Here is a 111,678-nt window from a genome sequence, read left to right as displayed (position 1 = left end):
CCGCGGCGGATGGAGCCCAGCGGCCACTTCTTCCGGAACATCATGATGTTGATGCTCATGAACGTATATTGCAGCACGCCAGACAGGATCGAGAAGGTAATCGCCTGGTTGAGGTCGGCGATGAAGGCGAAGGCGAGCGCGATCGGCAGCAGGAACAGGATCGAGCGGTAGGGTGTGCGGTATCTCGGGTGCACCGCCGAGAACCAGCTCGGCAGGTAGCGATCGCGGCCTAGCGAGAACCAGGCGCGCGCCGCGTCGTTGATGCAGCCATTGGCGGACGCCAGTGCGGCAAGCAGCGTGGCGATGAAAAGCAGGTTTTCCAGCAGCGGGTTGCCGGTCAGCTTGCCGGCGTCCCACAGCGGATAATAGGTGATGCCGAGATATTCCCAGGGCATCAGCGAGGCGCAGACATACCAGGTCATGGCGGCGGCGATCAGAAGCGTGATCATGCCGGCCATCGTGCCATAAGGCAGCGAGCGCGCGGGCGAGCGCACTTCCTCGGCCGCCTGCGTGGTGCCCTCGATGCCGAGATAGTACCAGATGCCGAACTGGAAAGCTGCGATGACGCCGATCCAGCCATAGGGCAGCGCATTGTCCGGGGTGACCAACTCGTTGAGCTTCAGCACCGCGCCTTGCGTCCACGGGCTGACCGAGAAGAACAGGATGAGGATAGAGATATAGGCGATCGCGGTGATGACGAAGTTGACGTTGAGCGTCATCAGCACGCCGCGATAGTTGAGCCATGCAAGGACGACGATGGTGGCGGCGATGAAGGAGTTGTGGGTGAGGCCCTCGACGCCCGCCTTGGCGACGATCGTGTCGCCGAGCAGGATGGCGTCCGACACTTCAAGCATGGTGTAGGCAAAGACCAGGAACAGCGCGACGTTGAAGGCCATCAGCGGCCCGACGATGTGCTTGGCCTGCGCATATTGGCCGCCCGCGGCGGCAACCGTCGACGTCACTTCGGAATCGATCATGGCGACCGAGGTATAGAGCAGCCCGACAACCCAGCAGACGATCAGCGCGGCAAGCGCGCCGCCCTTGTCGGCGGCGAAATTCCAGCCGGTGAACTCGCCGACCAGGACGATGCCCACACCCAACGCCCAGACATGGGCCGGACCAAGCACCCGGAGCAGCGAGACCCTGTCGCCATTTGTTGCCGAACCCGCAGTTTCAACCACGACCGTCATCGATCAATCCCCACTCAGATCCGGTGTTTTTCGGAAGCGGCTTCAAGTTCGCCTTCGCGCGAGGACGTCAGCACATCCTCGGAGTAGGTCGTATCGACCTTGAACCAATCGTAGAGCATCCACAGCGCAAGCACGATCGAGATGCCCCAGCATGCGTAAGAGAGCGCTATCCACATGGTCTTGTCCCCGGCTTATTTCTCGTCGAACTTCTCGTTGATGACGTCGCGATATTCACGGTCCGATGCCCGGAACAGGAACACGAAATAACCGATCAGCACGGCTGCCATGACAACAAGCGTCGGCCAGTCGATGATGTAGTGGAAACGGTTCTGGATGATGTCGTGCGCGGTCTCGGGCGTATAGCCGAGCCTTTCCCAGATCGACGCCATGGTGGGGTTCTGGCCGAGCGCCTCCCAGGTCTTGGCGTCGAGCGCATCGATGGACTTGGCAGCTCCCGCCAATCCCAGTTTCAGCGGCAGCCACAGCGCCACGAAGATGGCGACCACGACGACGGCGATATCGAAGACCTGCCCGGCCTTGCTCTGTTGCGGCGGCGTGTAGCGGGACATGCTTCTCTCCCCCTCAGGATTTGCGGTTGCGGTCGTAGTTCTTGATGTCGAGCCCGTAGATGAACTCCTTGTCCTCCTTGTAGTGGTTGACCATGGCCAGGATCGCCGCCGTGTTGAAGATCAGCACCGCGGCGGCGGCAATCGCGACGACGGCCTTGATGCCGTCATGCGGGATATGCGGCCATGTCATGAAGAGGACGAAGAGGATCGTCGCCCACAGGCAGATGATCAGGAGCGCGGATCCGCGCAAGTCGGAACGGTACAGCGCCTCGATGCGCTGCTGCAGGTCTGACATCGGTTTTCCCCTTTTTCGACGTCCGGTTCCGAATCCACCGCCCGCCGTTCTCTTTCAAGAGAGTGAAATTTTTTTCATAAATTCAGACCGAATTCTAAAATTGTCAAGACGAATTTACGCAGAGTTAACCGCCTTGTTCGGATGACGAATTTTGCCTGACAATGAAATTATTTGCTTTCAGGGGATTGCAGGCCTCCCGCGTTTGCGATCAATATTCGCTCAAAGCTCCAGCCCGCGCGCACAGGAGCAGGGAACATAATCAAAATATCGAACGGAGGATCGGATGACGGCATCCTGGAGATTTTCAACCCTGGCGGATCGCCATCGCGCGCTGGGTTCGAAACTCGAAGACTGGAGCGGCATGGGCACCGCCTGGACCTACGATAAGGATGCCGACGAGGAATACATCGCTATCCGAACCAAGGCCGGGCTGATGGATGTCTCGGGCCTGAAGAAGGTCCATATCACAGGCCCGCACGCCTCGCACCTCATCGATCTCGCCACCACGCGCGACGTCGAAAAGATCTATCCCGGCAAATCGGCCTATGCCTGCATGCTCAACGAGGCGGGAAAATTCACCGACGACTGCATCCTTTACCGCACCGGGCCGAATAGCTGGATGGTGGTGCATGGCTCGGGAACCGGCCATGAAGAGTTGCAGCGGGCGGCGATGGGCAGGGACGTGTCGCTGCGCTTCGACGACAATCTGCATGACCTCTCGCTGCAGGGGCCGGCGGCGGTCGACTATCTTGCCAGGCACGTGCCGGGCATCCGCGATCTCAATTATTTCCACCACATGCAGACGCAGCTCTTCGGTTTTCCGGTGATGATCTCGCGCACCGGCTATACCGGCGAGCGCGGCTACGAGATCTTCTGCCGCGGCCAGGATGCCGGCACGATCTGGGACAGGATCCTCGACGAGGGCAAGAGCGCCGGCATCATCCCGTGCCGCTTCACCACGCTCGACATGCTGCGCGTCGAGAGCTATCTCCTGTTCTATCCCTACGACAATTCGCAGAAATATCCGTTCGAGAATGAAGGCCCCGGCGACACGCTGTGGGAACTCGGCCTCGACTTCACCGTCAGCCCGGGCAAGACCGGCTTTCGCGGCGCCGAGGAGCACTACCGTCTCAAGGGCAAGGAGCGCTTCAAGATCTATGGCGTGTTGCTCGACGGCAAGGAGCCGGCCGACGAGGGCGCCCCGGTCTATCGCGATGGGAAGAAAGTCGGCGTCGTCACCTGCGCCATGTATTCGCCGCTGGTCGAGAAATCGATGGGCATCGCCCGGCTCGACGTCGACTGCGCCGTCAAGGACACAAGGCTCGAGATCCGCAACAGGAGCGGATCGATCAAGGCGACGGCGCAGCCATTGCCGTTCGATGACCCAAAGAAGACCAAGCGCACGGCGAAAGGCTGAGACATAGTCGAAGGCGAGGGTTCGAGGCACGAAGCAGAGAATGGCAGCCAAGTCGATCATCAGCCGGCCCGTCTACGGAACCTTGTCTCCGCAACCCGGCAAGCACCATCTTTTCATCGCCGATGCCGAGGGGGCGCTCGCGATAGCGGACATGGCCAAGACGGCCCCGGACGGGTTCTTCGACGGTGCCGAGATCGTCTTCATTCCCGGGCCGGACGACAGGCATGTCGCCGCTCTCGAAGCGCTGAAACCGGCGCGCTTCCACCAGGCGCCGTCCTTCGCCAGCCTGCTGCCGCGGCTGAAACAGACGCTCGATAACGCGCATATGGGCCTGCGCCTCTATCTCGCCGGTACCGAAGGGCTGATCGGCCAAGCCATGCAGGTGGCGCTCGAGGCCGGCATCGACCACACCGCGATCCAGACCGAGCATCGCGGCTCGCTGGCGCGCCGCGTGCAGTGCGTGCATTGCAAGGGCATCACCGAGAATGTAACGACGCAACCCGCCACCTGCTCGCATTGCGGCCTGCTGCTTCTGGTGCGCGACCACTATTCGCGGCGGCTGGCGGCGTTCCAGGGCGTCTGCATCAATGCCGAGGACCGCAGCGAAATTCCTCCGATCGAGGAGGTCTTCCGATGAGCACCGGCACCACCAAGCTCGACGTCATCGTCAGCGATGTCGTCCCCGTCAACGAGCTGGTCACCCGCTTTCATTTCCGCCGCCGTGACGGCGAGCTGTTGCCGACCTTTTCAGGCGGCGCCCATGTCGTGGTCGAGATGCGCGACGGCGACCGCACAAGGCTCAATCCCTATTCGCTGATGGGCTCGCCGCTCGACACGCGCGAATACACGATCTCGATACGCCGCGACGATGTCGGCCGGGGCGGCTCGCTGTTTATGCACCGGAGCGTCAGGCCCGGGCTGGAGATGGTGATCTCCTATCCCGTCAATTTGTTCTCGCTCGATCTCAGGGCGAAGAAACATTTGATGCTGGCCGGCGGCATCGGCATCACGCCCTTCATGGCCCAGACCGCGCAGTTGGCGGGCGAGGGCGGCAATTTCGAACTGCACTACACCTGCCGCACGGCGTCGCTCGGCACCTATGCCGATGTGCTGCAACAGCGCTACGGCCGCCGGGTCCGACTCTATCACGACGACCGTGGGGAGCGCGTCGATCTCGACCGGCTGCTGTCGTCGCAGCCGCTCGGCACGCATCTCTATGTCTGCGGTCCGGCTGGCATGATCGGCTGGGTGCGCGAGCGCGCCGCCGCGCTTGGCTGGCCACCGGAGACCGTGCATTTCGAGCATTTTGCGGCACCCCAGCCGGGGCTGCCCTTCGATGTGACGCTGGCCGTCAGCGGCAAGACCATCCGCGTCGGCGAGCAGCAGAGCCTGCTCGAGGCGATCGAGGCTGCCGGCGTCGATCCGCCCTATCTCTGCCGCGGCGGCGTCTGCGGCCAGTGCGAAACCAATGTCGTCTCCTCCGACGGCAAGTTCATCCACAACGATCACTGGCTGAGCGAGGAAGACCACCGTTCCGGCTGCAAGATCATGCCGTGCGTGTCGCGCTTCGAAGGCAAATCGCTGGTCTTGGAAAGATAGGAGGCGAGCTTGGGCATCACCTTTCGCAAGGAAACGTTCCGCGACGACTTCACCTTCAGGAACAGCCCTGAGCACATCAGGCGCTTCCCGTTTCCGTTCCACGAAGACAGCTACATGTACGCCGTCAACATCGAGCCGCATGTCGTCGGTCCGAAGGGCAGCGTGCTGGAAAACCTGATCGACGTCGACGAGCACTATGTCGCCGAGATGCAGGACCGCGCTCTGGTGCTGGCCGAGGACCCGCTGCGTTGCCAGTCGCTGCCGCACATGACGCTCGCCGGCTGGGACCTGCTCGAACTTCTGATGGAGCAGCAGGCGCTGGGCTATCCCGAGCATTTCACGCTGACCCGCGACGGCGATCGCTGGCGCTGGATCAACCGGCCGCTCGGCATCGACGACACCTTCACATTCGGCGACACCTCGACGCTGCCTTACGGACCGATGGAATACATCACCCGCCAGAGCCAGGGCGATTTCTGCATCCTCGACCAGCGCGACGGCAATCTTTGGATGGATGCCGGCATGGTCACCACCCAGGCCGACTGGTCGCTCGACTTCGACATCGGCATGAACTTCTTCGAGTGGCACGCGCCGGTGCCGCTGGCGCATGAGAAAGGGATTTTCGTCAGGGCGCTGAAGTTTCTCACCAACATCCAGCAGGGCAAGCCGGCGCGTCGCTTGAACTGGACCATGACCGTCAATCCGCGCCTCGACACCAGCCCGGAGAATTACCACAAATGGGGTCCGGACCGGGCGACGGTCACACCGGAGAATGTCGGCGACAAGGTGCATCTGCGCGTAGAGTTGCAGAGCTTCTGGCGCCTGCCGCGCTCCAACGCCATCGTCTTCCCGATCCGCTGCTACCTGATCAAGATGGACGAGCTGGTGACGCAACCGAAATGGGCGCGCCGCCTGCACCGCGTCATCCGCGACCTGCCCGAGGAGCTTGCCACCTACAAGGGGCTCACCCGCTACCGGCCGACACTGGTCGAATGGCTGTCGAAGCTGGATGACGGGAGTGCGACGAGCCCCGGGTTCGGGCCGGACTGAATTGCCGGTACTGGCGCTGCCCCTCAAGCTGCCGATCTCCCCCCAAGAGGGGGAGATGCCCGGCAGGGCAGAGGGGGGCGCCGTAGAGCGCCGGCCTTGCCCATCCACGGCGAAAAACCACCAATGATACCAAGGGCGCAGCTACGATTGATTGATAATTCGGCGGGACAACGCCCCCTCTGTCCTGCCGGACATCTCCCCCACAAGGGGGGAGATTAGCAGCCGCTACGACGGCGCAAACAGTGCCTCACCCCGCGCTCTGCGGATAGCAGATGATCGACAAATAGCGCATCGGCAGTTTCGTCAGCTGTTCCGGCCCGTGCGGGGCGTCGGCGTCGAAGAACAGGCTGTCGCCGGGCTTCATCGGATAGAGATTGCTGCCGTGCCGGTAAACGACCTCGCCCTCGAGCATGTAGAGGAACTCCATGCCCTCGTGCTGGAAGGTCGGGAACACGTCCGAATCCTCGGTCAGCGTGATCAGGTAGGGCTCGACGACGACGCCGCTGGTGTTGGAGCCGATATGGCCAAGCAGATTGTACTGGTGGCCGGCGCGCGTGCCGCGGCGCTCGACGTCCAGGCCTTCGCCGGCCTTGACGAAAACGGCGCTGCGCTCCTCCTCGAAGCGGCGGAAGAAGGCGGTGACGGGAACACCCAGCGCCCGCGACAGCGCCTGCAAGGTGGTCAGCGACGGCGAGGTGATGCCATTCTCGATCTTCGACAGCATGCCCAGCGAAATGTCGGTGGCGACCGCCAGATCGGCGACGGTGATGCCGAGCTTCTTGCGGAACGCGCGCACCTCGCGGCCGATCGCGACTTCCAGCACCTTTTCACGCGTGTCGCGGATGGCGTGCGGGTTCTGGGTCAGCGGCGCCCGGATGGTCTTCCCGTCCACCGAGACCTTTGGCAGCGGCTTTGCCTTTGCGCCGCCGGCTCCAGCACCGGCCTTTGGATTTGAAGCGTTTTTCGCCATGTCGCCCCCCGGACTTCGCGGATTTATTTCACTCAAGGTGAACATGTTCGGTGGCGATACATGAGCGCAGCCGCGTCGGCAAGCCGTCTTATGTCGCATGCGCCAATCCTGCGATTTCGGCCAATGCGGGTTCTTCGCCAGGAATTCGCTTTGTGCAAACGCCGTTCCCGCAGATGGCTGTTGACAGTGCCGAAGGGCCAATTACTGTCACTGGCAGTGAAATTTGTTTCGCTGGGGAAATCAAAAAATGGAGGCCCGGAAATGAACACTCGCGTTGCCGTCATCGGGGCCGGACCGTCCGGCCTGGCACAGCTCAGGGCCTTCAAGTCGGCGGCCGACAAAGGGGCAGACATTCCCGAGATCGTCTGCTTCGAAAAGCAGTCCGACTGGGGCGGCCTGTGGAATTATACATGGCGCACCGGCCTCGACGAACATGGCGATCCGGTGCACGGCTCGATGTACCGCTACCTGTGGTCGAACGGGCCGAAGGAATGCCTGGAATTCGCCGACTACACGTTCGAGGAACATTTCGGCCGGCCGATCGGCTCCTATCCCCCGCGCGCCGTGCTGTGGGACTACATCAAGGGCCGCGTCGAAAAGTCAGGCGTGCGCAAATGGGTGCGCTTCAACAGTCCGGTGCGAATGGTGACCTTCTCGGACCAGACGAAGAAATTCACCGTCACCGCGCATGACCGCACCAACGACGTCACCTATTCGGAAGAGTTCGACAATGTCGTCGTTGCGTCCGGGCATTTCTCGGTGCCAAACGTTCCCTATTTCGAGGGGTTCTCGACCTTCAACGGCCGCATCCTGCACAGCCACGATTTCCGCGACGCGATGGAATTCAAGGGCAAGGACATCCTGATCATCGGCCGCTCCTATTCGGCCGAGGACATCGGCTCGCAATGCTACAAATACGGCGCGAAGTCGATCACCTCCAGTTATCGCTCCAAGCCGATGGGTTTCAAATGGCCTGAGAACTGGAAAGAGGTGCCGCTGCTGCAGAAGGTCGTCGGCAAGACCGCGCATTTCAAGGACGGCTCGACCAAGGATGTCGACGCCATCATCCTGTGCACCGGCTATCTCCATTCTTTCCCCTTCCTCACCGACGACCTGAAGCTCAAGACCGCCAACCGCATGTGGCCGCTGGACCTCTATGAAGGCGTCGTTTGGGAGAAGAACCCGAAGCTTTTCTACATCGGCATGCAGGACCAGTTCTACACCTTCAACATGTTCGATGCGCAGGCCTGGTATGCGCGCGACGTCATCATGGGCCGCATCAAGCTGCCGTCCGCGCAGGCGATGGCCGAGCACGGCGCCAGATGGCGGGCGCGCGAGGAGACGCTGGAAGACGCCGAGCAGATGATCTGGTTCCAGGGCGACTACACCAAGGAACTGATGGACCAGACCGACTATCCCGGCTTCGACGTCGAGGCGGTCAACCAGACTTTCATGGAATGGGAGCATCACAAGGTGGAAGACATTATGAGCTTCCGCGACCATTCCTACCGTTCGCTGATGACCGGCACCATGGCGCCGCTGCACCATACGCCGTGGCTGCAGGCGCTGGACGATTCGATGGAGAGCTATCTGGAAGTGAAGGGCGTCGCTGCGGAGTAGCTTGCCATCAGGCCGGCGACACGACCCAGTCGTGGCGGCTTTCGCCATAGACGGCTTGTGTCGGCGCCGGGAAGGACGGATCGCCGAAACAGCCGACCGCCACAGCGACCGCCTCCGGTTTGCGCGACGGATACCAGAACACCGTCGAGCCACAGTTTCCGCAGAAGTGGAAAGTGACGGGAAAGCCGCTGTCGGAATTGCGCCGGAATGTCTGGGATGAGCCGTCGATGTCGATCGCCTCGGCATCGAAGAAAGCCGCTATCCCGAACGGACTGCCGGTGCGCCGCTGGCAGTCCAGGCAGTGGCAAAGCGATATTTTGGCCGGCTGTTGCGGACAACGGATCTGCAATTGGCCACAGGTGCAGCGGGCAATCCTGCTGGTCATGTCTTCCTCCCTTGATGGTTTCGCGGCTTGAGCTTTAACCCAGCCTCGCCCGTGCCTTGGCCGTCCAGGCATTGAACAGCCGGTCGGCGACGATGCCGATGAAGGCGATGGCGAGGCCCGCCACGATGCCGCGGCCGGAATCGGCCTTTGACAGCGCGATGAACACCTCCTGGCCGAGATCACGGGTGCCGACCATGGCGCAGATAATGATCATCGCCAACGCCATCAGGATGGTCTGGTTGACGCCCAGCATGATCTCGGGCAGCGCCAGCGGCAATTGCACGCGAAAGAAAGTCTGGCGCGGCGTGCAGCCCGAAACCTTGGCCGCCTCGATCAGTGCCGGAGGCACTTGCCTGATACCGTGATTGGTGTAGCGGATCGCCGGCACCACGGCGAAGGCTATCGTTGCGATCATCGCGGTGACGTCGCCGACGCGGAACAGCATCACCACCGGAATGATGAAGCAGAAGGAGGGCAGCACCTGCAGCGTATCGATGACGGGCGTGACCGTCTTCTCGAAGCGGTCGCTGCGCGCGGCCATCAGGCCGATGGGAATACCGATCAGGCAAGCGATGAAAGCCGAGATGCCGCAGAGATAGACCGTCGCCATGGTCTTCTCCCACAGCCCGGTGACGGCGCAGAAGGCGGTCAGCGCTGCCACCAGAGCGGCAAGGCGCAAGCCGGAAAGCTGATAGCCGGCAAGGCCGAGTAAAAATACCGCGCCTAGCCACGGAAAGCCCTCGCAGAAGGCGCGCACCGGGTTCAGCACGTTGAGGATCAGCGCCACGCGGAACGCCTCGATCGTGTCGAAGAAATTGATCGTCACCCAATTCACCGCCGCTTTCCACAATGGCGCGGTGGTGAAGGTGATCGCCTTCGGCACCGCCGCGAAGGCAGGCACGAAGAGGCCAAGAAGCGTGGTGACGATCAGGATGGCGACGGCCAGCGTCAGGTTGGGATAGCGCCGCCAGAAGGCGGGCAGGACTTGCCGGTGGACGTGACCTTTTGCATGGTTGGCGGCGATGGCCTGGCTCAGCCGGTCGAGCGCGATGGCCAGCGCCACGATGGCCAGCCCTGCTTCCATGGCTTCGCCGACCTTCAGCGCACGCAGCGCCAGCAACACGTCATAGCCCAGCCCGCCGGCGCCGATCATCGAGGCGATGATCACCATGTTCAGCGCCAGCATGATCACCTGGTTGACCCCGACCATCAGCGTCGGCCGCGCCGACGGCAACAGCACGCGCCACAGTTTTTGCCGCGCCGTGCAGCCGGCCATCTCGCTGAAATCGTTGATCTCGGACGGCACCCGCGACAGGCCGAGCATCGTTGCCCGCACCATCGGCGGCGTGGCGAAGATGGCAGTGGCGATCATCGCCGAAACCGGGCTGTTGCCGAACAGGAGCAGCATCGGGATGAGATACGCGAAGGTCGGGATGGTCTGCATCAGATCGAGGGCAGGGGAGACGATCAGCCTTTCCGCCCAGGGCTTGCGCCAGGCCCAGATGCCGACGAACAATCCCGTGGCGATGCAGAATGGCACGGCGATGGAAATCAGCGCCAAGGTCAGCATGGCACTGGTCCATTGGCCGAACAGCGCGACGTAGAGGAAGCAGCCGCCCACCAGTATGCCGAGCCTGCGACCGCCGGCGGCATGCCCGGCGACAAAGGCCGCCGCGCAGACGCCGATCCAGGACAGGCGCGGCAGCACATAGGCGTCGGCGCCGTGGCCGATCTTGAAATTCTTGGCCAGAAGGTTGAGCGCGAAATCGAGCGGCACGCCGAGCACCGCCGTGATCGAGCGCGTCAGCCATGACAGGTTCGATTTGATCCAGCGCATCAGCGCGCTGACCCAGTCCGCGACCGGCACGATCGCCTCGGCCGGATAATTGACGGCCCAGGGGAGACTGTCCTGGAGTAGGAACACTATTAGCACCACCGCAAGCGCGGCGGCCCAGACCAGCAGCCATGTCTGCGCCGGTCGCGGCCTCGTCCCGCTGGCGCTTGCCGTTACTGTCATGCACCGGCTCCTGACCGCTCGATGCCGGCGAGCAGGTCGATCACCGCTTGCGGCGTCACCTCGCCGATCGGCTTGCCGCTGCCGTTGACCACCGCGAACGGTCTGCCGGCCGCGACGATGCTGGCCGAGAAGCTGGCAATCTTGGCCTCCGGCGCCACCGTGTCGCCATGCTCGGCGCCGTCGCAGGCGCGCATCAGGCTCTTCGCCGAGATCACCTTGGCGCGGTCGACGTCGCGGGTGAACTCGGCGACATAGTCGGTCGCCGGATCGACCACCAGTTCCTCCGGCGTGCCGATCTGGATGACTTCGCCATCCTTCATGATGGCGATGCGGTCGGCCAGGCGGATCGCCTCGTCGAAATCATGAGTGATGAAGACGATGGTCTTGTGCAGCATGGTCTGCAACCGCATCAGCTCGTCCTGCATCTCGCGGCGGATCAGCGGATCGAGCGCCGAGAACGGCTCGTCGAGGAACCAGATCTCCGGCTTGGTCGCTAGACTGCGGGCGATGCCGACACGCTGCTGCTGGCCGCCGGACAGCTCGCGCGGATAGAAATGCTCGCGCCCGCGCAGGCCGACGAGCTCGATCACGTCGCGGGCGCGTGCTTCGCGCGTCGCACGGTCCTGCCCCTGGATGCTGAGCGGAAAGGCGATGTTGTCCAGCACGTTGAGATGCGGCAGCAGCGCGAAATTCTGGAACACCATGCCCATGCGGTGGCGCCTGAGTTCGATGAGCGCGGCATCGGAGATCTTGAGCAGGTCCTTGCCCTCGAACTCGACCTTGCCGTGCGTCGGCTCGACCAGCCGCGACATGCAGCGCACCAGGGTCGACTTGCCCGACCCCGAAAGCCCCATGATCGTGAAGACCTCGCCCTGCCGGATTTCGAGATCGACGCCGCGTACGGCCCCGACCAGTCCGGCAGCGGCGATATCCGACATGCTGGCCCTGCCGTCGCGCTCGCGGATGAAACTGGCCGCGTTCGAACCGAACAGTTTCCAGACATTGCGGCAAGCCAGCTTTATCGGGCGAGCATCCTTTGGCGCGCCCGCAGCGTTCGGTCCTTGTTCAGTCTTGTCAGGCATTCAAGCGTTCTTCTGGAATATCGACGATTGAGGCCCGGCCGATCGACGGCCGGGTCTCATTCTCTAGTCGGAGCGATCACTGTGCCCAGGCTTTCCAGTCGGCTTCGTGGGCGGCGATCCAGGCGGCGGCGACGTCCTCCGGCGTCTTGCTGCCGAGGTCGATCTCACCGCTCATCTTGTTGAGCTCGTCGGTGTCGATCGTGTAGGCCTTGGCCACCTTGTAGGCGACAGGCCATTTGTCCTTCATGCCGTTCCAGGCATATTTCCAGATCTCGCCATGCGGCTTGCCGCAATCATACTTGGCATCGGGATTTGTGCCCCATTTCGGATCGCTGTAGCATTCGGGCGTGTATTCGGGGAATTCGACCCATTCGCCCTTGTATTTGGCCGGCGCCCAATGCGGCGAATAGATCCACAGCATGATCGGCGCCTTGCGCTGATAGGCCGAATCCAGCTCCGCGAACATCGCCGCGTCGGTGCCGGCGTGGATGACGGTGAACGGCAATTTGAGTGCCTCGACACGCTCGTCGTCAAAACCCTCCCAGGTCACGGGGCCGCCGAGATAACGGCCCTTGGGTGCCGTCTCGGCCGTCGAAAAGGCCTCGGCGCATTTCGCATCCTTCAGCGCTTCCCAATTGGGCAGGCCGGGGCATTTCTCCTTCATATATTCGGGGAACCACCACTCTTCCTTGGCCTTGGGGCCGAGTTTGCCGAGGCGCTCGGTCTGGCCGGTGGCATCGGAAGCCTTCATCGCCTCGCCGGCGGTCGTGTCCCAGAATTCCAGGCCGACATCGAGGTCGCCATTGGTGAGACCGGTGGTCAGGCTGGAGAGGTAATCGGCGGTCGGATATTCGACGGTGTAGCCGAGTTTTTCGAGAATGCCGCCGAGAATCTTGGCGTTGAGATTGACGCTGGTCCAGTCGAACAGCGCGATCTTGATGGGATCGTTGGATTCAGGGGCTGCGGCGTGGACGGAAAGCGTTGGCAGGCTTAGTGCCGCGAGCGCGGCGGCGCCCATGGACAGTTTAGAAACTCTGCTCCGAAATGACATGCTTGTTCTCCTTCAAGCTGTGACGGTTATCGTTCGTTCCCTTCTTGCGTCTTTCTGCCCTTGTTGGGTTTTTTCTTGATTGTGTTGGAAAGACCTGCCCTTGCGCAAGGCCGTTTCCGCCATCGCGCGGCCAAAACCGGCGCAGGCGGGATTGTGCAGAGTTTTTGATTTGCGGAAACGGTGCTGAGAGGGTCGGCGTCATAGCTGCCGACGGATCGCTGCGACAGCGATCGCCTGCGGGTCGATTGCCAGCCTTATGGCGCCCTGCAAAATGCGGGCCATCAGGGTCCCCTGACCTCGGCTATCGGCCCGGCAAGCCCCATCGCCGGGACGGTTTCATGGGATGAAATTATATATACCAACGTTCATCGCGCGCAACGACTAAGGCTTGCTGGATAAATATTCGGACCGCAGGCGAGGTCGCACCCCACCCACCGGCCGAGCCACCTTACCAGCAGACATAGCCGCCATCGACGATCAGGTCGAGGCCGGTGACGAAGCTCGACGCGCGGCTGGCCAGGAACACGGTCGGCCCAACCATTTCCTCGGGCGCCGCCATGCGGCCCATCGGCGTGTCGCGCTTGAAGATCTTGATCTCTTCCGCCACCTCCGGGCGCTTGTTCATCGGCGTCAGCGTGTAGCCGGGGCTGACCACATTGACGCGCAGGCCGCGGTCGGCCCACTCCATGGCGAGGCTCTTCGACATGTGGATGACGGCGGCTTTCGAGGAATTGTAATGCGCCTGCGTCAACCCGCGATTGACGATGGTGCCCGACATCGAGGCGATGTTGACGATCGAGCCCTTGCGCCGCGCCAGCATCTTGCGCGCTTCGGCCTGGCAGGACAGGAACACGCCGGCGACATTGACCTCGTGCACCTTCCGCCACGTCTCCAGGGCCATCGTCTCGGCCGGCTCCGATCCGGCGATCCCGGCATTGTTGACGGCAATCGTCAGGGCGCCGAGTTCGCTCTCGACGCGATCTGTCGCAGCCGCGAGATCGCTCTCGGACGTCACCGTGCCCGTCAGCACCAGCGCCTTGCGGCCAAGCGCTGCGATACGCTGTGCGGTCTCCTCCAGCCCGCCCTTCGATGCATGGCCGAAACAGGCGACGTCGGCGCCGGCCTGCGCCAATCCGATCGCGATTGCCTGGCCGATGCCGCTGCCGGCACCGGTAACCAGCGCGACATCGCCGTCCAGCTTGAAAAGATCCATCGATAGCCCTCCCTGCTTCGGGGAGGGTATGCGCTGTCCCGCGTTCCGATCAAGCCTTCAGCGCGGGCATGGCGACACGGCTAGAAATAGCCGTCGGAGGCGGCCGTGGCTTCTTTCGGGATCTCGACGCCGTCGACCAGGATCTTGTCGACCAGTTCGTGATGGAAGCAGACCAAACCCTTGATGCGCTCCGCCTCATGCACCGGCTCGGGATAGTACCAGACGAGGTTCTCGTGGCGCTTCTTGCCCGTCGTCACGTGATAGTAGTTGGAGATGCCCTTGTAGGGGCAGCGCGAGATGTAGCGGCTGGGCGCGAACATATCGAGCCGCGTGTCGGAGATCGGCAGATAATGGCGTACCGGATGGCCGGTCTCGAACAGGAACACGCCGCGCCGTGAATCGGCGACCTGCTCGCCGTCCAGGATCACCTGCACCCGCCGTGTGGACGGCAGGCAGTCGACCCGTCGGAACGGGTCGCGGGCGTGGACGAAGATCTCCTCGTCCTCCTCATACCAGTGCGTCATCTTGGGCCAGTAGAAGGACATATAGTCCTCGATCGGCGGACAACCCTTGACGGGGTCGAGATAGCGCCAGGCGGCATCCTCGACCAAGGTGATGCCGGTGTTGAGCGAGTAGTGCGTGGCGATGCCCTTGAATGGGTCCTCCGTCACCGTCCTGCTCGGCAGCAGGAATTCCTCGCGCACGTCACTCATCGGGAAGTAGTAGACCGGCAGGTGATCGGATTCGTAGAACACCAGCGCCCTGGTCGTGTCGGCGACGATCATCGATCCCACCTGCACGCGCAGCCGCTTCTGCGTCGGCATGGTGAAGGCGACGTAGCCGGGCTCGAACTCATACTGCACGATTGTGTCGAGCAAGGGAAAATGCGGCCCGCGGCCGCGCAAATGAGGCTTGCGAATGGTAGTCTCCCGTTTCTTTTCTTTTGTCATCGAGTGTTGGCGCAAAGCGAGATGAACCTGGGATTGAGTCGTCGTATCGGAGTGGGTTTCCGGGCGGCGGGCTTCTCCTGAGTCGGGCGGCTCGAACGATGGCCCCCCATCGCCCTTCGCAGCCCCGCTGGCGGATAGCCTCGCCGCCCGAAAGCGGAAATTGTCCATTCAGCCTCTATCCCAGCGACACCCGGTCGAGCAGCAGGCCGGCGGCGATCGGCGGTAGCCCGCTGACATTCTTGCGCACCGGCACCAGGAGGTCGGGGAAATAGCTGAAGATGACAGGCGTCTCGTCAAGCAGCAGCTTCTGGATGTCGGACGCCGCCGCCCGCTGCGCGTCGATGTCGAGCGCCTTGAGATAGGAAGTGACCATGCCGTCATAGGCCGGACTCTTGAAATGCGCCGCGTTCCACGGACCGTCGCTGACCAGAGGGCTTTTCAGGAACACGTTCGGCACGCTGCGATGGGCGTAGTCGGTGATGCCGAGCGGGCTGTCCAGCCAGTCCGATTGACCGAACACCGCCTTGCCGTAATATTTGTCCTGGTCCTCGATGTTGAGCGAGACGCGCGCGCCGATCTCCTTGGCGAAGTTCTGGAACAACTGCGCGTAGCCGGGAATATCGGAATAGCGCAGCGTCGTCAGCGTGATGTCGAAGCCGCTGCCGAGGCCCGCGGCTTCCATAAGCTGCTTGGCCTTGGCGATGTCCTGGGAGCGCTGCGGCACCGACTTATCGGTTGCGGGAAAGGCCGGCGCAAACGGGCTGTCATTGCCGGTCGCCGCCATCCCGCGGCACAGCCCATCCACCAGCTTGGAACGGTCGATGCACAGCGCCAGCGCCTGGCGCACGCGCTTGTCGGTGAAAGGCGCCATGTCGCAGCGCATGTGAAGCTGGCGGTGCGCGGTCGAGGCGACGCGCAGCACGGTGATGTCGGGGCTGTTCAGCACCACCTGGCTGACATCGAGCGGAACGGCGTCGAGAATGTCCACTTCGCCGGCCTGCAGCGCCAGGATGCGCGGCTGGACATCGCCGTAGAATTTGAACTCGAGCCGGTCGGGCAGCGCCTTCTCGCCCCAATAATCGGGGTTGCGGATGAAGGTCGCGCCGACTTTCGGCGTGTAGGTCTCCAGCCGGAACGGGCCGGTGCCTTCAAAGGTCTTCTCGTAATCGCCCATGTAGCTCGCCGGCAGGATGACGGCATTGTAGTTGTCGATCGACACCGAATAGGGAAAGCTGCCGTTCGGCACGTCGAGATGGAAGGCGACGGTGTGGTCGTCGACCTTGCGGGTGCCGCCCTTCGACAGCAGGCCCTTGAACACCGAAAGCGCGTTCGAGGCCCCGTCCGGGTCGGCCAGCCGGTCGAAGGTCGCGACGACGTCGTCGGCCTTGAAATCCTCGCCATTGTGGAATTTCACGCCCTTGCGCAGCTTGAACGTCCAGACGCTGCCGTCTTCGTTCGGTGACCAGCTCTCTGCCAGCACCGGCTTCAGCGTGAGGTCCGGCTGTGTGATGCAGAGGAATTCGGCGGTCTGGAAAACCAGCTGGTAGCTGCCGCTGTCGTAATAGGTTACGGGATCGATGGCGCCGCCTGGCGTCGCCACGCCGGCGCGCACCGTGCCGCCCGGCTTGCCTTCGGCGCGAGCCTTTTGCGTGCCGAGGCCGGCAGCGGCGACAAGGCTGCCCAGGAACGGCAGCGACAGGCCGAGAACGCTGCCATGGCGCAGGAAATCGCGCCGGTCGAGCCGGCCGGCCAGCAATTCGTCGACAGCGGAATTTTCGATTGCAGTCAGATTCCGGCGGGCGATGTCGATCCTCTCGAAATGCTTCGGCATGGCTGCAATCCTCGCTTGTCTTGGGGCAGGCCATCTAGTTCATCGTTGACCGCGACCGGAAAGCGATATTTTTTGATAGGGTCTATCGGAATTTTCGATGTGGGAGCGAAGGTATGGACACCGAAAACCTGCGCAGTTTCTTGGAGATTGCCGAGCATGGCAGCTTCACCGTCGCGGCCAATCGGCTGAACCTTGCCCAGTCCACCGTCAGTGCGCGGATAAGGGTGCTGGAGGAGCAGTTGGGGCGACGGCTTTTCGTCCGCGACCGCGATGGCATCACGCTGACGCCGGCCGGCCGCCAGTTCCTGCCGCATGCGTCCGCAATCACCCGCACCTGGGAGCAATCGAGGCAGGACATCGCCGTTCCCGATGGCTACGAAACACTGCTGCGGCTGACCGCGCCCGCCTATCTGTGGGAGCCCATCACCTCGCCATGGGTCGAATGGATGCGCGCCGAGCGGCCGAACGTGGCGTTGCGGCTCGAGGGCAGTTTTCCCGATCTGGCGATCGACCAACTGGCCGAAGGCCTGCTCGACATCTGCATCCTCTATCTGCCGCGGCCGCATCCCGGCATCGTTTACGAAACGCTGGCCGTCGATCAGGTGGTGCTTGTCCAGCATGCCGCGCAGACGAAGCCGTGGACCGAGAACTACATACTGATGGACTGGGGGCTCGAATTCCGCATCGAGCATGATCGGGCGTTTGCCGGCATGGTCAAGCCGGCCATTTCGGCCGGCCTGGTCTTCATCGGGTTGCAGCACGTGCTGTCGCAGCAAGCCGCCGCCTATCTGCCGCTCAGCGCCGTCAGCGGCCATATCGAGCGCGGCGAAATGAAACGCGTCGCGAACACGCCCGTGTTCCAGCGGCCGATCTATCTTGCCTATCCCAGCAATCCGGCGTCGTCGGACGTGCTCGACGTGGCCTTGGCGGGATTGCGGGCGCTGACGAGGGATTGGGCCGGCGAGCAGGGCTTTGCCGAGGGCGACCGGTCCTTCAGCATGGCCGGCCGTCTGTGAAGGGCAGGGGCCGTATGTTCGGCTATGCCGGCTCGGTATCGACCGCTGCCGGCCTCTGCAGCCTGGCGAGTTCCGCGTAGGGAATATGGCAGCGGATCGAGTGTCCGGGGCGCGCCTCGGCCAGCGGCGGTTCCTGCTGTTCGCAGATCGGGCCGATCTTGCGCGGGCAGCGCGTGTGGAACACGCACCCCGAGGGCGGGTTGGTGGCGCTGGGGATTTCGCCGTCGAGACGGATGCGTGCCGCCTCGGTCTGGTCGAGCCTGGGCACGGCCGACAGCAGCGCTTCGGTGTAGGGGTGATGCGGGCCGGAGAAAACCTCTTCCGACGGTCCGAGCTCCATGATGCGCCCGAGATAGAGCACGGCAATCTTGTCGGAGAGGTAGCGCACCACGCCAAGGTCATGCGAGATGAAGATGTAGCTGACGTCTTCCTTCGCTTGCAGATCGGCGAGCAGGTTGAGGATCGCCGCCTGCACCGACACGTCGAGTGCCGAGGTCGGCTCGTCGCACACGACGATGCGTGGATCGCCGGCGAAGGCGCGCGCTATGGCAACGCGCTGTTTCAGCCCTCCCGACAGCTGGCGCGGCTTCACGGCCAGATGCCGGTCGGTCAGCCGCACCGAGCGGACGAGGTCGTCGAGGCGCGCCTCCAGCGCCTTGCCGCTCAAGCCTGCCAGCCGCTTCAGCGCGCGGCCGATCAGATGCCTTATCGAATGCGAGCGGTTGAGTGCGGAGTCCGGATTCTGGAAGACGATCTGCATCGCCTTGACCTGGTCTTCGCTGCGGTCCCCAAGCCGCGGCGCCAGCGCCTTGCCCTCGAGCTCGATGCTGCCGCCGTCGTCGGGCGGCACGAGGCCGAGCAGCAGCCTGGCGAAAGTAGTCTTGCCGCTGCCGGATTCGCCGACCAGCCCGAGCGTTTCGCCCGGCCTGAGATCGAGCGACACGTCCTTCACCGCGCGCAGCGAATGGCCATGGCTGGCAAAGGTCTTGTTCAGCCCGGCGACCCGCAATACCGGCGCGGCCGCGGCTTTCGGGGCGGCGGGCGCGTCGATGGGCGTCGCGCGCGGCAGGGATTGCGCCTTCTCGTGATAGTGGCAGCGCGACAGCCGGCCGCCCAGCTCGTAGAGCGGCGGCAACTCGTTGCGGCAGCGGTCGGTAGCGAGAGCGCAGCGGTCGGCGAAGGGGCAGCCCTTGATGTCGGCCCCGATGCCGGGCAAAAAACCCGGGATGGTGTCGAGGCGGCCCTGGTCCTTGCGCTGGCCGCCGCGCGGCAGGCAGCGCAGCAGCGCCACCGTATAGGGGTGGCGGGGATCGTTGAAGACGGCCTGCGTCGGTCCTTCCTCGACCAGCATGCCGGCATAGAGCACGCCGACGCGGTCGCACATCTTGGAGACGACGGCGAGATTGTGGCTGATGAACAGGATCGAGGCCGACAGTTCTTGCCGCAGCTGCGCGATCAGGTCGAGAACCTCGGCCTCGACCGTCGCGTCGAGGCCGGTCGTCGGCTCATCCAGGATCAGCATCGAGGGATCGTTGGCCAGCGCCATGGCGATCGCCACGCGCTGCTGCATGCCGCCGGAAAGCTGGTGCGGATAGCGTTGCATGACGCTGACCGGATCGGAGATCCGCACCCGGTTGAGCATGGCGATTGCGCGATCCTCGGCTGCCTGCCCCGTTTTGCCGCCAAGCTCGAAGATCTCGGTCAGCTGGCGACCGATGCGGATCGACGGGTTCAGCGCCTTGCCGGGGTCCTGATAGACCATTGAGACGCTTTCGGCCCGCGCCCGCCTGAGCGCCTCGGCATCGAGCTTCATGACGTCCTGGCCGTCGAGGAAGATCGCGCCGCCTGATATCGAACCGTTTCTAGGGAGGTAGCGTACGACGGAAAGGGCGACCGTGGATTTGCCGCAGCCGGATTCGCCGACCAGCCCATAGGCCTCGCCCCGGCCGATGGTGAGGCTGAGATTGCGCAGCACCGCCCGGTTGCGGCCGGAAACACGATAGGCGACCGACAGGTCGTGGAGGTCGAGAGCGTTCTGGGCCTTCGCCTTCCAGGCCTTGGCGGCTTCAGTCATTGAACGCTCCATGCACGCCGTCGGCCGCCAGGTTGACGCCGATCACCAGTGAGGCGATGGCGAGCGCGTCGAACAGCACGGTCCACCAGAAGCCGCCGCCGATCATGCCGTAATTGCTGGAGATCGAGAGCCCCCAGTCCGGCGACGGCGGCTGGATGCCGAAGCCCATGAAGGAAAGCGTCGCGACCGCGAAAATGGCATAACCCAGCCGCACGGTGGTTTCGACCAGGATCGGCGGAATGACGTTGGGCAGGATCTCGACGAACATCGTATGCAGCGCGCTTTCATGCCTGAGCTGGGCGGCGGCGACATAGTCGAGCTCGCGTTCGGCCAGCACCGCCGAGCGCACGGTGCGCGCGATGATCGGCGCGAAGCTCAGCCCGATGACGACGATGACAGTGGTCTTGGACGTGCCGAGCGCCACGATGGCGAGCAGCGCCACGATCACCACCGGGATTGCCATGAAGGCCTCCAGGATGCGGCTGACGACATCGTCGACGATGCCGCGGAAATAACCGGTGAGCAGCCCGAGCGCCGTGCCGGCCACCGTCGCCAGCAACGTTGCCAGCGGCGCGACGGTCAGGATGTCGCGCGAGCCGACGATGACGCGCGAGAATACGTCGCGGCCGATCTGGTCGGTGCCGAACCAGTGTTCGGCCGAAGGCGGCGCCAGCGCGTTGATGATGTCGTCGGCAAGCGGATCGTAGGGCGCGAAATGTTCGCCGAACAGCGCGCAGGCGACCCAGAACAGCACGATGGTGATGCCGACGAGGAAGGTGCCGGAGCGAAGCAGCGAGGACAAAACCTCCGCCAGCTGGCTGCGCTGGCGTGTGTCGTCCTGCCTGGCGGGACTGGTCTGGACGGCGCTCATTGTTCTGACCCCAGCCGGACGCGTGGATTGAGCACGGAATAGAGGAAGTCGGCCACAAGGGTGGCCACGGCATAGACGATGCCGATGGTCAGGATGCCCGATTCCAGCATCGGGAAATCCTTGCCGCGCGCGGCGGTGAAGATCAGCGAGCCGATACCCTGGTAGCGGAACAGCGTCTCGATCACCACGAGGCCGCCGATGAGATAGCCGGTCTGGGTGGCGATCACGGTGATGGTCGGCAGCAGCGCATTGCGCATCACATGGCGCCAGATCACCGTGCGCCAAGGCAGGCCCTTGAGCACCGCGGTTCGCGTATAGTCGGAATCGAGCGCCTCGATCATGCCCGAGCGCGCCATGCGCGCGATATAGCCGAACAGCACCAGGAACAGCGGCAGCGCCGGCAGGATTAGGTAGTAAAGCTGCGTGAAGAACCCGGCATCACGCGGCCATGCCGCCGAGATCGGCAGCCAGCGCAGCCAGACGCCGAAGATCAGGATAAGGATGATGCCGGTGACGAACTCCGGCAGCACCGTCACCGACAGGCCGCCAAGGCTGATGATGCGGTCGAGCGGCCGGTTGAGATTGAGGGCTGCGACGACGCCGCCAAGGATTCCGATCGGCACCACCAGCACGAAGGCGACCGCCGCCAGCTTCATCGAATTTCCCAGCGCATCGATGACGAAGGGGGCGACCGGCGAGCGGAAGATGTAGGACGTGCCCATGTCGCCCTGGACGAAGTTTGAAATCCAGCTCCAGTACTGGGCAAGCAGTGGCCGGTCGACGCCGAGCGAATGGTTGAGCGCATCGACGGCGCGCTGGTCGGCGAACGGCCCCAATATGGCGCGCCCGACATTGCCGGGCAGCACCTGCCCGCCCAGGAAGACCATGATGCTGAGCAGGAACAGCGTGACGAGCGAAAGCGAGACGCGCCGGACAAGGAAGGAGAGAATGGCTAACACTCCCTGAGTAGCCAGCTCCCGTCAGGAAGCTGGCTGTTATAGGATTGGCTTTCCCTTCCGCTCAGGCCTTCGACGCCTTTTCCAGGAACAGCTGCGACATCGCGGTCGGCTGCACGCCGGCCACGCCCTTCGCCGTCGCCGTCAGATAGTCGTAGAAATAGCCGAAGATGACCGGCGTCTCCTCGAGCAGAAGCTTCTGGATCTTGCCTGCCGTCGCCTTCTGCGCTTCGAGATCGAGGGCCGCGATATAGCTGGTCGCCAGCGCGTCGTAGTCCTTGTTCTTGAAGTGCGCCGCGTTCCATGTGCCTTCGCTCTTCAGCGGGGCGGCAAGATAGACGTTCGGCACGCCGCGGTGGCCGTAGTCGGTGATGCCCATTTCCGAGTCCAGCCAGTTCGATTTGCCGAACACGGCGTCGCCGTAATAGGCGCTCTGGTCGAGGATGTTGAGCTCGAGCTCGATGCCGATTTCCTTGACCCAGTTCTGGATGAGCTGGGCATATTCGGGGATTTCGAGATAGCGTTCGGTGGTCAGCGTCATCTTGAAGCCCTTGCCGGCCCCCGCCGCTTCCATGAGCTGCTTGGCCTGCGCGATGTCCTGCTTGCGCTGCGGCACGCTCGCATCGGTCGAGGGATAGACCGGGGCGAACGGGCTGTCGTTGCCAGCCACGGCGCGCCCCTTCATCAGGCCCGCGACCAGCTTGTCGCGGTCCAGGCTGAGCGCGATGGCGCGGCGCACGCGCGCATCCTTCATCGGCCCGTCGTCACAGCGCAGGTGCAGTTGCTGGTGCGCCGACGATTTCAGGCTGATGATGTCGATGTTGGGATCGTTGAGCAGCGCCACGCCAGACAGGACAGGCATCTGGTTGATGATGTCGACCTGCCCGCCTTGAAGCGCCAGGATCATTGGCTGCATGTCGGCAAAGAAGGTGAATTCGGTGCGTTCCGGCAGCGCCTTCTCGCCCCAATAGTCCTCATTGCGGACGAAGGAAGCGCCGACCTTCGGCGTGTATTTGTCGATCTTGAAGGGCCCGGTGCCGTCGAAGCTCTTTTCGTAGTCGCCCTTATAGCTCGCCGGCACGATGACGGCGTTGTAATTGTCCGATGACACCAGGTAGGGAAAGTTGCCGTTCGGGGCGTCGAGGTGGAATTCCACCGTGTAGTCGTCGACCTTCTTGCTGGCGCCCTTCGACAGGATGCCGGTGAACACCGACAGTGCGTTGGATGAGTTGGCCGGGTCGGCGAGCCGGTCGATGCTGGCCACCACGTCGTCGGCCTTCATTTCGCCGCCGCTATGGAACTTCACGCCCTTACGCAGCTTGAAAGTCCACACCGAGCCGTTGTCGTTCGGCTTCCAGCTTTCAGCCAGCGCCGGCTTGAGCACGAGATCGGGACCGTCGACGCAGAGGAACTCCGCGACTTGCTGCATGATCAGCAGGCCGCCGGCATCGGCGATCGTGACAGGGTCGATCGTCGCCGCCGGCACGCTGCTTGCGACGCGGATCGTGGCGCCTGGCGCGCCTTGCGCCCGGGCGAGCGACGGCATGGCACCGAGGCCCGCGGCCGTGGTGATGCCGCCCAGCAGCGGCAGAGACAGGCCGAGCAGGCTGCCATGGCGGATGAAGTCGCGGCGGCTGACACGGCCGTCGACGAGACCGTCGATGAGATGATTTTCGAGCGGCGAGCGATTGCGCCGGATGAGATCGAGAATGCGATAATTCTTGCTCATGGGTTTGACCCTTTCCCCTGTTTCTTATGGTTGACGAAAATTCGCGACTACACCGTTTCCGGTCGCCAGAGGCCTGTAGACCGGGACTGTAGCACGCGGTTTTGTCCGGTCCATCCAGTCCTTGGCGTGGACGTGCCGGTTTCTGGGCTGCACTGCTTCCTCTGGTCCGTGGCCACCCTTTCCGATCGGGATCGCGGCGGCTGGCTTCTTCTGTTTTGGCCGGCCGCCCTCATCTAGTTCAGCGGCAAACGACGGTAAGTTCCGGGCTTTGCCGGATCGTGATATTTGTCGCAGGGGCCGTTCTCGGCGAGGTCGCGATGGCAGGCAGCGAGCCGTTCTCGCGACAATGTGATGCCGAGACCGGCCCCCTCCGGGACGCGCACGACATTGTTCCTCGGGCAAAACGGTCCCTCTTCGGTTATGTCCGTCGGTTGCATGCGAAACAGCGACTGGTTCGGCTCCCGTATCCAGCCGAGTGCCGCGCACAGATGCAGGTAGGCGGCGCTGCCGATGCCGCTGTCGCCGCTGTAGCACCAGAAATCGATGCCGGCGTGCTCGCAGGCGCCGACGAAGCGCAGCATGCGGCCGATGCCGCCATGCGCCGTCGGATTGCCGACGAAGGCGTCGGGCACCTTGAGGTCCATGGCGCGGGCGATGTCGATGTTGTGGGTCGAGAACGGGATCGAGCAATGGCGCCTGAGTTCGCGCATCTCCTCGATCGTCGCCACCGGATCCTCCCAATTGCGCACGCCAAGCTCTTCCAGCGGCCGCGCCAGTCGCCGGGCGGTGCTGAGCGAATAGGCCTGGTTGGAATCGATGCGGATCATCGCATCGTCGCCGAGCTTCCTGCGGATCAATTCGATCATCTTCAGCGAGATTTTTGGAGCCTGCGTCGAGAACTTCCCTTCGAAGAAGGTCGTTCCGTGCGTCTCATGAAGCTCGACGCAATAGTCGGCGACCTCCTCCGGCGTCGTCTCGCCTTTCACCCTTGGCCCGTCGCCGCGCAGCGAGAAATAGTCGGTGAATGGGATGTCCTTGCGCACGGCCCCGCCGAGCAATTGGTAGAGCGGCTGGTTCCACGCCTTGCCGCGCAGGTCCCAGAGCGCCATGTCGATCGCGCCGAAGGCCATGATGCGGGTGCGGTCGTTGATCGACTGCACGCCGGTCCAGTAGGGGAGGCAGACATGCTCGGCGCCGGCGATGTCAAAGGCGTCGCGGCCCACGAGCCGCGGTGCCAGGATGTCGTTGATGATCGCGGCTGCTGCCGGTGTCGGTGCTTCGCCGAGGCCGATCAGGCCATCTTCGGTCTCCACTTCGACAATGGTCGGCGAGAAGCCGTCGAGTTCACCGAACACCCAGGCATAAGGCGCCTCCAGCCTGAGGTTGATCGGCGTCGCCTTGATGCCGCGGATTTTCACCGGCCGACCTCGAAGAAGGGCTTGCCGAGAAGATCCGGGAGGACGTCGATGCCGAGGCCCGGACCATCCGGAACGCCCATGCGGCTGCCGGTGACCGGCGGCTTGTTCGACGCCGTGCGCACCGTCACCCATTCGTGGAAGGCGATGGCGTGCAGGCGGCGCTCCAGCGGCGTCGACAGCGACAGATGCGCCATGGCCGCAGTGTCGATCTCGGCGCCGCCAGTGTCCTCGACGGTGATCATGAAGCCGAGGTCTACGGCGACATCGCGGATCAGCCGGGTCCTGGTGACGCCGCCGAGCCGCGAGATCTTCAGCGTCAGCCCGTCGGCCGCGCCCCGGCGATGGATTTCCAGCATGTCCTCGAGCGAGGTGACGGATTCGTCGAGCACCATCGGCTTGTCGAGCATGCGGCGCACCGACATGGTTTCCTCGATCGTCGTGCAGGGTTGCTCGAATGTGTAATCAATCGAGCGCGTCGCATCGGCGAACTGGCGCGCCTGGTAGGGCGTCCAGCCGGCATTGGCGTCGCAGAAGATGACAGTGTCTTTCGGCACTGAGGCGGCGACCGCCGTGACGCGTTCGATGTCGTCGCGGACGTTGCCGCCGACCTTGACCTGCAGCCGTTGGAAGCCATCCTTGACGATGCGCTTCGCAAGCGCGGCCATGGCATCGACGCTGCCATGGGTGACGACCTTGTAGAGCTCGGCCGTATCGCTCTCCTTACCGCCCAGCATCGTCACCAGCGGCACGTCGGCGGCGCGCGCGGCGAGATCCCAACAGGCCATGTCGAGCGCCGACTTGATGTAGGGATGGCCCTTGAAGACGGTGTCCATCAGCCGGCCGATGCTGGCGAGGCCGCGTGGCTCCTGGCCGATGAGGTGCGGGGCGATCTCCATAACGCCGGCACGGGCGCCCGCCGGGAAGGCGGCCGAATAGAAATTGCCGAGCGGCGCCATCTCGCCCCAACCGGTGATGCCATCGTCCGAGGAGATGGCGACGATCACCGCGTCGAAGGCGTCGGCGACGCGCCCCTTGGACATGCGGTAGGGCCCGTCCACGAAGGGCTGCACGACATGGTAGGCTTTGATGGTTGCGATCTGCACGTTGATGTCCGTTATCCGCCGGGGAAGGATCAGGCGCCTTTCGACGGGCGCCGTTCGAGGGCGCGCGCGTAGGCAAGAAGCTCTTCGAAGTCGTGGTCTATATGCTCGCGGGCGTGGCGCTGGGCAGCGCGCATGTCGTCGCCCTTGAGCAGCCGCACGTAGGTCTCGTGAACGTCCTCGGCGGGCACGGCTTCGTCGCGTGCCTGCTGGTGCAGGGCGAAATACATCTGCAACCGGCTGGTCAGCCGCTGCCATATTTCCAAAAGAACGGAATTGTCGGCCCATTCGTGAATCAGGCCATGCAGTTGCAGTGCGGTTTCGATCTGCCTTGTGGTGTCGCGGTCGCGCGTCGCCTGCTTCACCGCCTCATGGCGCCGGTCGAGCTCATCGAAAAAGCGCCGGTCGCGCAGCTCCCATGTCCGCTCGATGGCGAATTCGTCGAGCACCTTGTTGAGCGAGTAGACGTCGTCGATGTCCTTGGCGGTGACATTGATGACGAAGGTGCCGGCATAGGGAATGCTGGTCAGGATGCCTTCCTGCACCAGCTCGCGCATCGCTTCGCGCAAAGGCGCGCGGCTGACGCGCATCTGCTCGGAAATCCGCAGCTCGTTGAGCTTCTGGCCCGGCTCCAACTGGCCGGTCAGGATTGCCCGTCGCAGCAGCGCCACGATCTCCGCGCGTCGCGTCGTATCCGCGATTGGACTGAAGTCCGCCCTTGCCATCCGGCCACTCCCGACGAAACAAGGGCAAGACAAGCAGATTGTCGACAATCTAACAAGAGCTTTTGCGGCTTTTTTCACATCGCCGGTACTGGTCGGGCGGAACTGCTCGCAAAAGCGGCGCCCGCGACCTGTGGGAAGGCCGGGGCGCCGCGCTGAAACCGGGCCTGCGGGGGAGTCAGGTGGCCGGTTTCTGTGGCAGTGGCGAAATCGGCATTCCAGGACCGATCTTCTGCAGATTGCCTGTTATCACCTGGTCGCCTTCCGCGACGCCGCTCAGGATGGCCACCAGGTCGCCGCTGGTCGGCCCGGTCGAAACCAGCCGCTGGTCGACCGTATTGCCCTTGCCGACGACGTAGAGATATTTGCCGAGTTGGCTCGAACCCAGTGCGACCTGCGGCACCATCAGCGCATCGGGCTGCTGTTTGACGTGCAGCCGTACGCGGACATATTGGCCAGGCAGCAGCGCGAACTTGGCGTTGCCGATGGTGGCGCGCGCGGTGATGGTGCCGGTCGAATGGTCGATCGTGTTGTCGATGAAGGTGAGTTCACCCTTCTGATGGGCTTCGGTCTCGCCCGGGAGCAGCACCTCGACCTCGATCGGGCCGGCGGCGCGAGCTTCCTCGATCTGCGCCAGATCGCTCTCGCTCGGATTGAAGGTTACATAGATCGGGTCGAGCTGCACCAGCGTGTTGAGCACCGTGCCGGCGACACTGACCAGCGTGCCGATCGAGGCCTGGTTACGGCCGATGCGGCCGGCGAAGGGAGCGCGGATCTCCGAATAGCTCAGATTGAGCTCGGCCGTGCGGACCGCCGCCTGGTTGAGCGCCAGCGACGCCTGCGCCTCGCGCAGAGTGCTGGTGCGCTGGTCGAAGCTGTCCTTGGCCAGGTAGCCGCTCTTGGCGAGCTCGGTGCCGCGGCCGAGATTGGAGCGGGCATAGTCGAGCGTCGCGGTGTCGCGCTGCACCTGCGCTTTCGCCTGGTCGAGCGCCGCCTGGAAATCCTGCGGCGCGATCTTGTAGAGGAGGTCGCCCTTCTTGACGTCGGCACCGTCTTCGGCGACCTGCTCTTCCAGGTAACCCGGCACTCTGGCCTGCAGCGTGACGCTGCGGATCGGTTCGGTGCGGGCGGCATAGTCGAGATAGATCGGGATCGTCTTCTTCACCACGCTGGTCACCGGCACCGGCATGACGAATGCCGCGGGAGCGGGGGTCGCCGCTCCGGCCGTGCCGGCATTGAGGCTGAGGCTGCCCATATCGAGCAGGTGAACGCTCGCCACCGAGATTGCGCCCAGCGCGACAGCCGCGCCCAAAGCGATTTTCCATTTACGCATGTTCAGTCTCCAATCTTATTCGGCCGCTTGCGCCATGGGCGGCAAGGCGGGTTCGGCAGTTGGTTCGGAATGCAGGGAAGCGGGCTCGTCGTCGCCGCGCCGTTCGCGCAGCTGTTCGATGACCGCATAGAAGACCGGCACGAACACCAGCGACAGGATGGTCGCTGCCACCATGCCGCCGAAGACGGTCGTGCCGATCGATTGACGGCTGGCGGCACCGGCGCCGGTCGCGAACATCAGCGGCAGCACGCCCAGGATGAAGGCGAAGGCCGTCATCAGGATCGGCCGCAGCCTCAGCCGTGCCGCTTCCATCGCCGCTTCGACGATGCTGAGGCCTTCTTCGCGCCGTCGCCGGGCGAACTCGACGATCAGGATGGCGTTCTTGGCCGCCAGGCCGATCAGCATGACGAAGCCGATCTGCGAGTAGACGTCGATCTGCATGCCGCGCACCCACAGCACCACGAATGCGCCGAACAGGGCGAGCGGCACTGCCAGCAGCACCATGAACGGCATCGCCCAGCTCTCATATTGCGCCGCCAGGATCAGGAAGACGAAGACGATGGCGAGGCCGAAGACGACCGACGCGATCGATCCCGCCTTGAGCTCCTGGAAAGTGATGCCGGTCCATTCGAAGCCGAAATCCCTTGGCAGAGCCGTGGCGGCGGCCCGTTCCATGGCGGCGACCGCCTGGCCGGACGAATAGCCGGGCGCAGCGCCGCCATTGATCGAGGCCGAGGCGTTGTTGTTGTAGTGCGGCACCGTTTCCGGGCCGACGAACGGCACCAGCTTGCCCAGCGTGCTGAGCGGCACCATGCCGCCGGAGGCATTGCGCACATAGAGCCGCGAAATGTCGGCCGCACCCGCGCGTGCATCCTTGTCGGCCTGGATGGTCACCCGGAAGGTGCGGCCGAACAGGTTGAAGTCGTTGACGTAGAGCGAGCCGAGATAGATCTGCAGCGTGTTGAAGACGTCAGGCAGGTTGAGCCCAAGCAGCTTCGCCTTGGCGCGGTCGAGGTCGTAGTTGAACTGCGGCGTCGAGGTCGAGAATGGGGAGAAAAGCTGCTGCGGGTTGATTTCCGGCTGCTTGCGCGCCTCGGCGATCACGGCTTGCGTCGCATCGTTGAGGGCGGTGCTGCCACGACCGGTGAGGTCCTCGACGACGAATTCGAAGCCGCCGGTGGTGCCGATGCCCGGGATCGATGGCGGATCGAAGGAGAGCGCGAACGCCTCCGGGATCTGCATCAGCTTGCCGCGTACGTCGGCGACGAGCTTGGAGGCGCTCTGGTCGGGACCGCGCTCCTCCCACGGTTTCAGGATGGCGAATTCGACCGCGGAATTCGACTGCGCCGCGCTGGTCAGGAAGTTCAGTCCGCTGATCGAGCCGACGATGTCGACGCCGGGCGTCGCCTGCAGGATGTCGCGCGCCTTCTGCGCCACCGAGTCGGTACGCTCCAGCGAAGCGCCGTCGGGCAACTGGATGACGACGAAGAAATAGCCCTGGTCCTCGACCGGAAGGAAGGTCGAGGGAAGCTTCGCCCAGACGAAATAGGTGGCGACCAGCCCGGCCGCGAACAGGCCGAGCATGATCCAGCGCAAACGGATGAGGACGCGCACGCCATTGGCATAGGCATGCGACAGCCTGTCGAAGCCCGAATTGAACCAGCGGAACAGCACGAACTGTTCGCCATGGCGATGACGCAGGAAGGCAGCGCTCAGTGCCGGGCTCAGCGTCAGCGAATTGAAGGCGGAAATGCCGACCGAGATCGCCACCGTCAGCGCGAACTGGTTGTAGAGCCGTCCCGAAACGCCGGGGATGAAGGCGACCGGCACGAAGACGGCCATCAGCACGGCTGTGGTCGCGATGATCGGACCGGTGACCTCGGCCATTGCGGCTTTCGTCGCGGCCAACGGTTTCAGCCCGGCCTCGAGCTGTCGTTCGACATTCTCAACCACCACGATGGCATCGTCGACGACGAGGCCGATCGCCAGCACCATGCCGAGCAGGGAGAGCATGTTGAGCGAGAAGCCCATCATCTCCATGACGACGAGCGTCGCCACCAGCGACACCGGAATGGCGATCGTCGGAATGATTGTGGTGCGCCAGCTTTGCAGGAAGACGAACACCACGGCGACGACGAGAACCAGAGCCTCGCCAAGCGTGATCAGCACGTCATGCATGGAGGCCGAGACGAAGCGCGTCGTGTCGTAGTGCATGGCATAGCTGACGCCCTTGGGAAAGCGGGCGGACAGCTCCTGCATCTTGTCCTTCACGCGCTGCTGCAGATCGAGCGCGTTGGAACCGGGCATCTGGTAGACGGCGAGCACCACGGTCGGGTCCTTGCCGAAGAAGGCCGACGACGAATATTGCAGGGCGCCGAGCTCGATGCGGGCGACGTCGCGCAGCCGCACCAGCGAGCCGCTGGTGGTGTTGGCGCGCACCACGATGTCGCCGAACTCCTTGGGATCGCTCAACCGGCCGACGGCATTGACCTGCATCTCGAAAGCCGTGCCGGCAGGTGCCGGAGACTGGCCGATCTTGCCGGCGGCCACCTGGACGTTTTGCTCGGCAATGGCGTTCTGGACGTCGACGGCGGTGATGCCGAGATTGGCGAGCTTGTCCGGATCGAGCCAGACGCGCATCGAATAGCGCCGCTCGCCGAAGATCTGCACGTCGCCGACACCGGGCAGCCGCTTCAGCGGGTCCACCACTTGCAGATAGGCAAGGTTCGACAGCGCCACCGGATCGACGGAGCCGTCGGGGGAGGTGAGATTGACGATGAGGACAAAGTTCGGATTCTGCTTCTTGATCGTCACGCCGCCCTGGTTGACGATCGCCGGCAGCGACGAGGCAGCCTGCGAGACCCGGTTCTGGACGTCGACGGCGGCGGTGCTCAGGGAATAGCCGACATCGAAGGTGATGGTGATCGTCGAGGAGCCGTCGTTGGAGCTGGTCGACGACATGTAGGTCATGCCTTGCACGCCGTTGATCTGCTGCTCCAGCGGCGTCGTCACCGTGTCGGCGACCACCTGCGCGCTGGCTCCCGGATAGTGGGCGCTGACCACGACCTGCGGCGGTGTGATGTCGGGAAACTGCGAGACGGGCAGCAGGAAATAACAAATCGTCCCGGCGAGCACCATGATGATGGCGATCGCCGAGGCGAAGATCGGGCGGTGAATGAAGAAGTTTACCACGACACGCACGCCTCTCCGGCTGCTCTTGCCCTGCCGAACGCAGTGGCAACCCTGGACAGCTTCTGGCCGCGCCCGAACTCTTCCGACGAACGGAGCAACGGCACATCACCGCGCTGCGTGCCCGCAAGCCTGCGCAGCATTGTTTCGAAAGCGCGCGGATCGACCCCGTCGGCTTTCATGACCAGCCGGATCATCGGATCCCGGACGGCTTCATCTATGGTAAGATCGCGGCGCTGTGGCATTGGCCGGCTCCTTGTCTGTCGATTCGCAGCCCATGCTCGCGAACCGTTTTTCATCTCTTCACCGGCCGGAGCCGCATGAAATGCAATTTTTCGCCCGCCCCGATCTGGCCGGACCAGATCACGGTCTTGTTATTGACGGCGGGCGCCATAGGTGTTACCAGTAAGTAACGTGCTGGAAGTTACAGACCGGTAACACCCTAGTCAAGAGGTGGCCGAGGGATTTTTGGAAACGAAAGGAGATCAATGATGACAGACGGCGTCGTGGAGCGCCCTCGTCCCCGGGATCGGATCCTGGAAACGGCGCGCGACATGTTCCACAAGCACGGCATCAAGGGCGTCGGCGTCGACGCCATCACCGAGGCTGCCGGCACGAACAAGATGACGCTCTACCGTCATTTCGAATCCAAGGACGATCTGATCATCGAATGCCTGCGCGCCACCGCATCCAAGGCCGGCGCGATGTGGGACGCATTCGAGGCCGAGCATCCGGGCGACAAGCTCGCGCAACTGCATGCCTGGGTTCGCAAGGCGGCCGAGATGCTGACGGCCGATTGCCGGGGCTGCGACATGGCTAACGCCGCGGTTGAGCTGACTGAACCCGACCATCCGGCCAGGCGCGTGATCAAGGAGCTCAAGGAAGCCCAGCGCGAGCGCCTGGTGGCGCTCTGCCGGGGAGCCGGCATCGGCCAGGCCGAACTTCTGGCCGATACGCTTTCGCTGCTGTGCGAGGGCGCGCGCGTGAGCGTGCAGACCGTTGGCACCGAAGGCCCCAGCGCGCAATTGGTGCGCATGGCGGAAGGGTTGATCCAGTCGTTCAGGGGCGGAGCCGCCGCGGGCTGATCCATCGGCGAGGCTCATTGGCGCCGGACAGCGCGTACGCTTCCGGTTGCCGTACCTTTTGATCCTGCGAGAATTCCCTGCCGTTCCGGAAATGTCCGGCATGCGATAAAAAAGCCCGCTGCCGGGAGGAGGTGGCAGCGGGCTCGATTTCGAATGTGGTGCGGGAGGAGGTGCACCCCACTCAGCGCCGGCATCGCATCTGGGAGGAGTAGATGGCCGACGACCAGAAGCTATGAGTTGCCCAATGATTCGGCAATCGTGAATCGTGCATAGCAGCTGTGCAGATTCGCCGTATCGCTCGCGAACACCGTGACCGGAAGACCTTGCGGCCCGCGTCACTGCACCGGGACATTTTCCCGGAAGATCAGCCGCGGCTCGATGAACTTCCGCGTCAGGTAGGGCGCCGATGATGCGATCGAGCCAAGCAGGCGGATGACCGATTGCTCGGCGATCAGCCTGGCATTCTGGTCGATGACGACGTCGGCTAGATCGTCGACGAGATAGCCGCGCGTTTCCCTCGTCAGGTCGTGACAGATGAATACCGGCTTGCGGTTGGGCCTGGCCTCCCGGATGGCTTTGGCAACGCCGGAGCGTCCAGCTCCAATGCAATAGATGCCGAGCAGTTCCGGCTCGTTGCGCAGCGCCTTCATGGTTTCGGCATAGCTGGCATCGGGCTCGTCGTTGATCTCGACGGCGCTGCTGACGCTGAGGTTGGGGAACTCCTCGCCGAGCACGGAGCGGAAACCCATCTCGCGTTCCTCATGGCCGCGATAGGAGCGCGAGCCGACCACCATCGCCAGCTGGCCCTCGCGGTCGCCGAGAAAGCGCCCCATCAGGAGTGCGGCGGTCCGTCCGGCCACCCGGTTGTCGATGCCGACATAGGCCGAGCGGGGTGCCGCCGGAATATCGGACACCAGCGTCACCAGGCGGATGCCGGCCTCGACGATGTCGCGCAGGATGTTGCGCGTCCTGGGATGATCGACGGCGATGACGCCGACGCCGTTGGCTCTCAGCGACAGGTTTTCGAGGGCGGCCTGCAAGGCGTTCGGCGAGATTCCGGCGAGGTTGTGGATCCGGCAGGAGGCAACGAGCGGCAGGCGCGAGGCATAGTCCTCGATATGCCTGGCCAGATCCTGCATGAAGGCGTTGCTGCCGATCGGCAGGAAGAATTCCAGATTGGCCGGCCGGGACGGGAGCGTTACCTGGTCGGCGACCGGCAAATAGCCGAGCTGCTTGGCGGCCTCCATGACGCGCTGCCGGTTGGCCGCGCTGACCCCCTTGCGGTTATTGAGCACCCTGTCGACTGTCGCGGTCGACAGTTTGCAGCTCCTGGCGATGTCGGAGACGGTGGCTTTCATGCCGCAACCTATGCGCCGATGCGGTGGCACGCCAGGCGGGCGATGCGGCCTGAGCGCTCCCATCGTCCGGATGCCCACTCTGCTGCTTCGCCAGGACGGTTTGCGTCCATCCTCAATGCGGCGCCTTGCCATCGGCGATGGCGTCGCGGATTTCCTTGTCCGACATGCCGGTGATGATGCGTTCTACCTCCGCCACGCTGGTCGTCTTGGGGTCGATGTCCCCGGCCACCACCTTGCCGCGCCGCATGACGACGATGCGGTCCACCACCTGGAAGACATGGTGGATGTTGTGCGCGATGAAGATGCAGGAATGGCCGGAATCGCGCGCGCTGCGCACGAAGCTCAGCACGCCCTGGGTTTCGGCGACGCCGAGATTGTTGGTCGGTTCGTCGAGGATGATGAGGTCGCTGTCGAAATGCATGGCGCGCGCGATCGCCACCGCCTGGCGCTCGCCGCCGGAGAGCGAGCCGATCGGCGTGGTCGGCGGGATGTTCTTGGAAATGCCGACCTGCTTGAGCAGGTCGCGCGCGACCGTGTTCATCGCCTCCTGGTCCATGCGGTTGAGGAAGCGCGGCGGCTTGATCGGCTCACGTCCCAGAAACAAATTGCGGGCGATCGACAGTTGGGTGACCAGCGCCGAGTCCTGGTAGATGGTCTCTATGCCGTTGGCGATGGCGTCGCTGGTGCTGCGCAGGTTCACCTTCTTGCCGCGGATGAAGATGTCGCCGCTGGTCAGCGGCACCGCGCCCGACAGCACCTTGATCAGCGTCGACTTGCCGGCGCCGTTGTCGCCGAGCAGGCCGACGATCTCGCGCTCGTTGACGTGGAAATTGGCGTCCACCAGCGCCTGCACGCGCCCGTAGGACTTGCGGATGTTCTGCATGCGGATCAGTGGCTCGGCCATGGTTCACGTCCCTGCCTGATGCCGGCGTTCCAGCCATGAATGAAGCGCCATCATGCCAAGGATGATCGCGCCGATGAAGATGTTGTAGGCAAGGCCCGGCACGCCGATCAGCACGATGCCGTTGCGCATGACGCGCAGGATCAGGATGCCGAGCACGGTGCCGATGATCGTGCCGCGCCCGCCCGTCAGCGCCGTGCCGCCGATCACCACCATGGCGATGACCTCGAGCTCGTAGCCGGTGCCGCTATTGGGGTTGGCGGCCGAGGTGCGCAGCGAGGATATGACGCCGGCAAGCGAGGCCATGACCGAGGACAGCACGAACAGGCCGATCTTGACGCCGTTGACGTTGACGCCGCGCGCCCTTGCAGCGTTCGGGTTGCCGCCGGCCGCCTGGATCCAGTTGCCGGTGCGGCTTTGCGTCAGCACGTAGCCCAGCGCGATGGCCGCGGCGATGAACCAGAAGAGCGACATGTAGATGCGGAACGGGCCGATGAAGAAATCGCCGACCAGCGCTTCCGCCAGCCAACTGCCCTCGGCGCTCCAGGTACGCTGCGGAAAACCGTCGGTGACGAACAGCGCGGTGCCCCGCACCACCAGCAGCATGCCGAGCGTGACCAGGAAGGACGGGATCTTGAGCTGCGTGACGAACCAGCCATTGACCAGCCCGATGAAGGCGGCGACCAGCAGCGCGACGACGAAGCCGATCTCCAGCGAGGTGAGACCGCTGTTGAACAGCGTCCACATCAGCACCGGCGAGAAGCCGAACAGCGAGCCGACGGAAAGGTCGAATTCGCCCGACGTCATCAGCAACGTCATGGCCAGCGCGATCAGTCCGAGCTCGACGGTGAAAGCCAGCGTGTTGGAGATATTCTGCGGTGACAGGAAGTCGTGGTTGAAGCCCCAGAAGACGGCGATCTCGACGACGAGCAGCACGAAGGGGCCGAATTCCGGCCGCGCGATCAGACCTTGGACAAGCGAACGATTTTCCACGTGTAACCCGCGACTGGTTGGAATGGGCCGGACTGTCGGGCCGCGTCGAACGGCTCGATACCGGCAAAAGGGCAGGGCGCCGCACGCCGGTGACGTGCGGCGCTGGAGATCAGGGACTATTTGCCGGACAGGATCTTGTCGTAGACCCCGGCGGTGTCTTTCTCATAGAGCGCGCCGGTGATGACGTTGAAGCCCGGGGGAATGCCGCTCGCGGCCATGTTGGCGAGCGACAGCGCGACATAGCTGGTCGCCTGCGGGTCCTGCCACTGGCCGGCATTGACATAGCCGTTCAGCACTTCCTGCGTGGTGTCGAGCGAGTTGCCCCAGCCGACGACCGGAATTTCGCCCGGCTTGACGCCGACCTGGTCGAACACGCGTTTGATCGAGCCGGTGACGAGGTCGCCAAGGCCGATGATCGCCTTCACCTTGGCCTTGTTGGCGGTGAGATAGTCGACCATGCGATTGATCACTTCGGCCTGGTCGAGCGTCGCCTCGGTCACCTCATAGGTGATGCCGAGCGGCTCGAACACGCTCTTGATGCCTTCCTCCTCCTGGACGCCGTAGGTGGCGCCGGGAATCTCGACCGGCATCCAGACGAAGTCGCCCTTCTTCACCAGACCCTTGTCGACCAGATACTGCGCCCAGTGCCTGCCGAAGGTTACGTTGTCGCCGCCGACATAGGCGTTGAAATTGGCCTTGGGATCGGGCGTGTTGAAGTTGATGATCGGGATGTTGGCCGCGCGGGCTTCCTTGACGATCTCGACAAGGCTGCCCGGATCGGGGCTGGTGGTGGTGATCCCGTCGGCCTTGGCCGAGATCGCGGCCCGCACCGCCTCCTGCTGCGAGGCGACGTCGCCATTGTGGAACGAGGTGTTGACGGTGTTGCCGGTGTCCTTGGCCCATTGCTTGGCGCCGGCAAGGAAGTAGGTCCAGACCGGATCGGCCGGGCCGCCATGTGAAATCCAGTAGAACGTCTTGGCCTGCGCCGCCGCCGGAATGACCGTCAGCGCGACCAGCAGGCCGTATAGAACCACTCTTAGCCGTGTCAGCATTTGATTTCCTCCCGTTTGAAATTGATCAGTTTGAAACCGCCCTTTGATCGGGCAAGATCGCGTCCTCCTCGCCAACGCCGTGTTGGATGATCAGAGCATCCTCTTTTTCGACAAATGGCAAGCCTCCGCCTGTCAGTCGTAGTCAGCGCCTGACGGGGCGCCATCAGGAGACCCATCAGATTGCATCAGTTCGAATGATTTTTCGCGGCAGGCGATACCGGCCCCGAGGGTCGCCGGAGCGGTGGTTGACCGCCTCCGGCAACGCGAGGAGCTAGAGGAGGCCGGCCCTGGCAAGATCGCGCATCAGATGGCTGGCGCCGTAGGTCCAGTGCGGGCAGTCCGGCGACAACCGCACCCGGTTGACCAGCGCGCCGAACTTCTCCGACGAGATGGTGACGATGTCGCCGACCTTGTGGGTAAACCCCTTGCCCTTCTCGCCGCGATCCTTCGACGGCACGAACATGGTGCCGAGATAGAGCGCCAGGCCGTCGGGGTATTGGTGATGCGGGCCCATGGCGGCCGCGACGAGCTCTTCGGGAGAGCGGCTGATCTCGGCCATCGAGCTTGCGCCCTCGAGCTCGAACCCGTCCTCACCCTCGACCTTGAGGCGCACCACCGCGTTCTTCACGTCGTCGATGGAGAACGTGCCGTCGAACAGGCGGATGAAGGGGCCGAGCGAGGCGGAGGCGTTGTTGTCCTTGGCCTTGCCGAGGAGCAGCGCGGAGCGCCCTTCGACGTCGCGCAGATTGACGTCGTTGCCGATGGTGGCGCCGACGATCTTGCCGCTGCTGCCGGCGATCACGGCGATCTCCGGCTCCGGATTGTTCCAGGTCGAGACGGGATGCAGGCCGACATTGGCGCCGAAACCGACCGAGGCCATCGGCTGGCATTTGGTAAAGATCTCGGCATCCGGACCGATGCCCACTTCCAGATATTGCGACCAGGCGCCGCGCGAGATCAGCTTGGCCTTGATCTCCATCGCTTCGGGAGACCCCGGCTTGAGCTTGGACAGATCGTGGCCGATCAGCCCGGCAATGTCGGCGCGGATGGCATCGGCCCGTTCCGCCGAACCGCGCGCCTGTTCCTCGATGACGCGTTCCAACAGGCTGACGACGAAGGTGACGCCCGAGGCCTTGATTGCCTGCAGGTCGACCGGGGAGATGAGATAGGGCTTTGCCGGATCACGCGCGGCCTCGAAACTGTTGGCCGCGATATCGTCGAGCGAGCCGATCGGCTTGCCCCTGGCCGAGCGCACATAACCGGCCGGATCGGCCATCTCGCAGATATCACGCACGGTCGGCGCCGTGCTCGACGTGATATCGAAGACGGTGCCATCACGCACCGTGACCACCAGGGGATGCGAGGCATCGCTGCTTCTGGCGCGCCCGACAAAAAGGCCTTCGGCGGGCAGATGCATCGGGTTCGTCATGCGTGCGGTCCTCTGATCATCGAAAATGCGGCTTGCCGGTTCGGCGCGGCACTTTCACCGGATTCCTGTCAAAGGTCTATCCCGTTTGTGGTGATCCAGGCGCCATGTCTGCCGGCGTCGTCGGCCATTGGCCTACCGCAAGGAAGCACTCCTTGGGGGTTGGATGCATGCGGCGGTGCGGGAGCCCCAATGCCTGCGTCATTTTTTTGGGCTTGAGTTTGTTCTTGTTTTGTTCTAATATGCTCAACCTGAGTCAATTGGCGGACGAGATCAGTATGAGTGGGCAACCCGCATTCGGAACCGCGAGGAACGGCCAGGCCTTTTTTCGATGGGAGCAGGCCGGGAAGCATTTCCACCGGCTGTTCTTTGCCATCCTCGTCGGCAGCGCGATTGCTGGTCGTCTCGCGCGAAAGGCCCTTGCCTTGAACCGTGAGTTCGGATTGCAAGGCTGGCTGGTTCCGGAAAATCACATCCACATCTCGCTTGTCGGCTTCGGCGACCATGAGGAGTATCCGCAAGAACTGGTAGAGACCGCCTGTCATATCGGATCGATGATCGTTGCGAAGCCCTTCGAGGTCTCGTTCGATCGCCTGTCGGCCTTTGGCGGTGGTGCGCTGGTCCTGCGCGGCAGCGATGGCAATCCGTCGCTGCAAAAGTTCTGGCGTGATCTGACGGCGGTGATCTCGGACAGTCCGTTGAAACCCTTTCTCACCAGGTCCATCGAACCGCATGTTACGTTGCTTCGTGACGAAGTGGGCGTTCCCAGGATACGCGAGCGGTCGATCGACCCGGTCGGCTGGACGGTCCGGGATTTTGTGCTGATCCACAGTCTCATCGGGAAGGGCGTCTACAAGCAGCCCGGACGTTGGCGGCTGACCGGCCAGGACGATGCACTGCCCGCCATGTGAGAGCCTGGAACCGTCCCACATGCGCCGCGCGGTCCATCCTCCTGACAGGACATGTCAGCTATCAAGCGGAACGATGATGGCAGGCCGACGAGCTTTTCCTATTTGCAAGACGTCTGAACAGGAGGAACACATGACCAACGCGGAAATTGCGAAGGATTTCACGGCGCTTCTCAAGCGCGGTGACTACGAAAGCGCTGCCGAGAAATATAACGCCGACGACATCGTCAGCTATGAAGCGATGGAGGGGCCGATGGCCGTCTGCCGTGGCAAGGATTCTGTCAAGCAGAAGGGCCAGTGGTGGCAGGAAAACAACGAGGTCCATGGCGGCTCCGTCGAGGGCCCTTACGTCAATGGCGACCAGTTCGCCGTGCGCTTCACATTCGACATAACGCCCAAGGCCACGGGCCAGCGTGTCACCATGGACGAGGTTGGCCTGTACACGGTCAAGAACGGCAAGATTGCCGAAGAGCGCTTCTATTATTGAGCCGGGTTTTCCGGCTGTCGGCACGTTTCTCCGCATCCTAGGCGGCCAGGATCATGTCCTGGCCGCTATCCCCTATGCACGTCGTTCACGGATCGGCGACCGCCATTGAAGAAACTCACCCCTCGATGATTCCGCCGGCCGCTGGCAAAGCGCGCGAGGGCTGCTTAACCTGCCGCCAGATTCGAAGTCCGAAAGGCGCCTGTTTTGACGATCACCATGTACGGCATCACCACTTGCGACACGATCAGGAAGGCTCGCGTCTGGCTGGAGGGCCATGCAGTGCCATATCGTTTCCACGATTACCGGGCCGAAGGGATCGAGGCGGGCAGGCTGGATGACTGGGCCCGCAAGGTCGGCTGGGAAAAGCTGCTCAACAAGGGCAGCACGACGTTTCGCGAGTTGCCGGACAAGGATAAACAGGACCTGGATGAAAAGAAGGCCAAGGCCCTGATGCTGGCCAAGCCGACGATGATCAAACGGCCTGTGCTCGAGGTTGGCGACAAGATTTTGGTTGGGTTCAAGCCGGATGTTTACGAGACGGCGGTGGGCGGGAAGTAGAACAACACTCCGTACGCGGCGTTCCTTCGCCCCCCTCTGTCCTGCCGGACATCTCCCCACGAGGGGGGATGGCTGCAACGGCGGCTTTCGCAAATCGCCAATGTGGAAGCGGGGCGCGGCAACTGCCGATCTCCCCCCTTGTGGGGGAGATGTCCGGCAGGACAGAGGGGGGCGCTGCCCCGCCGGGGTCTCAAGGCTAACGCGCTCCCACCAGCTGGAAGTGTGATCGCTCAATCCCCGCGCAAATACCCCGCCAGCGCGACCGCATTGTTGTGCGCCTCGTCATGGGCGCCGTAGAGCAGCGTTACCTTGCCGTCGCGAAGCAGGGCGCGCAGTTGCGCCACCGCCTCGCCATTGCCGTCCAGTTCGGCACGATACCGCTTCTGAAACTCTGCCCATCGTTCAGGCTCGTGCCCGAACCACTTGCGCAGCTCGTCGCTCGGCGCGATCTCTTTCAGCCATAGCGCCAGCGCCGCGTCCTTCTTGGCGACGCCGCGCGGCCAGATGCGGTCGACCAGGACCCGCTGGCCATCGGCCTTTTCGGGTGCCTCATAGATGCGCTTCACCGCGATCTCGAAGGCCATCGGCTCTCCTTCGTGCGCTCCCGTCAGGCCCACTCGCCCTTGCGCATGACCGGCACGCGGCTGCCATCCTTGCCGACGCCGTCGATGTCGATCTTGTCCGAGCCGATCATCCAGTCGATGTGGATGAAGCTCTTGTTGCCGCCGCGCTCCGCGATCTCGGCCTGGCTGAGCGAGGCGCCGTCGACGAAGCACTTCGAATAGCACTGGCCGAGCGCGATGTGGCAGGCGGCGTTTTCGTCGAACAGCGTGTTGAAGAACAACAGGCCGCTCGCCGAGATCGGCGAGGAATGCGGTACCAGCGCCACTTCGCCAAGCCGGCGTGCGCCCTCGTCGGTGTCCAACACTTTCTTCAGCACGTCCTCGCCCTTCGAAGCCTTCGCCTCGACGATCCTGCCGCCCTCGAAACGCACCGAGATCTCGTCGATCAGCGTGCCCTGGTAGGAGAGCGGCTTGGTCGACGAAACATGGCCTTCCACCCGCCGCGCATGCGGCGTGGTGAAGACCTCCTCGGTCGGGATGTTGGGATTGCAGGTGACGCCGTTCTTGGCGGTGGAGGCGCCGCCCATCCATTCATGACCGTCGGCCAGCCCGACCGTCAGGTCGGTGCCCGGCCCGGTGAAATGAAGCGCATGGAAATTATGGCCGTTGAGCCATTCGGTGCGGCTGCGAAGGGCCGCATTGTGGGCCTTCCAGTTGCCGATCGGGTCTTCCACGTCCACGCGCGAGGCGGCGAAGATGGCGTCGGCGAGCTTGGCCACTGCAACGTCGTCGGCGTCATCGGGGAAGACCTGCTTGGCCCAGGCGAGATCCGGATAGGCGACGATGTTCCAGTTGATGTCGAAGCCGGTGATCTTTTCCAGCGCCGGCTGGTAGGCCATCGAATTGGCCTTGTTGGCGCGCGCCACTTTCGCCGGGTCCTGCGCCGACAGGAGCGAGGGATCCTCGCCGCGCACGGCAAGTCGCGCCGCATTGTTGGAGAAGGCCTTGGCCATGCCTTCGTAGAGCCAGCCGGCGGCCCGGTCGAAGCCGGCGTCGGCGCCATAGCGAAAGCGCGCCAGCGTGATCTCGTCGTCGTTGAAAATCGGCGTCACCAGCCCCGCGCCGGCCTTGTAGGCATGCTCGACGATACGCCTGGTCAGCGGCAGCGCGGCGATGGACGAGGTCAGCACCAGGTCCTGCCCGGGCTGCAATTGCAGCCCCACCTTGATGGCGACTTCCGCCAGCCTGTCGAGCTTCACCGGGTCGATCGTTGCGGAAACGCCGCGCGAATGTGTGGTCATGATCCTGCCTGCCGTAGTTTGATGTCGGACTCTACATAGACCGGCGTCACCGTGCTTTCCACCGTGATCGCGTCGCTCGTGCCCGTCTTCGCGGAGCCGAACCGCGCCATCGTCGCCTCGATCTCTTCCCTGATCCAGAGCTTGAAATCCCGCACCTTGCGGCTTTCGGCCTTGGCGGCGGAGGTCACCAGCCAATAGCCAAGCCCGCTCTGGGCGCGTATCCCGAATGGCGCCACGAGCCGCCCGTCGGCCACCGCATCGGCGGCGAGAAGCTGCCAGCCCAGCATCACACCATGGCCGGCAATCGCCGATTCCAGGCAAAGCATCGGATCGGTGAAGCGCGCGCCCTTCAGGAAGGTGACGGGTTCGACACCGGCCGCGGCGAACCAGCTTTGCCAGCGGATCATCGCCCGTTCGTCGGTGATCGCGCAGGTCTGGGCAAGGTCTTCGATCGATTTCAGTTTCTTCGCGATCGAGGGCGCGCAGACCGGGAACACCTCTTGTGCCAAAAGCAACTCCACCTTGCCGCCCGGCCATTTGCCGTCGCCAAGCCGGATGGCGATATCGATATCGGAATGGTCGAGGTCGGCCAGCCGCACAGAGGCGTCGATGCGCAACAGCACATTGGGATGCCGGGTGAAGTGATGCGACAGCCGCGGCAGCAGCCATTTCGAGGCGAATGCCGGCGCCACGGAAACCGCCAGCGTGCATTGGCGCGCCTCGTCGGCCAGCGCCACGGCCTGGGTGAGCTCGCGGAAACCCGCGCCGAGGCGCGTCGCGAACATGGCGCCGAATTCCGTCAGGACGAGCCCCTTGGCCGTTCTCTCGAACACGGCCTGACCGAGCTGCTGCTCCGCGCGCTTTATCTGCTGGCTGACGGCGCTGGCCGAAACGTTGAGTTCGCCGGCGGCCGCGGCAAGCGAGCCGAGACGGGCGACGGTCTCCACGGCGCGAAGGCCGTTGAGGTGGACGCGGTTGAGCATGGCCATTGAGTTTTTCTAAACCAGCGGGGCTGAAATCTCAATTGAAAGTGATGCCGAAAGCGCAGACTTTATCCCCAAGACAGGCCTGCGGAGGCTGAGATGTTAAGGCTGTTCGCGTCGCTCAAGATATTCTTCCCTGTGCACGAGCCGCCTTGCGGTGGCGAAACGGTCGCATGGCTGACCGATCCGCTGTCGCACCCCGTGCTGAGCGCCATGTCGGAGCGCGAGCTCGGCGACATGCCGTTCCGGCTGACGGCGCGTCGCACTGCCCACGAGACGGCGCAAGCGGGCTGCCGCTGATTGGTGCTTACGGCCCGGCGCCTGGCCCAACGCAAGCGCGTTGTGTCGCCGGTCCACGGACTTATTGTGCACCGCGATGACATCCGCTACCTCAACAGCGCTGCGGTTCGCTTTCGCCGGCATGATCGCCATGGCTGTCGCCATGGGCATTGGTCGTTTCGTCTACACGCCGATCCTGCCGGGCATGATGGAAGAACTCCATCTGTCGGCGGCCGATGCGGGCTGGATCGCGTCAGCCAATTATCTCGGCTACCTCGCCGGCGCCTTTGCCGCGGCGGGCGGTTGGGCGCATGGGCGCGAGCGCCTGCTGATGCTGACAGGTCTGGGCGCCAGCGCTCTGCTTGCCGCGCTGATGGGGCTGTCGGATACGATCCCCGCCTTTCTTGTCATCCGCTTTCTGGCCGGCCTGGCCAGCGCCTTCGTCATGGTGTTCCTGGCCAGCATTGTTTTCAGCCATCTTGCCGCGGCCGGCCGCAGCGATCTGCAGGCGTGGCATTTCGGCGGCGTCGGCCTCGGCATCGCCGTGTCCTCGGTGCTGATGGCGGCCCTGGTCAGCGACCATGCCGGCTGGGCGGCGGGCTGGCTGTGGTCGGCGGCGATCTCGGCTTGTGGCTTCGTCGTCGTGGCGCTGTTGGTGGACAGCGGGCCGTTGGCCAGCGGCGATACCGGCCGCGAGCCGGCGCTGCCGAAAGACCGCTCGCTGACCAAGGTGATCGTCGCTTACGGCTTGTTCGGCTTCGGCTACGTGGTGACGGCGACCTTCCTGGTCGCCATTGTCCGGCAAGGCGGCGGCGGACGCGTGTTCGAGGCGGTGGTCTGGATGGTCACCGGTCTCGCCGGTTTTCCCTCGGTCTGGCTCTGGCAGAAGATATCGGCACGGATCGGCCTTTACACGACCTATGCGCTGGGATGTTTCGTCGAGGTCGTCGGCATAGTCGCAAGCGTCGCGGTAGGCGGGCGCACCGGGCCGCTGCTCGGCGGCCTGCTCGTTGGCGGCACGTTCATCGCCATCACCGCGCTCGGCCTGCAGACCGCGCGGCAACTGGCGCCACAGGCTCCCCGGCGGACCTTCGCCTTGATGACGGCTTCGTTCGGTCTTGGCCAGATCATCGGCCCGATAGCCGCCGGGCTCCTGGCGCAGGCGTCGGGCGATTTCTTCCTTGCCTCGATCGCCGCCGCGGCCGTTCTGGTCGCCTCCGGCGTCATCACATGGTCGGCCGCGCCAAAATCGCCATGATTGTGGGTTTGCTCGGTGCCGGGCATCGGGCATGGGCATTTTCTTTCCCCCTAATGTGTGACTTTATGCCCGCTGAACTCAGCTGATTTGCGCAAAAATCGAGGAATTCGCCACAGTGTTCGTATCCTTCTTCCCGCAGCCGAAGCTGTTTTTCTCTTCGGCCGCCGTCTGGAGCCTTGCGGCGATCCTGTTCTGGTTTTTCGGGGGTGAGCAGCTGGGCGCCGTCTTCGGCCTGCCGCCGGCAGCAGCCGGTGCGCCACCCATTATCGGCATCGCCGTCCTGGTCTCGAAGCCGTTTCTCTGGTTCTACATCTACTTCGCGTTTTGTGTGTTGGCCTTCTACGCTTTCTGGAGCTGGTATTCTCCGCATCCGTGGCAACGCTGGTCGATCCTGATGACGGCGGTCATCCTGTTCTTCATCTATTTCAATGTGCAGGTCAGCGTTGCCGTCAACGCCTGGTACGGCCCTTTCTTCGACTATGTGCAGGGGCTGATGTCGGGCACCGGAAAGTCGACCAACGCCGAATTCTACATAGGACTGGCCGATTTCTCGTGGCTTGCTCTGGTCGGCATGAACGTGCAGGTGGTCAACGCCTTCATCGTCAGCCACTGGATCTTCCGCTGGCGCACGGCGATGAACAACTATTTCGTCGAGAACTGGGGCAGGCTGCGCCATATCGAGGGCGCCTCGCAACGTATCCAGGAGGACACGATGCGGTTTTCCCAGATCATGGAAGATCTGGGTTCCAGCTTCGTCCAGTCGATCATGACGCTGATCGCCTTCCTGCCGGTCATGATCCAGTTGCAGGCCCATATAACCGAGTTGCCGATCATCGGCGCGATCCCCCAGCCATTGGTGGTCGCGGCACTGGCCTGGTGTCTGTTCGGAACGATTTCGGTCATGATTGCCGGCATGAAGCTTCCAGGGCTGCAGTTCCGCAACCAGCGCGTGGAGGCGGCCTACCGCAAGGAGCTCGTTTACGGCGAGGATCATGCCGACCGGGCCCAGCCCGCCACCACCGCCGCGCTGTTCGCCAACGTCCGCCACAATTATTTCCGGCTCTATTTCCACTACATCTATTTCAATGTCGTCCGGTACACGTACCTGCAGGCCGACAATATTTTCTCGCTGCTGATTCTGGGGCCGTCGCTGGTCGCCCATAAGATAACGTTCGGCGCGCTGAACCAGATTTCGAACGCTTTCGGCAAGGTCACGGGTTCTTTGCAGTTCCTGCTCACCTCCTGGTCGACCATCGTCGAGCTGCAATCGGTGCATAAGCGCCTGCGCGCCTTCGAGGCGACGCTGCAGGGCGAGCCGCTGCCGGAAATCGACCAACGCTATCTGGCACGGCAAGGCGCCGAGGATCCCGCTTAAGTCAGGGAAGACCTGGGTGCGAAACGGGTTGGCGGCTCAGCCGCCGACCGAAACCTGCTTCTGGCCAGCACCCTGCCGCGAGATATAATCGCGAAAACTGATGCATTCGACGTCTGATTTGACGCAGACCTCGCCGGCAAAACGCTCCAGCGCGTTCCAGTAGGCGCCGTCATTCATCAGCGTGAAGTGGAAGCCGAGTTCCAGCGGAACGCGTTTGCCCTGATACTGCGCGTCGAAGGCGGCGCGAAACGCCTGATAGGTCCGGTCGGCGAATTCCGCCGCGCCGCTCGGCCGCTCGAAGCCGCCGGAATGCCTGACATAGAGATTGTAGTCCATGGCGATCACCGGCCGCGATTTCGGTCCCTCCGGAATCTGCGGCAGTGAAAAGCGGGTGATGCCGCCGGCGGTCGGCGGCTGAACAGGACCGCGCGAGACGCCGCTGGCGTCGAACCGGTAACCGGCGGCGGGCAGCGCCTCGTAGAGTGCCTTGCCCGTCGAAAGATAGGGCGCGCGGAAGCCGACCACCGCGTGCCGGGCGAAATCGCGCCAGCCATCGGGCTCGGGCGCAATCCCGTTGATCGCATAGGCGTTCTCGAGAATGTGCTCGAAGGCACCGAATTCCTTCAGCCAGTCGGCCTTGCTCCAGTCCTTGCCGTCGAAATGGCCGCAGGCGTGGCTGGCGATGTCGTGGCCTTCATGTGCGGCAAGCCCGATCTGTTCGAGCCGATCGGCCACTTCCTGTTTGGACGCGGCAAAGCCGATGTTGGACTTGCCCGATGTCTTGCCCGGCGCGGTGTATTGGTTGCGTGTTTCCGGCGACAGCAGGAAGACGCAGGACAGAAAATAGGTGAAATGCGCGCCAGTGCGCTGCGCCAGCGCCCGGCTGCGCTTCCATTGCGAGATGTCGCGGGCGCTGTCGAAGGAGATGATGACGACCTGCTTCGGCCTTGCCGGCAAGGGCGCCCGCGAGCCGGGTGGATCGGCGAAAGCCGCACCGGCCGTGGCAAGCGAAGCGAGACAGAACGCGGCAACGCGAGACGAAAAGGATATTGGCAACTGCTACTGGCCCCGAACGATTTCGGCCCCGCTATAGCGCAAATGTGGCGTGGGTGCGGTGGGCTTTTCGTCCGTTTGCCCCGCGAATGGGTGATTTTCCGGTCGAACCCCTTCCATGCCGACAAAATTTCGCTAAAACGCGGGCTCGCGAACGCCCCGTCCCGGGGCAGGAATGGTTTTATTGATGTCCGACGACAGTTTTATCCGTGAAGTCAACGACGAGATCCGTCGCGAACAGGCGCAGAAGCTGTGGGACCGTTTCGGCCCGGCCCTGCTTGTGGTCGCGGTGCTGGTCGTGCTCGGCACCGCCGCCTTCGTCGGCTATCGCTACTGGGACGAGACCCGCGCCAACCGTTCGGGCGATGCCTTCTCGCAGGCGTTGAAGCTGGCCAATGACGGCAAGAATGACGAGGCGCTAGCCGCGCTCGATCAATTGGAGAAGGATGGCTACGGCGCCTATCCGCTGCTCGCCCGCATGCGCGCTGCCACCGTCAAGGCCGACAAGGGCGACGTCGATGCCGCCGTCAAGGATTTCGACGAGGTGGCCGCCGACGCCGCCATTCCCCAGGGCATTCGCGACATGGCGCGGCTGAGGGCCGCGCTGCTGCTGGTCGATCACGGCTCCTTCGCCGATGTGTCGAGCCGCGTCGAGGCCCTGACCTCGGACACAAACACGCTGCGCCACACCGCGCGCGAGGCGCTTGGCCTCGCCGCCTGGAAGGAAGGCAAGACCCAGGACGCGCTGAAGCTGTTCGACCAGATCGCCGCCGATGACGGTGCCCCGCGCAACACCCGGGAACGGGCGACCCTGATGTCCGAGCTGATCCGCGGCTCGGGCAACGCGTCGTGACATATGAGCTTCAAAGTCGCCATCATCGGCCGGCCTAACGTCGGCAAATCGACTCTTTTCAATCGGCTGGTGGGAAGGAAGCTGGCGCTCGTCGACGACACGCCAGGCGTCACCCGCGATCGCCGCGTCCATGCGGCAAAACTTTATGACCTGCATTTCGACGTCATCGACACTGCGGGTTTCGAGGACGCCGGCGCCTCGACACTGCCCGGCCGCATGCGCGCGCAGACCGAGATCGCTATCCGTGAAGCCGACCTGATCTTCTTCACCGTCGACGCCAAATCCGGCCTGTTGCCGGACGACCGGACCTTTGCCGAGATCGTGCGCAAATCCGGCAAGCCGGTCGTGCTGGTCGCCAACAAGGCCGAGGCCAAGGGTGCCCAGGGCGGCATGCTGGAGGCCTGGGAGCTCGGGCTTGGCGAGCCGGTCCCGGTCTCGGCCGAACACGGCCAGGGCATGCCCGACCTGCGCGATGCGGTGATCGCCGCCCTTGGCGAGGCGAGGGCCTTTGGCGAGGATGAGGACGACGACGAGGAGATCGCCTCCAGCGAGGTGCTGATCGGCGAGGACATCGCCGATCCCGACGCCGAGGAGGTGCCGGCCTATGACGACACCAAGCCGATGCGTATCGCCGTGGTCGGCCGCCCCAATGCCGGCAAGTCGACGCTGATCAATGCGCTGATCGGCGAGGAGCGGCTTTTGACCGGACCGGAAGCCGGCATCACCCGCGATTCCATCTCGGTCGATTGGGACTGGCGCGGCCGCCGCATAAAGCTGTTCGACACCGCCGGCATGCGTCGCAAGGCCAGGGTCCATGAAAAGCTCGAGGTCATGTCGGTGCAGGACGGCCTGCGCGCCATCCGTTTCGCCGAGATCGTCATCATCGTGCTCGACGCCACCATCCCCTTCGAGAAGCAGGATCTTCAGATCGCCGACCTGATCATCCGCGAGGGCCGCGCGCCGGTGATCGCCTTCAACAAATGGGACCTGATCGACAATCCGCAGGAACTCTTGGCCGAACTGCGCGAGAAAACCGAACGGCTTTTGCCGCAGGCGCGCGGCATGCAGGCGGTGACGGTTTCGGCCGAGACCGGGCGCGGCCTCGACAAGCTCATGGACGCCGTCATCCGCACCCACAAGGTCTGGAACAGCCGCGTCTCGACCGGCAGGCTCAATCGCTGGCTCGAAGGCATTCTTGCGCATCATCCGCCGCCCGCGGTTGCCGGTCGCAGGCTGAAGATCAAATATGTCACGCAGGCCAAGACGCGCCCGCCGGGTTTTGTTGTCCAGTGCTCGCGACCGGACGCGATGCCGCAATCCTATGTCCGCTATCTCACCAACAGCCTGCGCGAAGCCTTCGACATGCCCGGCGTGCCGATCCGCATGGCGCTGCGCACATCCGACAACCCCTTTGCCGGCAGGGCCAGGAAGCGCTGAAGCCGGCGCATCGGTGCGGTGAGGAAATCCAAAATGCCGGCGGGACAGCGCCCCCCTCTGCCCTGCCGAGCATCTCCCCACTTGGGGGGAGATCGGATGTCGCGCCGGCTTTCGCCAAACGCCAACATTGCAGGAATGGCGCCTTCGGCGAGGCTGCCAATCTCCCCCCTCGTGGGAGAGGTCCGGCAGGACGGGCGCGCGAAGGATCGCGGCCTATCCTTCGTCCTAGATCTCTCCTGCATGTGGGCGGTGGACCAGCTCGGGTCCGTCAGATCGCCTTGCTCAGCAGTTAGGCGGCATCTTTTACGGTCGTGTTCACCTGCGCACTCTCAGGCAGCGCCTCGAAAGCCGACTGCAGCAGAATATCGCCCAGCCGCGCCGCTACCGGATCGAGCTCCGCGTCTTTCCGATGCAGGTGCAGCGCCATCCTCGGCAGGGCCGGCAGCCCGGCGATCTCCGGCGTCATCGCGTTGACGCTGGCCGGCAGGCCGATGTCGGTGCGGATCGTCAGCCCCAGCCCCGCGGCGACGGCGGCCCAGATGCCGCCCAAGCTCGGGCTGGAGAAGGCCATGCGCCAGGGCAGGCCGGCGCGGTCGAGCGTTTCGGTCGCCACCGTGCGCAACAGGCAAGGTGCTTCCAGCGCCACCAGTGGCAGCGGCTCGCCATGGCGCAGGTTGGTCTCGATGCGCTTTGCCGGGCCGATCCAGCGCATCTGTACGTCGGCGACATGCTGGCTGTAAGGCAGCGTCGCGCCGCTGTGCCAGGCAAGCGCGATGTCCAGGTTGCCCGAGATGATCCGCTCCGCGAGCTCATGGCTACGCGCGATGCGGGCTTCGATCTTGACTTTGGGGTGGGCACGGGCGAAGCGGCCGAGCACGTCGGGCAGCACCGCCTCGCCAAAATCCTCCTGCAGGCCGAGCCGTACCCAGCCTTCCAGCTCGACGTCATGGATGGCGGAAGCCGCCTCGTCATTGAGGTCGACCAGCCGCCGCGCATAGCCGAGCATGGTCTCGCCGGCTTCCGTCAGCGCCAGCCCGCGTCCCGACTTGCGGAAGATCGGCGTCGCCGCCTGCTCCTCCAGTTTCTTCAGCTGCGCGCTGACCGCCGAGGTCGAACGGCCAAGCCGGTCGGCCGCCTTGGCGAAGCTGCCAAGCTCCATCCCGGTGACGAAGCTCCTGAGGACGTCGAGGTCGAATGTCACGCGTCGCATGATAATCCCGTTTTTTAGGATTTTTGATCAAAAACTTCCTGATTTTATGGACAAAGCTATGGCGATAGACATGCACCGTCAAGGCCGGTCACCGGGCCGCAAACGGGAATGAAACCATGTCCGCCATCGTCACCCGCACCGATTGTCAGTCGGCGCCACGAGCCGCAGGCTCCGGCTCAAGGACCTTCACGCCCAACCACCGCTGGAAGGTGCTGGGTATCGGCGTCGCCGCCAATGCCGGTTTTTCCGCTACTTTCTCCGGCATACCGGCAACCGCGGTGCTGATGCGGCAGGGCTATCATCTCGGCAATGCTCAGCTCGGCCTGGCGCTTGGCCTTCTCGGTCTGGGCGTTGCGCTCAGCGAACTGCCCTGGGGCATGCTCACCGATCGCTGGGGTGACCGCCGTGTGCTTTTGACCGGGCTTGGCGCCACGGCGGCGTGGCTGTTCCTGATGGCGTTGCTCATCGTTCCATCCCCGTCCGGCGTGCCGGGCGTACATGTCCTGGCGGCCGCCTTGCTCGTCACCGGCCTGCTCGGCGGCAGCGTCAATGGTTCGAGTGGCCGCGCCATCATGGGCTGGTTTCGCGAAGGCGAGCGCGGCTTCGCCATGAGCATCCGGCAGACGGCGGTGCCGCTTGGCGGCGGGCTGGGCGCTCTTGTCCTGCCCTCGCTCGCCGCCACGCATGGCTTCGCGGCGGTCTATGGCCTGCTCGCCGTCTTCTCCGTGATCTCAGCCTTCTTCGCCTGGCGCTGGCTCCATGAACCGCCGACGCAGAATTCGGTCGCGTCCACCGTTTTTGCCGGGCCGCCGCCGCTGCGCAATGGCGAGGTCTGGCGCATCGCGACAGCCATCGGCCTGCTGTGCTTTCCGCAAGTGGCCGTACTCACCTTCGCATCGGTCTTCCTGCACGACTTCGCAGGCATGGGAACCCTGGCCACCAGCGCAAGCCTCGCCGCCGTGCAGGCCGGCGCCATGGCGATGCGCGTCTGGAGCGGCCGCTTCACCGACCGCCACGGCAACCGCCGGCCGTTCCTGCGCCTGTGCAGTGCGCTCAGCGCGCTTGCCTTCACGCTGCTTTGGCTGCTGGTCCTGCCCGGCCCGACCCTATCAGGCGGCCAGCCCGTCGTGATGGTTCCCGTGATGCTGATTGTCGCAGGCATCCTGGTCTCCGCCTGGCATGGCGTCGCCTACACCGAGCTTGCCACGCTTGCCGGCGCCGGCCATGTCGGCACCGCGCTCAGCCTGGCCAACAGCTTCGTTTTCATCGGCTTCTTCCTGGTGCCGGTGGCCATCCCCGGGCTCTTGCATCTCTGGTCCTGGCCCGGCGTCTGGTTGTCGGCCGCGGCGTGCGCGTTGATCGCGTGGCCCATCTTCCTGCGGCCGGGCCTGCGTGTCCGTCCCGCCGCAAAACCGCCCCACTTCGCAACCACGAGCCCTGAGCAGACCGGGAAAACCCGATCGAAGCTGTTAACGTCCCATCAAGGTTAATGCATCATTTTGCTCTCCAGTGGGGTCAGTAGCGTTCCTGGAGAGAGTTCCGTGCATCGACGTGTCTTGACGCGCCTTGTTGCCGTCGCCGGTGAGAAGAAACGCAGCCTTGTGGCGCCTTTCATCGTCGGCCTCGGCATCTGGATCGGATTTCCGACCGTTTCCGCCTACCAGGATATGACGAGCCTCGTTTCCGGCCTCGAGGCGCCCACCCGCTGGAATTCCTATGTCGAGAAATCCGTCGCCGGATCGGTCCATGCGGCCGAGATGCCGTTTGCCGACGACGCTGTGACGGGTTCGCTCTCCGGGTCGGGGGTGCGCCTGCCCGGCGTCGGCGCCGTCTCCTTTCGCGGCGAGGGCGGCAAGGTCAGCAACTCGCCCGACGAGGACCGCATCGTGCGCGCCGACAAGAAGGGGCGCATCGTCCAGATCTCTCCCGTCGCCCCGCCGAAGAACTTCAACGCCGGCTCGATCTTCGAGCGCACCTCGTCCCTGCTGCGTCCCAGCATGGACAGCGGGTTGAAGATGGCTTTCGCCAAACCCCGGATCAAAGGCAAGGAAATCCAGATTGCCGCGGCATTCCATGCGCGTGAGGACAAGAAGCCGGATCCCGGCGTGTCGCCCATGCTCGCCGCCCTGGTCAACAATGACCACCCGGATGTGCTGGCGACGGCCTATGCCCAGGCCGCGCCCGATTATGCCAAGGCGTCGCCCTTCGAGGCCCTGCTCCAGGACGAGGAGCCCAACAGCGGCCGTTTCATCCCGCCGATGGCCAAGGGCGACCATTCGTGGATCCAGAATCCGCTTCCGGCGAGTGTCTTCTCCAAGCCCGAGCAGAAATGCCTCGCCAACGGCATCTATTTCGAGGCGCGGGGCGAATCCGTGCGCGGCCAGGCCGCCGTAGCCCAGGTCATCCTCAACCGCGTCCGCAATCCCGCCTATCCCAATTCGATCTGCGGCGTCGTCTACCAGAACGATAGCTGGTTCAACCGTTGCCAGTTCTCCTTCGCCTGCGACGGCAGGAAGAAGCGCATCGACAACCCGGTCGCCTACAAGACCGCGCAGGATGTCGGCATGGCGGTGACCGCCGGCAAGGTCTTCATTCCCGAAGTCGGTTCGTCGACCCACTATTATGCCAATTACGTCCATCCGGGCTGGGCGCGCACGATGCAGAAGATGACCAAGATCGGCCTGCATATCTTCTACCGCACCTATGGCGGCGGCTGGAGCTGAACGCCCGATAGCCGCCGATATTTTCGCACGGCTGCGCGGCCTGGCGAAGAGCCGTCGCGCGGGGGATTCGCGCAAGGCGTCCGCGCCGCCATGGCGGGCACGATGTCGCACCTCGCTACTGCGTTGATTTCATTGTATAAAATACATGGTAAGGAACTTCCGCCCGTGGCTTGACGGGCGCAAACCCTCTAACTATGTTGCCGGCGACTTTAGAAGCGGACGGACGGTGACGGTCTGCCCGGGCAGGGGGGTTGCGATGGCCGACGAAACTGGGCCAGGCGGAACCGGAGAAACCGGCCGCGGCAAGCAGCACGAAGCCGCCATCCGCGACGACGAACTTGAGCGCCGCCGGCGTGAACTTGAAGCATCGCTTGCGACAAGACGGCCGGACCGGCTCGAGGGGAAAGACGCGAAACCAGTGACCGGGTACGGTCAGGCACTCAAGCTGTCCAGCGAGTTCATCGCCGGGGTGGTGGTCGGTGCCGCCATCGGCTGGATCATCGACCGTCTGGCGGGGACATCGCCATGGGGTCTGATCGTGTTTCTGCTGCTTGGTTTTGGCGCGGGCGTGCTCAATGTCATGCGTTCGGCAGGCGTTGTGGCGGAATTCGGACAGGGCGACAAATCGCGCTCTGGCCGCGACGACAGCAAGTGACCGCCGTTCAGGCGGCAGTTGGAAATAGCCGCCTTTCGACGGGCGGCATGGTAACAAGGCCGCATGCGGCACTGACGGGGTTTGAACGTGGCAGCTGACAAGGTCGATCCGATCCACCAGTTCCATATCAACAAGCTGATACCGATCGATATCGGCGGCTACGACTTGTCCTTTACCAATTCGGCGCTGTTCATGGTCGCGACCGTGGTCGTCGCCGCGGCATTCCTGTTTCTGACGACGTCGAGCCGCAGCCTCGTTCCCGGCCGGCTGCAATCGATCTCCGAAATGGCCTATGAATTCGTCGGCAACATGTTGCGCGACGCCGCCGGCACGCAGGGCATGAAGTTCTTTCCCTTCGTCTTTTCCCTGTTCATGTTCGTGCTGGTCGCCAACCTGCTTGGCCTGTTCCCGTATTTCTTCACCGTCACCAGCCACATCATCGTCACCTTCGGCCTCGCCGTCTTGGTTATCGGCACCGTGATCGTCTACGGTTTCGGCAAGCACGGCCTTGGTTTCCTCAAGCTGTTCGTGCCGCAAGGCGTGCCGGTGTTCCTGCTACCGCTGGTGGTGCTGATCGAAGTGATCTCCTTCGTCTCGCGCCCCGTCAGCCTCTCGGTTCGTCTGTTCGCCAACATGCTCGCCGGGCACATCACGCTGAAGGTCTTCTCCGGCTTCGTCGTCAGCCTCTCGGCGCTGGGCGCGGTCGGCGTCGCTGGCTCGGTTCTGCCGCTGGCGATGGCCGTGGCGTTGACGGCGCTCGAACTGCTGGTCGCCTTCCTTCAGGCCTACGTCTTCGCGGTGCTGACCTGCATGTACCTCAACGACGCCCTGCACCCGGGGCACTAATCAAAAGTTTCCGGCGCAAGAGTTTCCAACATTGCCGCCGGAATGGAATCGCAACGGAATTTCAGATCCAAAGGAGTTGAACAAATGGACGTAGAAGCAGCAAAGTACATCGGCGCCGGCATCGCTTGCCTCGGCATGGGCGGCGCGGGCATTGGCCTCGGCAACATCTTCGGCAGCTACCTCTCGGGCGCGCTGCGCAACCCGTCGGCCGCCGATGGCCAGTTCGGCCGCCTGATCTTCGGCTTCGCCGTTACCGAAGCTCTGGGCATCTTCTCGCTTCTCATCGCGCTGCTGGCCCTGTTCGGCTGAGCCCCTGTTTGGCTGAGCCGTTATTTGGCGAAGCTATGGGAAGATTGGACAGGCCGGCCGCGAGAGCGGCGGGTCTGATATCAGGGGATAGTCCATGTTCGTGACATCTGCCTTTGCGCAAGAGTCCGCGCCTGCCACCGAGGCAGGCCACGCTGCGACGGAAGGCGACACGCATTCCGGCACCAGCGTGCCTGCCGAAGCGCATGGCATGTTTCCGCCATTCGATCCGGCGACGTTTCCGTCGCAGCTTCTTTGGCTGGCGATCACGTTCGGGCTCTTCTACCTCTTCCTGAAGAGGGTGGTGGTGCCGCGCGTCGGCGGCATCATCGATGTCCGCAACGATCGCATCAGCCAGGATCTCGATCAGGCCGCGAAGTTGAAGGGCGAGGCCGACGCTGCCGTTGCTGCCTACGAGCAGGAATTGGCGGAAGCCAAGAAGAACGCCAACGCCATCGGCCAGCAGGCCAATGACGCGGCCAAGGCGGAAGCCGAGACCGCGCGTAAAAAGATCGAGGCTGCGCTCGACGAGAAGCTCGGCGAGGCCGAGGCGCGCATTTCTTCCATCAAGGCCAACGCCATGAAGGAAGTCGGCAGCATCGCCGAGGACACTGCCTCGGCGATCGTCGAGGCGCTGGTCGGCGGCAAGGCCAGCAAGGCCGAGATCGCGGCCGCGGTCAAATCCGTGGCCGGGTGAGGAGCGCATCATGGACGCCACATCTCTTGCAACGCTCTGGGCCACGATCGCCCTGGTCATCTTTTTGGCCATCGCCATCTACATCAAGGTGCCCCGCCTGATCGCCAAGGCGCTCGATGCCCGCGCCGCCAGGATCAGCAGCGAGCTCGACGAGGCGCGCAGGCTGCGCGAGGAGGCCCAGCAACTGCTTGGCCAATACCAGCGCAAGCGCAACGAAGCCGAGCAGGAGGCCGCAGACATCGTCGCCGCGGCCAAGCGCGAAGCCGAACTGCTCGCCGCCGAGGCGCATAAGAAGACCGAGGACTACGTCGCGCGGCGCACCGCTCTCGCCGAACAGAAGATCGGCCAGGCCGAGCGCGAGGCGATCGGCGAAGTGCGCGCCAGCGCCGTCGACATCGCCGTCGAAGCCGCTCGCACGCTGCTCGCCGGCAAGATCGACGCCAAGGTGGGAGCCGATTTGTTCAAGGCCTCGCTGCAGGATGTTAAGGCGAAGCTGAACTGAGCCTTGACCGACGCAGAACAATCAAAGCCGCCTGGGCAACCTGGCGGCTTTTTTGTTGGAGAACGGGGCGAAGCGCTGAAGCTGCCAATCTCCCCCCTCGTGGGGGAGATGCCCGGCAGGGCAGAGGGGGGCGCTGTCCCGCCAGCCTGTCAGACAATGCCTGCGCTGCCTTGCGACTTCTGCGTGAGTAGAGGTAGTTCTGGAAGGTAGCGATCTTTCGCGCCTCCCTCTGTCCTGCCGGACATCTCCCCCACGCTGCCGGCTCACTCCAACCCCGCGAAGTTTTCTTCTTCCACCTCGGCACCCTCAAGCCTGAACGGCGCGAAGGACACACGGTGCAGCCGCGCCACCGGCCCGTGCGTCTCGATCGCGGTGCGATGGCGGACCGTGGCGTAGCCCATATGCACTTCGAAGCCGTAGTGCTGGTGATGGCTGCCGCAGCCGCACATCATGCGGTCGCGCATCACCTTGGCGACGATCGAGGCGGCGGCGATGGATTGCGAGCGCTGGTCGCCCTTGATCAGCGCGCGCCCCGCGCAAGGCAGGCCCGGCGGCACGTCGCGCCCATCGGCGAGCGCGAGCTTCGGCCGCACCGGCAGGCCGGCGACCGCACGGCGCATCGCCTCCAGGCTCGCCTTGAGGATGTTGCTGCCGTCAATGCCCTCGGCGCTGACCGAAGCCATCGACACGCCAAGCGCGGAGCCGATGATGCGCACGAACAGCGCCTCGCGCTGCAAGTGGCTGAGCCGTTTGGAATCGTCGAGGCCGTCGGGGATGTTGGCGGGGTCGAGCACAACCGCAGCCGCCACCACCGGTCCGGCCAGCGGGCCGCGTCCGGCCTCGTCCATCCCCGCCACTGGCCACAGGCCTTCGGCCATCGCCTTCGTCTCGAAGGAGAAATCGGGTTTCTCGACGATTTCGAAGAGAGGCGGAGAATCAGAACGCGCGCGAGCCATGTTGCGGCGAGGTTCGCATCGGCTCTGATTCTCCGCAAGTCCCTCCGGGTCGGGTGGGGCGCCGGACCGGGAGGGCACCGTCTGCAGGCCGGGGCAGGCCGGACGGGATTTTTCGCCACGGCGGCAAACAGCCGTGGTCGTTCAAAGCAGCATCAACTGCTCCTGGTCCTTGCCGGCGGCGACGAACTGGTCGGTCCGCAGCGTGCGCCGCTCGGCATTGAGACCGAGCCGCTTGGCGGTGATCTCGAAGCGCCGGCCGATCTGCCAGGCGTAAGGACCCGCGCCCTTCATGCGCTTGCCCCATTCCGAATCGTAATCCTTGCCCTCGCGCATCGAGCGGATCAGCGACATCACATGGCGATAGCGGTCGGGATAGTGGCGCAACAGCCAGTCCTTGAAGATCGGGCTGACCTCGAGCGGCAGGCGCAGCACGACATAGCCCGCCTCGCGTGCGCCGGCATGGTGCGCCGAATCGAGGATGCGTTCCATCTCCTGGTCGGTCAGCCCGGGGATGATCGGTGCCACCATCACCGAAGCAGGGATGCCGGCATCCGCAAGCTGCCTGATCGCCTCCAGCCGCTTGCTCGGCGTCGAGGCGCGTGGCTCCATGGTGCGCGCCAGCATGCGGTCGAGCGTCGTCACCGACAACGCCACTTTGGCGAGGCCCCGTTCGGCCATGCGTGACAAGATGTCGATATCGCGCGTCACCAGAGCGGATTTGGTGACGATGCCGACCGGGTGCCCGCGCGCCTCCAGCACTTCGAGGATCTCGCGCATGATCCGGTACTGTTTTTCGATCGGCTGGTAGGGATCGGTATTGGTGCCGATGGCGATGGTCCTCGGCTGGTAACCGTCCTTCGACAGTTCCTTGTCGAGCAGGCGCGCCGCGTCCGGCTTGGCGAACAGCTTGGATTCGAAATCCAGCCCCGGCGACAGGCCCATGAAACTATGCGTAGGCCGCGCAAAGCAGTAGACGCAGCCATGCTCGCAGCCCCGATAGGGATTGATCGAGCGGTCGAAGGAGATGTCGGGCGATTCATTGCGGGTAATGATGGTGCGCGGCTTCTCGACCTGCACCTCGGTCTTGAAGGGAGGCAGTTCCTCCAGTGAGTTCCAGCCATCGTCGAAGACATGCCGGCTGACGGGCTCGAACCGACCGGACGGGTTGATGCCTGCCGACCGGCCGCGGTTGCGGTCCGGACGCACGCGCATGCCGCTCTGCTCGATCATCGCGTTGGCCATCTCGGCTCGTCCTGCTCCGAAGGCGGCAATGTCGGCGCGCATGATCGGTTCCATCTTCGCCCGCTCCCAGGGACTGTCCATGTTGCTTCGAATCGCTCTGCTCATGAATTTAATCCTATTTACCGAACGAGAACAAAGCAAGAACTTTTTATGGTGCGCCGCAAAAACTGGCGCTGCGTTCCGCTTTCCGCTATTCGGCAAACGATGCTCACCGTTCTCATCGAGACCCACAATGACGAGGAGGGCCTCGCCCGCACGCTGGCGACGCTGATCGGCGGCGCGGTCGAGGGCGTGGTGCGCGAGGTCATCGTCTGCGACACCGGTTCCACCGACCAGACCCATCGCGTCGCCGAGCATGCCGGGTGCCAGTATGTGACCGACGGGGTCGCGGCGGCCATCCGGCATGCGAAGGGCGATTGGCTGTTGCTGCTGGAACCGGGCGCGCGACTGGTCGATGGATGGATCGACGAGGTCGTTGCGCACACCGCGAAGCAAACCATGGCGGCGCGGTTTTCACGCACACGCGCCGGCCGCGCGCCATTCCTGGCCCGGATATTCTCGGGAAACCGGGCCTTGGCCGACGGGCTGCTGATCAGCAAGCGCCAGGCCGCGTCCTTGTCGAAAAAAGCCGGCAGCGCCGAGGCCCTCGCTCGCGGCCTGGCGACCAAGCGGCTGGATGCCGAAATCTGGGTCGCTCCGGCAAAACAAGAGCACCGCCCATCCAAATGATTTTGCAGCTGCTCTGTCTACGTGCGTTGCACATGTGACGCGCAGCTAGCTCCGATCACGCGGGTGCCGGCGCGCAGGCCGCGGCTGATGATGGAAGTGGTTTCGGCGTCTCGCGGCCCTGGCGCCGACGTTTCCACGGCGAGCCGGTCATTCGCCAAAACGCATCTCCACAGGCATCCAGCGAAGGCGACGTCTGGCTTGACGCTGTGCCTTGCTTTCCGCGTCGTAGTCGACAGGGATCGGTTCCTGACTGAACGACCGTTGATCGTCCAGGGCGTTGATGATGACGATTGCCCTGGCATCGTCCTCTCCGGCGATTGCGGCGGTATAGACGCCGCATTCGCCGCAGATCAGGTAGTCGGCCGTCCCCAATCCAAAACGGTATTTCTTCAATCGCCGGACGTCCTTGACTGAGATGATCAGCCTGCCGTCCGGATCGGCGACGGCGCGCGAACCATGCCTGGTACAGAACGAGCACTGGCAGGCGCGGACCTCGATTTTCGATGGATCGAGCTCGGTTGAAAATCGAAGGCGTATGTTGCCGCAATGGCACCCGCCACCATGCACAGTCATCGCATCCATCCCGTCGTCAACGGCGATGGCCGCCGCGAGACGATACGTCCTCCCGCATCCGGTTTGGAATGGTCTTTCGAAGGCGAAGGTGGTGTTCTGCCTGGCAAGAGCGGCGTGAACCCGGCGCCTTGCCTCCGTTTTACGGAGCCGACATGCCGCGCCGCAGGTGCTCGTCCAGGCGCGGCATGATCTCGACGAAGTTGCAGGGCATGTGCCGGTAATCGAGCTGCGCCTTCAAGATGCCGTCCCAGGCATCCTTGCAGGCGCCGGGCGAGCCCGGCAGCACGAAGACGAAGGTGGCGTTGACGACGCCGCCGGTCGCCCGGCTCTGGATCGTCGAGGTGCCGATCTTGTCGTAGGAAATGCGGTGGAACACCTCGGAAAAGCCGTCCATGCGCTTTTCGAAGATCGGCTCCAGCGCGTCCGGCGTCACGTCGCGCCCGGTGAAGCCGGTGCCGCCGGTGGTGATGACGACGTCGATGTCCTTGTCACGCGACCACGCCAGAACCTTGTCCTGGATCTTGTCGCGGTCGTCGGTGACGATGTCGCGGGCGGCGAGGATGTGACCGGCTTCCGCGATGCGGTCGGCCAGCGTCTGGCCGGACTTGTCATCGGCAAGGCCGCGCGTGTCGGAAACGGTCAGCACCGCAATGCGGACCGGAATGAAGGAGCGGCTCTCGTCAATCCTGGCCATGGGCGTCTGCCTCCGCGGTCATGCTGCGCGTCGCGGCGACGAACCAGTCGGGTTGCCGGGCGCGGATGTCGGCTGCCGCGCGCTTGGCGACGTTGCCGGTCTCGAACAGGCCGAAGCAGGTAGCGCCGGAACCCGACATGCGGGCAAAGCCGGCTCCGGCCTTGTTCAGCACCGAAAGCGCCTTGCCGATCGCGGGCTCTATGGCGCGGGCCGCCGGCTCGAGGTCGTTGCGGGTGATCTCCAGCCAGTTGCGCAGGCCGTGGAAGTCGACCACGCGCGGCAGCGGCGGCAGCGCTTCATTGTCGCGGCGCGACAGCGTGTTGAACACCTCGGCCGTCGAGACCGCCTTGCCGGGATTGACCAGCACCAGTCCGAGCGCCGAGAAATCAGGCACGATCGACAGCACCTCGCCGATGCCGCGTGCAATCAGCGGCCTGGCCGACAGGCACATGGGAACGTCGGCGCCGAGCGAAAGCCCGATCCGCGCCAGCGCGGTATCGTCGATGTCGAGTCGCCAGCTCGCCGCAAGCCCGCGCAGAACCGCTGCCGCATCGCTCGATCCGCCGCCGACGCCGGAAGCGACCGGCAGGTTCTTTTCAAGCTTGATCGAGACCGGGGGCGTGCCGCGAGGACCGGCCGCCTGCCGCAGCGCGTCGCGCGCCCTGAGCACCAGATTGCTGTCGTCGAGGGGAACATCCGGAGCGTAGCGGCCGGACACGCTGAAATCGTCTCGCTCGGCAAGCGCGATCTCGATCCTGTCGCCAAAGCGCGTGAACACCGCCAGGCTTTCGATCAGATGGTAGCCGTCATCGCGCCTGCCGGTGACGTGCAGGGCAAGGTTTATCTTGGCGGGCGCCGGCCACATCCGGACGCGCTGGCCGGATTCCAGGCTCTCGATTGCGAGTGAAATGAGGATCAGTCCTTGGCCAGCCGGTACTCGCCGGTCTTCGGATCCTTCACCAGCGTCCCCATCGCGCCGTTTGCCGTCTGCTTTTCGGTGCGCCGCACCTTGGCGGTCACGCGCTCGGCCTCGCGGATAAAGGTGCGGTAGCCAAAATAGGCGGCGATCCCGACGACGGCGAAGAAAATGATCTGCGGCATATCAAAACTCCTCCCACGCTGGGCCGGCGAAGGGCGGCCGGTCGGGTCGGTTGGCGCATGTCGTCCAAAGGCGGTTCCCGGAGAAAAACGACATGCATGGAACTTCGGGGTCCATGGTAGACGGTTTTACCGGGTTTTCAAAGCCCGAAGCGCGCCCACAAGGCGCGCTCTTGCGCCGCATCGATCACGCCGCCGGTGGCAGCGGCGGCAATGTCGGGCGCCGAAAAGCCCTTGCTCGAGCCGAACAGCCCGAAGCGGCCGAACAAACCGCGCGGCGCCGAGATCAGCTTGAGTTGGGTTTTCGCCCCGAACCGCGTCTTGAGCACGGACCGCATGTCGCCGAGCGCATCGACAAGCCCAAGCTCCAGGCCCCGCTTGCCGGTCCAGAATAGGCCCGTGAACAGGTCGGGATCGTCCTTGAGCCTGGTGCCGCGCCGCTCCTTGACCAGATCGATGAAGGTTTCGTGCACGTCGAGCTGCAGCGCCTTCAGCCGTTCGATGTCTTCCTTCTTCTCGGGCTTGAACGGATCGAGCACCGACTTGTTCTGCCCCGCCGTGTGGACGCGGCGCTCGACGCCGATCTTCTTCATCAGCTCCGGGAAGCCGAACGAGGCCGACACCACGCCGATCGAGCCGACGATGGACGATGGATCGGCGAAGATTTCGTCGCCGGCAACCGCGATCATGTAGCCGCCCGAGGCAGCGACGTCCTCGACGAAGACCAGCACCTTTCTGTTCTTCTCGATCGCCAGGTCGCGGATACGCTTGAAGATTAGCCGCGACTGCACCGGCGAGCCGCCGGGCGAATTGATGGAGATGGCGATCGCAGGCGCGTCGAAGGAAAACGCCTTTTCGATCAGCCCGGCGGTGGAGGCAAGCGACAGGCTCGGACGGAACGGGCCGCCGCCCGCCAGGATGGTGCCGTGCAACCGGATAACCGGAATGGTGACGACCGTGGAACGCCAGGATTTCGGCAGCAGGCGGTTGAAAAGGCGTTTCACTGAGGTCGATCTCCGCTCGATGGGTTGCCAGCATGTAGGAATTTCAAGGCCAACGGCAATGCCGCGGCCATCGCGGCGAGGTTGTGTTCAATCCCCGAACAAGGAGGCAAGGCCGTTGTTGATCATCTCGGTCCGTTCCGACGGACCGTCGCCCGTCTGCGCGTGCAGCATCAAAGGCGGCCGGATGGCGAGCTTGCCGCGCGCTCCGAGCGTTGCCCTGACGATGATGCGGATCGCCGCGGCATCGGGGCGGGGATGCACGGCCAGCATCTCGGCGTCGCCGAAGCGGCCCGCGATCGCATCGAGAAGCGAACCGAGTTGCTCGGGCCGCGCGATGACGGCAAGCCCGCCGCGCGGCCTGACCACCGCTGCGGCACTGCGGATCCAGCCCTCTAACAGCCCGTCCTCCATGACATGCGCTTCCTTTCTCAAGCGCTCGGGCGTGGCGCGGTCCTGCGCGGCGTTGAAGGGCGGATTCATGATGACGAAATCGAAATCATTGTCGCCGAGGCCGGCCGCCGTCCTGGCGCGGCCCGAAAGCGCGACATTGGCGACGAGCACGCAAGCGCGGTCGGCGAGATGCGCGTTGCCGGGATGCGCGAGCGTGGCCGCGGCGAAAGCCGCCATTTCCGGCGCGCGTTCGACCAGCACGGCCCGGGCCGTCGGGCAGCGCGCCAGAACGGCAAGTGCCGCGGCGCCGGCGCCGGCGCCGAAATCGGCGAGACGCCCGCCGAACGAGGATGGCACGGCAGCCGCCAGCATCATGGCGTCCATGCCGGCGCGATGGCCGCCATGCTTGGGCTGCACCAGCCAGAACCGGCCGCGATGGAAGGCGTCGACGGTGTGGGCCGGCGTGTCCGGGACGAGGTCGGCTGGCGCGGCGGACATTATTTTTGGCGGATCTCGTTGGCGATGCCGGCATCCGTCAGGATGCGCCGCGCGGCATCGGCCTTGTCGGCGTCGACCATGATGCGCCGCGGCAGGATGCCGAGCGAGCCGTCGAGTACGCTCATATTCTGGTCGGCCACGAAGCAGCCGATGCCGGCATCGCGCATCAGCGATTCGACGAAGGAGATGATGACGGCGTCGTTGGTGCGAATGAGCTCTATCATCGGACGAAACTCTCAGTTTGCCGCGTTCATGTAAACGCATGCGGGGCCCGAAACCAGAGTAGCCGCGCCAATTCGCCACTTGCCGTGGCCGCGTTCGCCGCCCTAGAGTCCGTAACGGAACCAAGGGTGCCGTCGCACGCGTTACATCAGACGGGAGAGTTTGTCGTGGGTGTCGTTCTCAACATCGAAAATGGAAAGCGGGAACCCGCCTCCATCAAGGATCTGATCGACCTGACGGCGGCCGACATGGGGCGCGTCAACGAATTGATCCTGTCGAAGGCCGGATCCGATGTCGAGATGATCCCGGAGGTCGCCAACCACCTGATCTCGTCGGGCGGCAAGCGGCTCAGGCCAATGCTGACGCTCGCCGCCGCACAGATGTTCGGTTATGCCGGCGAGGGCCACGTCAAGCTCGCCACATCGGTCGAGTTCATGCACACCGCGACGCTGCTCCACGACGACGTCGTCGACGAGAGCGGCATGCGACGCGGCAAGAAGACGGCCCGCATGATCTGGGGCAACCAGGCGAGCGTGCTGGTCGGCGACTTCCTGCTCGGCCAGGCATTCCGCATGATGGTCGATGTCGGTTCGCTGGAGGCGCTCGACATCCTGTCGAGCGCGGCCTCGATCATCGCCGAGGGCGAGGTCATGCAGCTTGCCGCCGCCAAGAACCTGGAGACCACCGAGGACGAGCATTTCGCCGTTATCAAGGCCAAGACCGCGGCCTTGTTCTCGGCTGCCGCCGAGGTCGGCCCCGTCATCGCCCAGGCGACGCGTAACGACCGCGCCGCCTTGCGCTCCTACGGCATGAACCTCGGGCTTGCCTTCCAACTGATCGACGATGCGCTGGACTATGGCGGCACCAGCAAGGATCTGGGCAAGAATGTCGGCGACGATTTTCGCGAGGGCAAGGTTACGCTGCCGGTCATTCTCGCCTACCGGCGCGGCAGCAAGGCCGAGCGCACCTTCTGGAAGCGGGCCATCGAGGACAATGTCACCGATGACGCCGGCCTCGAAAAGGCGATCGGGCTGATGACCCACCACGGCGCGATCGCCGACACGATCGGGCGTGCCCGTCATTTCGGCGAGATCGCCCGCGACGCGCTGGCGCCGCTGGAGGCGACGCCGCAGAAATCGGCGCTGATCGACGTCATCGATTTCTGCATCAGCCGAGTGAACTGAGCCGCTGCCCTTCACGCAGCCCTCCTTTGGCTCGTGCTGGGGAGAAATCCGTGAATCCGTCTCCGCCGCCTCGACAAGCTGCCCGGCTGCAAATTATCTATAAAACATGGCAAAGGGCACGGACGACACCATCGCGGTGCGCATCGGCAAGGTTCTGGCGGATCGCATCATCTCGGGCGCGATCGAACCCGGCGCGCGGCTGCGGCAGGATCACGTGGCCGAGGAATTCCACACCAGCCATGTTCCCGTGCGCGAGGCCTTTCGCCGCCTCGAGGCGCAAGGCCTCGCCGTCAGCGAACCGCGCCGCGGCGTGCGCGTGGCGGCTTTCGACCTCGGCGAAGTCAAGGAGGTCGCCGAAATGCGGGCGGCGCTCGAAGTTCTGGCGCTGCGCCACGCGGCGCCGCATCTGACCTCGGCTATTCTCGATCGGGCCGAGGAGGCCACCAAGGCCGGCGACAAATCCCGGGACGTCAGGTCGTGGGAAGAAGCCAACCGCGCCTTTCACCGGTTGATCCTGGCGCCATGCGGCATGTCGCGTCTTCTCGCCACCATCGATGACCTGCACGCCGCAAGCGCCCGTTTCCTGTTCGCCGCATGGCGCTCGGAATGGGAGACCCGCACCGATCAGGACCACCGGGCGATATTGGCCGCCTTGCGGCAGGGGAACACCGAATCGGCCGCGGCCACATTGGGGCGGCACGTGCAATGGATTGGCCGCAAGCCGGTCAGGACCGCCTCCGGCACCACGCGAGAGGCCTTCGCGATCGTCGGCTAACCGCCCATGCGCAAGGCATGCCTTGCCATCGTCCAAAAATTGTGGCTTCGATAATAGATCGAAGGCAGAAATTATCTATAATTTTGGACCGACCAAGGGAGTCCCTATGACCGACATCGCGTTCTCGTCCGCAAAACCGTCCTTCAGCCCGCTCCGGCTTAAGGAGCGATCGCTCGGCTGGCAGGCGGGCGCCGTCGTGCTCGGCACCCTGTTCCTGGCGCTGTCCTCCTATATCGAGGTGCCGATGGTGCCGGTTCCTGTGACGATGCAGACCTTCGCCGTGACGCTGGTCGGCGCGCTCTATGGCTGGCGGCTGGGCGCGATCACCATCGCCGCCTGGCTGATCGAGGGTGCGGTCGGCTTCCCGGTTCTGGCCGGCGGGGCTGCCGGCGTACAGCATTTCGTCGGACCGACGGGCGGCTATCTCTTCGCCTTCCCGGTTGTCGGCGCGCTGGTCGGCTGGCTGGCGGAGCGCGGCTGGAACGGCGGCAGGGTCGTGCTTGCCTTCGTCGCCATGCTGCTCGGCAACCTGCTGTGCCTTGCCCTTGGCACGGCGTGGCTCGCCGTCATCATCGGCGCCGAGAAGGCTGTCGCCTTCGGGTTCCTGCCGTTCGTCCTTGGCGGCCTGCTCAAGTCGGCGCTTGGCGCCGCCACGCTGATGGCGCTCCCGCGCGGCAAGGCGAAATAGCTGGCGCGGATGCGACAGGCTTTCCCTGTCGGCCTTATGCGCCGGGCCTGCCAAGGCTGCGAATGGAACGGCCTGTGCAGCCCGGTGGCGTCGGGTGGATATCACGGTGCACGCCTGCGGCGCCCCGCCTGCCGGCAACTCCTGACGCCGATGCGCCGGTTTCGGGCTGAAAACCGTTCTTTGCCGGCATGGTTTGTTAATCGGGTGACCCGATTGTGAATTCGAGGCGGATTGAAGCGTGACCCCAAAAAGGCCATGCTTTTCTCCGAAAGATCGAATCTACGTCGATCCCGCTGACGCGGAGATGGCGCCTGGCTGAAAGGGATACGATGCAGCAGGGACGTGCGCGCTGGCTGACAAGGCTGGCACTTGTGACGGGCATGGCGATTTCGGCGCTGCCGGCCTATGCCAAGCAGACCACCGAACCGGTGAAGATCACATCCTTCTCGGGAGCCTATCTGGCTGCCCGGATCGCCGAGGGTGACAACGACCTCGACAACGCCATCGCCTATTACAAGCAGGCCCTGGCCTTCGATCCGAGCGACACCGGCCTCCAACAGAGCCTGATGCTGTCGCTGATCGCGCAAGGCCGCTTCGACGAATCCCTTGTCTATGCCGACAAGCTCAAGGAAGTTCCCGACGTCGAACGGTTCTCGCGCCTGGCGCTGGCGGTCGATTCCTTCCACAAGAAGGATTTTTCCAAGGCGCAGTATTGGCTGAAGCTGTCGCTAGAATCCGATCTCGACCGGCTGATCTCCGGCGTCATGTCCGGCTGGGCCCAAGAGGGCGCCGGCGACCCCAGCGAGGCGATGGCATCCATCGACAAGCTGCAGGGGCCGGACTGGTTCGGCCTGTTCAAATCCTTCCACCGCGCGCTGATCGCCGACGCGTCCAATATGCCTGAGAAGGCCGACGCGATCTACGCCGCGACCATGCAGGACACCGCCGCCGGCAGTGCGGCTCCCGAAACCTGGATGCGCAATGCGCAGGCCTATGCCTCGTTCCTGGCCCGCAAGGGCGACACGGCCAAGGCGGTATCGGTGCTCGACCAGGCCGAGGCGTTTTCGCCGGGCAAGCTGGAAATCGTCGCCTTGCGCGACAGGATCAGCAAGGGCGACAAGATCCCGCCCTTCGTTGCCGGTCCATCCGACGGAGCCTCCGAGATACTGCTCGATCTGGCGACCGCGCTCAATCGCGGCGGCGGTGAGCCTTTCGTCAGGCTCTATCTGCAATATGCGCTGGCGCTGAAGCCCGACAGCGATGCCGCCCTGGTGCAGCTTGCCGCCGTTTCCGAACAGCTGAAGGACGGCGAGGGGGCCATCGCGCTTTACCGGCGGATACCGGATACCTCGCCGCTGAAGGAGCTTTCGGACCTACAGCTTGGCCTCAACCTTGCCGATCTCGATCGCCATGACGAGGCGATCACGCATCTGAAGGCCTTCGTCGATGCGCATCCCAACGACATGCGCGCCTATCTGGCGCTTGGTGGGGTCTATTCGTCGAAGGAGGATTTCCGTTCCGCCGCCAATCTCTACGACAAGGCCGTCGAGGCGCTGAAGACGCCGACCGCCGCCAACTGGAATATCTTCTACCAGCGCGGCATCGCCTATGAGCGGCTGAAGGAATGGCCGAAGGCCGAGCCGAATTTCCGCAAGGCGTTGGAATTGCAGCCCGACCAGCCGCAGGTGCTGAACTATCTCGGCTATTCCTGGGTCGACATGAATATGAACCTGAAGGAAGGCCTGGCGATGATCCAGAAGGCCGTTGATCTCAGGCCGAGCGACGGTTATATCGTCGACTCGCTGGGTTGGGCCTATTTCCGCCTCGGCAGGTACGATGACGCGGTCCGCGAAATGGAACGCGCGGTGTCGCTGAAGCCGGAAGATCCGGTGCTGAACGACCATCTCGGCGACGCCTATTGGCGCGTCGGCCGCAAGCTGGAGGCCACCTTCCAGTGGAACCAGGCGCGCGACCTGAAGCCGGATCCCGACGTGCTTGCCGCCTTGCAGCAGAAGCTGATGAAGGGCCTGCCGCCGATCGAGTCCAACACGGCGCAGGAAACCCCCAAGGTCAAGCCGGCGCCGGCCGCGCCGAAGGGCTAAGATGAATGATGTTGCTCGCGAGCGGGGCCCTTGTCGGGCCCCGTTTTCGTTGGCGGCCGTGTCAGAACAGCTTGCGGTAGACGACGAACCCCGAGCGCTCGCCGATCCTGTCGTAGAGCTTCATGGCGGTGTGATTGGTCTCGTGCGTCAGCCAGTACACCCGGCCCGAACCGGCCGCTTGCGCCCGCTCGTAGACGCCCTCGATGAGAGCCCGGCCGATGCCTTTGCCGCGCAAGGTCTCGTCGGTGAAAAGATCCTGCAGGTAGCAGTTCGGCGCGATCGCCGTGGTGCTGCGGTGAAAGAGGTAATGGACAAGGCCGACAAGCTGGCCTTCGCTTTCGGCAACCAGCGCATGCACCGGCTCATAGGCGTCGAAGAAGCGCGACCATGTCATGGCGGTGATCTCGCTTGCCAGCGCCGTCTCGCCCGAGCGCCCGTAAAACGCGTTATAGCCGTCCCACAGCGGCAGCCATTGCTCGAAATCCTGGCGCGTGACCGGGCGGACAGTGATGGAGTTGGGCATGGCTGACCTGTTGTCTGGCGAGGCGGAGTTGTGAGCGTTCACCAGAAAGCACGCGCTCATGGCCGGCAATGGGCCAGCCGCTCGCAAAGCTTTCGACATGCCTCGCGACGCCCGCGCCTTGCTTGACGCTTCGCCGCCGTGTCTCTAGGACGGGGCCGCAAGTCAGCCCTTGCAGCCGAGGCCCCCGTGACGATTGAAATCTCGACGATTGAAATCCCCGCCCATATGCATCCCAGCCGCTCCTTTCAGGGGCTGATCCTGACTTTGCACAATTACTGGGCGGACTATGGCTGCGTGATCCTCCAGCCCTACGACATGGAGGTCGGTGCCGGCACCTTCCATCCGGCAACGACGCTGCGGGCGCTTGGACCGAGGCGCTGGAACGCCGCCTACGTCCAGCCTTCGCGCCGCCCCAAGGACGGCCGCTACGGCGAGAATCCGAACCGGCTGCAGCACTACTACCAGTATCAGGTGATCCTGAAGCCCAATCCGCCGAACCTGCAGGAGCTCTATCTCGGCTCGCTAGCCGCGATCGGCGTCGACCCGCTGCTGCATGACATCCGCTTCGTCGAGGACGATTGGGAAAGCCCGACGCTCGGCGCCTGGGGGCTTGGCTGGGAATGCTGGTGCGACGGCATGGAAGTGTCGCAGTTCACCTACTTCCAGCAGGTTTGCGGCATCGAATGCGCGCCGGTTGCGGGCGAGCTCACCTATGGCCTGGAACGGCTGGCCATGTATGTGCAGGGCGTCGACAATGTCTACGACCTCAATTTCAACGGCCGCGACGGCGCCGACAAGGTCACCTATGGCGATGTCTTCCTGCAGGCCGAGCAGGAATATTCGCGTCACAATTTCGAATACGCCGACACGGCGATGCTGCTGCGCCACTTCGACGATGCCGAGGCCGAATGCAAGGCGCTGCTCGATGCCGGCGCGCCCGCATCGAACGACAATCTGCCTATGCACCGCATGGTGTTTCCCGCCTACGACCAGTGCATCAAGGCCAGCCACGTCTTCAACCTGCTCGACGCGCGCGGCGTGATCTCCGTCACCGAGCGGCAGAGTTATATCCTGCGGGTGCGCAATCTGGCCAAAGCCTGCGGCGAGGCGTTCTTGAAGACGCAGGCCGGCGGATTGGCGGCCTGAGCTTCAGGCATCCTCCCTCGTCAAATCGAGGGAAGCGTCGATCGAAGATAGAATCTGGCCGCTTGGGCCGGCCATTGTACGCAATGCTTGGCGCACACCCGGCATCGAGAAGGCGCCATGGGCCTGGGCTGCGAAGCAAGCGCTGAGCGCCAGGATTTGCAAAAGTCTGGATGCCGTTTTCATGGTCGTTCAGCCAATAGCTCTCTGCCTGAGCGTGGGTCGCTTCAGCGCTGCGTTCGGTTCATGGAAATCTTTGATCCAAGGACGGGTGGGATCATCCCGTCCCGACAGGACGCCCAAAATTTCTGGAAAGGGTGACAGCGGCCAGCCGAGTTGCTATGGCCCGCGGACCATTGCTGCGTGAGCTTCAACCATGCCTGACCTGCTTCTAGAACTTCGCTCCGAGGAAATACCCGCCCGCATGCAGCGCAAGGCGGCGGGCGATCTCAAGAAGATGCTGACCGACGGTCTGGTCGAGGCAGGGCTGACCTACGAGGCGGCGCGCGAGTACTGGACGCCGCGGCGACTGGCGCTCGACATCAGGGGCCTTACCGCGCGCTCGAAGGACATCCGCGAGGAGATCAAAGGTCCATCGACGACAGCGCCTGAACAGGCTGTCCAGGGTTTCCTGCGTAAGGCCGGGCTTTCATCAGTCGCCGAGGCACACGTCCATTCCGACCCGAAGAAGGGCGACTTCTATGTCGCGCACATTTCCAAGCCGGGCAGGGCGGCCGAAGAGATCATCGCCGGGCTGGTACCTGATATCATCCGCAATTTCCCGTGGCCGAAATCGATGCGCTGGGGGCCGGCCTCGGCCAAGCCGGGCTCGCTGCGCTGGGTACGGCCGCTGCAATCGATCCTGTGCACCTTCGGCCCCGAAACCGAGGAGCCTGTCGTGGTCGATTTCGAGATCGACGGCATCCGTTCGGGCAATGTCACCTACGGCCACCGCTTTCACGCACCCGGCGAAATCACCGTGCGTCGCTTCGACGACTATGTGAGCAAGCTGGAAGCGGCCAAGGTCGTGCTCGACGCCGACCGGCGCAAGGAGATCATCCTCGCCGACGCCCGCAATCTGGCTTTCGCCAACGGACTCGACCTTGTCGAGGACGAGGGACTTTTGGAAGAGGTCTCCGGGCTGGTGGAATGGCCCGTGGTATTGATGGGCGAATTCGAGCAGGATTTCCTCGCCATTCCGGCCGAGGTGATCCGGCTGACCATCCGCGCCAACCAGAAGTGCTTTGTGACGCGGCCGCAGGGGCAAGCCGAAACCCTTTCCAACCGCTTCATCCTTACCGCCAACATCAAGGCGAGCGACGACGGCAAGGAGATCGCCCACGGCAATGGCAAGGTGGTGCGCGCGCGCCTCTCGGACGCCCTCTATTTCTGGACGACCGACCAGGGCGATCTGCCTGATCTCGCCGAGCTCGAGGCGTCGGCGAAAAAGTTCGGGCTCGACCTCAAGAAGCCGCTCGACCAGCGCATGGCCCGGCTCGACCATCTCAATGTGACCTTCCACGCCAAGCTCGGCACGCAGGGCGAGCGGGTTGAGCGGATTGCCAGGCTGGCTGAAGAACTGGCGCCGATCGTCGGCGCGGATTCCGCGCTGGCGCGCCGCGCTGCGGTGCTTGCCAAGGCCGATCTCACCACCGAAGTCGTCGGCGAGTTCCCCGAACTGCAGGGCGTCATGGGCCGCAAGTATGCGCTGCTGCAGGGCGAGCATCCGTCCGTGGCTGCGGCAGCGGAAGAACACTACAAGCCTCAAGGTCCATCCGATCGCGTGCCGGCCGATCCGGTGTCAGTTGCCGTCGCTCTTGCTGACAAGCTGGATACGTTGGTCGGCTTTTGGGCCATCGATGAAAAGCCGACAGGGTCGAAGGATCCCTATGCGTTAAGAAGGGCGGCGCTAGGAGTGATCAGGATTCTGGTCGAGGATGGGGTAACATTTAAAACGAGCAACCAAATTCGTTCTTCATATCTCAACACTCTGATTCAGAAGCAGCACGGTGACGTCTACGTTTACGCCAGAATGTCAGGCGATGATCGAGCTTTTCTGACTATCAATCGAAATCGACTCGGCCCTGAGCTTGGGTCGAAATTCGTCGAACCCGTTGAATTCAATTCACAGACGCCAATTTACGTTGTTAAGGATCCGGGAAATGTACCCGCCGAGAGTTCGATTTCAGAAAGGATCAATGTCGCAGAAAACTCTGAGCAGGTGCTACCTTCATTCGCCGATTTAGCTTCCGATCTTCTCGCCTTCTTCCATGATCGCCTGAAAGTCTACCTCCGCGACAAGGGTGCCCGCCACGACCTCATCGACGCGGTCATCACGCCGCAGTCCGACGACCTCTTGCAGGTCGTGCGCCGTGTCGAGGCGCTGGGCTCCTTCCTCGACACCGAGGACGGCAAGAACCTGCTTGCCGGCACCAAGCGCGCGGCCAACATCCTGGCTGCCGAGGAGAAGAAGAAAACGCTCGTCGCCGAAACCGTTGAGCCGGCGCTGTTCCGCGAGGATGCCGAGAAATCGTTGTTCGCGGCGGTGAATCAGGCCGAGAAGCAAGCCGGCGAAGCGATTCAAAAAGAAGACTTTTCCGCCGCCATGCTGGCGCTTAGCGTTTTGCGCGAACCGGTTGATTCATTCTTTGAACGCGTTCTCGTGAATGATGAGGATCCGGCCGTGCGCGCCAATCGATTGGCGCTGCTCGCCCGCATCCGCGCGGCCACCGACCAGGTCGCGGATTTCTCCAAGATCGCGGGCTAGAGGGACTTCAGGCGGCGACGCTCGTCCACGGCGGCAAAAGCGGCCTGTCCGGCAATGGTGCCGGACGCCGGACCGACGTCAAGACAGTCGCTACTTGAGCTTGCCGACCCCAGGGACGGGCTGCTGCGCTGCCGCCGCGGGCGCGGCTGCCGGTGATGTCGCCGGGGTCTTCTGCCCATTCGCCGCCGGTGCCGCCGAAGTGGTGGCGGTTGCAGGAGCAGTGGCCGGCGCCTTGGCCTGCGTGGGCGTCGAGAAGGCGCTGCCGACGATACCGCCGCGAATGATCATCGGGTTTTGCAGGAAGCCGTGCCGCGCCTCGGGCGCGTTCGGGATCGCCGCCACCTTTTCATAGGTGACGTCAGGGTCACCGAGCGCCACAACCGATCGCATATCGCCCGCCTCGGCGGCGTCGGTAGTCTGCAGCACGATGATGGATGGCGTCGAGGCCGGCGCACCGGGAAAGACGAGTGACGAGGCCTGGGCGCCGCCGCCGGCCATCGCCGCCAGAGTGATAGCAACCGTTCCCCAGATACGCATAGACACGATGAAAGCTCCCCATTGCCCGGAAGCCGCACGATAGCGGGCCGGAATTGATGCCGGCTTTCGCGGAACCGTAGCATTTTAGGGATTGGTAAATCGCCAAGGGACGGGCTTGCCCCTTGGACGCCATCGTACTACGCAGCCGGCATCCGTGAGGTGACCAGAGTGGCTGAAATTCTTGCCGTCGACGAGGCGATGGAACGGGCATTGGCGCTGCTTGAAAGCGGCGACGTGGTCGCCATTCCGACCGAGACCGTCTATGGGCTCGCCGGCGACGCCACCAACGGCATCGGGGTGGCTCGCATTTTCGAGGCCAAGGGACGGCCGCGGTTCAACCCGCTGATCGCCCATGTCGCCGACATGGCGATGGCCGAGCGCGTTGCTTTGTTCGATCCGCTGTCGAGGAAATTGGCGCTTGCGTTCTGGCCAGGTCCTTTGACGCTGGTGCTGCCGCAGCGGCCCGGCAACGACATTCATCCGCTGGTCACGGCCGGGCTCGACACGATCGCCTTGCGCATGCCGAGGGGCTTCGGCGGCGACCTGATTGCAAGGCTCGGCCGGCCGCTCGCGGCTCCCAGCGCCAATTCCTCCGGCAGGATCAGCGCGACGACGGCGCAGGCCGTGGCGGCTGATCTCGGCGCCCGCATAAAGTTGGTTGTCGATGGCGGCGCGACGCCGGTCGGGCTGGAATCGACCATCGTCAAGGCCGAAGGGGGAAAATTGCGTCTGCTGAGGCCCGGCGGCATTGCCGCCCAGGAAATCGAGGCGGTCGTCGGCATGGAGCTGTTGCGCGGCGCCGACGCCGGTGTCGAGGCGCCGGGCATGCTTGCCTCGCACTATGCGCCTGACGCCGCAGTGCGGCTCAACGCCGGGACCGTCGGCGAAGGCGAGGCGCTGCTGGCCTTCGGCAAACGCCGCGCTGAAGGCTGGCAAAAGGCGGCCGCCTGCCTCAATCTGTCCGAGGCCGGTGACCTGCGCGAAGCGGCGAGCAATCTTTTCGCTCACATGCAGGAACTGGATCGCAGCGGCGCGCGGACCATCGCCGTCGAACCCGTTCCCTTCGACGGGCTCGGCGAAGCGATCAACGATCGGCTTTCGCGTGCGGCCGCGCCGCGTGACAATAGCTTGCCGCCAACATAGTTTCGTGCACATGACCGACATCGCCGAGATTCCCGACACCGCTCTCATCGACCGCTTCGCGGCGATCGTCGGCGAGAAATACGCGCTGCGCGACCAGCGCGATATCGTGCCCTACATCACGGAACGGCGCGGGCTGTGGCATGGCGCGACGTCGCTTGTGCTGCGGCCGGGTAGCGTCGACGAGGTCAGCCGGATCATGCGGCTGGCGACCGAGACGGCAACGCCAATCGTGCCGCAAAGCGGCAATACCGGGCTGGTCGGTGCCCAGGTGCCGGACAGGTCCGGCCGCGAGATCGTGCTGTCGCTGTCGCGGCTGAACCGCATCCGCGAGATCGATGTCCTGTCCAACACCGTGACGGCGGAGGCCGGCGTCATCTTGCAGACGCTGCAGGAAGCGGCCGATGCCGCCGACCGGCTGTTTCCGCTGTCGCTGGCCGCGCAAGGCTCCTGCCAGATCGGCGGCAATCTTTCCTCCAACGCGGGCGGCACCGGCGTGCTGGCCTATGGCAATGCGCGCGAGCTTTGCCTCGGCGTCGAGGTGGTGTTGCCGACGGGCGAGGTGTTCGACGATCTGCGCAAGCTGAAGAAGGACAACACCGGCTACGACCTCAAGAACCTGTTCGTCGGCGCCGAAGGCACGCTCGGCATCATCACGGCCGCGGTGCTGAAGCTCTTCCCGAAGCCGAAAGGCCGCGAGGTTGCGTTCGTCGGCCTGCCGTCGGCCGAGGCGGCGCTGTCGCTGTTCAGCCTGGCGACGGACCGCGCCGGCGCCGCGCTCACCGCCTTCGAGCTGATCGGCAAGTGGCCTTACGATTTCACGCTGGCGCATGCCCAGGGCGTGGTGCGGCCGCTGGCGCAGGATTGGCCGTGGTATGTGCTGATGCAGATCTCGTCCGGCCGTTCGCCGGAGGATGCCAGGGCCCTGATCGAGGACGTGCTCGGGGCCGGGCTGGAACAGGAAATCGTCGGCGATGCGGTGATCGCGGCCAGCCTTGCGCAAGGCGATGCCTTCTGGAATTTCCGCGAGGTGCTGCCCGACGCGCAGAAGCCCGAGGGCGCCTCGATCAAGCATGACATTTCGGTGCCGGTGGCATCGATCCCGCGTTTCATCGAAGAGGCTGCCGGCGCGGTGGCTTCGGTCAGCCCCGGAGCGCGCGTGGTCTGCTTCGGCCATATGGGCGACGGCAATCTCCACTATAACATCTCGCGGCCCGTCGATGGTGACGACCAGGCGTTCCTCGATCTCTACCATCCCATGAACAAGGCCGTGCACGACGTCGTGCGCTCCTTCCACGGCTCGATCTCGGCCGAGCACGGTATCGGCCAGCTGAAGCGGGACGAATTGATCGCCACCGCCCCGCCGATGGCGATCGACCTGATGCGCAGGGTCAAGCAGGCTTTCGACCCGGCCGGCATCATGAACCCCGGTAAGGTTATCTGATCCTTTCGGAATCAAGCGCGCGGTCGCATTCCGATAACCATCCCCGTGATCAGCAAAATTTAACCGACTTTCTTAAGCGCGGCGGTAAGGAGGCCGCGCTACTGTTTCCCCATAACGAGGCCGGGAAAACTGGCCCGGAGAGAACCGGACACCGGCTCTCAGGAGAAACAGGAAGGCATTCAATGAACACTGGACTGAAGCCAGTCTGGGCGGGACGCAACATGCGCCTCGACCCATTCCGCCTGCCGCAGGTGGTAAGCTACGCCACACGCGACGACTATGGCGACGTTACCTTCACCATCGACCACCGTGGCGCCGTGATCCGCCGCCTGCTGGAGATGAGCGGCGTCCCGGCGATCATCGCTCTGCCCGCCAATGCGTTCCGCGGCGTTGCCGCCCGCGCGATGGAGGATCCGGAAGGCAATGTCACGGTGACCCTGGAACTCCTGCACAACGATCCCATGCTGTCGGTGCCGCTGCTGGTCGCTGACGACCTCGACGACGTCGCCGCCGACTGGCGCGCCTGGGCCGACGCCTATCGCTTGCCGATGCTGTTGATCGAATCGGACGGCGTTGCCCGCACCCTGGAGGAATCGCTCGGTGCAGCCATCAAGACGCTGCCGCCGCAGGATCGCCGCAAGGGCCGCGTTTCCAACATGCGCCGCCCACGCTTCCTCGCCCGCCGCAGGGCGGGTGACCTAGGTCTCAGGCTGGTGATCGGCGGCGAGGAGATCATTGCAAGGGAGTAGGTTGGGCTTTCCTTCTCCCCTTGTGGGAGAAGGTGGCCGAGCGAAGCTCGGTCGGATGAGGGGTGTTCCAGCTTGGCATCGACGGCGCTCCGACACGCACCCCTCAACCGTCTTGGCGCTGCGCGCCAATCCACCTTCTCCCACAAGGGGAGAAGGAAACAAGCCGCTACACCAGCGGCTTCAGCGCCACCCACAGCGCGCCGCCGATCAGGCCGAGGAAGATCAGCCAGCCAACCTGGTTGTTCGACCTGAACAGCCGCAGGCATTGATCCGGATTGTCGATATCCAGCACCAGGATCTGCCGCGCCATGTGGGCGCCGGCGGCGATCAGTCCGGCCAGAGCCACGACAGGGGCCTGCGCCGACGCGAAGGCGATGGCGAAGCAGACAAGCGCGCCGCCGTAAAGCCCGGCCAGCCACGATTTGGTGTTGTCGCCGAACAGGCGCGCGGTCGAGCGCACGCCCACGATCGCGTCGTCTTCCTTGTCCTGGTGCGCATAGATCGTGTCGTAGCCGATCACCCACAGGATCGAGCCGAGATAGAGCATGACGGCCGGCCCGTCCAGATCGCCGAACTCAACCGCCCATCCCATCAGCGCGCCCCAGGAAAAGGCAAGGCCGAGAACCAGTTGAGGCCAGTTGATGATCCGTTTCATGAATGGATAGATGGCGACGATGACCAGCGAACAGACGCCGAGCAGGACGGCGAAGCTGTTGAACTGCAAGAGCACGGCAAGTCCGACCAGTGCCTGCAGGATGACAAACAGCCACGCCGCGCGCCGCGTGACCTTGCCCGACGGAAGCGGCCGCGAGCGCGTGCGCTCGACCTGATTGTCGATGTCTTCGTCAGCCAGGTCGTTATAGGTGCAGCCGGCGCCGCGCATGGCGATTGCGCCGGCCAGGAACAGCACGAGATACAAGGGTGCCGGCAGCAGCGAAAGCAGCGGATCGCCCGGGCGCGGATAGGCACTGGCCGCGAGAGCCGCGGACCACCAGCACGGCCACAAAAGCAACTGCCAGCCGATCGGCCTGTCCCATCTAGCGAGCTGTGCATAGGGCCATATCGGCCGCGGCAGCACGCGGTAAACCCAATGGCCGTTCGGCGCGTCGGCGACGCGGCCCTGGGCTGCTTTCGACTGAACCGTTTCCATGACGATGGAGTGGCAGCCGCCGCGCAAACCGTCAAGCGGCGAGCAGGACAGTGGCATTCGTCGGCGCTTCAGGAGGCGAAGATGTCGCGGGTGGAGAACCAGCCCTTTGCCACGTCGATGAAAGCCAGCACGGCATTGGGCAGGCGCTGATGCGTGTCATGGGTGAGGATGATGCGTTGCATGGGCAACGGATCGGAAAGCGGCTTGCAGACGAGAGGCAAGCCGTCATAGCTGCGGTCCCCATGCGGCCTCGTGTAGCTGACGGCGACGCCGAAGCCGTTGGCCACCATGCTGCGCTGGAGTTCGAACGAGCTTGTCTGCCTATCGGCGACCGGCGACAGGCCACGGCTGCGAAACAGGTCCAGCATGTGCTGCCAACTATGCGGCTGGTCCGTCGTGATCAGCGGGTAGGCGGCCAGATCGGCCAGGCTGACATCGGGACGATCCGCCAGCGCGTGTCCGGCCGGCAAAAGCGCATGCGGCCTGAGTTCATGCAACAGGATGCGGGCGAAATGCGAAGGCAGGCCAAGATCATAGGTGAGCCCGAGGTCGACGGCGGCATCGCCGAGGCGCCGCCCGAGCGTCTCGAAGGTCTCGTCGCGCACGATCACCGCAACCTCCGGATGGCGTTCCGAGAAGGCGCGGATCAGGGCCGGCGCGAAATAGGGCGCCAGATCTTCGAAGCATCCGAGCACCAGTTCGCCGCCGAGCGCCGACTTGTGCGAGCCGAGACCGATGAGTTCGTCCGTCTCGGCGAGAACCTGTTTTGCCTTGGCCACCACGGCGCGGCCGAAGGAGGTTAGGGTAACGCCGCTTCCGCGCTGGCGCACGAAGAGTTTCTGGCCGAAATCCTGTTCGACCGCGTCGATCGCCACCGAAATGGACGGCTGTGAGACGTTCAGCGCCCCGGCCGCGCCGGTAACGCTGCCGTGGCGAGCGACGGCAACCAGATAGCGCAGCTGCGTTAGGGTCAGGCTCATAGAGTGATACTATGTGACAGATGAGAAGTTATTATTTTACTGAATGAAAGAGGCTTGCGATAGTGGCGTCGATCCCTGAAAGGAGAACGCCATGGCTTCCCAGACTGCGCTTCGCGCGATCGACACAGGTTTGATCGATGCGCAGACGATTGCGGATTATCAGCGCGACGGCGCTGTTTGCATCCGCGGCGCTTTCAAGGGCTGGGTCGAAACGATTGCCGCCGGCATCGAGCGCAACATGCAAGACCGCAGCGCCACCGCGTCGGATATCGCCAATGGCCGCGGCAGCTTCTTCGACGACTACTGCAACTGGGAACGCATTCCCGAATTCGTCAAGCTGGTGCGCGAATCGCCCGCGGCCGAACTCGCGGCCGCGGTGATGCGGTCGCGCACCGCGCAGTTCTTCCACGACCACGTCCTGGTCAAGGAACCGGGCACGCAGAAGCCGACGCCCTGGCATCAGGACATTCCCTATTATTTCGTCGACGGCCGGCAGACGGTCAGCTTCTGGATCCCTATCGACCCTGTAAAGGAAGCAACGCTGCGGCTGATTGCCGGCTCGCACAAATGGGACAAGATGATCCTGCCGGTGCGCTGGCTCGACGACAGCAATTTCTATGCCGACGAGGGCGACTATCTGCCGGTGCCGGATCCGGACAAGGACCCCTCGCTGGAGGTGCTCGAATGGGAAATGGAGCCGGGCGATGCCATCCTGTTCGATTTCAGGACCGCGCATGGCGCACGCGGCAACCTGACCGCGGCGCGGCGGCGGGCGCTCTCGCTGCGCTGGGTCGGCGACGATGCCCACTATGTCGAACGGCCGGGGCGCACCTCGCCGCCCTATCATGGCCATGGCATGCAACCGGGGCAGAAGCTTCGCGAGGACTGGTTCCCGATAGTCTTCCAGAGCTGAGTTGGAAAGGCCCGCAACCGTGGAAGCAACTTATCTGCCGAACGCAAATGCCATCCGGCGTGCAGGCGGCACAGGCGGTCGCGCTCTGAGATAGGAACGTGACAACACAACGGATGTCATGACGATTTGATATGCGCCAATGATTGCCCCTGCCACAGACAGGATTAGAGATGCGGCACTTGAATCCTTCGGATCGATGCCCAACAAAGAGGACAGCAACATCAATATCGCTACAAACAATACCGTGACCAAGCCGAACGAGATGAGCAGACGCGGGAACGCATATCCGAAAACCTTGGAGCCGCGTTGGCCTGCAACGGCAAGCGTTTGATCATCATCGGCAATGACCGCAGGCAACATCGTACCCCATTTTGCGAACGCGGCGATGCCGGAAAAGACCCAGACAACAAGAGCTGCCAGAAGGGCGAAGGACGGACGAACGCCGCCGATGACCATAGCTACCGCAATCGTCACGGGAGCTATCGCACCGAGCAGGCCGAGTAACAGGCAACGTTTTACAAAACTGAAGAATGCCTTGGGTCTTTCCTTTAGCCAATCGGATACCTGGTCGGGGTCAAGCTGCGTCAAAACGGCAATGTGAGCAGGAATAGCCAAGAAGGTCGACGTCACTACGCCGATGAAGATTGAAGCTCCGGAGTTGATGTGTATGAACCTCTCGAGCAGCGCCAGCCCACCAGCCAAGCAGATGTATCCGACAACCCATTTCCGGTTGCGGGTATAAACTTCGAGCGAAGCCATCCAAATATTGTCTTCGAGCACCACCAGTCTCCTACCAAGCCCGGACGTGCAAGGAGTATCGGAACCATGTTGCGGCTTTCCTAATTGCAGAGGGAAAACTTTCTCTTTGCGAAATCTATGGGCTGGACTCGCAGAAGATCTCTGCATGGATCAAAATTCTTTTCGAAGACCAATGCAAATATCGCAAAGGCGGCCGGGCTGGCTAACGTTCCCGTGCGCAATTCCGATCAAAGCGCCCGGATGCCTTGACCCGTCGTCCAGAGAGCAATAGCGGGTTCTCTGGAAGATTACAGGCATCAAGAGGTGGCCATGAACGTCCTTCTTCTCGGCTCCGGCGGCCGCGAACATGCGCTCGCCTGGAAGATCGCCGCGTCGCCGTTGCTCACCAAGCTCTATGCCGCGCCCGGCAATCCTGGCATCGGCCGCGAGGCGGAGCTGGTCAAGCTGGACATCGCCGATCATTCCGCTGTCGCCGCCTTCTGCAAGGACCGAGAGATCGGCCTCGTCGTGGTCGGGCCGGAAGGGCCGCTGGTGGCCGGCATATCAGACGATCTGCGTGGCTGGGGCATCCGCGTCTTTGGCCCGTCGCGCGCGGCGGCGCGGCTCGAAGGGTCGAAGGGCTTCACCAAGGATCTTTGCGCCAGATACGATATCCCCACCGCCGCCTATGGCCGTTTCGCGGACCTGGCATCGGCCAAGGCCTATGTCGAGAAGATGGGCACGCCGATCGTCATCAAGGCCGACGGCCTTGCCGCGGGCAAGGGCGTCACGGTCGCAATGACGATGGATGAGGCGCTGGCCGCGCTCGACGCCTGTTTCGACGGTTCTTTCGGCACCGCCGGTGCGGAAGTGGTGGTCGAGGAGTTTCTGACCGGCGAGGAGGCCAGCTTCTTCTGCCTGTGCGACGGCACTACAGCACTGCCCTTCGGCACCGCGCAGGATCACAAGCGCGTCGGCGATGGTGATGTCGGCCCCAACACCGGCGGCATGGGCGCCTATTCGCCGGCCCCGGTGATGACGCCGCAGATGGTGGAGCGCACCATGCGCGAGATCGTCGAACCGACCATGCGCGGCATGGCTGCAACAGGTGCACCGTTCGCCGGCATTCTCTTCGCCGGGCTGATGATAACGGACGAAGGGCCGAAGCTGATCGAATACAACACCCGCTTCGGCGACCCCGAATGCCAGGTGCTGATGATGCGGCTGAAGGACGACCTGCTGGTGCTGCTCAATGCTGCCGTCGATGGCCAGCTCGCGCACATGTCGGCGCGCTGGAGCGACGAGGCGGCACTGACTGTCGTCATGGCCGCGAGGGGCTATCCCGGCACGCCCGAAAAAGGTTCAGTCATTCGCGGGCTCGATGAGGCCGCCAGCGAGGGCGCCCAGATTTTCCATGCCGGCACCGCCATCAATGGCGGCGCGCTGGTCGCCAACGGCGGTCGCGTCTTGAACGTCACCGCGATCGGCGCGACTGTCGGCGAGGCGCAGAAGAAGGCCTATGCCGCGCTCGACCGTATCGACTGGCCGCAGGGCTTCTGCCGCCGCGACATTGGCTGGCAGGCCGTGGCGCGCGAAAAGGCAGGAGCAAGCTGAACGCAAACATCCGGTCGCGCACTTTCAGCGTTTGCCCCGGTCGAGTTCGGTCGAACCGGTGCTCATCGGATCCGTCGCCACCGCGAAGGCGGCGTCGAGTTGCGCGGGCGAGCGCTGCCCGGCGCGCTTCCAGGCGACATATTGAGCGATGCCGAAGATTGGCCGCCGCGGCACCGTCTTCACGACAGGCATGCGGAACCCGTCGCGGAATTTCGACCAGCGCGAACCAAGCACCGCGACCATTTCCTCGAAACTCGGCGGCGTCGCCACGTCGGCGTAGATAAGGGTGGTCTTGCCGGCCAAAGCGGCTTCGCGCGGGAGCGGCACCGGTACGCTGGCGAGATAATCCGCCGGCACGTCGATCAGTCCGCCGAACGGCCATTGCCGGCGCAGCGTGGCGGCATCGGTCGGCGCGACGTTGACGTCGATGTCGTTGGGCGTCCCGGCTACCCGATAGGGGCAACGGAAGCGGCCGCAATTGGCCTGCGCCGAAAACTGCCAGAGCGCATAGCCTTGCCAGTTGCCGATGGGAAAATGCACGTCGATGTCAGGCTTGTAGCGCGCATACCAGAGCGGCAGCCGCGACAGCAGCCCGTACTTGTAGCTGTTGTCGGCGATATACTGGGCGGTCTTGCCATTGGTGTAGAGCACCGGGAAGCGGCCGATGCGCCGATGCACCTGGCGCACGAACGCCTCGGCGTCGTCGAGCGACATCCATTGCGCGGGATCGATGCCTTCGATGTCGAGGGCCATGAGGTCGTCCGGCGCGGGATCGGCGAAATCGAGGAAATTATTGGCCTGCTCGACGGGATTGCCGGGGCGGGCGAGGTGATAGGCACCCCATTTCAGGCCGAGCGCCTTGGCCACGACCTTGCGCGTCTGGAACAGTTCGCGTGTCACCGCATGGCGCTTCCACAGCGCCTTGCAGAGTTTTACCTCAGTATCGTCTCCGGAGCAGGAATAGGGCGGCGACATGCCGTCGGAGGCTTTGTTGATGAAGCCGACGATGCGCTTGTCCGTGGCAAGCTGCGCCCAGTCGATGGAGTTGTATTCGTAGGCGTCGACGACAAGCGCCCGATCGGCACTTTTCCACGGCTCGGAGAAATCCGAGGCCCTTGCCGCCGGTGTCAGCGCCATCATCGCCGCGAGAGCGATCGCTGGGCGGCGAAGAAGATGCGCCGTTCTTTTCAAACAGGGAATCCCCGTTGATCGAAGGCCGATCCTGAACCGCCATGGTTAAGGATTTGCTTTCAAGGCAATGCGGTCCGTCAGTCGAACAGCTTCAACGCCGTCGCTACCGATAGGAACAGCGACAATGGCCGGTCTTGAAATGGCCTGAAACCATGTTTGCAATAAAAAGTCGCGGCCTTGTCGTCCTTTGCGTCGACGATCAGTACGAAGGAGGCAGGAGCAGCTTGAGCGCAGCGCCGAAGTGCATCCACGATCAGTATCGATCCTACTCTTTGTCCCTGATATCGGGTATCGACTGCCAACCTTCCGATCAATATGGCGGACAGGACCGGGTAACGCGGTAGGCGTCTTGTCAGGTCTTCCGGCAGAGAAGCGATGGGCACACTTGACGCTGCAAGAGTGTAGTATGCGGCAATGAGATCGACATCACGGTCTGCGGCGACAAAGCAGTTGCTAACTCGGCGTTTGACGCCCTGGCTTGCCAGCTCGTGTAGATATTGGTCGAGTGCCAGCACGCCACAGCTGAATGCTTTACGATCATACGATCCGCCCAGCGGCTCGATGATCAAGCCTAGACTCACCGGGATTCGACGACAAGTCGCTTGTAGGCGTCGGCGGCTTTGCGCAGCGCTTCATTAGGTTCGGGCGGATTGAGAATGGCCTCTGCCAGAGCGAGCTGATCCTCGATGGACAGGCGGATGATAGCGGTCTCCGCAATGGTGTGTTGTGCAGCTTCCTGCGCTGCGGATACCACGAAGTCGCTGACGCTGCGGCCCTGGATTTCGGCGGCACGTTTCACCACACTCAGCATATCCGGGGATATCCGAGCTTCGAGACGGGAGGTACGGGTCAGTTGGTTTGTCCTTGCGATCGCCTCTAGCACAGTATGTACGGGATTTACCCGTACATATCGAGTGCGACGGTCAGCGCCGGCCGAATGGCTGAATTTCAAACGGATCCGGCGCCGGGCCCTGTTGCAACGTGCCTTCGGCCGCGCGTTTGCGATGATGGGCGAGCGAGCATTTCGGCGAGCACAATATGCCGCGATCCGACCAATAGGCGGCGCCGTTTGCCGGGTCGCCATGATAGTACGAGAACCCCGCCGCCCGGTAGGGCAGGCCGCATTCGATGCAACGGTAGGCGTCAGGTCTGGCGAGCATGAGTTGGTTTCCAGTTGGCTGGGTTCTGGTCTGTCGCCGGTCGATTTTGATCCGGCATCCATCGAATTTAATACGAGCCCGCGCGATTGCAAAATCAGCGTGACAAAATTTGACGTTTACGTAAAAAGAAGATGGGAGATCGCCCAAAGGCGAATACGGTTTGGGGCAAGCAGGTCCTAGGATCAGCCGGGCCGATGCATCAGGAGGAGCGAGCGGCATGTATCGGGCACCCGTCGAGGACATCGCGTTCACCCTCAAGCATGTGGCCGGCCTGAAGGCCGCCCTCGATGGCGGCACGTTCGGCGATCTCGGCGAGGATATCGTCGACGCCGTTCTTGGCGAAGCTGGCCGCTTCGCCTCCGAGGAGGTCGCGCCGCTCTACAAGATCGGTGACGAGCACGGCGCTGTGCTGAAGGATGCGGCGGTGACCATGCCGCCGGGCTGGAAGGAACTTTATCGCCGTTGGATCGAGGGCGGCTGGAACGCGCTCTCCGGCCCGGAAGACTATGGCGGCCAGGCGCTGCCGACCATGCTTGGCGTCGCCGCGCTCGAAATGTGGAACTCCGCTGCCATGGCCTTCGGCATCGGCCCGACGCTGACCATGGGCGCGGTCGAGGCGCTCGACAAGCATGCCTCCGAAGACCTCAAGACCAAATATCTCGCGAAGCTCGTCTCCGGCGAGTGGATGGGCACGATGAACCTGACCGAGCCGCAGGCCGGCTCCGATCTCGCCGCCTTGCGCGCGCGCGCCGAACCGGCCGGCGACGGCACCTACCGCATCTTCGGCCAGAAGATATTCATCACTTATGGCGAGCATGATCTCACCGACAACATCGTCCATCTGGTACTGGCGCGGCTGCCTGATGCGCCTGCGGGCACGCGCGGCATCTCGCTCTTCCTGGTGCCGAAATTCCTGGTCGGCGCCGACGGCTCGCCTGGCGCGCGCAACGACGTCTTCTGTTCGGGCCTCGAGCACAAGCTCGGCATCCATGCCTCGCCGACCTGCACCATGATCTATGGCGACGGTTTTCAGGGCGCCAGGCCCGGCGCCGTCGGCTGGCTGATCGGCGAGGAGAACAAGGGGCTGGCCTGCATGTTCACCATGATGAACAATGCCCGCCTCGCCGTCGGCATGCAGGGCGTGGCCGTCGCGGAAGCCGCGACCCAGAAGGCGATTGCCTATGCCAACGAGCGCCGCCAGGGCAAGGCGTCGGGCTATGGCGGCGCCGGCATGGCGCCGATCGTCCACCACCCCGACGTGCAGCGCAATCTCCTGACCATGAAGGCGCTGACGCAGATCGCGCGGGCGATCAGTTATTCCTGCGCCCATGCCATCGACCTGGCGCGGGTCTCGGATGGTGACCAGGCGGCCCATTGGCGCGACCGGGCCAACTTGCTGACGCCGCTTGCCAAGGCCTTTTCGACCGATATCGGCGTCGAGGTCGCCTCGCTCGGCGTCCAGGTCCATGGCGGCATGGGTTTCATCGAGGAGACGGGGGCCGCGGCACTCTACCGCGACGCCCGCATCGCGCCGATCTACGAGGGCACCAACGGCATCCAGGCGATCGATCTGGTGACCCGAAAACTGCCGCTCGGCGGCGGCGAGCATGTGCACGGCTACATTGCCGAGCTTGGCGCTGTCGCCAATGCCGTGCGGACATCGAATCTCGAAGGGCTTGGCCGCACGGCCGATGCTCTCGACAGCGGGCTCGACGATCTGACGCAAGCGACGCGTTTCCTGCAAAAACTGTCGGCCGCTGGCCGGACGGACGAGGCGCTTGCCGGCGCGACACCCTATCTCAGGCTGATCTCGCTTGCAGCCGGCGGCGCCTACCTGGCGCGGGGCGCCCTTGCCGATCCGGGCCGCGTCGCGCTTTGCCGCTTCTTCGCCGAGAACCTACTCGGCGAGACAAGTGCCTTGAAGGGGCACGTTGTCGACGGCGCCGCAAGCCTCGCCGCTGCCGGCAAGACATTGATTTCCGCTTGACGTTCACAAGGAAAGAACCGTGACAGACCATATCCTCGTCGAGCGCCAGGGCGCCATCCAGATCATCCGCCTGAATCGCCCGGACAAGAAGAACGCGCTGACGCACGCCATGTACGCCAGGATGTCGCAAACCTTGGCCGAAGGGGATGCGGATCCGGCAGTCCGCGTTCATGTCTTTCTCGGCGTGCCCGGCGCCTTCTCCTCCGGCAACGACCTCGCCGACTTCATGGTCGTTGCTACCGGCGGAGAAGGCGGCACGGAAGTCTGGGATTTCCTGATGGCGCTGGCCAGGGTCGAAAAACCCATCGTCTCCGGCGTCGACGGCATCGCGGTCGGCATCGGCACCACGCTCAATTTGCACTGCGACCTGACTTTCGCCACGCCGCGCACCGTGTTCAGGACACCTTTCGTCGACCTTGGCCTTGTGCCCGAAGCAGGATCGAGCCTCTTGGCGCCGCGCATCCTGGGCCAGCAGGGCGCGTTCGCGCTGCTCGGGCTTGGCGAAGGCTTCTCGGCCGAACGCGCCAAGGCCGCCGGCCTGATCTACGAAGTGGTCGAGGAAGGAGCGCTGGAGGCGTCGGTTCTGGCGGCCGCCGGCCAGATCGCGGCCAAGCCGCCGCAGGCGCTCAGGATCGCGCGCGACCTGATGCGCGGGCCGCGCGAGCACCTCGTCGCTCGCATCGGCGAGGAAAGCGAGCATTTTCGCGAGCGGCTGAAATCGGATGAGGCACGCGCCGCGCTGACGGCATTCATGACCAGAAAGAAGAGCTGAGTCCTCTTCAGGGATAAAGCCGCGTCTTGTCCCAACCGCCTCCGGCATTGCGCGAAAATACCACCCGGTCATGCAGCCGGAACGGCCTGTCGTGCCAAAACTCGATCGTCTTCGGCACGATCCGGAAACCCGACCAGTGTTTTGGGCGCGGAATCTCGCCGATGGCGTAGCGGGCAGTATATTCGGCCACCGCCTTTTCCAGCGCGAACCGGCTTTCCAGCGGCTGCGACTGTTTCGAGGCCCAGGCGCCGATGCGGCTGCCGCGCGGCCGTGTTGCATAATAGGCGTCGGCTTCGGCATCGCTGACGATCTCCACCGGCCCGCGCACGCGCACCTGGCGGCGCAGCGATTTCCAGTGGAAGCACATCGCCGCCTTCATGCTGCCCAGGATCTCCCGGCCCTTGGCGCTTTCGAAATTCGTGTAGAACACAAACCCGCCTTCATCGAACCCCTTGAGCAGCACCATCCGCACATCCGGCATACCCTCGGCATCCACCGTTGCCAACGCCACGCCGTTGGGGTCGTTCATTTCGCTTTTGGTGGCGTCGTCCAGCCATGCTGCAAAAAGGCGAAACGGCTCGGCGGCCTCGGTAAAGTCACCGCTTGTTAACTCAGTGTCACTCATAGTTTTTCTCAAATTTTCACCAAACAGGGGAGGTTGCCGATTGTCGCGTATCGCGCAAGCTTTTGACAGCAGGCAAGGCAGCCTATTTGCTTCAGCCAGCGCCAAAGCCGCGATCGTGATGATTGCCTTGCCGCTTGCCGCATGCGGCGCGGGCGGCTTCAGCCTTCAAAAGGCCGAGGTCGATCGCTCGATCCTGACCGGCAGCATTTCGGCGCCGGCCGCGCCGGCCGATTCGGACCGCGATTCCGACCAGACGACGATCGGCAACGCGGTGTCCTCCGCCGACATCGAGCAACTCCGCGGTCAAGCCGTGCCGTGGGCCAATGCCGGTACGGGTTCGCGCGGCTCCATCACCGAACTGGCGGAATTGAAGGACGGGGGCCAGACCTGCCGCCGCTTCAAGGCTTCGCGCGAAAGCTTTGACGGCGTTGCCATGTTCGCGGGCGAACTTTGCCTGGCCAGCGGCGGCGGCTGGCGCATGCAGGACTTCAGGACGCTTTGATCTTCCACCTTTGAAATAACGTCCAGCACTGGAATTTCTTCCTATGCGAGCGCATATAAGAGGCGACTATGGACTCACTCTTTCTCCAGGGCAGGAAGCATGCGCGACCCCTATGAGGTGCTGGGCGTTGCAAAGAACGCATCGGCCAAGGACATAAAATCGGCATACCGCAAACTCGCCAAGAAGCATCATCCGGATCAGAATCCGAATGATCCCAAGGCGAAGGACCGTTTTGCCGCGGCCAATCAGGCCTATGAGATCGTCGGCGACGAGAAGACCCGTGCCGCTTTCGATCGCGGCGAGATTGACGCCGACGGCAAGCCGCGTTTCCAGGGCTTCGAGGGCGCCCCCGGTGGTGGTGACCCCTTCGCCGGTTTTCGCCGCCAGCAGCAGGGAGCCGGCGGTTCGCGATTCGAGTTCCGCTCCGGACGCCCGGGCGGCGATCCGTTCGACGGCAACAGCGATATCTTCAGCCAGATTTTTGGCGACGTCTTCTCCGGCTCGCGCGGCGCCGGCGGGGCCGGAATGGGTGACCGCCGCCAGCCGGCAACCGCCGCCGACCTCAACGTCACGCTCGACATCACCATCGAGGAAGCGGCGAACGCTGAAAAGGTCACGGCGATGTTCCCCGACGGCCGCAAGGTGGCGGTCAAGCTGCCGGCCTATGTAGAGGACGGGCAGACCATCCGGCTGAAGGGTCAGGGCGAGCAGGGGCCGGGCCAGCCCGGCGACGCCTTGGTCAAGATCCGCTTCCGCCGGCATCCTCGCTACCGCCTGGACGGCCGCGACCTGCATGCTGATCTGCCGGTGGAGCTGGCCGACGCGGTGCTTGGCGCCAAGGTGGCCGTCGAAACGCCGACCGGCAAGCTCGCGGTCAACGTTCCCGCCTGGTCGAGCTCGGACAAGGTCCTGCGCCTGAAGGGCAGGGGCCTGCCGGAAAAGGCCGGCGGCCACGGTGATCTCTACGCCCATGTGCGCATCATGCTGCCGGAAGGCGGCGACAGCGCGCTCGAAGGGCTGTTGCGCAGCCAAAAAGGCTGATTGGCGGCTCTTGTCCCCGAACTGTCCCGTTTGAGCGCTTGAAGGGGCTCTGTGCCTGTGCGATAGGGCTCTCCACAAATAAGAAATCTTGCGGAGAGCACGCATATGGCGGGTGGACAGGGCCTGATGGCCGGCAAACGCGGCCTGATTCTCGGCGTCGCCAACAACAGGTCGATCGCCTACGGCATCGCCAAGGCATGCGTCGACCATGGCGCCGAGATCGCACTGACCTATCAGGGTGAAGCGTTCAAGAAGCGGGTCGAGCCTCTGGCTCAGGAACTCGGCGCCTTTGTCGCCGGCCATTGCGATGTGACCGATCCGGCGAGCCTCGACGAGGTTTTCGCAAATGTCGCCAATCATTGGGGAAAGCTCGACTTTCTCGTCCACGCCATCGCTTTTTCCGACAAGGACGAACTGACCGGCCGCTATGTCGAGACGACGCGCGATAATTTCCTGCGCACGATGGACATTTCGGTCTATTCCTTCACCACCATCGCCAAGCGCGCCGAGGCGCTGATGACCGATGGCGGTTCGCTTTTGACGCTGACCTATTACGGCGCCGAAAAGGTGATGCCGCATTACAACGTCATGGGCGTCGCCAAGGCTGCACTCGAGGCCAGCGTGCGTTACCTCGCCGTCGATCTCGGGGCCAGGAAGATCCGCGTCAACGCGATCTCGGCGGGCCCGATCAAGACGCTGGCCGCTTCCGGCATCGGTGACTTCCGCTACATCCTGAAATGGAACGAATACAATTCGCCGCTGAAGCAGACGGTTACCCAGGAAGAGGTCGGCGATTCCGGCGTCTATTTCCTGTCCGACCTGTCGCGCGGCGTCACCGGCGAAGTGCATCATGTCGATTCCGGCTATCACGTCGTCGGCATGAAGGCGGTCGACGCACCCGATATTTCGACGGTCAAGGATTAACTCCCTCCGCCTATCCTCCGCCCAGGCCCTGGCCCGACCTCCGGAAGACCCGATGTACCCGCTGGTTTATATCGTGCGCCACGGCCAGACCGCGTGGAATGCCGAATTCCGGCTTCAGGGGCAGGCCGATACCGACATCAACGCGCTCGGCCGCGAGCAGGCGAGCGCAAACGGGCATCGGCTGGCTGACCTGATCTCCAATCCCGCGGAGTTCGATTTCGTCGCCAGCCCGATGCGGCGCACGCGCGAGACCATGGAGCGCATTCGCGCCGCCATGAAGCTCGACCCCGCTGCCTATGGGACCGATCCCCGCCTTGTTGAAGTGAATTTCGGCGACTGGCAGGGTTTCACCTTTGCCGAGCTCGAGACGCAATTTCCGGGTGCGAGCAGGACGCGTGCGCTGGACAAATGGAACTTTCAGCCGCCGGGCAAAGATGCCGAGAGCTACCAGATGCTGCTCGAACGGGTAAAGCCGTGGTTCGACGCGCTCGAGCGCCAGACAGTCTGCGTGACGCATGGCGGCGTCATGCGCACCTTGTTTCGCTTCGTGCTTGACATGGCCGAGGACGATGCGGCGAAGCTGGCGATACCGCAGGACCGCGTGCTCAAGCTGGAAGGCGACAGCCTGGGGTGGCTTTAGCCCCCGGCACGATCCAGGAAGGCTCATGCCGGTTGCAGGTGCATAAATCGGCTGTAACGGCTCAACAAACGCCGAACAGCCGATTTGCATTGGAAGCCTAGTTGGAGTCGCTGTCCGGCAACTGCATATCGGTGACGACGTTTTCACCATTGGTCACGTCATAGGCGATGACGATGTCCATGCCGGGCTTCAGCGCGTCGAGATCGGTTTCCGCGTTCAGCTTGTAGGATTTGCCGTCGTCCAGCGTCAGGGTCAGCGCGTCCTTGTCGATCTTCTTGATCAGGCCTTCGGTCTGCCCGGCGAAAGCGGCGGTGCAAAGCAGGAATGTGGCGGCAACAGCGCCAATCAGGGTACGCATCATCGTCCTCTTTGGTATTGCGCCGGCATGGGTAGCGGCGGATCCTCAACGGCGAATGGAGCAGAGCAGAAACCAATCGAATGTGTCAAAACTAAATCCGAAGATCACGGTTTGACCCCTGTGGAAAACGCCAATAGAAGGCAGGCTTCAGTCGGCTCCGATGCCGGGCAAGGCACTTTGCGATGTCTCACAACACGTTCGGCCATCTTTTCCGCGTCACCACCTGGGGCGAAAGCCATGGGGCCGCATTGGGCTGCGTGGTCGACGGCTGCCCACCCGGCATCCGCTTCACGCGTGACGAAATCCAGGCCGAACTCGACAAGCGCCGGCCCGGCCAGTCGCGCTTCGTCACGCAGCGCCGTGAACCTGACGAAGTGAAGGTGCTGTCGGGCTTTATCCTTGACGATGACGGCGAGACGATGATCACGACAGGTACGCCAATCTCCATGCTGATCGAAAATGTCGACCAGCGCTCGAAGGACTATGGCGAGATCGCCCGCCAGTACCGGCCGGGCCATGCGGACTACACCTATGACGTCAAATACGGCGTGCGCGACTATCGCGGCGGCGGCCGATCCTCGGCGCGCGAGACAGCGGCTCGGGTCGCGGCCGGAGCCCTGGCCCGCAAGGTCGTGCCGGGCATGGTCGTGCGCGGGGCGCTGGTATCGATGGGCGAGAAGTCGATCGACCGCGCCAACTGGAACTGGAATTTCATCGGCGACGCGGACAATCCGTTCTTCACGCCCGATCCGGCGTCCGTTCCGGTCTTTACCCGATATCTCGACGGCATCCGCAAGGCGGGTTCCTCCGTCGGCGCCGTGATCGAGATCGTCGCCGACGGCGTTCCGGCCGGCCTCGGCGCGCCGATCTACGCAAAGCTCGACCAGGATATCGCGTCAGGCCTGATGTCGATCAACGCCGTCAAGGGCGTCGAGATCGGCAACGGCTTCGAGGCCGCCCGTATCACCGGCGAACAGAATGCCGACGAGATGCGCATCGGCAATGACGGCCAGCCGGTATTTCTGTCCAACAATGCCGGCGGCATCCTTGGCGGCATCTCGACCGGCCAGGCGATCATCGCCCGCTTCGCCGTCAAGCCGACGTCTTCAATCTTGACGCCCCGGAAGTCGATCGACAAGGACGGCAACGACGTCGAAGTGATGACCAAGGGCCGCCATGATCCGTGTGTGGGCATTCGCGCCGTACCGATCGGCGAGGCGATGGTTGCCTGCGCCATCGCCGACCATTATCTGCGGCACCGAGGACAGACAGGTAAGGAAGGCAGTAGGGCAGTAGGGCAGTAGGGCAGTATGTTAAGCTGCCCGCGAGACCAGCAATTTTTCCTTCCCCCTACTGCCTTACTGCCCTATTCCCCTACTCCCTTGCGAGCGAAGCGAGCGTTCATGTCTTACGACCAGAAGAAGATCGTCGAAGCAATCCGGGCCTTCGAGCGTGGCGAGATCGTCGTCGTCATGGATGATGACGGGCGCGAGAACGAGGGCGACCTGATCGTCGCCGCCGTCCATTGCACACCGGAAAAGATGGCCTTCATCGTGCGTAACACTTCGGGCATCGTCTGCACGCCGATGCCGCGCGAGGAGGCCAAGCGCCTCAACCTTGCGCCGATGGTCGCCGACAATGATTCAGCGCACACCACAGCCTTCACCGTCAGCGTCGATTTCAAGCATGGCACCACGACAGGCATTTCCGCCGATGACCGCACGCTGACCGTGCGCAATCTCGCCAATGGCAATGTCGGCGCCTCCGATTTCGTCCGTCCCGGCCACATATTTCCGCTCATCGCGCGCGAAGGCGGCGTGCTGATGCGCTCGGGCCATACCGAGGCGGCCGTCGATCTGTGCAAGCTCGCCGGCCTGCCGCCGGTCGGCGTGATCTCGGAGCTGGTCAATGACGACGGCACCGTCAAGCGCGGCCCGCAGGTCGCGGCTTTTGCCGAGGAACATGGCCTCAAGCAGGTTTCTGTCGCCGACCTCATTGCTTACCGGCAACGCAAGGAAACGCTGGTCGAACGCGTGGCATGCTCCGAGATCGACACGCTCGGCGGCAAGGCGCAGGTCTTCACCTATACGCTGCCCTGGGATTCCATGCACCATGTCGCCGTCGTCTTCGGCGACATCCGCGATGGGGAAGAGGTGCCTGTGCGTCTCCACTCCGAGGACGTGGTGACCGACGTGTTCGGGACCAGCCACCGGCTGGACGGCATCATGAAGGCGATGGGCGAGCGTAAGCGCGGCGTCATCGTCTATCTGCGCGAGGGCTCGGTCGGCGTCGCCCACCAGGAGCGCAACCGGCCGGCGAGCGGCGACCGCGAGGATCACGAAGAGGCGCGCCGCCGCGAGAATGAATGGCGCGAGATCGGGCTCGGCGCGCAGATCCTGAAGGATCTAGGCATTTCCTCGATCAAGCTGATCGCCTCGCGCGAGCGCCACTATGTCGGCCTTGAAGGTTTTGGCATCCACATCGCCAAGACCGAGATTCTCTGAAGTTCGACTGCGGCAGTAGCGTCCGATCCGCTGAACCGGACGCGTCATGGATCATTCCGCGGCAACGACGGCCGCTTCACACCCATCCAGCTCGCATTTGTGAGTGGCAAGGCTGCGTTGGCCGAGCAGCACCGTGACCAGGGCGATGCCGCCCGCGACCACCGAGACCCAGAACCCGTTCTGGGCGCCGAACGCATCCACCACGGCGCCGGCGGCGAAAGAGCCCAGCGCCATGCCGATGCCGATTCCCGTTGTCACCCAGGTAATGCCCTCGGTCAGCATCGCTTCCGGCACATGCCGTTCGATCAGGCCGAATGCCGTGATGAAAGTCGGCGAGATCGCCACGCCGCTGATGAAGACGGTCACCGCCAGCAGCGGCACGCTGTCGGCGGTGAGCGGCAAAAGCGTGCTGACCGCGATGATGGCGACCGCCACTGCCAGCTGGCGCTGTAGCGGCGTCTTCAGGTTGAGCGCGCCGACCAGGATGCCCAGCACGAACGACCCCAGCGCATAGACGCCGATCACCAGGCTTGCGGCACCGGCTTGGCCGAACTCCTTGGTGATCGCCACGGTGCTCACTTCCGTCGTCGCGAAGGTCGCGCCGATGAAGATCAGGGCGAAGGTTATGATCTGTACCGGCCGCAGGCGGATTGCCGAGCCCGCCGAACCATGGCCCACCGGCCGGACTTTCGGCTCGGTCGATCGCTGCAGGATGAAAGCTATCGAGCCCAAGGCGAGGAACAAAGTGCTCGCCAGCATGCCCGCTTCCGGAAATAGCGCCGCACTGAGGCCCACCGACAGCGACGCACCGGCGATATAGACCAGCTCGTCGGCCGCCGATTCGAAGGCGAAGGCGGTGTTCATCTCCGGCCGGCCGCGAAAAAGCTCGGTCCAGCGCGCGCGCACCATTGCCGGCATGCTGGGCATGGCCGCGGCCAGCAGCGCCGACACGAACAATGTCCATACCGGCCAATCCTGGTTGGCCGACGCAATCAGCAGCAGGAATGCCAGCACGGAGATGATGGTGGTGGGCACGACGATCCGTGTCTGGCCGAGGCGGTCGACCAGCCTGGAGATCTGCGGCGCCAGGAAAGCGTTGGCCAGCGCGAATGTCGCCGAGACGGCGCCCGCCAGCCAGTATTCGCCACGCGTCTGCGACAGCATCGCGACGATGCCGATCGGCGCCATGGCGATCGGCAGGCGCGCCATGAAGCCTGCAGCGGCAAAGCCCTTGGCGCCAGGGGCTCGAAAAATCTCGGAATAGGGGTTCTGCATGGTCCGTTCCTCGACAAAAGGCGATTCGGAAATTACATACGATGCGTATGAACACTAAATAGATCATACGTTGCGTATGTCAATTGGCATACGGAACGTATGTGGGTAAGGCCAGAAGAGATGCACAAGCCCCGCAAGGAAATGATCGCCGAAACGCGCGCCAAATTGATTGCCGCGGCCCGGCATGCGTTCGGAACGATCGGCTATGCCGAAGCGTCGATGGACGATTTCACCGCATCGGCGGGACTGACGCGCGGTGCGCTCTACCATCATTTCGGCGACAAGAAGGGGCTCTTGCAGGCGGTCATCGCCGAGATCGACGCCGAGATGGCGGCACGGGTGAATGAGGTTGCAGCGAAAGCACCGACCCGCTGGCAAAGCTTCGTCGACGAATGCACGAGCTACATCGAAATGGCGCTGGAGCCGGAAATCCAGCGCATCATGTTCCGGGACGGTCCGGCCGTGCTGGGGGACCCCGCGCAATGGCCGAACGCCAATGCCTGCGTCGCGTCGATGACCGATCACCTGACGACGCTGCAGGGCGACGGGGTGGTCGTCTCGGGCGTCGACCCCGAGACCGCGGCACGGCTGATCAACGGGGCGAGCAGTCAGGCGGCGCAGCGGATCGCCAATTCGAACGACCCGGAAGCGACATCAAAGACCGTGGTGGCGGCATTCAAGCAACTGCTCGAAGGATTGTTGAGGAAGGGTGCCACAGCCGCCTGAAGGCGGATAGCCGAGGTGCTTCCAGGTTCAGATGCTCAGGACAAGGCGCAGGCCGCCGGCAGCGCTGAGCATGCCGTAGCGGCAATCAAATCAAGGGTTTGACAGATTTTTCGCATGTTGCCGCCTTGAGGCGGGCGATCGTTGACTTGAGCGGCACTTCGCCCTGTCCGCAAAACGTCTCGCTCATGATCAGCTCGGGCAGCGGCAACCGTCGACCCCAGCCATGTGTTTCGAGGTCCGGTTTCGGCGCGAACTCGGAGACGCGGCCGATACAGAGATAGGCCACCGGCGTCACATGCTCGGGAATCGACAGAAGGTCTTTCAACGCCCGCGCCTCGATAATGCTGACCCAGCCGACCCCGACGCCTTCGGCGCGCGCCGCCAGCCAGAAATTCTGCACCGCGCAGACCGTGCTGTAGAGATCCATCTCGGGATTGTGCCAGCGTCCCAGCGGCGAACCCTGTGAGCGTCGGCGGTCGCAGGTGATGCAGATATTGAGCGCGCTTTCGCAGATGCCTTCCAGCTTGAGCTTGCGGTAGAGCGCCCGCCGCTCTTCCTCGATGGCGGGCAATTCCTGCTCGCGCGCCGCCAGGAACAGGTCGCGCACCTGTTCCCGTCGTTCGGTGCCACGAATGACGATGAAATTCCATGGCTGCATGAAGCCGACCGATGGCGCGTGATGGGCGGCAAGCAGCAGCCGCGCCAGCACCTCGTCGTCGACGGCCTCTGATGTAAAATGGCTGCGGACATCGCGCCGCGTGAACATTGCGCGGTAGACCGCATCGCGCGCCATCTGGTCGAATCCGTCACCCACGGGGATGGTCATATCGTCCGGCATCGCTTGTCCCCTTGCGATTGCAATCAACTGCCGTCCGCCTGACCATGCGGATGACGATGCCTGCCAGGCCGGTCTTCTGGCTCGGGATCAACCCGCGTCCGGCGCCTTCCCGTCATCGACAGTGGCACTTACCGGCGCGGTCCCCCTTACAGCGTTGGGCACGCCACGGGATCAAACCGTGTTCCCGATTCTCCCGCTCGCGGCGGGCACCAGGCAGCGGCCGGGACTTTACGACGAAGCCTCCGCGCCGCCAATCCCAGCGGCGACGCGAATGGACGCAGGCGCGATTTTCCCCAGCCATCAGGCCGCAACGCATGGCTATCGCCGCGCCGGGGCACTAGATAGGGAGCATGGCCACTCGTCTCTACACCCATCCGATCTTCCTCGAGCACATCACGCCACCCGGCCATCCGGAGCGGCCGGACCGCTTGCGCGCCATCGAGCGCGTGCTCGACGACGAAGCTTTTGCCGCGCTCGACCGCACTGAGGCGCCGGAAGGCGACGAGGCCACCATTCTCTATGCGCATCCCGCCGACTTCGTCGAACGAGTGCGCGCCGCCATTCCCGAGACGGGCATCGCCCGCATCGATGCCGACACAACGGCCAGCCCGAAGAGCTGGCAGGCGGCGATCACCGCGATCGGCGCCGCCAACGCCGGTGTCGACGACGTCTTTGCCGGCCGGGCAGACAACGTTTTCGTCGCCGCCCGACCGCCCGGCCACCATGCCGAGAAAGCGACCGCGATGGGCTTCTGCCTGTTCAACACGGCGGCCATCGCCGCACGTTATGCACAGCGCAAACACGGTATCGAACGTGTCGCCATCGTCGACTGGGACGTGCATCACGGTAACGGCACGCAGGATATTTTCTGGGACGATCCGTCCGTGCTTTATTGCTCGACGCACCAGATGCCGCTCTACCCCGGCACCGGAGCAAAGAACGAAACCGGCGCCGGCAACATCGTCAACGCGCCGCTTGCGCCGCAAACCGGCAGCGAGGCGTTCCGCGATGCCTTCCTGTCGCGCGTGCTGCCCTCGCTCGACAATTTTGCACCCGACCTGATCATTATTTCGGCCGGCTTCGACGCGCATCATCGCGACCCGCTGGCCGAGATCAACCTGACCGAGGATGATTTCGACTGGGCGACCGGCCAGCTCATGCAGCGCGCGGCGCGCCACAGCGGCAACCGGCTCGTCAGCCTGCTCGAGGGCGGCTACGATCTGCAAGGATTGGCATTTTCGGTCGCCGCCCATGTCGGGCGACTGATGAAAGGATGAATGATGGCTGGTGAAACCAACGAAGACGTCAAGGCGATGAGCTTCGAACAGGCTCTCGACGCGCTGGAGAAGATCGTCGATGATCTGGAGCGTGGCGATGTGCCGCTCGACCAGTCGATCAGGATCTACGAGCGCGGCGAGGCGCTGAAGGTGCATTGCGACCGGCTGCTCAAGGCGGCCGAGGACAAGGTGGAGAAGATCAGGCTGTCCCGCGACGGCAAGCCGATCGGGACGGAGCCGCTGGACGCGGATTGAGGCACGCAGCCGTCTCTCTGGTTTTTGACACGATCATGATTGAGGATAGAACGCATCCCGATTGAAACGGCTCCAGGACAAGAGGAGATACGGAAGCGATGTGCAGAAACATCAAGACCCTGTTCAATTTTGATCCGCCGGCAACCGATGACGAGGTGCGCGATGCAGCCCTTCAGTTCGTCCGCAAGCTGAGCGGAACGACGCGGCCTTCGAAGCAGAACCAGCACGCATTCGACCATGCCGTCGAGGCCATCGCGGCGTCGGCGCGCGAGCTTCTCGATTCGCTTGAAACCAACCAGCATCCGCGCAACCGTGAAGAAGTGGCGGCCAAACTGCGGGCGAGGGCGGCGATCCGCTTTGCCTGATCTGGCCAAAGCAGCCATCGGCGGCTGACAAGGAGAGTTCATGAGCTTCTTCCCCGGGAAGGACCCCGAAATAGGCGACGCCTTTGCCAGCGACCAGATCGAATTGATGGTCATTCCGAACGCGAAGGACATTGGCGGTTTTCAGGTTCGCCGTGCCTTGCCGACTGCCAGAAGGCGGCTGGTCGGTCCCTTCATCTTCTTCGACCGCATGGGGCCTGCCATCCTGCGCGCCGGTCAGGCGCTCGACGTCCGGCCGCATCCGCATATCGGTCTGTCGACGGTCACCTACCTGTTCGATGGCAGGATCAGGCATCGCGATTCGCTCGGCACCGAAATGGTGATCGAGCCGGGTGACGTGAACCTGATGACCGCCGGCCGCGGCATCGTCCATTCGGAGCGCACGCCGGAAGAACTGCGCGGCGCGCCGATGTCGGTCTCGGGCCTGCAGACATGGCTGGCGCTGCCGGACGGCAAGGAGGAAGTAGCGCCGGTGTTCGAGAACACCGCTGTCGCGCGGCTTCCCGACATCGACGCGGAAGGCGTCAGTGGCCGCATCGTCATCGGCGATTTCCAGGGGCTGCGTTCCCCGGTGCGGGCCGATTCCGAGACGCTCTACGCCGATCTCAGGCTGGCGCCGGGCGCCAGCGTCAAAATCCCGGCCGACGCGGAAGAACGCGCCATCTACACGCTGGAAGGCGAGGTCTCGATTTCCGGCGACGTGTTTCCGGCCGAACGGCTGCTGGTGTTCCGGCCCGGCGACGAGATCGTCGTATCCTCACAGGGCGGTGCCCATTTCATGCTGTTCGGCGGCGCCTCACTGGGCTCGAAGCGCTACATCTGGTGGAATTTCGTCTCGTCTTCCAAGGAGCGCATCGAGCAGGCCAAGCAAGAATGGAAGACCGGCCGCTTCGACATCGTTCCCGGCGATGAGAAAGAGTTCATTCCACTGCCGGAAGGCTGAGAAAATCGATGAGGGAGCCGGCCTTCCGCGCCATTTGACAGGCATTTACTTTCGCCTGACGGCGGCCTATCCCGCGCATGAACAGAAGCCTGGGCCTACCCGTGAACGCAACGCCGCATACGCCGCTTCTCGACAAGGTCCGCATCCCGGCCGAGCTGCGCACGCTTTCCGAAAGCGAATTGCCGCAACTGGCATCGGAGCTTCGCCTCGAACTGATCGACGCGGTGTCGCGCACCGGCGGTCATCTCGGCGCCGGGCTTGGCGTTGTCGAACTGACCGTGGCGCTGCACTATGTCTTCAACACACCCGATGACCGGCTGATCTGGGATGTTGGCCACCAGGCCTATCCGCACAAGATCCTGACCGGGCGCCGCGACCGCATCCGCACCTTGCGCCAGGAGGGCGGCCTCTCCGGCTTCACCCGCCGCACCGAGAGCGAATACGATCCGTTTGGCGCCGCCCACTCCTCGACGTCGATATCGGCGGGCCTGGGCATGGCGGCGGCCCGCGATCTTGCCGGCGGCCGCAACAATGTCATCGCCGTCATCGGCGACGGCGCCATGTCGGCCGGCATGGCCTACGAGGCGATGAACAATGCCGGTGCGCTCGATGCCCGCCTGATCGTCATTCTCAACGACAACGACATGTCGATCGCCCCGCCGACCGGCGCCATGAGCGCCTATCTGGCGCGCCTGGCCTCTGGCAAGGCCTATGTCGGCCTGCGCGACTTCGGCAAGAAACTGACCTCGTATCTCGGCAAGCGCGCCGACCGGGCCATCACCAGGGCCGTCGAGCACGCGCGCGGCTACGTGACCGGCGGCACGCTATTCGAGGAGCTCGGCTTCTACCATATCGGCCCGATCGACGGTCATAATCTGGACCATCTGATCCCGGTGCTGAAAAATGTCCGTGACAATGGCAAGGGGCCGGTGCTGATCCATGTCGTCACCCAGAAGGGCAAGGGCTACGCGCCCGCGGAGGCTGCGGCCGACAAATATCACGGCGTCAACAAGTTCGACGTGATCACCGGCGCGCAGGCCAAGGCTCCGGCCAACGCGCCGGCCTACACCAAGGTGTTCGCCGAAAGCCTGATCCGGGAGGCCCAGGAGGACGAGCGCATCGTCGCCGTCACCGCCGCCATGCCGGGCGGCACCGGGCTTGACCTGTTCGGCGAAGTGTTTCCGGCCAGGACCTTCGATGTAGGCATCGCCGAGCAGCATGCGGTGACGTTCGCGGCCGGCCTCGCTACCGAAGGCTACAAGCCGTTCGCGGCGATCTATTCCACCTTCTTGCAACGTGCCTACGACCAGGTCGTGCACGACGTGGCGATCCAGAAACTGCCGGTGCGCTTCCCGATCGATCGCGCCGGCTTCGTCGGCGCCGACGGCGCCACCCATTGCGGCGCCTTCGACACCACCTTCCTGGCCTCCCTGCCGGGCTTCGTCGTCATGGCGGCGGCCGACGAGGCGGAACTGCGCCACATGGTGCGCACGGCGGCAACCTACGATGACGGCCCGATCGCCTTCCGCTATCCGCGCGGCAATGGCGTCGGAGTCGACATGCCCGATCGCGGCTCGGTGCTCGAAATCGGCAAGGGCCGCATCGTCAGGGAAGGCAGCAAGGTGGCGCTCCTGTCCTTCGGCACGCGCTTGCAGGATTGCTTGGTCGCGGCCGAGGAACTGGGCGCGGCCGGGCTTTCGACCACCGTCGCCGATGCCCGCTTCGCCAAGCCGCTCGATGTAGACCTGATCCGCCGGCTGGCCCGCTCGCATGAGGTTCTGGTCACGGTGGAGGAGGGCGCCATCGGCGGCTTCGCCAGTCACGTTTTGCAGTTCCTCGCCCATGAGGGCCTGCTGGAAAGCGGCCTGAAAGTGCGCCCGCTTGTGCTGCCGGACGTGTTTGCCGACCACGCTAAGCCGGAAAAGATGTATGCCGATGCCGGTCTCGATGCCGCCGGCATCGTCCATACGGTTTTCACCGCCCTCGGGCAGGCGGTCCGCGCCCAGCGCGCCTGAATCAAAGTCTCAAACCTCTGGATCGGTTTGTCGGCTATTTGTAATAACGCATTGTTTACGCTGCTGTTTGGCGGTTTGATTACCGTGTCTCTTGGTCATTTTTGAACGGCGCCCTGCTAGATCCGCATCAGGCAGGGAGACAATTGGAATGAGGACGTTTCTGTACGGCACGGCCGTTTTTGCCGTGATGGTCGTGCCGGCTGCCGCAGAGACGCGATACGACCGCAATCTCGAAAAGGCGGCCGCGGGTATAGTCGCCGGCAAGATGGGCGATATCAGGGGCGGCTTTTCCTACAAGCAGGTGCCGCAACTGGTGCCGGACGCCGCACCAATGCCGGCTGTCCCGGTCGAGCATTCACGTGAGCAAGCGTCAGGCAATGCGGATGACGGCCTGTCTCCCGCTGTTGAGCGGCAGGTGCCGCGCGCCACATTTTAGCCCAGCCTAAAACCACATGTCGCGCACGCAACGGCCGTCGCGTGGAAGATCATCATAGGTATCGAGACCGTCGAAATGGTCGATCGGCAGATCGGCGACGTCCTCCGGCGGCGCCAGCCGCACATTGACGGCGATGCGTGTTCGACCGGAAGCATCGGCGCGCAATCCGCGCCAGGCCAGCACGCAGGCACAGGCCGGGCAAAACAGGATTTCCAGCGAAGGCGTGCCCTTTTCGGTCCGCCTGTAGCTTCTCGTCGGCCCCGCGACGCGGATCCGTTCATCGACATAGTCGTAGGCCCAGAGCACGCCGTAGCGGCGACAAAGCGTGCAGTTGCAGGCTGTGATCGACCCAGGGTCGCCTTCCAGCGTCCAGTGCGTCGCGCCACAGTGACAGGTTCCGGTCAGCACTTTCGACTTCCCCGTATAGACAGCAACCCCATTGTGCCGGCCCGCCGCGACGCTCGCAAGCCGCGCAGCGGCCTGACGCCCCGCATGCTTGCGATGATGTTTCTTGTTCCCCGCCCAATGTCCTTGCCTTCGCAGCGCGCATTCGCCATGAAGGCCGATGAACTCGCCCCTGCCAGCCAGCACCCGCCAGCGGCTCGACGACCTGCTCGTCCAGCGCGGGCTGTTTGCCAGCCGCTCACGTGCCCGCGACGCCGTCGAGCGCGGCACGGTGACGATCGATGGCGCCATTGCCCGCAAGCCTGGTCAGAACGTTTCTCCGCAATGCCTTGTTGTCGTCGACGATCCGGCCCAGGGCTATGTCTCGCGCGCGGCGCTGAAACTGATCGCCGGCCTCGATCATTTCGGCCTCGATCCGGCCGGCCGCGAGGCGCTCGACATCGGCGCCTCGACCGGCGGATTCACCCAAGTGCTGCTCGAACGCGGCGCGACCCATGTCACGGCGATCGATGTCGGTCACGGCCAGATGCATCCCGATATCGGCAATGACGCGCGCGTGACGGTCATTGAAGGGCTGAACGCCCGCGATCTCTCGGCCGCCGATCTTGGCGGCCGCAATCCGCACTTCGTCGTCTCCGACGTCAGTTTCATTTCCCTGAAGCTTGCATTGCCGCCCGCGCTCGCCATTGCGAAGCCCGGTGCCGCCGCGGTCTTTCTGGTCAAGCCGCAATTTGAAGCAGGCCGCGAAGCGATCGGCAAGGGCGGTTTGTTGAAAGATCCTTTCGACGCCGCCCGTGTCGCCGGCCTGCTGCACGATTGGCTGGATGCCGTCCCGGGCTGGCGTGCGCTCGGCCTGCATCTGTCGCCGATCGAAGGGGGCGATGGCAACCGCGAATTCCTGCTCGGCGGGGTCAAGGACCGATGAGCGCGCGCTTCACCATCGGCAAGCTCGGCGCGCAGGGTGACGGCGTCGCCAAGACCGAGACCGGAGAGGTCTTCATCCCGTTCACGCTGCCGGGCGAAACCGTCACCGCCGCGCGCGAAAGGGATCGCGCCGCGCTGATGGCGCTGATCGAGGCCTCGCCCCTGCGCATCGAACCCGCCTGCCGCCATTTCGGCGAGTGCGGCGGCTGCGCCCTCCAGCATCTAGAGGCGCAAGCCTATCAGCAGTGGAAGCGCGAGAAGGTCGTGCATACGCTGAGGGGCATCGATTGCGAAATAGGCGATTTGGTTGCCTGCGCGCCGCATACGCGCCGCCGCGTCGTGCTCGCCGCCCGGCGCACCGAAACAGGCATGCTGCTCGGCTTCAATCGCCATCTGTCGCCGGAAATCATTTCCATCTCCGAATGCCCGATCTCGCTGCCGGGGATCGTCGGCGCGCTCGACGGCTTGAGGGCGCTCGCCGAATTGATCTGCGCCACCCCGAAATCGTTTCGGATGGCGGTCACCGTGACGGGTTCCGGCCTCGACGTGGCGGTGCATGAATCGGGCAAGCTCGGCGAAAACCAGCGACGCGTCGCTTCCAATTTTGTCATTGCGCAGGGCTTTGCCAGACTGTCCATCGATGACGAGATCATCATCGAGCCGAAGAAGCCTGTCGTCATGTTCGGCAGCGTTGCCGTCGCGGTGCCGCCGGGCGCCTTCCTGCAGGCAACGGAGGCAGCCGAACGGACCATGGCCGATATCGTCGGCGGACATTTGAAACGTGCCAAAAAAATTGCCGATCTCTTCGCCGGCTGCGGCAGCTTCGCCCTGCGGTTGGCCGCGAGATCGGAAGTGCATGCGGTGGAAGGCGATGCGGCCGCGCTTTCGGCGCTCGATCGGGGTTCACGCTTCGCCACCGGCTTGAAACGCGTGACCGGCGAGCGCCGAGACCTGTTCCGCCGTCCGCTGACGTTCAAGGAGTTAAACGCCTTTGATGGCGTTGTCTTCGATCCGCCCCGCGCGGGCGCCGAGGATCAGTCAAAGCAGATCGCCCGATCGGATGTTCCATTCGTTGCCGCGGTATCCTGCAACCCGGTGACGCTCGCGCGGGATTTGCGCATCCTCATCGACGGCGGCTACGCGGTGAAAAGCGTGACGCCGATCGACCAGTTTCTGTGGTCGTCCCATGTCGAGGCTGTTGCCTTGCTGGAGAAGCCGCGAAAAAGACGCTAGGCGCTTAGCCCTGCTCAGCGAGACTGGCTGTCATGCAGTCTGCCCCGAAATCCCAGCCAGGTTTATCGCTAAAGTTGTGGATAATCGCCACTGCAGTTGTATCTGCCCTCGAAAAAGGCATAATCCAAATTGGGATAGGGGGGAGAAGATGATTTCATCGGGACTTGTTGCCGAGATTTTTGGCTCGGCTCTCATCATGGCGCTCACCGGTGCGGTGCTCGCTTGGATCTTGAGAAAATTCACGCGTATGGGGCTGGTGCCATCCTATGCGCTTGGCGTTGCGGTCATGACGTTTGTCGGCGCTGCGCTCTATGTCTCCGGCCACAATGGGACCGTCAACTACCTCAGTGCATGGTCCCAGTACGCGATCGGTGGCGTTGTCGGTTTCCTGATCCTGTACGCTACGTCGCGCCGGTCTGTGAGCAAGACCTAGCAGACTGGCCACGAGGCGGCTTCAAACCCTCGTGCCGCCGACCGTCATCTGGTCCATCCTGAGGTGCGGCTGGCCGACGCCGACTGGTACGCCCTGTCCGGCCTTGCCGCACATGCCGATGCCATTGTCGAGCTTCATGTCGTTGCCGATCATCGAAACGCGGTGCATGGCGTCGGGTCCGTTCCCGATCAGCATGGCGCCCTTGATCGGCTGCGTCACCTTGCCGTTCTCGATCATGTAGGCTTCGGTGCAGCCGAACACGAACTTCCCCGAGGTGATGTCCACCTGGCCGCCGCCGAAGGAGACGGCATAGATGCCGTTCTTGACCGAGGCGATGATCTCGTTCGGCTCCATGTCGCCCGATGTCATGTAGGTGTTGGTCATGCGCGGCATCGGCTGGTGCGCGTAGCCCTCGCGCCTGCCGTTGCCGGTGGCCCGCATGCCCATCAGCCGGGCGTTTTGGCGGTCCTGCATGTAACCGACCAGCTTGCCGTCCTCGATCAGCACGTTGCGCGCCGAAGGCGTGCCTTCGTCGTCGACGGTGAGTGAGCCGCGCCGCTCGGCGATCGTGCCGTCATCGACGACGGTGACGCCCTTTGCCGCCACCTGCTGGCCCATCAGGCCGGCGAAGGCGGAAGTCTTCTTGCGGTTGAAGTCGCCTTCCAGCCCGTGGCCGACGGCCTCGTGCAGCATGACGCCGGGCCAGCCGCTGGAGAGCACGATGTCGAAGGTGCCGGCCGGCGCCGGTATGGCTTCGAGATTGACCAGCGCCTGGCGCAGCGCCTCCTTGGCGGCATGCTTCCAGCTGTCCTCGACGAGGAAGTCGCCGAACGCCTTGCGCCCGCCCATGCCGTAGGAGCCGCTTTCCTGGCGGTCGCCGTCGCCGACCACCACTGACACGTTCACCCTGACCAGCGGCCGGATGTCGCGTACCACCTGGCCGTCGGCGCGCACGATCTCGACATGCTGCCATGACGAGGTTAGCGATGCCGAGACCTGGCGCACGCGCGGATCTTCGGCGCGCAGCCAGGCGTCGATTTCCTGCAACAGCTTCGCCTTGGCCTCGAAGGAAGGCGAGGGGATAGGGTTCTCATCGCCATAGAGATAGCGGTTGGTGCGGGCGGGCGCGGCGGCAAGCGTCCCGGAATAGCCGCCCTTGACGGTTGAGACGGCGTCAGCCGCGCGTCGCAGCGAGGCCTCGGACAGGTCGCTGGAGTGGGCATAGCCGCTGGCTTCGCCGGCAACCGCGCGCAGGCCGAAACCCTGGTCGGTGTTGAAATTGGCTGTCTTCAGCCGACCATTGTCGAACATCAGCGCTTCGCTCTCGCTGTATTCGACGAACAGCTCGCCATCGTCGGCGCCGTTGATGGTCTCTGCGACGATCTCCTTGACGCGATCGTCGGAAATATCGAATTGGCCGATAAGGCTGTTCATGGCGTATGTCCGTGGATGAATGGTTATATCCGGGATGTAGGCGCGAAGCCGTGCCCAGACAATCGCCAATCGTCATTCAGATGCAGGGCGGCGGCGTCCCGGATCCATCCCAGGTCCGGAAAACCTGTCGCTGATCGGCAGATCCTGGGTCGAGGCGCGGGAGTCTACGGCAGGGCTGCAAATCCGTCGGCAAAACCCTTGAGGTCCACCGGGATGCCGATGCCTTCTTCCGGCGTCTGGAAGACGATGAACGTGGCCGACGTGCCGGTCTTCAGCGTATCGAGCAGCGGCTTCTCGAGAATGACCTCGGCGTAGCAGCCGTCCTGGAAGCAGCGCACGAAATAGGCGCGGCCGATATCCTTGCCGTCGACATTGAGGCCGAGCCCGTTGGGCAAGAGCACACCGAGCGGCGCCAGCACACGCAGGATCTCCGCCTTGTTGTCGGCGGTGCGCAGCACGACGACCGACAGTCCCATCTCCGGGCGGTCCTCGGCGACGACGTTCTGCATCATCACGCATTGTTCTGACGTGGCGCCGGCCGGTGTGTCGCAGATGATCGACCACGCGCCATGGGTCGACTTGACCGTGCCGCTCGGCTGGGCCGCGTTGGCCTGGCCGGCGGCAGACAAGCCGGCGACGGACAAGGCGGTGAGAAAGATGACCTTCGCCAAGGGGCTCGAAAGCCCAAATCCCGACAGCCAAGAGTTCATGACGGCTCCATTGCGAATCACGGCACTTTAAGCCGCGCCAAAGCCAAGTAAAGGACGAGACAGCGGCCGAGCCGCTACGAAAATGCCAATGCGGCGCTTTTCCTAGCCAATTTCGCCCGAATTACGACGCCAGGCGCGCCGGCCGGCAGGAAGCAGCCGATCCGTCGGATATAGCCGATTCGCCATGGCGGCCGCCGCCTTCAAAGATGCATTCCGGCTTGCGCGCAAAAATGCCGCACGGTTTCCTCCGCTCCTTTCTTGCGGAGGGAAAAAGAGTATGGTTTGAACCAGCTTGAGACAGTCGGGATTCCCGTCCCGGCATTGTTCGTTATTCTCGTGGACACAGCCGCGAGGAACTGGGAGACGAAGAGGGCGATGAGAAATTTCCTGGCAAACGCCAAGTTTCCAGCAAGTGCCAAGTTTCTAAGCGCTTGTGCCGTTAGCACGTTTTTCGCCGGCACGGCCGCCCATGCCGATCAGCCTGTCGAGTGGGAGACGACCTTCCAGGCGCCGGCAACCGACATGATGCGCCAGATCGAGTGGTTCGGAAACTACACGATGTGGTTCATCATCCCGATCACCGCCCTGGTATTGGTCCTTCTGATCTACTGCATCGTGAAATTCCGCGCGAGCGCCAACCCGGTTCCGTCCAAGACCAGCCACAACACGCTGATCGAGGTGATCTGGACTGTCGGCCCCGTCGTCGTCCTGCTCTGCCTCGCCATCCCGTCGTTCCAGCTCTTGACTGCGCAGTACACGCCGCCGGAAGAAGCCAAGCTCACCGTCAAGGCGACGGGCAACCAGTGGAACTGGGATTACGAATACCAGACCGACAACACGCTCTCGTTCAACTCGGCGATCCTCCAGGATGGCGACCGTGCCGCCGCCGGCAAGGAGGATCGCAAGGTCTATCCGCGCCTGCTTGCCGTCGACAACGAGATGGTGGTGCCCGTCCACACAATGACCCGGGTGCTCGTCACTGCGACCGACGTGATCCATTCCTTCGCCATGCCGTCCTTCGGCATCAAGATCGATGCCATTCCCGGCCGCACCAACGAGACCTGGTTCAAGGCGGAGAAGGAAGGCCTCTATTACGGCCAGTGCTCGCAGCTTTGCGGCAAGGACCATGCCTTCATGCCGATCGCCATCCGCGTCGTCTCCGACGCGCAGTTCAAGACCTGGCTGGCTGCGGCCAAGACCGATCTGCCCGGCGCCAACAAGACGCTGATGGCCGAGGTCGATGGCCAGAACAAGGTAGCGGCCGCCGGCAACTGATGCCGCGGGTTAGCAAGATTTAGGGAACGGAGCGGAACATGGCAGACGCTGCAGCTCACGACGGGCACGACCACAAGCCTTATCATGGTTGGGTGCGCTGGGTTTATTCTACCAACCACAAGGACATCGGTACGCTCTACCTGATCTTTGCGATCATGGCCGGCATCATCGGCGGCGCGCTGTCGGTCGCCATCCGCATGGAGTTGCAGGAGCCTGGCATCCAGATCTTCAGCGGTCTTGCGCAGATGGTCTACGGCATGAACGGTGACGCCGCGATCGACGGCGGCAAGAGCATGTACAACGCCTTCGCCACGGCGCACGCGCTGATCATGATCTTCTTCATGGTCATGCCGGCCCTGATCGGCGGTTTTGCCAACTGGATGGTGCCGATCATGATCGGCGCCCCGGACATGGCGTTCCCGCGCATGAACAACATCTCGTTCTGGCTGCTGCCGCCGGCTTTCATCCTGCTGCTTATCTCGATGTTCGTGCCGAGCGCGCCCGGCGCCTACGGCGTCGGCGGCGGCTGGACGCTCTATCCGCCGCTTTCGACCTCCGGTCAGCCCGGCCCGGCCATGGATCTGGCGATCCTGTCGATCCACATCGCCGGCGCGTCCTCGATCCTGGGTGCCATCAACTTCATCACCACCATCTTCAACATGCGCGCGCCAGGCATGACGCTGCACAAGATGCCGCTGTTTGCCTGGTCGGTGCTGGTCACCGCATTCCTGCTGTTGTTGTCGCTTCCGGTTCTTGCCGGCGGCATCACCATGCTGCTTACCGACCGCAATTTCGGCACGACCTTTTTCGCTCCCGATGGCGGCGGCGATCCGCTGTTGTTCCAGCACCTGTTCTGGTTCTTCGGCCATCCGGAAGTGTATATTCTGATCCTGCCGGGCTTCGGCATCATCAGCCATATCGTCTCGACCTTCTCGCGCAAGCCGGTGTTCGGCTACCTCGGCATGGCCTACGCCATGGTCGCGATCGGCGCGGTCGGCTTCATCGTCTGGGCGCACCACATGTACACGACCGGCCTGTCGCTCGACACGCAGCGCTATTTCGTCTTCGCCACCATGGTCATCGCGGTGCCGACGGGCGTGAAGATCTTCTCCTGGATCGCGACGATGTGGGGCGGATCGATATCGTTCAAGCCGCCGATGCTGTGGGCGCTGGGCTTCATCTTCCTGTTCACGATCGGTGGTGTTACCGGGGTTCAGCTGGCCAATGCCGGTCTCGACCGGTCGCTGCACGACACCTATTTCGTGATCGCGCATTTCCATTACGTGCTGTCGCTGGGGGCGGTGTTCGCCATCTTCGCCGGCTGGTACTACTGGTTCCCGAAGATGACCGGCTACATGTATTCGCCTGTCATCGCCAACACCCATTTCTGGGTCATGTTCGTCGGCGTCAACCTTGTCTTCTTCCCGCAGCACTTCCTCGGCCTTGCCGGCATGCCGCGCCGCACCATCGACTATCCGGACGCGTTTGCGGGCTGGAACATGGTGTCGTCCTACGGTTCGTATATTTCGGCCGTCGGCGTGGTGATCTTCCTCTATGGCGTGTTCGAAGCCTTCCAGAAGAAGCGGATCGCTGGCGCTAATCCATGGGGCGAGGGCGCAACGACGCTGGAATGGCAGCTGCCTTCGCCGCCGCCGTTCCACCAGTGGGAGCAGCTGCCGAAGATCAAATAAAGCGGCAGCCCGGAATCGAAACCGCCGGCCTGCCGGCGGTTTCGGCCAAACGGAATATGGATTTGAGTACGCATGGCCCTTGTCGACGAAACCAGCATTGACGAAGCGGGCTTCCGCATGTCGGAAGCGACGGCGGGTGATTTCTTCGCCCTCCTGAAGCCGCGCGTCATGTCGCTGGTGGTGTTCACCGCCTTTGTCGGACTGGTCGCGGCACCCGTGACCATCAATCCGCTGCTGGCGGTGATCGCGATCCTGGCTATTGCCATTGGGGCTGGTGCCTCCGGCGCGCTCAACATGTGGTACGATGCCGATATCGACGCGGTGATGACGCGCACTGCCACCCGCCCGGTGCCGGCCGGCCGCATCCAGCCCCACGAGGCGTTGAGCTTTGGGTTGGTGCTTTCGGTTTTGTCGGTGATGACGCTCGGCGTGCTGGTCAACTGGCTGTCGGCGGCGCTGCTGGCCTTCACCATCTTCTTCTATGCCGTCGTCTACACGATGTGGCTGAAGCGCTGGACGCCGCAGAACATCGTCATTGGCGGTGCTGCCGGCGCCATTCCGCCCGTCATCGGCTGGGCCGCGGTGACCGGCACGGTCAGCCTGGAGAGCGTCGTCCTGTTCCTCATCATCTTCCTGTGGACGCCGCCGCATTTCTGGGCGCTGGCGCTGTTCAAGTCGCAGGATTATGAACGCGCCGGCATCCCGATGATGCCCAATGTCGCCGGCCCTGCGTCGACCCGCCGCCAGATCTTCGCCTATGCTCTGGTGCTGGCCCCGGTCGGTGTGCTGCCGTGGCTGCTTGGCTACACCACGCCGTTCTATGGCGTGGCTGCCCTGCTGCTCGGGCTCGGCTTTGTCTGGTATGCGTGGAAAGTGCTTGGCATGGCCGACGACGATCGCGCGATGAAGCCAGCCAAGGCGTTGTTCGGCTATTCGCTGCTCTATCTCTTCGCCATCTTCGCCGTCTATCTCGCCGATAGCGTCGTTGAACGTGCACTCGCGGTGGGTGGAGCATGAGCATGATCGAAGACAAGCTCGAAACGGTCACCTTGACCGAGCGCCAGCGGAAGGCCCGGCGCAACCGCTCGGTCGCCATCGGCGTGGCCTTGGCCGTGCTGGTCGTTATCTTCTATATCGCGACGATCGTGAAGTTCGGTCATAACCTCTCTGGCACGATGTGAGGCAGGAGATGGGTGTCGACACGAGCGCCAAACCGGCCAGGAACAACAGCAACCGCCTTGTGGCGGCCGTCTGCCTTGCCTTCTTCACGGGCATGATCGGCATGGCCTATGCCGCAGTGCCGCTCTACAAGATGTTCTGCCAGGCGACAGGCTATGGCGGCACGACGCAACGCGTCGAGAAGCAATATGCCGGCCGCGTGCTCGATCGCGAGATCACCGTCCGCTTCGATG

Annotated in this window: 114 protein-coding genes and 1 riboswitch (2 of these 115 running past the window's edge); of the genes, 57 read left to right on the top strand and 57 right to left on the bottom strand. The window is 63.8% G+C overall.

The genetic code is table 11. The features are described from left to right. The 4 genes in view from LB566_RS04550 to LB566_RS04535 are tightly spaced (at most 15 nt apart) and all read right to left on the bottom strand, a layout consistent with a single transcriptional unit that may run on beyond the window. A protein-coding gene (locus LB566_RS04550) for an APC family permease (RefSeq protein ID WP_224623430.1) crosses the window boundary here: on the bottom strand, positions 1–1,190 show its 5' portion. It extends 214 nt beyond the left edge of the window; only the first 1,190 of its 1,404 coding nucleotides appear in the window; the start codon lies at positions 1,188–1,190; its stop codon lies beyond the left edge, outside the window. 14 nt (positions 1,191–1,204) lie between these two features. After that, positions 1,205–1,366, bottom strand: coding sequence for a hypothetical protein (locus LB566_RS04545; protein ID WP_140551131.1), 162 nt, complete (start codon positions 1,364–1,366; stop codon positions 1,205–1,207). 15 nt (positions 1,367–1,381) lie between these two features. After that, on the bottom strand, positions 1,382–1,759 hold the full coding sequence (locus tag LB566_RS04540) for a hypothetical protein (RefSeq protein ID WP_140497873.1): 378 nt from the start codon (positions 1,757–1,759) through the stop codon (positions 1,382–1,384). A gap of 13 nt (positions 1,760–1,772) precedes the next feature. Next, a complete protein-coding gene (locus tag LB566_RS04535; RefSeq protein WP_140497875.1) occupies positions 1,773–2,054 on the bottom strand; it encodes a hypothetical protein in 282 nt (93 codons plus the stop codon). Between the two features lie 283 nt (positions 2,055–2,337). On the opposite strand from LB566_RS04535, the gene LB566_RS04530 reads away from it, so the two are divergent. Genes LB566_RS04530 through LB566_RS04515 form a run of 4 tightly spaced genes read left to right on the top strand, consistent with a single transcriptional unit; the run spans position 2,338 to position 6,120 of the window. Continuing rightward, the gene (locus LB566_RS04530) at positions 2,338–3,471 is read left to right on the top strand and encodes an aminomethyltransferase family protein (RefSeq protein ID WP_140497877.1); all 1,134 of its coding nucleotides are present in this window, start codon (positions 2,338–2,340) and stop codon (positions 3,469–3,471) included. A 40-nt stretch (positions 3,472–3,511) separates the two neighbouring features. Beyond that, positions 3,512–4,108 carry a dimethylamine monooxygenase subunit DmmA family protein gene (locus tag LB566_RS04525; protein ID WP_224623427.1) on the top strand — a complete coding sequence of 199 codons (597 nt, stop codon included), beginning with the start codon at positions 3,512–3,514 and terminating at the stop codon, positions 4,106–4,108. Next, positions 4,105–5,070, top strand: coding sequence for a PDR/VanB family oxidoreductase (locus LB566_RS04520; RefSeq protein WP_224623425.1), 966 nt, complete (start codon positions 4,105–4,107; stop codon positions 5,068–5,070). Before LB566_RS04525 ends, LB566_RS04520 begins: the two co-directional genes overlap by 4 nt. Positions 5,071–5,079: 9 nt before the next feature. Further along, entirely contained in the window at positions 5,080–6,120 is a 1,041-nt protein-coding gene (locus tag LB566_RS04515; RefSeq protein WP_224623423.1) for a heme-dependent oxidative N-demethylase family protein, read from the top strand. 247 nt (positions 6,121–6,367) lie between these two features. On the opposite strand, the gene LB566_RS04510 is transcribed toward LB566_RS04515, so the two are convergent. Continuing rightward, a complete protein-coding gene (locus LB566_RS04510) occupies positions 6,368–7,090 on the bottom strand; it encodes a helix-turn-helix domain-containing protein (RefSeq protein ID WP_140497887.1) in 723 nt (240 codons plus the stop codon). Between the two features lie 261 nt (positions 7,091–7,351). Between LB566_RS04510 and LB566_RS04505 the strand changes: the two genes are divergently transcribed. Beyond that, positions 7,352–8,710: an NAD(P)-binding domain-containing protein gene (locus tag LB566_RS04505; RefSeq protein ID WP_140551126.1), complete on the top strand. Its 1,359-nt coding sequence runs from the start codon at positions 7,352–7,354 to the stop codon at positions 8,708–8,710. Positions 8,711–8,717: 7 nt separating this feature from the next. On the opposite strand, the gene LB566_RS04500 is transcribed toward LB566_RS04505, so the two are convergent. The 7 genes from LB566_RS04500 to LB566_RS04470 form a co-directional block, all read right to left on the bottom strand. Continuing rightward, on the bottom strand, positions 8,718–9,095 hold the full coding sequence (locus LB566_RS04500) for a GFA family protein (protein ID WP_224623421.1): 378 nt from the start codon (positions 9,093–9,095) through the stop codon (positions 8,718–8,720). Positions 9,096–9,129: 34 nt separating this feature from the next. Continuing rightward, the gene (locus tag LB566_RS04495; protein WP_224623419.1) at positions 9,130–11,112 is read right to left on the bottom strand and encodes an ABC transporter permease; all 1,983 of its coding nucleotides are present in this window, start codon (positions 11,110–11,112) and stop codon (positions 9,130–9,132) included. Next, complete coding sequence (locus tag LB566_RS04490; RefSeq protein WP_224623417.1) at positions 11,109–12,194, bottom strand: glycine betaine/L-proline ABC transporter ATP-binding protein; 1,086 nt, start codon at positions 12,192–12,194, stop codon at positions 11,109–11,111. Before LB566_RS04490 ends, LB566_RS04495 begins: the two co-directional genes overlap by 4 nt. A 76-nt stretch (positions 12,195–12,270) precedes the next feature. Further along, complete coding sequence (locus LB566_RS04485; RefSeq protein WP_224623415.1) at positions 12,271–13,245, bottom strand: ABC transporter substrate-binding protein; 975 nt, start codon at positions 13,243–13,245, stop codon at positions 12,271–12,273. Between the two features lie 448 nt (positions 13,246–13,693). Then, positions 13,694–14,458, bottom strand: coding sequence for an SDR family oxidoreductase (locus tag LB566_RS04480; RefSeq protein WP_224623413.1), 765 nt, complete (start codon positions 14,456–14,458; stop codon positions 13,694–13,696). An 80-nt stretch (positions 14,459–14,538) separates the two neighbouring features. Beyond that, the gene (locus LB566_RS04475; RefSeq protein ID WP_224623411.1) at positions 14,539–15,336 is read right to left on the bottom strand and encodes a DUF427 domain-containing protein; all 798 of its coding nucleotides are present in this window, start codon (positions 15,334–15,336) and stop codon (positions 14,539–14,541) included. A gap of 247 nt (positions 15,337–15,583) precedes the next feature. Further along, complete coding sequence (locus LB566_RS04470) at positions 15,584–17,239, bottom strand: ABC transporter substrate-binding protein (RefSeq protein WP_224623409.1); 1,656 nt, start codon at positions 17,237–17,239, stop codon at positions 15,584–15,586. A 113-nt stretch (positions 17,240–17,352) separates the two neighbouring features. On the opposite strand from LB566_RS04470, the gene LB566_RS04465 reads away from it, so the two are divergent. Continuing rightward, positions 17,353–18,255 carry a LysR family transcriptional regulator gene (locus LB566_RS04465; RefSeq protein WP_224623407.1) on the top strand — a complete coding sequence of 301 codons (903 nt, stop codon included), beginning with the start codon at positions 17,353–17,355 and terminating at the stop codon, positions 18,253–18,255. Between the two features lie 22 nt (positions 18,256–18,277). Here the strand turns inward: LB566_RS04465 and LB566_RS04460 are convergent, their stop codons facing one another. From LB566_RS04460 to LB566_RS04415, 10 genes are all read right to left on the bottom strand, one after another. Then, entirely contained in the window at positions 18,278–20,329 is a 2,052-nt protein-coding gene (locus LB566_RS04460) for an ABC transporter ATP-binding protein (RefSeq protein ID WP_224623405.1), read from the bottom strand. Beyond that, positions 20,322–21,200, bottom strand: coding sequence for an ABC transporter permease (locus LB566_RS04455; RefSeq protein WP_224623403.1), 879 nt, complete (start codon positions 21,198–21,200; stop codon positions 20,322–20,324). Before LB566_RS04455 ends, LB566_RS04460 begins: the two co-directional genes overlap by 8 nt. Continuing rightward, positions 21,197–22,150, bottom strand: a complete 954-nt coding sequence (locus tag LB566_RS04450; RefSeq protein ID WP_224623636.1) for an ABC transporter permease — start codon at positions 22,148–22,150, stop codon at positions 21,197–21,199. Before LB566_RS04450 ends, LB566_RS04455 begins: the two co-directional genes overlap by 4 nt. Before the next feature lie 70 nt (positions 22,151–22,220). Continuing rightward, positions 22,221–23,885, bottom strand: a complete 1,665-nt coding sequence (locus LB566_RS04445; protein WP_224623401.1) for an ABC transporter substrate-binding protein — start codon at positions 23,883–23,885, stop codon at positions 22,221–22,223. Positions 23,886–24,118: 233 nt separating this feature from the next. Beyond that, positions 24,119–25,303 carry a mandelate racemase/muconate lactonizing enzyme family protein gene (locus LB566_RS04440; protein WP_224623399.1) on the bottom strand — a complete coding sequence of 395 codons (1,185 nt, stop codon included), beginning with the start codon at positions 25,301–25,303 and terminating at the stop codon, positions 24,119–24,121. Beyond that, entirely contained in the window at positions 25,300–26,406 is a 1,107-nt protein-coding gene (locus tag LB566_RS04435; protein WP_224623397.1) for a mandelate racemase/muconate lactonizing enzyme family protein, read from the bottom strand. The genes LB566_RS04440 and LB566_RS04435 overlap by 4 nt, the downstream gene beginning before the upstream one ends. A 29-nt stretch (positions 26,407–26,435) precedes the next feature. After that, positions 26,436–27,128 (bottom strand): GntR family transcriptional regulator, encoded by a 693-nt coding sequence (locus tag LB566_RS04430; protein ID WP_224623395.1) that lies wholly within the window; start codon positions 27,126–27,128, stop codon positions 26,436–26,438. Between the two features lie 175 nt (positions 27,129–27,303). Beyond that, positions 27,304–28,458, bottom strand: a complete 1,155-nt coding sequence (locus LB566_RS04425) for an efflux RND transporter periplasmic adaptor subunit (protein WP_140551112.1) — start codon at positions 28,456–28,458, stop codon at positions 27,304–27,306. 15 nt (positions 28,459–28,473) lie between these two features. Continuing rightward, positions 28,474–31,650, bottom strand: coding sequence for an efflux RND transporter permease subunit (locus LB566_RS04420; RefSeq protein ID WP_224623635.1), 3,177 nt, complete (start codon positions 31,648–31,650; stop codon positions 28,474–28,476). Beyond that, positions 31,644–31,892: a hypothetical protein gene (locus LB566_RS04415; RefSeq protein ID WP_224623393.1), complete on the bottom strand. Its 249-nt coding sequence runs from the start codon at positions 31,890–31,892 to the stop codon at positions 31,644–31,646. Before LB566_RS04415 ends, LB566_RS04420 begins: the two co-directional genes overlap by 7 nt. A gap of 246 nt (positions 31,893–32,138) precedes the next feature. Here LB566_RS04415 and LB566_RS04410 point away from each other — a divergent pair, with 246 nt between their 5' ends. After that, positions 32,139–32,732: a TetR/AcrR family transcriptional regulator gene (locus tag LB566_RS04410; RefSeq protein ID WP_140497923.1), complete on the top strand. Its 594-nt coding sequence runs from the start codon at positions 32,139–32,141 to the stop codon at positions 32,730–32,732. Between the two features lie 335 nt (positions 32,733–33,067). Here LB566_RS04410 and LB566_RS04405 read toward each other — a convergent pair whose 3' ends face one another. The 5 genes from LB566_RS04405 to LB566_RS04385 form a co-directional block, all read right to left on the bottom strand. Then, positions 33,068–34,090: a LacI family DNA-binding transcriptional regulator gene (locus LB566_RS04405; protein WP_224623392.1), complete on the bottom strand. Its 1,023-nt coding sequence runs from the start codon at positions 34,088–34,090 to the stop codon at positions 33,068–33,070. A gap of 112 nt (positions 34,091–34,202) precedes the next feature. Continuing rightward, positions 34,203–34,994: an ATP-binding cassette domain-containing protein gene (locus LB566_RS04400; RefSeq protein WP_224623390.1), complete on the bottom strand. Its 792-nt coding sequence runs from the start codon at positions 34,992–34,994 to the stop codon at positions 34,203–34,205. A gap of 3 nt (positions 34,995–34,997) precedes the next feature. After that, complete coding sequence (locus tag LB566_RS04395; protein WP_224623387.1) at positions 34,998–35,984, bottom strand: ABC transporter permease; 987 nt, start codon at positions 35,982–35,984, stop codon at positions 34,998–35,000. Between the two features lie 116 nt (positions 35,985–36,100). Continuing rightward, entirely contained in the window at positions 36,101–37,036 is a 936-nt protein-coding gene (locus LB566_RS04390) for a substrate-binding domain-containing protein (protein ID WP_224623386.1), read from the bottom strand. Positions 37,037–37,307: 271 nt separating this feature from the next. Then, positions 37,308–38,465, bottom strand: a complete 1,158-nt coding sequence (locus LB566_RS04385) for a fumarylacetoacetate hydrolase family protein (RefSeq protein ID WP_224623384.1) — start codon at positions 38,463–38,465, stop codon at positions 37,308–37,310. A gap of 257 nt (positions 38,466–38,722) precedes the next feature. Between LB566_RS04385 and LB566_RS04380 the strand changes: the two genes are divergently transcribed. The 3 genes from LB566_RS04380 to LB566_RS04370 all read left to right on the top strand — a co-directional run bounded on the left by LB566_RS04380 (position 38,723) and on the right by LB566_RS04370 (position 40,415). After that, entirely contained in the window at positions 38,723–39,373 is a 651-nt protein-coding gene (locus tag LB566_RS04380; protein ID WP_224623382.1) for a 2'-5' RNA ligase family protein, read from the top strand. Positions 39,374–39,503: 130 nt separating this feature from the next. Then, positions 39,504–39,857, top strand: a complete 354-nt coding sequence (locus LB566_RS04375) for a nuclear transport factor 2 family protein (protein ID WP_224623380.1) — start codon at positions 39,504–39,506, stop codon at positions 39,855–39,857. A gap of 216 nt (positions 39,858–40,073) precedes the next feature. After that, entirely contained in the window at positions 40,074–40,415 is a 342-nt protein-coding gene (locus tag LB566_RS04370) for an ArsC family reductase (protein ID WP_263497968.1), read from the top strand. 230 nt (positions 40,416–40,645) lie between these two features. On the opposite strand, the gene LB566_RS04365 is transcribed toward LB566_RS04370, so the two are convergent. From LB566_RS04365 to LB566_RS04355, 3 genes are read right to left on the bottom strand one after another with little or no spacing between them, the layout of a single operon-like run. Next, a complete protein-coding gene (locus LB566_RS04365; protein WP_224623376.1) occupies positions 40,646–40,999 on the bottom strand; it encodes a DUF488 domain-containing protein in 354 nt (117 codons plus the stop codon). 23 nt (positions 41,000–41,022) lie between these two features. Then, on the bottom strand, positions 41,023–42,279 hold the full coding sequence (locus tag LB566_RS04360) for an aminopeptidase (protein ID WP_140551102.1): 1,257 nt from the start codon (positions 42,277–42,279) through the stop codon (positions 41,023–41,025). Next, on the bottom strand, positions 42,276–43,268 hold the full coding sequence (locus LB566_RS04355) for a LysR substrate-binding domain-containing protein (RefSeq protein WP_224623374.1): 993 nt from the start codon (positions 43,266–43,268) through the stop codon (positions 42,276–42,278). The genes LB566_RS04360 and LB566_RS04355 overlap by 4 nt, the downstream gene beginning before the upstream one ends. A 93-nt stretch (positions 43,269–43,361) precedes the next feature. Here LB566_RS04355 and LB566_RS04350 point away from each other — a divergent pair, with 93 nt between their 5' ends. The 3 genes from LB566_RS04350 to sbmA all read left to right on the top strand — a co-directional run bounded on the left by LB566_RS04350 (position 43,362) and on the right by sbmA (position 46,174). Continuing rightward, entirely contained in the window at positions 43,362–43,562 is a 201-nt protein-coding gene (locus LB566_RS04350; protein ID WP_224623372.1) for a hypothetical protein, read from the top strand. 76 nt (positions 43,563–43,638) lie between these two features. After that, on the top strand, positions 43,639–44,799 hold the full coding sequence (locus tag LB566_RS04345; RefSeq protein ID WP_140551099.1) for a YbfB/YjiJ family MFS transporter: 1,161 nt from the start codon (positions 43,639–43,641) through the stop codon (positions 44,797–44,799). A gap of 115 nt (positions 44,800–44,914) precedes the next feature. Next, the gene (gene sbmA, locus LB566_RS04340) at positions 44,915–46,174 is read left to right on the top strand and encodes a peptide antibiotic transporter SbmA (protein ID WP_140551098.1); all 1,260 of its coding nucleotides are present in this window, start codon (positions 44,915–44,917) and stop codon (positions 46,172–46,174) included. Positions 46,175–46,210: 36 nt separating this feature from the next. Here the strand turns inward: sbmA and LB566_RS04335 are convergent, their stop codons facing one another. Next, a complete protein-coding gene (locus LB566_RS04335) occupies positions 46,211–47,224 on the bottom strand; it encodes a polysaccharide deacetylase family protein (RefSeq protein ID WP_224623634.1) in 1,014 nt (337 codons plus the stop codon). Positions 47,225–47,414: 190 nt separating this feature from the next. Between LB566_RS04335 and LB566_RS04330 the strand changes: the two genes are divergently transcribed. Then, on the top strand, positions 47,415–48,080 hold the full coding sequence (locus LB566_RS04330) for a tetratricopeptide repeat protein (protein ID WP_140551096.1): 666 nt from the start codon (positions 47,415–47,417) through the stop codon (positions 48,078–48,080). 3 nt (positions 48,081–48,083) lie between these two features. After that, positions 48,084–49,517, top strand: coding sequence for a ribosome biogenesis GTPase Der (gene der, locus LB566_RS04325; RefSeq protein WP_224623370.1), 1,434 nt, complete (start codon positions 48,084–48,086; stop codon positions 49,515–49,517). Between the two features lie 289 nt (positions 49,518–49,806). Here der and LB566_RS04320 read toward each other — a convergent pair whose 3' ends face one another. Further along, positions 49,807–50,727, bottom strand: a complete 921-nt coding sequence (locus LB566_RS04320) for a LysR substrate-binding domain-containing protein (protein ID WP_224623369.1) — start codon at positions 50,725–50,727, stop codon at positions 49,807–49,809. Positions 50,728–50,843: 116 nt separating this feature from the next. On the opposite strand from LB566_RS04320, the gene LB566_RS04315 reads away from it, so the two are divergent. The 7 genes from LB566_RS04315 (at position 50,844) to LB566_RS04285 (ending at position 56,456) form a co-directional block, all read left to right on the top strand. Next, entirely contained in the window at positions 50,844–52,217 is a 1,374-nt protein-coding gene (locus LB566_RS04315) for an MFS transporter (protein ID WP_224623367.1), read from the top strand. Positions 52,218–52,268: 51 nt separating this feature from the next. Continuing rightward, positions 52,269–53,450 (top strand): cell wall hydrolase, encoded by a 1,182-nt coding sequence (locus LB566_RS04310; RefSeq protein WP_224623366.1) that lies wholly within the window; start codon positions 52,269–52,271, stop codon positions 53,448–53,450. A 256-nt stretch (positions 53,451–53,706) separates the two neighbouring features. Beyond that, complete coding sequence (locus tag LB566_RS04305) at positions 53,707–54,105, top strand: AtpZ/AtpI family protein (protein ID WP_140498124.1); 399 nt, start codon at positions 53,707–53,709, stop codon at positions 54,103–54,105. A gap of 87 nt (positions 54,106–54,192) precedes the next feature. Beyond that, positions 54,193–54,951: a F0F1 ATP synthase subunit A gene (locus tag LB566_RS04300; protein ID WP_140497962.1), complete on the top strand. Its 759-nt coding sequence runs from the start codon at positions 54,193–54,195 to the stop codon at positions 54,949–54,951. A gap of 84 nt (positions 54,952–55,035) precedes the next feature. Then, positions 55,036–55,260: a F0F1 ATP synthase subunit C gene (locus LB566_RS04295; protein WP_140497964.1), complete on the top strand. Its 225-nt coding sequence runs from the start codon at positions 55,036–55,038 to the stop codon at positions 55,258–55,260. 94 nt (positions 55,261–55,354) lie between these two features. Beyond that, positions 55,355–55,954: a F0F1 ATP synthase subunit B gene (locus LB566_RS04290; protein WP_140497966.1), complete on the top strand. Its 600-nt coding sequence runs from the start codon at positions 55,355–55,357 to the stop codon at positions 55,952–55,954. A gap of 10 nt (positions 55,955–55,964) precedes the next feature. Beyond that, a complete protein-coding gene (locus tag LB566_RS04285) occupies positions 55,965–56,456 on the top strand; it encodes a F0F1 ATP synthase subunit B (protein ID WP_224623364.1) in 492 nt (163 codons plus the stop codon). Between the two features lie 263 nt (positions 56,457–56,719). On the opposite strand, the gene LB566_RS04280 is transcribed toward LB566_RS04285, so the two are convergent. Continuing rightward, entirely contained in the window at positions 56,720–57,412 is a 693-nt protein-coding gene (locus LB566_RS04280; protein ID WP_224623362.1) for a ribonuclease HII, read from the bottom strand. A gap of 141 nt (positions 57,413–57,553) precedes the next feature. Further along, positions 57,554–58,708, bottom strand: coding sequence for a PA0069 family radical SAM protein (locus tag LB566_RS04275; RefSeq protein WP_140551310.1), 1,155 nt, complete (start codon positions 58,706–58,708; stop codon positions 57,554–57,556). Positions 58,709–58,858: 150 nt separating this feature from the next. On the opposite strand from LB566_RS04275, the gene LB566_RS04270 reads away from it, so the two are divergent. Next, a complete protein-coding gene (locus LB566_RS04270; protein ID WP_224623360.1) occupies positions 58,859–59,383 on the top strand; it encodes a glycosyltransferase in 525 nt (174 codons plus the stop codon). 147 nt (positions 59,384–59,530) lie between these two features. Here the strand turns inward: LB566_RS04270 and LB566_RS04265 are convergent, their stop codons facing one another. The 7 genes from LB566_RS04265 to LB566_RS04235 all read right to left on the bottom strand — a co-directional run bounded on the left by LB566_RS04265 (position 59,531) and on the right by LB566_RS04235 (position 63,864). After that, positions 59,531–59,776, bottom strand: a complete 246-nt coding sequence (locus LB566_RS04265) for a hypothetical protein (protein WP_224623358.1) — start codon at positions 59,774–59,776, stop codon at positions 59,531–59,533. A gap of 319 nt (positions 59,777–60,095) precedes the next feature. Next, positions 60,096–60,650, bottom strand: coding sequence for a molybdenum cofactor biosynthesis protein B (gene moaB / locus LB566_RS04260; RefSeq protein ID WP_224623356.1), 555 nt, complete (start codon positions 60,648–60,650; stop codon positions 60,096–60,098). Continuing rightward, positions 60,637–61,515: a 4-(cytidine 5'-diphospho)-2-C-methyl-D-erythritol kinase gene (locus LB566_RS04255; RefSeq protein ID WP_224623355.1), complete on the bottom strand. Its 879-nt coding sequence runs from the start codon at positions 61,513–61,515 to the stop codon at positions 60,637–60,639. The genes moaB and LB566_RS04255 overlap by 14 nt, the downstream gene beginning before the upstream one ends. 50 nt (positions 61,516–61,565) lie before the next feature. Beyond that, complete coding sequence (locus LB566_RS04250) at positions 61,566–61,751, bottom strand: hypothetical protein (protein ID WP_140497980.1); 186 nt, start codon at positions 61,749–61,751, stop codon at positions 61,566–61,568. 137 nt (positions 61,752–61,888) lie between these two features. Then, on the bottom strand, positions 61,889–62,752 hold the full coding sequence (locus LB566_RS04245) for a S49 family peptidase (protein ID WP_224623354.1): 864 nt from the start codon (positions 62,750–62,752) through the stop codon (positions 61,889–61,891). Between the two features lie 87 nt (positions 62,753–62,839). Next, complete coding sequence (locus LB566_RS04240; RefSeq protein ID WP_224623352.1) at positions 62,840–63,640, bottom strand: methyltransferase; 801 nt, start codon at positions 63,638–63,640, stop codon at positions 62,840–62,842. After that, complete coding sequence (locus tag LB566_RS04235) at positions 63,640–63,864, bottom strand: DUF2007 domain-containing protein (protein WP_224623351.1); 225 nt, start codon at positions 63,862–63,864, stop codon at positions 63,640–63,642. The genes LB566_RS04240 and LB566_RS04235 overlap by 1 nt, the downstream gene beginning before the upstream one ends. 165 nt (positions 63,865–64,029) lie before the next feature. On the opposite strand from LB566_RS04235, the gene LB566_RS04230 reads away from it, so the two are divergent. The 4 genes from LB566_RS04230 to LB566_RS04215 all read left to right on the top strand — a co-directional run bounded on the left by LB566_RS04230 (position 64,030) and on the right by LB566_RS04215 (position 68,611). Then, positions 64,030–65,046, top strand: coding sequence for a polyprenyl synthetase family protein (locus tag LB566_RS04230; RefSeq protein ID WP_140514769.1), 1,017 nt, complete (start codon positions 64,030–64,032; stop codon positions 65,044–65,046). Positions 65,047–65,152: 106 nt separating this feature from the next. Continuing rightward, positions 65,153–65,821, top strand: a complete 669-nt coding sequence (locus LB566_RS04225; protein ID WP_140551082.1) for a GntR family transcriptional regulator — start codon at positions 65,153–65,155, stop codon at positions 65,819–65,821. A 106-nt stretch (positions 65,822–65,927) separates the two neighbouring features. Further along, positions 65,928–66,509: a biotin transporter BioY gene (locus LB566_RS04220; RefSeq protein ID WP_224623349.1), complete on the top strand. Its 582-nt coding sequence runs from the start codon at positions 65,928–65,930 to the stop codon at positions 66,507–66,509. A 329-nt stretch (positions 66,510–66,838) separates the two neighbouring features. Further along, positions 66,839–68,611, top strand: a complete 1,773-nt coding sequence (locus tag LB566_RS04215) for a tetratricopeptide repeat protein (RefSeq protein WP_140551080.1) — start codon at positions 66,839–66,841, stop codon at positions 68,609–68,611. 61 nt (positions 68,612–68,672) lie between these two features. Here LB566_RS04215 and LB566_RS04210 read toward each other — a convergent pair whose 3' ends face one another. Beyond that, positions 68,673–69,134 (bottom strand): GNAT family N-acetyltransferase, encoded by a 462-nt coding sequence (locus tag LB566_RS04210; protein ID WP_224623347.1) that lies wholly within the window; start codon positions 69,132–69,134, stop codon positions 68,673–68,675. A gap of 225 nt (positions 69,135–69,359) precedes the next feature. Between LB566_RS04210 and LB566_RS04205 the strand changes: the two genes are divergently transcribed. Beyond that, on the top strand, positions 69,360–70,280 hold the full coding sequence (locus tag LB566_RS04205) for a glycine--tRNA ligase subunit alpha (RefSeq protein ID WP_224623633.1): 921 nt from the start codon (positions 69,360–69,362) through the stop codon (positions 70,278–70,280). A 373-nt stretch (positions 70,281–70,653) separates the two neighbouring features. Then, positions 70,654–73,044 (top strand): glycine--tRNA ligase subunit beta, encoded by a 2,391-nt coding sequence (gene glyS / locus LB566_RS04200; RefSeq protein WP_224623345.1) that lies wholly within the window; start codon positions 70,654–70,656, stop codon positions 73,042–73,044. Between the two features lie 90 nt (positions 73,045–73,134). Here glyS and LB566_RS04195 read toward each other — a convergent pair whose 3' ends face one another. Next, positions 73,135–73,581 (bottom strand): hypothetical protein, encoded by a 447-nt coding sequence (locus tag LB566_RS04195; protein ID WP_263498017.1) that lies wholly within the window; start codon positions 73,579–73,581, stop codon positions 73,135–73,137. Positions 73,582–73,749: 168 nt separating this feature from the next. Here LB566_RS04195 and LB566_RS04190 point away from each other — a divergent pair, with 168 nt between their 5' ends. The 3 genes from LB566_RS04190 to LB566_RS04180 all read left to right on the top strand — a co-directional run bounded on the left by LB566_RS04190 (position 73,750) and on the right by LB566_RS04180 (position 76,914). Then, positions 73,750–74,724, top strand: coding sequence for an L-threonylcarbamoyladenylate synthase (locus LB566_RS04190; protein ID WP_224623342.1), 975 nt, complete (start codon positions 73,750–73,752; stop codon positions 74,722–74,724). A 10-nt stretch (positions 74,725–74,734) separates the two neighbouring features. Beyond that, positions 74,735–76,165, top strand: coding sequence for an FAD-binding oxidoreductase (locus LB566_RS04185; protein ID WP_224623341.1), 1,431 nt, complete (start codon positions 74,735–74,737; stop codon positions 76,163–76,165). Positions 76,166–76,347: 182 nt separating this feature from the next. After that, positions 76,348–76,914, top strand: a complete 567-nt coding sequence (locus LB566_RS04180; RefSeq protein ID WP_140551072.1) for a DUF6101 family protein — start codon at positions 76,348–76,350, stop codon at positions 76,912–76,914. Positions 76,915–77,080: 166 nt separating this feature from the next. On the opposite strand, the gene ubiA is transcribed toward LB566_RS04180, so the two are convergent. Together ubiA and LB566_RS04170 are read right to left on the bottom strand one after the other, a co-directional pair. Beyond that, a complete protein-coding gene (gene ubiA, locus LB566_RS04175; protein WP_224623632.1) occupies positions 77,081–78,064 on the bottom strand; it encodes a 4-hydroxybenzoate octaprenyltransferase in 984 nt (327 codons plus the stop codon). 68 nt (positions 78,065–78,132) lie between these two features. Next, on the bottom strand, positions 78,133–79,044 hold the full coding sequence (locus LB566_RS04170) for a LysR family transcriptional regulator (RefSeq protein WP_224623339.1): 912 nt from the start codon (positions 79,042–79,044) through the stop codon (positions 78,133–78,135). A gap of 91 nt (positions 79,045–79,135) precedes the next feature. Between LB566_RS04170 and LB566_RS04165 the strand changes: the two genes are divergently transcribed. After that, the gene (locus tag LB566_RS04165) at positions 79,136–79,957 is read left to right on the top strand and encodes a phytanoyl-CoA dioxygenase family protein (RefSeq protein WP_140551069.1); all 822 of its coding nucleotides are present in this window, start codon (positions 79,136–79,138) and stop codon (positions 79,955–79,957) included. 30 nt (positions 79,958–79,987) lie between these two features. On the opposite strand, the gene LB566_RS04160 is transcribed toward LB566_RS04165, so the two are convergent. Next, a complete protein-coding gene (locus tag LB566_RS04160; protein ID WP_224623337.1) occupies positions 79,988–80,737 on the bottom strand; it encodes a hypothetical protein in 750 nt (249 codons plus the stop codon). A 288-nt stretch (positions 80,738–81,025) separates the two neighbouring features. On the opposite strand from LB566_RS04160, the gene purD reads away from it, so the two are divergent. Next, positions 81,026–82,309: a phosphoribosylamine--glycine ligase gene (gene purD / locus LB566_RS04155; RefSeq protein WP_224623335.1), complete on the top strand. Its 1,284-nt coding sequence runs from the start codon at positions 81,026–81,028 to the stop codon at positions 82,307–82,309. A 24-nt stretch (positions 82,310–82,333) separates the two neighbouring features. Here the strand turns inward: purD and LB566_RS04150 are convergent, their stop codons facing one another. From LB566_RS04150 to LB566_RS04135, 4 genes are all read right to left on the bottom strand, one after another. After that, on the bottom strand, positions 82,334–83,449 hold the full coding sequence (locus LB566_RS04150) for a glycoside hydrolase family 25 protein (RefSeq protein WP_224623631.1): 1,116 nt from the start codon (positions 83,447–83,449) through the stop codon (positions 82,334–82,336). Positions 83,450–83,577: 128 nt separating this feature from the next. Beyond that, positions 83,578–84,069 (bottom strand): GNAT family N-acetyltransferase, encoded by a 492-nt coding sequence (locus LB566_RS04145; RefSeq protein WP_224623333.1) that lies wholly within the window; start codon positions 84,067–84,069, stop codon positions 83,578–83,580. An 8-nt stretch (positions 84,070–84,077) separates the two neighbouring features. Continuing rightward, entirely contained in the window at positions 84,078–84,353 is a 276-nt protein-coding gene (locus tag LB566_RS04140; protein ID WP_263498015.1) for a DUF1778 domain-containing protein, read from the bottom strand. A gap of 70 nt (positions 84,354–84,423) precedes the next feature. Then, positions 84,424–84,660, bottom strand: coding sequence for a hypothetical protein (locus LB566_RS04135; protein ID WP_224623331.1), 237 nt, complete (start codon positions 84,658–84,660; stop codon positions 84,424–84,426). Between the two features lie 217 nt (positions 84,661–84,877). Between LB566_RS04135 and LB566_RS04130 the strand changes: the two genes are divergently transcribed. Continuing rightward, entirely contained in the window at positions 84,878–86,647 is a 1,770-nt protein-coding gene (locus LB566_RS04130; protein ID WP_224623329.1) for an acyl-CoA dehydrogenase, read from the top strand. 19 nt (positions 86,648–86,666) lie between these two features. Continuing rightward, entirely contained in the window at positions 86,667–87,419 is a 753-nt protein-coding gene (locus LB566_RS04125; protein ID WP_224623328.1) for a crotonase/enoyl-CoA hydratase family protein, read from the top strand. Positions 87,420–87,426: 7 nt separating this feature from the next. Here the strand turns inward: LB566_RS04125 and pdxH are convergent, their stop codons facing one another. Further along, entirely contained in the window at positions 87,427–88,044 is a 618-nt protein-coding gene (gene pdxH, locus LB566_RS04120) for a pyridoxamine 5'-phosphate oxidase (protein WP_224623327.1), read from the bottom strand. A gap of 40 nt (positions 88,045–88,084) precedes the next feature. Here pdxH and LB566_RS04115 point away from each other — a divergent pair, with 40 nt between their 5' ends. The 4 genes from LB566_RS04115 (at position 88,085) to LB566_RS04100 (ending at position 91,151) form a co-directional block, all read left to right on the top strand. Further along, the gene (locus LB566_RS04115) at positions 88,085–88,546 is read left to right on the top strand and encodes an RT0821/Lpp0805 family surface protein (protein WP_224623325.1); all 462 of its coding nucleotides are present in this window, start codon (positions 88,085–88,087) and stop codon (positions 88,544–88,546) included. 99 nt (positions 88,547–88,645) lie between these two features. Continuing rightward, positions 88,646–89,587 carry a DnaJ C-terminal domain-containing protein gene (locus LB566_RS04110; protein WP_224623323.1) on the top strand — a complete coding sequence of 314 codons (942 nt, stop codon included), beginning with the start codon at positions 88,646–88,648 and terminating at the stop codon, positions 89,585–89,587. Between the two features lie 105 nt (positions 89,588–89,692). Next, positions 89,693–90,511: an enoyl-ACP reductase FabI gene (gene fabI, locus LB566_RS04105; RefSeq protein ID WP_140551059.1), complete on the top strand. Its 819-nt coding sequence runs from the start codon at positions 89,693–89,695 to the stop codon at positions 90,509–90,511. 52 nt (positions 90,512–90,563) lie between these two features. After that, on the top strand, positions 90,564–91,151 hold the full coding sequence (locus LB566_RS04100) for a histidine phosphatase family protein (RefSeq protein WP_140498047.1): 588 nt from the start codon (positions 90,564–90,566) through the stop codon (positions 91,149–91,151). Between the two features lie 97 nt (positions 91,152–91,248). Here LB566_RS04100 and LB566_RS04095 read toward each other — a convergent pair whose 3' ends face one another. Then, positions 91,249–91,509, bottom strand: a complete 261-nt coding sequence (locus tag LB566_RS04095; RefSeq protein WP_140551058.1) for a DUF1344 domain-containing protein — start codon at positions 91,507–91,509, stop codon at positions 91,249–91,251. Positions 91,510–91,691: 182 nt separating this feature from the next. Between LB566_RS04095 and aroC the strand changes: the two genes are divergently transcribed. Together aroC and ribB are read left to right on the top strand one after the other, a co-directional pair. Continuing rightward, positions 91,692–92,813 carry a chorismate synthase gene (gene aroC, locus LB566_RS04090; RefSeq protein ID WP_224623321.1) on the top strand — a complete coding sequence of 374 codons (1,122 nt, stop codon included), beginning with the start codon at positions 91,692–91,694 and terminating at the stop codon, positions 92,811–92,813. A 99-nt stretch (positions 92,814–92,912) separates the two neighbouring features. Beyond that, on the top strand, positions 92,913–94,013 hold the full coding sequence (gene ribB, locus LB566_RS04085) for a 3,4-dihydroxy-2-butanone-4-phosphate synthase (protein ID WP_224623319.1): 1,101 nt from the start codon (positions 92,913–92,915) through the stop codon (positions 94,011–94,013). A gap of 51 nt (positions 94,014–94,064) precedes the next feature. On the opposite strand, the gene LB566_RS04080 is transcribed toward ribB, so the two are convergent. After that, a complete protein-coding gene (locus LB566_RS04080) occupies positions 94,065–95,288 on the bottom strand; it encodes an MFS transporter (RefSeq protein WP_224623317.1) in 1,224 nt (407 codons plus the stop codon). Positions 95,289–95,408: 120 nt separating this feature from the next. Between LB566_RS04080 and LB566_RS04075 the strand changes: the two genes are divergently transcribed. After that, positions 95,409–96,014 (top strand): TetR/AcrR family transcriptional regulator, encoded by a 606-nt coding sequence (locus LB566_RS04075; protein ID WP_140551055.1) that lies wholly within the window; start codon positions 95,409–95,411, stop codon positions 96,012–96,014. An 85-nt stretch (positions 96,015–96,099) separates the two neighbouring features. On the opposite strand, the gene bluB is transcribed toward LB566_RS04075, so the two are convergent. Continuing rightward, positions 96,100–96,852 carry a 5,6-dimethylbenzimidazole synthase gene (bluB, locus tag LB566_RS04070; protein WP_224623315.1) on the bottom strand — a complete coding sequence of 251 codons (753 nt, stop codon included), beginning with the start codon at positions 96,850–96,852 and terminating at the stop codon, positions 96,100–96,102. Between the two features lie 48 nt (positions 96,853–96,900). After that, positions 96,901–97,081, bottom strand: a riboswitch (cobalamin riboswitch). 121 nt (positions 97,082–97,202) lie between these two features. On the opposite strand from bluB, the gene LB566_RS04065 reads away from it, so the two are divergent. From LB566_RS04065 to LB566_RS04040, 6 genes are all read left to right on the top strand, one after another. Further along, positions 97,203–98,129 (top strand): histone deacetylase family protein, encoded by a 927-nt coding sequence (locus tag LB566_RS04065; RefSeq protein ID WP_224623313.1) that lies wholly within the window; start codon positions 97,203–97,205, stop codon positions 98,127–98,129. A 3-nt stretch (positions 98,130–98,132) separates the two neighbouring features. Beyond that, entirely contained in the window at positions 98,133–98,384 is a 252-nt protein-coding gene (locus LB566_RS04060; protein ID WP_140638655.1) for an exodeoxyribonuclease VII small subunit, read from the top strand. 98 nt (positions 98,385–98,482) lie between these two features. Beyond that, positions 98,483–98,749: a DUF2277 domain-containing protein gene (locus LB566_RS04055; RefSeq protein ID WP_224623311.1), complete on the top strand. Its 267-nt coding sequence runs from the start codon at positions 98,483–98,485 to the stop codon at positions 98,747–98,749. Positions 98,750–98,789: 40 nt separating this feature from the next. After that, the gene (locus tag LB566_RS04050) at positions 98,790–99,710 is read left to right on the top strand and encodes a pirin family protein (protein ID WP_224623309.1); all 921 of its coding nucleotides are present in this window, start codon (positions 98,790–98,792) and stop codon (positions 99,708–99,710) included. Between the two features lie 77 nt (positions 99,711–99,787). After that, positions 99,788–101,725 (top strand): 1-deoxy-D-xylulose-5-phosphate synthase, encoded by a 1,938-nt coding sequence (gene dxs / locus LB566_RS04045; RefSeq protein WP_224623307.1) that lies wholly within the window; start codon positions 99,788–99,790, stop codon positions 101,723–101,725. A 148-nt stretch (positions 101,726–101,873) separates the two neighbouring features. Further along, positions 101,874–102,161: a hypothetical protein gene (locus tag LB566_RS04040; RefSeq protein ID WP_224623305.1), complete on the top strand. Its 288-nt coding sequence runs from the start codon at positions 101,874–101,876 to the stop codon at positions 102,159–102,161. Positions 102,162–102,167: 6 nt separating this feature from the next. Here the strand turns inward: LB566_RS04040 and LB566_RS04035 are convergent, their stop codons facing one another. After that, a complete protein-coding gene (locus LB566_RS04035) occupies positions 102,168–102,569 on the bottom strand; it encodes a GFA family protein (RefSeq protein WP_224623303.1) in 402 nt (133 codons plus the stop codon). 157 nt (positions 102,570–102,726) lie between these two features. Here LB566_RS04035 and LB566_RS04030 point away from each other — a divergent pair, with 157 nt between their 5' ends. The 3 genes from LB566_RS04030 (at position 102,727) to LB566_RS04020 (ending at position 105,156) form a co-directional block, all read left to right on the top strand. Then, the gene (locus LB566_RS04030; protein ID WP_224623301.1) at positions 102,727–103,491 is read left to right on the top strand and encodes a TlyA family RNA methyltransferase; all 765 of its coding nucleotides are present in this window, start codon (positions 102,727–102,729) and stop codon (positions 103,489–103,491) included. Next, entirely contained in the window at positions 103,488–104,723 is a 1,236-nt protein-coding gene (locus LB566_RS04025) for a class I SAM-dependent RNA methyltransferase (RefSeq protein WP_224623300.1), read from the top strand. The genes LB566_RS04030 and LB566_RS04025 overlap by 4 nt, the downstream gene beginning before the upstream one ends. Positions 104,724–104,871: 148 nt before the next feature. Beyond that, positions 104,872–105,156 carry a hypothetical protein gene (locus LB566_RS04020; protein ID WP_224623298.1) on the top strand — a complete coding sequence of 95 codons (285 nt, stop codon included), beginning with the start codon at positions 104,872–104,874 and terminating at the stop codon, positions 105,154–105,156. Positions 105,157–105,177: 21 nt separating this feature from the next. Here the strand turns inward: LB566_RS04020 and tldD are convergent, their stop codons facing one another. Both tldD and LB566_RS04010 read right to left on the bottom strand, forming a co-directional pair. Further along, entirely contained in the window at positions 105,178–106,590 is a 1,413-nt protein-coding gene (gene tldD / locus LB566_RS04015; protein WP_224623296.1) for a metalloprotease TldD, read from the bottom strand. Positions 106,591–106,754: 164 nt separating this feature from the next. Next, the gene (locus LB566_RS04010) at positions 106,755–107,300 is read right to left on the bottom strand and encodes an invasion associated locus B family protein (protein ID WP_140551044.1); all 546 of its coding nucleotides are present in this window, start codon (positions 107,298–107,300) and stop codon (positions 106,755–106,757) included. Positions 107,301–107,675: 375 nt separating this feature from the next. Here LB566_RS04010 and coxB point away from each other — a divergent pair, with 375 nt between their 5' ends. The 5 genes from coxB to LB566_RS03985 all read left to right on the top strand — a co-directional run. Then, the gene (gene coxB / locus LB566_RS04005; RefSeq protein WP_411910453.1) at positions 107,676–108,575 is read left to right on the top strand and encodes a cytochrome c oxidase subunit II; all 900 of its coding nucleotides are present in this window, start codon (positions 107,676–107,678) and stop codon (positions 108,573–108,575) included. A 38-nt stretch (positions 108,576–108,613) separates the two neighbouring features. Further along, the gene (gene ctaD, locus LB566_RS04000; protein WP_140494972.1) at positions 108,614–110,266 is read left to right on the top strand and encodes a cytochrome c oxidase subunit I; all 1,653 of its coding nucleotides are present in this window, start codon (positions 108,614–108,616) and stop codon (positions 110,264–110,266) included. Between the two features lie 72 nt (positions 110,267–110,338). After that, the gene (locus LB566_RS03995) at positions 110,339–111,283 is read left to right on the top strand and encodes a heme o synthase (protein ID WP_140551041.1); all 945 of its coding nucleotides are present in this window, start codon (positions 110,339–110,341) and stop codon (positions 111,281–111,283) included. Between the two features lie 2 nt (positions 111,284–111,285). Then, positions 111,286–111,447, top strand: coding sequence for a hypothetical protein (locus LB566_RS03990; protein ID WP_140494968.1), 162 nt, complete (start codon positions 111,286–111,288; stop codon positions 111,445–111,447). An 8-nt stretch (positions 111,448–111,455) separates the two neighbouring features. Further along, a protein-coding gene (locus LB566_RS03985) for a cytochrome c oxidase assembly protein (RefSeq protein ID WP_224623292.1) crosses the window boundary here: on the top strand, positions 111,456–111,678 show its start. 410 nt of this gene lie beyond the right edge of the window; the window shows 223 of its 633 coding nt (coding positions 1–223); it begins with the start codon at positions 111,456–111,458; the stop codon falls past the right edge of the window.

The organism is Mesorhizobium sp. CA13 (assembly GCF_020165235.1).
Taxonomy (GTDB): domain Bacteria; phylum Pseudomonadota; class Alphaproteobacteria; order Rhizobiales; family Rhizobiaceae; genus Mesorhizobium.
This window is presented reverse-complemented; position numbering and strand designations above follow the sequence as displayed.

What these genes read in the sequence shown, in the direction of transcription:
- LB566_RS04235 (WP_224623351.1), bottom strand. Translation starts at nt 63,864, where the DNA reads ATGATAGAGCTCATTCGCACCAACGACGCCGTCATCATCTCCTTCGTC.
- der (WP_224623370.1), top strand. Translation starts at nt 48,084, where the DNA reads ATGAGCTTCAAAGTCGCCATCATCGGCCGGCCTAACGTCGGCAAATCG.
- LB566_RS04505 (WP_140551126.1), top strand. Translation starts at nt 7,352, where the DNA reads ATGAACACTCGCGTTGCCGTCATCGGGGCCGGACCGTCCGGCCTGGCA.
- LB566_RS04535 (WP_140497875.1), bottom strand. Translation starts at nt 2,054, where the DNA reads ATGTCAGACCTGCAGCAGCGCATCGAGGCGCTGTACCGTTCCGACTTG.
- LB566_RS04370 (WP_263497968.1), top strand. Translation starts at nt 40,074, where the DNA reads ATGTACGGCATCACCACTTGCGACACGATCAGGAAGGCTCGCGTCTGG.
- LB566_RS04075 (WP_140551055.1), top strand. Translation starts at nt 95,409, where the DNA reads ATGCACAAGCCCCGCAAGGAAATGATCGCCGAAACGCGCGCCAAATTG.
- LB566_RS04495 (WP_224623419.1), bottom strand. Translation starts at nt 11,112, where the DNA reads ATGACAGTAACGGCAAGCGCCAGCGGGACGAGGCCGCGACCGGCGCAG.
- LB566_RS04445 (WP_224623401.1), bottom strand. Translation starts at nt 23,885, where the DNA reads ATGAGCAAGAATTATCGCATTCTCGATCTCATCCGGCGCAATCGCTCG.
- LB566_RS04185 (WP_224623341.1), top strand. Translation starts at nt 74,735, where the DNA reads ATGACCGACATCGCCGAGATTCCCGACACCGCTCTCATCGACCGCTTC.
- tldD (WP_224623296.1), bottom strand. Translation starts at nt 106,590, where the DNA reads ATGAACAGCCTTATCGGCCAATTCGATATTTCCGACGATCGCGTCAAG.
- LB566_RS04375 (WP_224623380.1), top strand. Translation starts at nt 39,504, where the DNA reads ATGACCAACGCGGAAATTGCGAAGGATTTCACGGCGCTTCTCAAGCGC.
- LB566_RS04540 (WP_140497873.1), bottom strand. Translation starts at nt 1,759, where the DNA reads ATGTCCCGCTACACGCCGCCGCAACAGAGCAAGGCCGGGCAGGTCTTC.
- LB566_RS04100 (WP_140498047.1), top strand. Translation starts at nt 90,564, where the DNA reads ATGTACCCGCTGGTTTATATCGTGCGCCACGGCCAGACCGCGTGGAAT.
- LB566_RS04055 (WP_224623311.1), top strand. Translation starts at nt 98,483, where the DNA reads ATGTGCAGAAACATCAAGACCCTGTTCAATTTTGATCCGCCGGCAACC.
- LB566_RS04365 (WP_224623376.1), bottom strand. Translation starts at nt 40,999, where the DNA reads ATGGCCTTCGAGATCGCGGTGAAGCGCATCTATGAGGCACCCGAAAAG.
- LB566_RS04215 (WP_140551080.1), top strand. Translation starts at nt 66,839, where the DNA reads ATGCAGCAGGGACGTGCGCGCTGGCTGACAAGGCTGGCACTTGTGACG.
- LB566_RS04510 (WP_140497887.1), bottom strand. Translation starts at nt 7,090, where the DNA reads ATGGCGAAAAACGCTTCAAATCCAAAGGCCGGTGCTGGAGCCGGCGGC.
- LB566_RS04480 (WP_224623413.1), bottom strand. Translation starts at nt 14,458, where the DNA reads ATGGATCTTTTCAAGCTGGACGGCGATGTCGCGCTGGTTACCGGTGCC.
- LB566_RS03995 (WP_140551041.1), top strand. Translation starts at nt 110,339, where the DNA reads ATGGCCCTTGTCGACGAAACCAGCATTGACGAAGCGGGCTTCCGCATG.
- LB566_RS04405 (WP_224623392.1), bottom strand. Translation starts at nt 34,090, where the DNA reads ATGAAAGCCACCGTCTCCGACATCGCCAGGAGCTGCAAACTGTCGACC.
- LB566_RS04110 (WP_224623323.1), top strand. Translation starts at nt 88,646, where the DNA reads ATGCGCGACCCCTATGAGGTGCTGGGCGTTGCAAAGAACGCATCGGCC.
- moaB (WP_224623356.1), bottom strand. Translation starts at nt 60,650, where the DNA reads ATGGCCAGGATTGACGAGAGCCGCTCCTTCATTCCGGTCCGCATTGCG.
- LB566_RS04080 (WP_224623317.1), bottom strand. Translation starts at nt 95,288, where the DNA reads ATGCAGAACCCCTATTCCGAGATTTTTCGAGCCCCTGGCGCCAAGGGC.
- LB566_RS04285 (WP_224623364.1), top strand. Translation starts at nt 55,965, where the DNA reads ATGGACGCCACATCTCTTGCAACGCTCTGGGCCACGATCGCCCTGGTC.
- LB566_RS04020 (WP_224623298.1), top strand. Translation starts at nt 104,872, where the DNA reads ATGATTTCATCGGGACTTGTTGCCGAGATTTTTGGCTCGGCTCTCATC.
- LB566_RS04295 (WP_140497964.1), top strand. Translation starts at nt 55,036, where the DNA reads ATGGACGTAGAAGCAGCAAAGTACATCGGCGCCGGCATCGCTTGCCTC.
- LB566_RS04345 (WP_140551099.1), top strand. Translation starts at nt 43,639, where the DNA reads ATGACATCCGCTACCTCAACAGCGCTGCGGTTCGCTTTCGCCGGCATG.
- bluB (WP_224623315.1), bottom strand. Translation starts at nt 96,852, where the DNA reads ATGCCGGACGATATGACCATCCCCGTGGGTGACGGATTCGACCAGATG.
- pdxH (WP_224623327.1), bottom strand. Translation starts at nt 88,044, where the DNA reads ATGAGTGACACTGAGTTAACAAGCGGTGACTTTACCGAGGCCGCCGAG.
- ubiA (WP_224623632.1), bottom strand. Translation starts at nt 78,064, where the DNA reads ATGGAAACGGTTCAGTCGAAAGCAGCCCAGGGCCGCGTCGCCGACGCG.
- LB566_RS04130 (WP_224623329.1), top strand. Translation starts at nt 84,878, where the DNA reads ATGTATCGGGCACCCGTCGAGGACATCGCGTTCACCCTCAAGCATGTG.
- LB566_RS04470 (WP_224623409.1), bottom strand. Translation starts at nt 17,239, where the DNA reads ATGCCGAAGCATTTCGAGAGGATCGACATCGCCCGCCGGAATCTGACT.
- fabI (WP_140551059.1), top strand. Translation starts at nt 89,693, where the DNA reads ATGGCGGGTGGACAGGGCCTGATGGCCGGCAAACGCGGCCTGATTCTC.
- LB566_RS04390 (WP_224623386.1), bottom strand. Translation starts at nt 37,036, where the DNA reads ATGCTGACACGGCTAAGAGTGGTTCTATACGGCCTGCTGGTCGCGCTG.
- dxs (WP_224623307.1), top strand. Translation starts at nt 99,788, where the DNA reads ATGAACAGAAGCCTGGGCCTACCCGTGAACGCAACGCCGCATACGCCG.
- LB566_RS04025 (WP_224623300.1), top strand. Translation starts at nt 103,488, where the DNA reads ATGAGCGCGCGCTTCACCATCGGCAAGCTCGGCGCGCAGGGTGACGGC.
- LB566_RS04065 (WP_224623313.1), top strand. Translation starts at nt 97,203, where the DNA reads ATGGCCACTCGTCTCTACACCCATCCGATCTTCCTCGAGCACATCACG.
- LB566_RS04060 (WP_140638655.1), top strand. Translation starts at nt 98,133, where the DNA reads ATGGCTGGTGAAACCAACGAAGACGTCAAGGCGATGAGCTTCGAACAG.
- LB566_RS04195 (WP_263498017.1), bottom strand. Translation starts at nt 73,581, where the DNA reads ATGCGTATCTGGGGAACGGTTGCTATCACTCTGGCGGCGATGGCCGGC.
- LB566_RS04305 (WP_140498124.1), top strand. Translation starts at nt 53,707, where the DNA reads ATGGCCGACGAAACTGGGCCAGGCGGAACCGGAGAAACCGGCCGCGGC.
- LB566_RS04490 (WP_224623417.1), bottom strand. Translation starts at nt 12,194, where the DNA reads ATGCCTGACAAGACTGAACAAGGACCGAACGCTGCGGGCGCGCCAAAG.
- LB566_RS04170 (WP_224623339.1), bottom strand. Translation starts at nt 79,044, where the DNA reads ATGAGCCTGACCCTAACGCAGCTGCGCTATCTGGTTGCCGTCGCTCGC.
- aroC (WP_224623321.1), top strand. Translation starts at nt 91,692, where the DNA reads ATGTCTCACAACACGTTCGGCCATCTTTTCCGCGTCACCACCTGGGGC.
- LB566_RS04165 (WP_140551069.1), top strand. Translation starts at nt 79,136, where the DNA reads ATGGCTTCCCAGACTGCGCTTCGCGCGATCGACACAGGTTTGATCGAT.
- LB566_RS04040 (WP_224623305.1), top strand. Translation starts at nt 101,874, where the DNA reads ATGAGGACGTTTCTGTACGGCACGGCCGTTTTTGCCGTGATGGTCGTG.
- LB566_RS04315 (WP_224623367.1), top strand. Translation starts at nt 50,844, where the DNA reads ATGTCCGCCATCGTCACCCGCACCGATTGTCAGTCGGCGCCACGAGCC.
- LB566_RS04385 (WP_224623384.1), bottom strand. Translation starts at nt 38,465, where the DNA reads ATGACGAACCCGATGCATCTGCCCGCCGAAGGCCTTTTTGTCGGGCGC.
- LB566_RS04050 (WP_224623309.1), top strand. Translation starts at nt 98,790, where the DNA reads ATGAGCTTCTTCCCCGGGAAGGACCCCGAAATAGGCGACGCCTTTGCC.
- LB566_RS04225 (WP_140551082.1), top strand. Translation starts at nt 65,153, where the DNA reads ATGGCAAAGGGCACGGACGACACCATCGCGGTGCGCATCGGCAAGGTT.
- LB566_RS04485 (WP_224623415.1), bottom strand. Translation starts at nt 13,245, where the DNA reads ATGTCATTTCGGAGCAGAGTTTCTAAACTGTCCATGGGCGCCGCCGCG.
- LB566_RS04360 (WP_140551102.1), bottom strand. Translation starts at nt 42,279, where the DNA reads ATGACCACACATTCGCGCGGCGTTTCCGCAACGATCGACCCGGTGAAG.
- LB566_RS04430 (WP_224623395.1), bottom strand. Translation starts at nt 27,128, where the DNA reads ATGGCAAGGGCGGACTTCAGTCCAATCGCGGATACGACGCGACGCGCG.
- LB566_RS04465 (WP_224623407.1), top strand. Translation starts at nt 17,353, where the DNA reads ATGGACACCGAAAACCTGCGCAGTTTCTTGGAGATTGCCGAGCATGGC.
- LB566_RS04425 (WP_140551112.1), bottom strand. Translation starts at nt 28,458, where the DNA reads ATGCGTAAATGGAAAATCGCTTTGGGCGCGGCTGTCGCGCTGGGCGCA.
- LB566_RS04255 (WP_224623355.1), bottom strand. Translation starts at nt 61,515, where the DNA reads ATGTGGCCGGCGCCCGCCAAGATAAACCTTGCCCTGCACGTCACCGGC.
- ribB (WP_224623319.1), top strand. Translation starts at nt 92,913, where the DNA reads ATGTCTTACGACCAGAAGAAGATCGTCGAAGCAATCCGGGCCTTCGAG.
- LB566_RS04500 (WP_224623421.1), bottom strand. Translation starts at nt 9,095, where the DNA reads ATGACCAGCAGGATTGCCCGCTGCACCTGTGGCCAATTGCAGATCCGT.
- LB566_RS04240 (WP_224623352.1), bottom strand. Translation starts at nt 63,640, where the DNA reads ATGTCCGCCGCGCCAGCCGACCTCGTCCCGGACACGCCGGCCCACACC.
- purD (WP_224623335.1), top strand. Translation starts at nt 81,026, where the DNA reads ATGAACGTCCTTCTTCTCGGCTCCGGCGGCCGCGAACATGCGCTCGCC.
- LB566_RS04210 (WP_224623347.1), bottom strand. Translation starts at nt 69,134, where the DNA reads ATGCCCAACTCCATCACTGTCCGCCCGGTCACGCGCCAGGATTTCGAG.
- ctaD (WP_140494972.1), top strand. Translation starts at nt 108,614, where the DNA reads ATGGCAGACGCTGCAGCTCACGACGGGCACGACCACAAGCCTTATCAT.
- LB566_RS04275 (WP_140551310.1), bottom strand. Translation starts at nt 58,708, where the DNA reads ATGGAACCGATCATGCGCGCCGACATTGCCGCCTTCGGAGCAGGACGA.
- LB566_RS04355 (WP_224623374.1), bottom strand. Translation starts at nt 43,268, where the DNA reads ATGGCCATGCTCAACCGCGTCCACCTCAACGGCCTTCGCGCCGTGGAG.
- LB566_RS04455 (WP_224623403.1), bottom strand. Translation starts at nt 21,200, where the DNA reads ATGAGCGCCGTCCAGACCAGTCCCGCCAGGCAGGACGACACACGCCAG.
- LB566_RS04330 (WP_140551096.1), top strand. Translation starts at nt 47,415, where the DNA reads ATGTCCGACGACAGTTTTATCCGTGAAGTCAACGACGAGATCCGTCGC.
- LB566_RS04135 (WP_224623331.1), bottom strand. Translation starts at nt 84,660, where the DNA reads ATGCTCGCCAGACCTGACGCCTACCGTTGCATCGAATGCGGCCTGCCC.
- LB566_RS04530 (WP_140497877.1), top strand. Translation starts at nt 2,338, where the DNA reads ATGACGGCATCCTGGAGATTTTCAACCCTGGCGGATCGCCATCGCGCG.
- LB566_RS04220 (WP_224623349.1), top strand. Translation starts at nt 65,928, where the DNA reads ATGACCGACATCGCGTTCTCGTCCGCAAAACCGTCCTTCAGCCCGCTC.
- LB566_RS04095 (WP_140551058.1), bottom strand. Translation starts at nt 91,509, where the DNA reads ATGCGTACCCTGATTGGCGCTGTTGCCGCCACATTCCTGCTTTGCACC.
- LB566_RS04350 (WP_224623372.1), top strand. Translation starts at nt 43,362, where the DNA reads ATGTTAAGGCTGTTCGCGTCGCTCAAGATATTCTTCCCTGTGCACGAG.
- LB566_RS04280 (WP_224623362.1), bottom strand. Translation starts at nt 57,412, where the DNA reads ATGGCTCGCGCGCGTTCTGATTCTCCGCCTCTCTTCGAAATCGTCGAG.
- LB566_RS04150 (WP_224623631.1), bottom strand. Translation starts at nt 83,449, where the DNA reads ATGATGGCGCTGACACCGGCGGCAAGGGCCTCGGATTTCTCCGAGCCG.
- LB566_RS04250 (WP_140497980.1), bottom strand. Translation starts at nt 61,751, where the DNA reads ATGCCGCAGATCATTTTCTTCGCCGTCGTCGGGATCGCCGCCTATTTT.
- LB566_RS04410 (WP_140497923.1), top strand. Translation starts at nt 32,139, where the DNA reads ATGACAGACGGCGTCGTGGAGCGCCCTCGTCCCCGGGATCGGATCCTG.
- LB566_RS04290 (WP_140497966.1), top strand. Translation starts at nt 55,355, where the DNA reads ATGTTCGTGACATCTGCCTTTGCGCAAGAGTCCGCGCCTGCCACCGAG.
- LB566_RS04525 (WP_224623427.1), top strand. Translation starts at nt 3,512, where the DNA reads ATGGCAGCCAAGTCGATCATCAGCCGGCCCGTCTACGGAACCTTGTCT.
- LB566_RS04545 (WP_140551131.1), bottom strand. Translation starts at nt 1,366, where the DNA reads ATGTGGATAGCGCTCTCTTACGCATGCTGGGGCATCTCGATCGTGCTT.
- LB566_RS04205 (WP_224623633.1), top strand. Translation starts at nt 69,360, where the DNA reads ATGCATCCCAGCCGCTCCTTTCAGGGGCTGATCCTGACTTTGCACAAT.
- LB566_RS04460 (WP_224623405.1), bottom strand. Translation starts at nt 20,329, where the DNA reads ATGACTGAAGCCGCCAAGGCCTGGAAGGCGAAGGCCCAGAACGCTCTC.
- LB566_RS04415 (WP_224623393.1), bottom strand. Translation starts at nt 31,892, where the DNA reads ATGCCACAGCGCCGCGATCTTACCATAGATGAAGCCGTCCGGGATCCG.
- LB566_RS04520 (WP_224623425.1), top strand. Translation starts at nt 4,105, where the DNA reads ATGAGCACCGGCACCACCAAGCTCGACGTCATCGTCAGCGATGTCGTC.
- LB566_RS03990 (WP_140494968.1), top strand. Translation starts at nt 111,286, where the DNA reads ATGATCGAAGACAAGCTCGAAACGGTCACCTTGACCGAGCGCCAGCGG.
- coxB (WP_411910453.1), top strand. Translation starts at nt 107,676, where the DNA reads ATGAGAAATTTCCTGGCAAACGCCAAGTTTCCAGCAAGTGCCAAGTTT.
- LB566_RS04270 (WP_224623360.1), top strand. Translation starts at nt 58,859, where the DNA reads ATGCTCACCGTTCTCATCGAGACCCACAATGACGAGGAGGGCCTCGCC.
- LB566_RS04400 (WP_224623390.1), bottom strand. Translation starts at nt 34,994, where the DNA reads ATGGCCGAGCCACTGATCCGCATGCAGAACATCCGCAAGTCCTACGGG.
- LB566_RS04180 (WP_140551072.1), top strand. Translation starts at nt 76,348, where the DNA reads ATGAACACTGGACTGAAGCCAGTCTGGGCGGGACGCAACATGCGCCTC.
- glyS (WP_224623345.1), top strand. Translation starts at nt 70,654, where the DNA reads ATGCCTGACCTGCTTCTAGAACTTCGCTCCGAGGAAATACCCGCCCGC.
- LB566_RS04010 (WP_140551044.1), bottom strand. Translation starts at nt 107,300, where the DNA reads ATGAACTCTTGGCTGTCGGGATTTGGGCTTTCGAGCCCCTTGGCGAAG.
- LB566_RS04320 (WP_224623369.1), bottom strand. Translation starts at nt 50,727, where the DNA reads ATGCGACGCGTGACATTCGACCTCGACGTCCTCAGGAGCTTCGTCACC.
- LB566_RS04030 (WP_224623301.1), top strand. Translation starts at nt 102,727, where the DNA reads ATGAACTCGCCCCTGCCAGCCAGCACCCGCCAGCGGCTCGACGACCTG.